The following is a 110,173-nucleotide window of genomic DNA, read 5'->3' as shown; positions in this document are numbered from 1 at the left end:
AGATCGAACAACCCGGATACGGCGACGCCGTCCGCCACTCCGGTCCGCCGTTTATCAAGGGCGAGTCGCCGTACTACTGGACCCTGAGCTACGGGAAGAAGAGCCTCGAACTCGACCTGAAGAACGACGACGCCAAGGAGGCCCTGTACGAGCTCGTCGAAGAGGCGGACATCTTCATCCAGAACTTCCGACCGGGCACCGCCGAGCGGCTCGACGTCGACTACGACACCCTGACCGAGCACAACGAGGACCTGATCTACCTCGCGATCTCCGCGTTCGGCCAGACCGGCCCGTGGCGCGAGCGCTCCGGGTACGACCTCCTCATTCAGGGGATGAGCGGGATCATGAGCGTCACCGGCGAAGCCGATCGCCAACCCGTCAAAGTCGGCCTGCCGATAACGGACCTGATCACGGCGATGTGGGCCGCCTTCGGCGCGACGACCGCCCTCTACCGCAGAGAGCAAACGGGCGATGGCGAGTATATCGACCTCGGGATGCTCGAAGCCACCCTGCCGTGGCTCACCAAGCAGGCCGGGATGGTGTTCGCGGGCGAGGAGACGAAGCGCATGGGGACGAAGGACCCGGTTCTCGCCCCGTACCAGACGTTCGAGACGAAAGACGGGTTCATCAACATCTGTATCCTCAACGAGAAGCTCTGGGGCGAGCTCTGCGAGGCGCTCGACCGGCCCGACCTCCCCGAGGACGACCGCTTCGAGATGAACGCGGACCGCGTGGAGCACCTCGACGAACTGGAGGCCGAAATCGAGGCCACTCTCGCCGACAAGACGACCGACGAGTGGATCGAGGTCATCGCCGAGGACGCCGGCGTCCCCGCCGGTCCGGTGTACAGCGTCGAGGAGGCGCTCGACAGCCCGCAGATCGAGGCCCGCGGGACCGTCACCGAGATCGAGCATCCCGAACTCGGCGAGGTACCCGTCATCGAACACCCGCTCAAGTTCCGCAACGCGGAGAGCGGCTTCGAGCTTCCGCCGCCGCTCTTAGGCGAACACAACCGCGAGGTGTTCCGGGAACACGGCTACTCCGAGGCCGAGATCGACCGCCTCGCGGAACTGGGCGTGTTCGGCGACGACGCGGACGCCGACGACGCGGATGCTGACGACGCGGACGCTGACGACGCAGACGTCGACGACGGGGACACCGACGACTGATGGGGTCGAACGCGACGGACTCCACCGGCGTCCGCGTCGCGGGCGTCGGCATGACTCCGTTCGAGAGCGATTCGGGGCGCTCCCTCAGCGATCTGGCCGCCGCGGCCGCCGAGCGCGCCCTAGACGACGCCGCGGTCGACCCCGCGGCCGTCGACGCGCTCCACGTCGGCAACGCCCTCGCCGAAGCGCTCGACGAGAGTGCGGGCCTCGCGAACGCGCTCGCGGCCGCGCTCGGTCTCGACGGCGCGTCCGCCGACCGGATCGAGAACACGAGCGCGACCGGCGCCAGCGCCTTTCACCGCGGCGTCGAGACCCTTCGCAGCGGCGTCGAGAGCAGCGAAGCCGACACCGTTCTCGTCGTCGGCGCCGAGAAGATGTCCGCGGGCGACACGCGGGACGTCACCGAGGCGATCAGCCGCCTCGTCCACCGTCGCGAGTACGCGCAGGGGATCACGCTCCCTTCGTTCGGCGGCCTCGCCGCGGGCGCCTACCTCGACCGCTACGACGCTCCCCGGGAGGCGCTCGCCGCGGTCGCGGCGAAGAACCACGGCAACGCGGTCGACAACCCCGTCGCGCAGTTCCGGAAGCCGATCGACGTCGAGGACGCGCTCGACTCTCCGGTCGTCGCCGCACCGCTCCGGCTGTACGACTGCTGTCCGATGTCCGACGGCGCCGCCGCGGTCGTCCTGACCCGCGCCGGTCGCGACGACTCCGAGGACCGGACCGGCCCGCGCGTCGCGGGTATCGCGAGCGCGACGGGCACCCACGCCGTCGCCGAGCGTCCCGACCCGCTCTCGATCGACTCGGTCCGGACCGCGGGCGAGCGCGTCTTCGACCGCGCCGGAGTCCGCCCGGACGACGTCGACGTCGCCTGTATCCACGACGCGTTCACCGTCCTCGAACTGATCGAACTCGAAGAGCTCGGGTTCTACGAGACCGGCACCGCGTGGGAGGCGACGCTCGACGGCGACACCGCGCTCGACGGCGAACTCCCGGTCAACCCCGGCGGCGGGCTCAAGGCCCGCGGGCATCCCCTCGGCGCGACCGGCCTCTCGCAGATCGTCGAACTCGTGTGGCAGCTCCGGGGGGACCTCCCCGAAAACCGCCGCGTCGACGGCGCGGAGACGGCCTTCGCGATCAACGTCGCCGGGTTCGGGAACAACAGCGTCTGTACGGTGTTGCGCGCATGACGGGTTCCGACCGCGCCCACTCCGACCGCTCCCTTGAGGAGACGATTGCCGAGGGCTCCGGCGCTCCGGGTTTCGACCGCGACATCCCCGCGGACCGCGCGTTCGCCTGTGACGACTGCGGCCGACGCTGGTACTACGACCGGCGCCGGTGCCCGGACTGCGGCCGCTCGTCGGCGGACGCATCGACGGTTCCACTCGAAACGGGGGAGGTCGTCGCGACGACCACCGTCGAGACTACGCCGCCGGACGTCCGCGCACCGAATCACCTCGCGCTGGCCCGGTTCGACGAGGTCCAGCTGATCGCGCAGGCCGCCGCCGGCGACCTCTCGCCCGGCGACGCCGTGCGGTTCGAGGGCTCTCACCGACTTCGAGAGAGCCGCGACCGGACCGATCCACGGCTCGTCGCGGTCGACGACGCCTGATCGCGGACCTCGGCCTCACCGGACTTCGTCCTCGACGAAAAGAACAAACAGCGGGGCCGGTGCCGGCCTCGACGGGAAACGGTGACCTCGACGGGAAACGCGCCGCCGACTACTCCGTCCGTTCGAGCGACTCCAGGATGAACTCGTCTATCGCCTTCCGCGCCTCCTCGGGCGCGTCCTCGTGACCGAGCGAGATGCGGCGCCCGCGCGCGGCGTGGATCACGTCGGTCACCAGCTGCCCCATCCGCTCGGCGTCGACGTCGCGGAAGACGCCCTGCTCTATCCCCTCCTCGACGACCTCGACGATGCTGCCGCGGATGCGCTCGTAATGCTCGTTGAACACCTCGCGGTGGTCGCCGTCGTTTTGCGCCTGCGTGTACAGCTCGTGGTACACCTTCATCCGGTCCCAGTGGCTGAACTCCTCGAACTCGGGGCCGAACAGACACTGGTCGACCCGAGCGCGGAGTTCGGTCCGCGGGTCGTCGTCGCCGTCGACGACCACGCTGCCCTCGTACTGGTCGATGATGTGTTCGAGGAACGAGGACATGAGGTCGTACTTCCCGTCGAAGTGGTAGTGGATGACCTGCCGGGTGAGGTCCATCTCCTCGCCGATGTCGCGCATCCGGAGGTCCTTGTACCCGTGTTTGCTCAGCGCGCGGAAGGTGGCCTCCATGATCACCTCCTTCGTGTCCTTCGAGGAGACCGTCTCGCCGCCGTCGGCGTCGTCGGTCGGCGACTCGACCGATTCGCTCGCCGATCCGTCTTGTGATTCGCTCATACCCACACTCTACGTGTGAGGTACATAATACGATTGCTCCGCCAACGCCGCTCCCAAGTTTACTGCCCGGTAAATTTTTAACCTCTTGGTCAAACCCTATTATCGAACATGACACAGACGATCGTGCGAAACGGAACCGTGGTCTCGCTCGACCCGGACGTCGGGGAGTTCGACGAGGCCGACGTCCTGATCGAGGACGGGGAAATCGTCGAGGTCGGAACCGGACTGTCGGCGTCGAACGCGGAGGAGATCGACGCCTCCGGGAAGATCGTCGTCCCCGGCTTCGTCGACTCGCACATCCACCTCGCGCAGACGCAGGTACGCGGCATCGCCGGCGACTGGTCGCTGATGAACGAGTACTTCGACCACATGCTCGGCAACATCACCGGGCTCTACCGGCCGGAGGACATGTATCTCGGCGGTCTCTTCGGCGCCTTCGAGAAGCTCCACACCGGCACGACCACCGCCCTCGACTGGTCGTACCCGAACACGCTCGAACACGGCGAACGCGCCGTCGACGCCCTCAAGGACGCCGGAATCCGTGCCGTGTACACCTACGGTCCGCCGGGCGACGACTCGGCGAAGTGGTGGTACGAGAGCGACGTCGGCCTCCCCGAGGAGAACATCCGCGAGCTCCGCGAGGAGAAGCTCCGCGACGACGACCGGCTCAGCCTCGCGCTCGGGCTCCGCGGTCCCGACTTCTGTACCGAGGAGACCGCCCGCGCCGACCTCGAACTCGCCCGCGATCTGGGCGTCCTCTCGACGATCCACATGGGCGCCGCGCTGTGGCCCTCGTCCGAGTACGGCGGCGACTACCAGGGATTCGGCTGCCTCGAAGACGAGCTCGGCCCCGACGTCAACGTCGCTCACGGGAACCACTTCTCGCAGGAGGACATCGACCACGCCGTCGAGCAGGGGGTCTCCTTCTCGTCGACGCCCGAAGTCGAGATGCAGATGGGCCACGGCATCCCCGTCACCGGGAAGGTGCTCGAAGCCGGCGGGCGCCCGACGTGGGGCGTCGACGTCTGCTCGAACGTCAGCGGCGACATGGGGAGTCAGATGCGGATCGGGATGCAGCTCCAGCGCATGTTCGACAACCAGAAGATCCTCGAAGGCGACGAGGAGGTCACCGAAGTCAGTATCTCGGCGCGCGACACCCTCGAAATGGCCACGGTCGAGGGCGCGAAGGCGCTCGGACTCGACGACGAGATCGGCACCATCACGCCCGGCAAGCGCGCCGACCTCGTGCTGTTCGACGCGACCGACTTCATGACCGCGCCCTCGCACTCGCCGATCCAGACCGTCGTGTTCCAGGCCGACCCCTCGCACATCGACACCGTCCTCGTCGACGGCGAGGTCGTCAAGCGCGACGGCGAACTGACGAACCCGAAGGTCGACGAGGAGTTCGACCGGTTCGTCGCCTCCGGCGAGCGCCTCCTCGACGAGGCCGGGATCGACCTGTAACGCCCGCCGCGCAGTTTCTCTAACCGAACTCACCCCTTAACGTACTCCACTCAGTTCACATGCGAATCGGACAATACCGAACGACGGACGCACAGACACCGTGGGCCGGCGTCGCGACCGACGCCGGCGTCGTCGACCTCGCCGAGGCCGGCGCCGCCGCCGGGGTCCACGTCCCCGAACGAACGAGCGACCTCCTCGCCGACTGGGAGTGGCGCCGGAAGGTCGACCTCGCGGTCGAGTACGCCGAATCGACCGGCGTCGGCGTCCGCGACCCAGCCGACCTCGACCGCGCCGCCCCCGTCGACGACCCGCAGAAGGTCGTCTGCGTCGGGCTGAACTACCGCGACCACGCCGAGGAGGGCGACAACGAGATCCCGGACGAGCCGGTCCTCTTCTCGAAGTTCCCGACCTCGGTCGTCGGCCCGGACGACCCGGTCCGCTGGGACCCCGAGTACACCGAGAAGGTCGACTACGAGGCCGAGCTCGTCGCCGTGATCGGCGAGGAGGCTCGCCGCGTCGACCCCGACGAGGCCATGGACCACGTCGCCGGCTTCACCGTCGGCAACGACGTCTCCGCGCGCGACCTCCAGCACGGCGACGGCCAGTGGGTCCGCGGGAAGAGCCTCGACACCTTCGCCCCCACCGGCCCCGACCTCGTCACGACCGACGAGGTGGGCGACCCGCACGATCTGGACATCTTCGCCGAGATCAACGGCGAGCGCCTTCAAGAGTCGTCGACCGAGAACCTGATCTTCGGCATCGACGAGCTGATCTCGTTCTGTAGTCGGGCGTTCACCCTGAAGCCGGGGGATCTGGTGTTCACCGGCACGCCGCCCGGCGTCGGCGTCTACCGCGAGCCCCCGGTCCTGCTCGGCGACGGCGATTCGGTTACTATCGGCGTCGAGGGCGTCGGCGAGATGACGAACGAGTTCGTTACTGAGTAATCGGATCGCTGTCCGGTACTTCCGTGTGGTCTCTCGGGAACCGGACCGAGACGAACACTTCCGAAGCCCCAGTCGCGAGGACGCCGTACGCTCGCTGCGCTCCTCGCTCAGTCGCTACCGCTCCTTCGCTGTGGTGCTTGCGTCGCCTACGGCGTCCTCGCGACTGCCCCTTCGAGTCCCACCCCGTACCGCACAGTAACCGCACCTCACGCCTCCCCAGCCTCGTCGGTCGCCTCCGCTTCGCTCCGGCGACCGACTCCCTCGCGCGGTGCTGTTCGCGGTCGCCGATGGCGACCGCTCACAGGCACGCGCCACCGCACCGCAAACTCATTTAAATAGGCTATTCGGCCAGCCCGAACACGTCCCGCGGGTTCTCGTAGACGACGGTCCGGATGTCGTCGACGTCGATCCCGTAGCGGTACAGCTCGAAGATCGCCCGTTTCACCGCGTACGGGTCGGTCCGGAGCACGTTCGCGCAGTCCGTGTCGATCATGATCCGGTCGGCGCCGTACTCGTCGATAGCGTTCGCCACGTCGGCGGCGTCGACGCCCACGAGCCACGAGTGGCCGATGGTGTAGCTTAGGTAGCAGTCCGTTTCCGTCATGAGGTACTCGGTGTTGTTCGCGTCCGCGTGCGACGCGACGACCCGTTCCTCGTCGAGGCCGGCGTCCGCGGCCGCCTCCACGTCGCGTTTCACCGCCTCCAGCGCGGGGTTGTCGCCGTCGAGGACCGGCTCCGTCCCGAGCCCCGCGTTCTTCTCGTAACCCGGCGTGACGCCGAGGTCGTCGCGGTACTCGCGCTTCGCGTCCGGCGTCGTGTTCGGCGTGTGGAGGAGGACCGGGAGGTCGTGGTCGTCGGCCAGCGCCATCTGCGCCTCGACGACCGCCTGCTGTTCGTCGACGTCCCAGCGCTCGACGTGCTGGCTCGGGACCACGCCGGTCTCGCCGACGGCGACCACCTCGTCGAGCGCGCAGTAGTCGTCCATCGCGGTCAGCAGCTCGTCGGGGTTCTCGATCCGGACCCCGGTGTGAACGCCGAGCCCCAGCTTCGCCTCGAAGAAGTGGTTGCGCTCGATCGCCCGCCGGCGGTTGATCGCGTCGTCCCACAAAAAGCGGATGTCGCTCGCCTCGACCGGCTTGTAGGGCGTCCAGTGGTACCCCGACGACACCATCATCATCGAGCGACAGCCGGAGAGCGCGTACCGCTCGCGGTCCTCCCACGAGAGGGTGTGGGCGTGGTTGTGGGGGTCGATCCACGGGAGGTTCAGCAGCTCGGTCGGGAGCTCGGGGTCCGACTCGTCGAGGTGCGCGGCGTCGGTCGGGCGGACGGTGGCGTTCGGCGCTGTCATGCCACCACGGTTCGGCCCCCGGCCACTTAGCGTTTTACAGGTTGGTAAAACTTTATTACGCGCCCCGCTCACTCACGGATATGACACTGTTGATCGGGACAGACTCCGGGCTGTACCGAGCCGACGACGTCCCCTTCGAGCGCGGCGACCTCGACCACGTCCTCGACTGCGGGGTCGTCACCGCCGTGAAGTCGTGGGACCACACCGAAGGCGTCTTCGTCGCCTCTTCCGAGGGCGCGTACCGCTCCGTCGACGGTGGCGAGACGTGGACCGACCTCGAAGTCCCGCTCGGCGACCGATTCTGGCACGCCGGGCAGAGCGAGGTGTGGTCGATCCTCGCGACCGCGGACGGCGCGCTGTACGCCGGCACCAACGACCCCTACATCTTCCGCTCGGTCGACGGGGGCGAGACGTGGACCGAGCAGAAGGGGTTCCGCGAGCTCCCCTCCCGGGGTCACTGGGAGTCGCCGATCGACCCGCACTACGCACGCCTCCGCGCGCTGGAAACGGTCCCCGGACGCCCCGAGACCCTGATCGCGGGCGTCGAGGCCGGCGGCATCCACGTCAGCCGCGACGGTGGCCGCACGTGGTCCGACCACCGCGACGCCATCGTCGACGACGTCCATCAGATCCTGCCGATCTCGGAGGACGTCTGGCTGGCGGCGACCGGCTACCTCGACCACGACCTGGAGAACCTCGGGCTCGGCCACGCGGTCGGCGAGGGCGGCCTGTGGCGGACCACCGACGCCGGCGAGTCGTTCGAGCGGCTCGACGTCGGCAGCGACTTCTCGTACGTCCGGCGGGTGTTCGTCCACGACGGGCGGGTGTTCTACTGCGGCGGCGAGGAGGCGCCGCCCGCGTGGGTGAACGACGACCACGGGGTCGCCTTATTCGAGTCGACCAACTTTGGCCGCGACTTCGAGCGCGTCGCCTTCCCCGGCGAACCCCACGAGGTCATCGAGACGTGGGACGTGCTCGACGGCGACGTGATCTGCGGCTCCGGCCTCTTCGACGTGCCGGACCAGCGCGACGACGTGGAGGGACGGATCATGCGGCGGCTCGACGGGAGCGACGGCGATGGAACGGGCGACGGCCCGACCTACGAGACGGTCGGTCGCGTCGACGCGAACGTCAGCCGGATCGAGGTGGTCTGAATGGCGGACGAATCCGACTCCCCGTCCGAGCCGGCGTCCGCGTCCGACGACGGCGGCCGTAACGCCCCCTCGCTGCTCGGCCGATCGCTGTACGGCGGCGTCCTCGCGTACATGGCCCTCGACGGGTTCAAGAACAACGACAAGCGCGTCGCCGTCGCCGAGGAGAAGGGCGTCCCGATGCCGGACGTCCTCGTCCCGTTCGTCACGGGGATGCTGTTCGTCGCCAACCTCGGGATCGTCCTCTGGCGGCTCCCGCGGGCGGCCGCGGGCGCGCTCGTCGTCTTCTTCCTCGGGACGACGCCCGCCATCCACGACTTCTGGACGATGGAGGGGAAAGAGCGCCACGGCAACAAGATCAACTTCCTGAAGAACCTCGCACTGCTCGGCGGCGCGCTCGTCTTCCTCGACGCCGCCAACGAGAGCGACGGCGAACGCGGGCCCGACGAGGAGTAGCTCGGTTCCGCACCCGCTCTCGCCTCGACGCTTCCGGTTCCGCACCCGCTCTCGCCTCGACGCTTCCGGTTCCGCACCCGCTCTCGCCTCGGCGCGTTCGGTGCCGCATCCGACCTCGCCGCAGCGCTCTCGATCCGAATTTCGCGGTCGTCCGGCGCCGACGCTCCGGATCGGCGATGTCTGACGCAGTTCTTAAGTGAGAGCGGTGAGGATCGTACCGTAATCCCCCGAACAGGCGTCGAGCGCGCGGATCGAACGGCGGCGCGGAACGACCGCGGTGTTCGGGTCAACCACACACGGACTGGAGGTCAGGATGGGACTGCTCACGAATCTCAGAGACAGCATATCGCGGGTCACAGACGGCCTGTTCGCGGACGACGAGCCCAAACGAATTGGGATCTACGGACCGCCGAACGCCGGTAAAACGACCCTCGCAAACCGGATCGCACGCGACTGGACGGGTGACGCCGTCGGGCCCGAGAGCCACATCCCCCACGAGACTCGCCGGGCCCGCCGGAAAGAGAACGTGGAGATCGAGCGCAACGGGCGCAAGGTCACTATCGACATCGTCGACACCCCCGGGGTGACGACGAAGGTCGACTACAAGGAGTTCTTGGACCACGACATGGAGAAGGACGACGCAGTCCGCCGATCGCGCGAGGCGACCGAGGGCGTCGCGGAGGCGATGCACTGGCTCCGCGAGGACGTCGACGGCGTCATCTACGTGCTCGACTCCACCACGGACCCGTTCACGCAGGTGAACACGATGCTGATCGGGATCATCGAGTCGCAGGACCTCCCCGCGCTCATCCTCGCGAACAAGACGGACCTTGAGGGGTCGGACGTCCAGCAGATCGCGAACGCCTTCCCGCAACACGAGACGATTCCGCTGTCCGCGCTGGAGGGCGACAACATGGACGAAGTGTACACCAAAATCGCGGAGTACTTCGGCTAATGCCCGGCCCGGAAGCCAACGTCGACGCCGCGGACGACCCCGACGACTCCGGCGACGGCGTTCGGATCGACATGATAAGCGGCGCGCGGATGGAGGGGCTCACGAGCATGGAGAAGATCCGGCTCATCCTCGACGGGGTCCGCGAGGGAAACATCGTCATCCTCGAAGAGGGGCTCTCCCCCGACGAGGAGTCGAAGCTCATCGAGGTGACGATGACCGAGATCAGTCCCGACGACTTCACCGGCATCGAGATCGAGACGTACCCGAAGGCCGAGGCGGGCAATCAGAGCTTCCTCGACAAGCTGATGGGCCGGGAGTCGACCCAGAAGCTCACGGTGATCGGCCCGGCGAACCGCATCGAGACCCTCCACAAGGACGAGAACCTCATCAGCACGCTCGTCTCCCGCAAGTAGATGCCCCACCAGTGTACCTCCTGCGGGCGGACGTTCCCCGACGGCTCCAAGGAGATGCTGTCGGGCTGTCCCGACTGCGGCGGCAACAAGTTCCAGTTCAAGCCCGCCGGCGCGACCGATGACGTCCCCGCCGACGACGCCGGTCGAGCGTCCGGATCGTCCCCCGCGGACGACGCGACCGATCGTCGTCCGAGCGCTCCCGCGGACGCGACGCCGAGCGATCAGGCCGAGTCGACACCGAACGATCAGGCCGAGCCGACGCCGAGCGAGCAAGTCGGGTCGACGCCGAGCGACGCCGACGCCCCGACCGAATCCGACGGCACGGAGCAGATCGCGGACCGGAGCGACGAGGACACCGCGCAGGCGAGCGCGCGCTCCGAGGTGGTGTCGCCCGACGAGCTCGACCGTGCGAGCCGAGAGGTCGACGCCGCCGAGCCCTCGCAGCTGGCCGACGAGGAGACCCAACCCGGAATCGACGCGCTCCGCGACGAGCTCAACGACCAGTTCGAGAGCATCCGCATCGTCAGTCCCGGGCAGTACGAGCTCAACCTGATGGAGCTGTACGACAGACAGGAGTACATCATCTCCCTCCAGGAGGACGGCCGGTACGTCATCGAGATGCCCGACGCGTGGGGCATTCAAGACGAGTAGCGGCCGTCCACCTGATCCGCCTTCCTCCGTGACGCCGCGCGCGCAGCCGCTCTCTTCTGTCGCACCCGCAGCCGCTTTCTTCCATCGCACCCCCGCCGTTTTCTTCCACCCCCCGACCGCCGACTTCGGTGATCGTCCGTTCCGTTCCTTCCGCCGCGGAGTCGCCGATTCGTACGGTTCTCCGATTCGCGCGACCCTTGTCGAAGAAGATACTGTTATCCGGCTTCCTGCGCTACGGAGTCGCATGTTTACCGATCGCTTCCGCCGCCCGGGCCGGGATTCCGGCGCCGGTTCGTCACCCGCCGTCCCGCTCGCTCGACGCCGACCGTCAGCCCGAGACCGATCGTCTCGGTCGCGAAACGGGGTAGCCGCATGCGCGTAGTCGCCAAGTTCGGGGGCACGAGCCTCGGCAGCGGCGACCGGATCGAGCGCGCGGCCGACTCGGTGGCGAGCGCGGTCGCGGCCGGCCACGAGATCGCGGTCGTCGCGAGCGCGATGGGGTCGACCACGGACGACCTCCTCGACGACATCACCTTCGAGACGGACGACGCCGACCGCGCGGAGATCGTCTCGATGGGCGAGCGAACCAGCGTCCGAATGTTGAAGGCCGCGCTGTCGGTCCGCGACGTCGACGCCGTCTTCCTCGAACCCGGGCACCCGGACTGGCCCGTCATCACGGACGAGCGCGGCGAGGTCGACGTCGCGGAGACGAAGAAGCGCGCGAGAGAGATCGCCGCCGACATGGACGGCGTCGTCCCGATCATCACCGGCTTCCTCGCCGAGGACCACGACGGGAACGTCACCACGCTCGGTCGCGGCGGCTCGGACACGACCGCGGTGATGCTCGGCAACTACATGGACGCCGACGAGGTCGTCATCGTCACCGACGTGGAAGGCGTGATGACCGGCGACCCGCGGGTGGTCGAGGGCGCGCGCAACGTCGGCCAGATCACCGTCGACGAGCTGCGGAACCTCTCCTTCCGCGGCGCCGAGGTGGTCGCCCCGTCCGCGCTCTCGTACAAGGACGAGGACCTCGCGGTTCGGGTCGTCCACTACCAGCACGGCGACCTGCTCCGCGGGGGGACCCGGATCGAGGGAGAGTTCGAGAGCCTGATCGACATGCGCGAGGAGCCGCTGGCGTGTCTCACCATCGCGGGCCGCGCGATCCGCAACCGCCCCGGGATCCTCTCCGAGCTGGCGAACGCGCTCCGCGCCGAGGAGATCAACATCGACGCGGTCGCCTCCGGGATGGACTCGGTCACCTTCTACGTCGACGTCGACGTCGCCGAGACCGCGGAGGCGCTGCTCCACGAGGCGGTCGTCGCCGACGATGCGCTCTCATCCGTCACCGTCGCCGACCCCATCGCCGCGATCCGCGTCACGGGCGGCGAGCTCCCCAACCAGTCGGGCGTCATTCAGGACATCATCGCCCCCATCGCGGACGCCGGCATCAACATCATCGACCTGATCACGAGCGCCACCTCGGTCGCGGTGTTCGTCGACTGGGACGACCGCGAGGAGGCGCTCGAGATCGTTCAGGACCGCTTCGACTGAGCGGCGACGGACTTTCTTCTCAACCGCTTTCTTCCGGGTCGAACCGGTACCGCGTCGTCGGCGCGCCGTCGATCCGCGGCCCCGAGCCGACGGCCTCGAATCCGACCGACTCGGCCGCGTCGCCCGCGGTCCCGTCGGCCGGGAGGACGGCCTCGACCGACATCGCCTCCCGGGTCGCGAACCCCACCGGCTCCTCGAACAGCCGCCACATCGCGTCGACGTCGCCCTCGACGTTCGTCACGTGGACGACGCCGTCGCGCGCGTCGAACGCGACGAACCCCGCGACCGCGTCGGCCGGGGTGTCCGAGCCGTCGTCCGCCTCGCCGGTCGCCGCGGCGTCGTCCGCCACCGCGACGCGCACCGACCGGTCGTGGATCATGTCGCGGACGACACCTCGGGGGCGGCCCGTCATCGATCCCAAGGCCGCGGCGTCGGCCTCGACCGCGTCGCGAACTCGCATACCTCCGCACTCTCGCCCGAGGGGATAAAATCGCCGCCGGTCGGACGATCCACCTCTCGCCGCCGACCGGATGATTTTAACGACCGGCGGACGCAGGATCGCGTATGAACAAACCAACCAAGATCGTTGCCGGGACTGTCGGCGTCTCGGCCGTCCTCTCGGTGCTCATCATCCTCTCGTACGTCCTCGGCTGATGTTCTCGTCCCGGGTGCTCGACGACGATCTCGCGGCGGTCCGCGACCGGCACGCCCCGGGGTCGCCCGTCCTCGACGTCGGCTCCGACTTCGAGACGCTCCCGCCGGCCGCCGCGGAGGATCTCGGCCTCTTCGTCGACGCGCTCGACCCCGCGTCGTACCCGGCCGAGTGGCTCCCGGAGGCGGTCCCGGATCTGCTCCGCAAGCACGCGGGACCGGCGTTCACCGTCGGACTGCCGGGCGACGGGACGGTCGTTCGCACCACGCAGACCGACCCGCCGGCGGTCCTCGTCAAGCGACGCGCGGAGGGGACGCCGGACGACTTCCTCGCGTTCCTCGTCGCCGAGCGGCTCGTTCAGATCGGCTGCGAGCCCGCGCCGGACGCCGTCGGCGGCGCCGACACCGCCGCGAACGACGGCGACGCCGACACCGCCGCGAACGACGGCGACGCGCCCGGCCTCCCCGAGTCGTTCCTCCCCTTCTTCGGCGCGCGCTACCGCGACCTCGACGCGGCGATCCGACGCCCGGGCCCGGAGACGGGGGAGTCGACGACCGGGTTCGGTCCGACGGACGTCTTCCAGGTCGCGAACGCGCTGTTCGACGCGTGGGTCGGCCTCCACACTCGCGACGCGTTCGCCTCGTGGGACGGCGAGCACCCTCGGCTGTTCGACGCGTGGGTCGATGCGGGCGATCGGCTCTCCGGTCGGCTCGGGGGGCTCTCCGCCGAGGTCGCGCGCGGCGACACCGACTTCCCGAGCGCGACGGAGTACGCGTGCTCGGCGGTCAAACACGACCTCGACCTCCCGGCGCCGTACGGCGCGCTCGACACGGCCGCGTATCGGGACCGCGGCGCGGCCTACGCGGTCGCGTGGGCGGAGAAGACGTTCGCGGCGCTCGTCGACGACGAGGCGTAGCGGCGCCGTCGCGGTCGGACCCGCTCTTTCAGACGTCGACGGTGACGTTGCCCTCGCCGTCGAGGTCGATGATGCCGTCGAACAGCTCGCGGAACCGGTCGAGCGTCGCGACCTCGTGGACCTCTTCGGAGAGGTGGAAGATGCCGACCGCGTCGTGCTCGTCGAGGAGGTCGAGGATCTCGGCGGCCGCCTCGTACACCGCGTCGTCGTCGGCGTAGTAGGCCATCTCGGTGAGCGAGTCGACCGAGACGCGGCGCTTCCCCTCGTTCTCGGTGAGGAACCGCTCGACGCGGTCGACGACGCCGTCGAGGTCGTCCGGCGCGGAGACGTAGTAGACGTCGTCGGACGTGCGGCGCGAGTAGCCGCGCTCGACGGAGAGCGTGTCGAGGATCGTCGCCTTCGTCTCGTCGACGTCGTAGTACTCCAGCTTCTGTTCGACCTCTCGGGCGGTCGTCCGAGTCGAGACGACGAGGAACGCGTCGGTGTCGGTCTTCAAGAAGTCGGTGTCGATCCGGTCCGTCTCGCCGATGCTCGGGTGGACGAGCAAGAGCCCGGTCCCGCCCGGTATCGTTTCCGGCCCGTTCTCGACGGCGAGGGTGTAGTCCATGGGATCGGCAATCACCGGACCGACTTAACGGTGCGGTCGACGGCCGAATAATTAAGTCAGATCGAGTACAGGTATGGTTGAGCGAATGAGCGACACGTCTCACGGCACATACGACGCCGTCGTCGTCGGTGGGGGGCCCGCGGGCGCGACCGCCGCACACGCGCTCGGGTCGCGCGGACACGACGTACTGATACTCGATAAATCATCATTTCCACGAAAGAAGCTCTGCGGGGGACTCGTGACGTGGAAAACGACGCAGCTGCTCGAACGCGAGTTCGGATGGAACCACGAATCGCTCGGCCCCGAAGACGGATTCGAGTACTCCACCCCCGAGTACGAGGTCCACTTCGACGGTAGCACCGTTAAAAACGGTCGAAGCGAACGACCGTACTATTTCGCGGATCGCCGTGGGTACGACGCGAAGTTGTTCGAAGCGGCCGTCAGCCACGAGACGGTCGATGCCTTGGAAGGTGCCGCTGTAACCGACGTCGACGCGTCGACCGGCGTCGTTTCGCTCGCGGACAGTTCGGTTGTCGAAGGCCGGTACGTCGTCGGCGCCGACGGAGCCCACAGCGTCGTTCGAAACTCGTTGCCCGGATTCGACCGAGAGGCGTGGGGTGACAACCTCGCTATCGCGACCGAGACGTTCGTTCCGCGCGAGGCCGTCGACATCGATCCCGACTCTCTCCTCGTCCACCTCGGTTTCGTCAACTGGGGATACGGATGGGTGTTTCCGAACCGGGACCGCCTCGTCGTCGGAGTCGGGGGACTCAACCGCAAAAACACCGACTCGTTCCGGACGCTTTTGGATCGATACTTCGACAGACTGGGTATCGACGCGGACGCATCGTCAGCCGAGAGTCGACCGATCCCCTTCGGGAACTATCTGACCGAGCCGACGGCGGATCGGGCGATGCTGGTCGGCGACGCGGCAGGTTTCGTCGACGCGATGTCGGGCGAGGGCATCTTTTACGCCCAACGGAGCGGAGAGCTCTGTGCCCACGCGATCGACCGCGCACTCGGGACCGGGAAGTCTGCTCCCCGCCTCTACACTTCGTATCTCGACGAATCCGTGATCCCGGAACTCCGGCTCTCGAAGCTCCTCCGACCACTTCTCTGGGGCGGTCCCTCGGCACTTAGGCGTCCGATCATTCACACTTGGGGGGCGGCGCTCCACCGACAGTGGGAGGAACTCGTCCACGGCACCCGACTGTATCGGTTTCTGCGAAAACGGGGCGACCCTTACCACACCACCTTGCCATGACGGAGCTCCACTCGCAACACTGGGTGACCTCTCGCATCGTTACCGACGCCGACGGTTTCTGGGGACACCCTCTCGTCCGGAGCATTCTGGTGTACGGCACCCCGGCGAACCTGTTCCTCGCGACCGTCGTCCTCCTTCGGGGGGCCGTCATCTCAACGAATTTCCTCGCCGCGATCGCGAGCGGGATCATTTGGCTCAACGCCAGCGGATACCTCATCTGGTACTACGACGAACGGGTGTTGCCTCGGTTCTTTTCGCAGGCGACGTCGCTGTTCACCGACACCGACCGAGTGAAACAGCTCCAAGCGAAGTACGACGCGTTCTTCTCGGAGTATCACCTCATCCCGGTCGTCGTCTGGATCGCGCTGCTCGTGGCCCTGTTCTTCGGTAGCGAACCGTACCTCGTCTCCAACGGCCTGTTCGAAGCGGGGTCGCCGCTCCGGTACCTGTACCTCGGCTCTGTATTTTATCTCGGATACATGTCGGGCGTCGGATTCTCCGGAGTCGTGACGACGATACTCGCCGTCCGCGAACTCCAGGACATCGACCTCAAGGTCGACCCGCTCGATCCGGACGGGCTGGGGGGGCTCAGCACCATCGGGTACTTTTCGATCCGCACCACGCTAACGTTCTCGACCGGATCCCTCCTTCTCCCCCTCGCGTTCATCTTCGTCCGGGGTAACGCACCGCCTTGGCTGGTCTTCGTGATCGTCGCCGGATTCACCGGAACCATTCTCGTCTCGTTCCTGTACCCGACCCGACTGATCAACAAAAAAGCGCAACAACACCGCGACTCCAGATTGGAGGAGCTCCGGAAGGAGTACCGAGAAGCAAAGGCTGATGCGCTGAACTACTCCGAAATACGGTCTGCGGACGAAAACACTGAACTGATAAAACGGATGGAACTGGACAGGGTACGGCAGGAGTACCAAGACTACCAGAATCTACGGCTCTACCCGTTTCAAATAAACATCCTGCTAAAACTGGTTTCTTCGCTCATCCTTCCGATCTTCTTCCTCGTGATCGACTCGTACGTCCTCTGAGTCCACGCCCCCCCTCGTTTCATCTGGAGACGGGCGCCCGCGCCGACCTGCTGTGGTCTTTTTTCAGGCCGGTGCTCAGACCGTCGGTCGGTTTTTTTGCCCCGCCCGTCGTCGGTCCGTTCGATGCCCGGCCACGACTCCGCGCGCGAGGTCTACCGGCAGGCGCTCCCGGTGATCGCGGTGAGTCTGCTCGCCGGGCTGTTCGCGGGGACGATACTCGCCTCCGAGACGATGCGCGCGAACATCGCGGAGGTCCCCGGCCTCCTGCTGTTGCTGCCGGCGTTCCTCGCCACCCGCGGCGGGGTGTACGGCTCGCTCGGCGCCCGCCTCTCGACGGGGCTCCACCAGGGGGTGATCGAGCCCCGGTTCCGGCTGGACCGCCGGCTCACGAACGCCGTCGTCGCCTCCTTCCTCAACGGGATGGCCGTCTCCGTGTTCATCGCGGTCGTCACCTACCTCGCCTTGGTCCTGTTCGGGGACGGCGGGAGCCTCTTCCAGCTGGTCGGCGTGATGGTCGTCGCGGGCTTCCTCTCCGCGGTGCTGATGATCACCGTGCTGATCGCGGTCATCTTCGTCGGCTACCGGCGCGGCCTCGACCCGGACAACGTGATCGGCCCGGTGGTCACGACGCTCGGGGACGTGTTCGGCGTGTTCTTCCTCCTCGTCGGGGTGGCCGCGGTGGGGGCCGTCTCGTGACCGACCCCGAGCCGACCGTGACCGACGAGTGGGCGGTCCGCCGCATCGTCCGGACGATGATCCCGCTTCTGGCCGCGCTGTCGGTGCTTCAGCTCGTCTCCGGGTCGGTGTTACAGACCTACGAGGCGGTCCTCCTCCGGTACCCCGCTCTGCTCGTTCTCGTCCCCGTCCAGATCGGGACGGCCGGCAACCTCGCGTCGATCACCTGCTCGCGGCTCACGACCCAGCTGTACCTCGGGACCTACGAGCTCAGCCCGACCAACCCCGCCCTCCGGGCGAACGCGGGCGCCGTCTTCGCGCTCGCGGCGACCGTCTTCGGTGCGGTCGGGGTCGCCGCGTGGGCCATCGGGCTCGCGCTCGGCGGGTCGCTCGCGCTCGGTCGGGTGCTGCTGATCTCGCTGGTCTCCGGGATGGCGCTCGCCGCGCTCGTCGTCGTCGCCAGCGTCGCCGCCGTCGAAGTCTCCTACCGCGCCGGCCTCAACCCCGACGACACGACGATCCCCGTGGTGACGAACCTCTGTGACATCGCCGGCGTGTTGATCCTCTTCGCGGTCGTCTCGGTCGTGTTGTGAGAGCGTTCGCGGGCCGCGGCGGCGCGACCCCGGCCGCCTCCGCCCGGATCAGAACACGCTGTCGGCGGTCGCCGCGCCGACGACGCTGAAGATCGCTCCGACCGAGACGGCCTTCGCGGTCGTCGCGGCCACCGCGCCGTCCCCGATACCGCCCTCGACGAGGAAGGTGTGCGGCGCGTCGAAGATAAGCGCGAGCAGGAGGACGGAGCCGAACGCCACCGTCATCAGCGAGACGAACCGGGTCGGGATCCCGACGACGTCCGGCTCCTCGTCGGCGTCGCGGCCGGTGTCGGCGCGGTACAGCGCGGCGTACCCGATCAGCCCGACGAGCACGGCCGTCACGGAGGCTTGGATCCAGTGCATCCCCGCGGCGAGCACCCACACCTCCTCGGTGACGACGAACGGCCCCGCGAGCAGGAAGCCGCCGACCGACTGCTGGGCGATGTCGGCCACCCGGAAGCGCGGTCGGCGGAGCGCCCGCGGTCGCTTCATACCCACGCACGGGCGGGGAGCCGGTAAAACACCGCCGCTTTTCACCGCTCTCCTCGTTCGGCCGGTATGAGCGTTCGCGAGGAGTTCGACGAGTGGGCGGCTTCGGGGAAGGACCGCGGCATGGAAGACAGACACTGGCACACTGCGAAACACGTCTTGGCGCGCATGCCGGTCGAAGACGGGGACGCGGTGCTGGATCTGGGCACCGGCTCCGGCTACGCGCTCCGCGCGCTCCGCGAGCGGGGGATCGGGCGCGGCTACGGCCTCGACGGCGCCCCGGAAATGGCGCGCAACGCCCGCGAGTACACCGACGACGACGCGATCGGGTTCCTCGTCGGCGACTTCGACGAACTCCCGTTCGCCGACGACTCGCTCGACGGCGTCTTCTCGATGGAGGCGTTCTACTACGCGAGCGACCCGGTCCACACCCTCGAAGAGGTCCGGCGAGTGCTGAAGCCCGGCGGGACGTTCTACTGCGCCGTCAACTACTTCGAAGAGAGCGAGACGACCCACGCGTGGCAGGAGAACATCTCGGTTGAGATGACGCTGTGGTCTCGTGAGGAGTACCGCGAGGCGTTCCGCGAGGCCGGGCTGTACGTCGCCGAACAGGACGCGATCCCGGACCGAGAGGTGGAGATCCCGGACGCCGACGAGTTCCCGACCGACGGCTACGAGACGCGCGAGGCGATGGTGGATCGGTACCGCACGTGGGGAACGCTGTTGACGGTCGGCGTCGCGCCCTGATTCGGACCGCTACGCCGTTTGAATCCTCGACGGGGGACGAGCCCCGATCCGGTTGCTGTCGGTGGAGCGACCGCGATCTCGGGCTACTGATTCCGTCCCCGGGACCTTCTTCGTGTTGTGGTTCCGGCGACGAACGCGGGTGTGCCGAGGACGACGGCACCGAGGGACCCGCCCGTCAGTGCGAGAGCGACCAGTTCGAGTATGCCCATCGGTTGTCCGATCATTCCGATGCCACCGTAGTTCAGCATGGCACCGAGAATCCCCGCGAGCGCCAGTGCCCAACTGAGGAGCAACCCGCCGTTCGCATAGGCCTGGATAGTGATGAGTACACCGAGGAGGAGGGCATATCCTTCCCACCAGAGGAACAGATGGAACGGCCATTCGAAGCCAGTCAACCCCTTCAATGCGGCAAAGTATCCGAACGAGAGTACGGCCACCGCCACCGCAGCGGCAGCCCACCGTTTGGACGCCGCCGAATCTTTTCCGAGCAGGAGGGCACGGATCCGCGCGGACAACATATCCGCTCCGTGTCCGGCGCACCACAAATAACCCTGCCCGGAAACGAAGCGTTCGCGACTCCTACCGCCCGGTCGTTTCGCACTTCTGTGTCTGAAACCGCCGTTTCGACGGACTCGATAGACGGACACGACCGCCGAAGCCCCAGTCGCTCGTTACGACGCAGATACCGCTGCGGACACGACCGCCGAAGCCCCAGTCGCGAGGGCGGCAGACGCTCGCTGTGCGCCTCGGTCGCTCGTTCCACTCGCTCCCTGCGGTGCTTGCGTCGCCTCTGCCGCCCTCGCGACAGCGAGAATCGAAGATTCTCTGGCAGCCGGCGCTACGCGCCGGCGACTGCCCCTTCGAGTCCCGCCCCGCACCGCACAGCCTCGCGCCTCCCCAGCCTCGTCGGTCGCCGTCGCTTCGCTCCGGCGACCGACTCCCTCGCGCGACGCTCCTCGGCCGCGGTGCGGCCTCGGAGGCGCGCGCCGACTGCGGATATCTGGGTGATGTAGCCCGTTTAAAAACGCCGATCGACGCCTTCCGACGGTTTAAATCGCGTCGGGGACCAGACTCCGGTAATGGAACCGAGTTCGCTCTCCGGGCTCCCCGCGGGCGTCGGCGAGGCGCTCGAAGCGGAGGGCGTCGCGGAGCTGTACCCGCCGCAGGAGGCGGCGGTCGACGCGGGCGTCGCCGACGGCGAGAGCCTCGTCGCGGCCGTCCCGACCGCGTCCGGCAAGACGCTGATCGCGGAGCTGGCGATGCTCTCCTCGATCGAGCGCGGCGGGAAGGCCCTGTACATCGTCCCGCTGCGCGCGCTCGCCAGCGAGAAGAAGGCCGAGTTCGAGCGCTGGGAGGAGTTCGACGTGACGGTCGGCGTCTCGACGGGCAACTACGACTCCGACGGCGAGTGGCTCGCGAGCCGCGACATCATCGTCGCCACCTCGGAGAAGGTCGACTCGCTGATCCGCAACGGCGCCCCGTGGATCGACGACCTGACCTGCGTCGTGAGCGACGAGGTCCACCTCGTCGACGACTCGCACCGCGGCCCCACCCTCGAAGTCACCCTCGCGAAGCTCCGCAAGGTGAACCCCGGCCTCCAGACCGTCGCGCTCTCCGCGACCGTCGGCAACGCCGACGTCATCGCCGACTGGCTCGACGCCGAGCTGGTCGAGTCCGACTGGCGCCCCATCGAACTCCGGACGGGCGTCCACTTCGGCAACGCGATCAACTTCGACGACGGGAGCCAGCGCGAGGTGTCCGTCGAGCGCGGCGAGGACCAGACCGCGCGGCTCGTCGCCGACGCGTTAGACACCGAGGAGGACGGACAGGGCGGCTCCTCGCTCGTCTTCGTCAACTCCCGGCGCAACGCGGAGTCGTCCGCGCGCAAGCTCGGCGAGGTGACGAGTTCCCGGCTCACCGGCGACGAACGCGACCGCCTCCGCGAGCTGGCCGAGGAGATCCGCGGCGTCTCTGACACCGACACCTCCGCGGACCTCGCCGACGCGGTCGAGCGGGGGTCGGCGTTCCACCACGCCGGGCTCGCGAGCGAGCACCGGAGCCTGATCGAGGACGCGTTCCGCGACCGCCTGATCAAGTGCGTCTCCGCGACGCCGACGCTCGCGGCCGGCGTCAACACCCCCGCCCGCCGGGTGATCGTCCGCGACTGGCGCCGCTACGACGGCGAGTTCGGCGGGATGAAACCCCTCGACGTCCTCGAAGTCCACCAGATGTGCGGCCGCGCGGGCCGCCCCGGACTCGACCCCTACGGCGAGGCGGTGCTGCTGGCCAACGACGCCGACACGCAGGAGGAACTGTTCGAGCGGTACGTCTGGGCCGACGCCGAGCCGGTCCGCTCGAAGCTCGCGGCCGAGCCCGCGCTCCGCACCCACGTCCTCGCCACGGTCGCGTCCGGCTTCGCGGCCACCCGCGACGGGCTCCTGTCGTTCCTCGATAACACCCTCTACGCGACCCAGACGAACGACGAGGGGCGCCTCACCGCGGTCACCGACACCGTCCTCAACTACCTCGAAGTCAACGGCTTCGTCGACCGCGACCGCGACGGCGGGACGGAGAGCCTCTCCGCGACCGGGATCGGCCACACCGTCTCCCGGCTCTACCTCGACCCGATGAGTGCGGCCGAGATCCTCGACGGGCTTCGCACGGTCGCCGGCGGCGGGGCGGACGCCGCCGGCTCCGCCGACGCGGCCGGCGAGTTCGTCCCGGCCGACGGCGCCGCTCCGGACCCCGACGCCGACGCGGACGACACCGGGTTCACGACGTACACCCGGGCGGACGACGGGGGAGACGAAACGGAGCCCGAGGCGGCCGAGTCGGACGACGACGCCCCCGAAGTCACCCCGCTCGGCCTCTATCACCTCGTCAGCCGGACGCCGGACACCTACGAGCTGTACCTCAAGTCCGGCGACCGCGAGGCGTACACCGAGGTCTGCTACGAGCGCGAGGGAGAGTTCCTCGGCGACGTCCCCTCCGAGTACGAGGACGTGCGCTTCGAGGACTGGCTCGCCGCGCTGAAGACGGCCCGCCTGCTGGAGGACTGGGCGAACGAGGTGGACGAGGACCGGATCGCGGAGCGGTACGGCGTCGGCCCCGGCGACATCCGCGGGAAGGTCGACACCGCCGAGTGGCTCCTCCGGGCGGCCGAGACGCTCGCGCGCGACGTGGAGGGGATCGACGGCGACGCCGTCGTGCAGGTGCGCGAGGCTCGCAAGCGGCTGGAGTACGGCGTCCGCGAGGAACTGCTCGACCTCGCGGGCGTCCGCAACGTCGGTCGCAAGCGCGCCCGCCGGCTGTACGAGGCGGGCATCGAGAGCCGGGCCGACCTCCGCGAGGCGGACAAGGCGGTCGTGCTCGGCGCGCTCCGCGGCCGCGAGCGCACCGCCGAGCGCATCATGGAGAACGCGGGGCGTGAGGACCCCTCGCTCGACGGCGTCGACCCCGACCGCTCGGCCTCGGCGGCGGCGACCGCGGGCGCGGACGCCGACGGGGACGGCGACGGGCAGGCCAGTCTGGGTGATTTCGGATGACCGGAGCGTCGCCCGGTCCGGGCCGACCGCGGTCGTCGATCGCCGCGGACGAGGCGCCGGCGCCGGTCCCGTCGGTTCGCCTCGTCGCCGGGACGTTCGCGATCGACGACCTCGACGCGTTCCTCGCCGACCTCGACGACGTCGCCGCGGCGACCGGCGCGGTGGTTCAGGCGTTCGACGCCGACCTCGTCGTCTCCGCGACCCAGCTCCGGGAAGCGGTGCGTCTCGCGGCGCGGTCCGTCGCACGCGGCGAGGCGGTCGCGCGCGACCCCGGCGTCGAGATCCTGCTGTACGCGGCCGGCCGCCGACAGATCGACCGCGCGCTCGAACTCGGCGTCTCGGAGGGGGACGGCGCCGCGGTCGTCCTCGTCGCGGAGTTCGGCGACGTGCCCGGTGCGGATCGCCCGTCGGCCGACCTCGACGCGGCCGTCGAGTCGGTTCGGACGCTCGCCGCCGATCCCGGCGACGAACCGGACGGCGACGCGCTCCCGACCGCGTTCGATCCCGACCGCGTCCGCGAGTTCTACGGCGTCACCGACCGCGAACTCGCCGCGACGACCGGGAGCCTCGCCGACGTCGTCCGCGAGCGCGCCGCGCTGCTGGACGTCGAGAAGTGATCGGACGGTCGCACACCGCCGATCGCCACCCCTTCGTTTCGACTGGAAACCGCATGACGTGGGCGCCACTCGGGTCCAGTCGAAGCGAGACGCGAGAGAAGTAGTCCATCCTGGATTCGAACCAGGGTCGTTGCCCCCAGAAGGCAACAGGATTGGCCACTCCCCCAATGGACTGCGCACTCATCGATAACCCGTACGTGTTTGTAAGCGTTGCGCGTTGCGCCCGCCGTGCGATCAGTTGACGATGTCGCCTCGCGCCGGCGAACCGTACCTGCCGGATCGCGTTCGTGTGTATATCGACGCGTTTTAATCGAGAGAATCCGCACGAAGATGTATGTACGTCGGACGATTCGTCGTCGTTGCGCCCGGGATCGGCGGATACCGCGTCTCCTCGCGCTCGTTCCCGAACCGCCGGGTCCGCGACCGCGGGGGGACGCTCACCGTCGGTCCGACCGCGGACGCGCCCGAGACCGACAATCCGTACGTCTCGTACAACTGTACCCGAGCGGTCGAGACGCCGACCGGCGAGCCGCTGGCGGTCCTCGGAAACGGCTCGCACGTCGACCCGATCGCGGAGAAGCTCGAACTGGGATACCCCGCTCGCGACGCGCTCGCGTCGGCGCTGCTCGCGCTCGACTACGAGAAGGACGACTACGACACGCCCCGCGTCGCCGGCGTGGTCGGCGCCGACGCGGCGACGATGGGCACCGTCCGCCGCGACGCGCTGCTTGTCGAGGCCGTCGACGAGCCGACCGTCGTCGCGACCTACGAGACGGACTCGCCCGAGCCCTACGACCTGACCGCGACCGACGCCTCGGGAGTCGCGACCGAGCTGCTCGGCGCCGACCTCGAACACCCGGTCTGCGCCGCCGGCGCGACCGTCGACCCCGACGGCGTCGCGCTCGCGTTCGACAACGGCGGCGACTGAGTCGACCCGACGCCTTTCCGGCTCCCGACGCCTTTTGCCTCCCCCGACCGACTGACGCGCATGGAGCCGATCACCGCGGCCGACTACCACGACATCGCCGTGCCGTCCGACCCCCGGATCTCGCCGGACGGCGACCGCGTCGCCTTCGTGCGCCGACAGCCGACCGACGACGAGGAGTACGAGACGACGGTGTACGTCGTCGACGCCGACGGCGACGACGATCCGCGCCGGCTCACCCTCTCCGAGGGGTCCGACGCGGAGCCGCGCTGGAGCCCCTCCGGCGACCGAATCGCCTTCACCTCCACCCGCGGCGCGGCCGACGACCGCCAGCAGCTGTGGGTCCTCCCGCTCGACGGCGGCGAGGCCCGCCGCGTCACCGACGTCGTCGGCGGCGTCTCGCAGATCGCGTGGTCGCCGGACGGCGAGCGGATCGCGTTCGTCCAGTCGGTGACGGCGGACGACCGCGAGGCCGACCGCGACCTCGCGGTGCCGGACGAGTACGAGCCTGACGAGCACCCGGACCCGCGCGTCATCGACCGGACCGTCTACCGGGCCGCCGAGCGGTACTTCGACGGCCGGCGCCCCGGCGTCTACGTCGTCGACGCGGACGCGACGGTCGGGGGCGTCACCGATCCCGACCCGGCCGAGTCCGGGGCGATCACCCGCGTCACCGACCGTGACGCCGACTTCGCCGCCCCGTCGTGGGGCGACGGCGACACGCTGTACTACACCGAGGCGGTCGGCGACGACCCGGACGACTCCGTCGAGATCGCGATCCGCGCACACGACCTCGCGACCGGCGAGGCGGAGCGCGTCCACACCACGACCGGGTGGGGGGCCGACCTCGCCGCGACCGCGGACGGCCGCGTCGCGTTCACCCACGCGGAGCCGGACCAGGTGTCGATGCAGCCGACCGACCTCCGCGTCCTCGACGTCGAGTCGGGAACCGTCACCGATCTCACCGGCGACATCGACCGAGGACTCGGCCGGGAGACCTCTCCCCAGTGGGGCCCGGACGAGGAGACGATCTACTTCGCGACCCCCGACGAGGGGAAGACGGCGCTGTGGCACGTCCCCGCCGACGGGAGCGCCGAGCCCGAGCGCCTGCTCCGACCCGGCACCGTCTCGGGCGCGACCGTCGGCGGCGAGAGCGACGCGGGCCCGGGGTCCGTCACCGTCGCGTTCGCCGCCAGCGAGTGGGACCACCCGGGCGACGCGTTCGCGTACGACGCGGCGGCCGACGAGACGACCCGCCTGACCGAGCTGAACGCAGAGTTCCTCGCCGAGCGCGCGGTGGGCGAGCCCGAAGAGCTCCGCTTCGAGTCCGACGGCGTCGAGATTCAGGGGTGGCTGCTGACGCCGCCGGCCGGAGTCGACGCCGCTGGGCAGGGCGGCGATGCGACCGTGGGGGACGCCGACGAGTCGTACCCGCTCGCCGTCGAGATCCACGGCGGCCCCCACGCGATGTGGTCGACGTCGGGGACGATGTGGCACGAGTTCCAGACGCTCGCGGCTCGCGGCTACGCCGTCTTCTGGTCCAACCCGCGCGGCTCGACCGGTTACGGCGAGGCGTTCTCCCAGGCGATCGAGCGCGACTGGGGTGCGGTCACCCTCTCGGACGTGATGGCGGGCGTCGAGACGGTCGCCGACCGCCCGGAGATCGACGCGTCGAACGCCTTCGTCACCGGCGGCTCCTTCGGCGGGTTCATGACCTCGTGGGCGGTCGGCCAGACCGACTACTTCCGCGCGGCCGTCGCCCAGCGCGGCGTCTACGACCTCACCGGCTTCTACGGCTCGACCGACGCCGCCTACAAGCTCGTCGAGGGCGACTTCGACACGGTGCCCTCCGAGGAGCCCGAGTGGCTCTGGGAGCAGTCGCCGACCGGTCACGCCGACGCGGTCGACACGCCCACCCTCCTGATCCACTCCGAGGACGACACGCGGACCCCGATCTGTACGGCGGAGCTGTACCACCGGCTCCTGCGCAAGAACGGCGTCGACACGCGGTTCGTCAGGTACCCCCGCGAGGGTCACGAGCTCTCCCGGTCCGGCGAGCCCGCGCACGTCGTCGACCGCATCGAGCGCATCGCCCGCTGGTTCGACGGCTACTCCGAGTACCACGACGCCGAGCGCGCGCTCGACCGCCCGGAGGACGACGGGCTGACCGCGGGCGAGGCGTCCGAGGAATCGGCCGATTAGGGGTCTTCGTCCCGGCTCAGCGCGCGTCGGGATCGAATCCGTCGATGGCGTCGTGGACGTCTGCGACCCACTCGTCGAGCGCGTCGTGGAGGCGGCGCTTGGCCTCCGGCACCGGGATCGCGGTGTACTGATAGACGTAGCCGCCGGAGTCGAGCAGTCGCCGCCGTCGCTCGACGAGCCCCTTCTCGCGGAGCGTCGACAGCGACCGGTTCACGTTCGATCGGTCCCGGTCGAGGGCGTCGGCGAGCTCCGAGACGGTGCTGCCCGGGTATTCGAGCAGTTCGAGGTACGCGCGGCTCTCGTGGTCGCGGACGCCGAAGACACAGGAGAGGACGTGTTCGAAGGAAGGAGAGGTATCACCGACGAGGTCCTCGATTTCGGGATCGCTCATGCGGGCCGATTCGCGCGCGGCGAGGTTAAATGTCGGTTTCTGTGGCCCGATCGGCGCCGACCGTCATTCCTCGGCGGCGTATCCCATCTGGTCGATACAGCCGCGCATCCCCGACTCGTCCGCGTGCCGGTGGAGGTTCGTCGGCGTGTCGCAGTGGTACGTCTCTCCGTCGTAGCGGAGGGCGACCTCGTGGCTGGCGCCGGCGACCTCGACGTCGACGAGGATCCGCTGGCCGTCGTTGAGCGCGTCGATGAGTTCGTCGACGGGCAGCTCGCCCGCCTCCACTCGGAGTACCTCGCTCATGGGCGCGATTCGTCGGTCAGCGAGTTAAAGCCGACCGATGTGTCTCGACGCGCGGCACGCGCCGCCGCCTCGGCTTCGATCACGTCGTCGTCGAGTCCGGGCCGCCCTCCTCGGCGGGCGGCTCGACGCCCTCGGCGGCCGCGACGTCTTCGGTCCGCTTCTCGGCCTCGACGTGCCAGCGGTCGATCTCCGACTCGTACTCGCCGAGGATCGCCGACACCTCGCCTTTCAGCCCGTCGTCGTTGACGTTCACCTCGAAGACGAACGTCTCGCCGTCCTCTGCGCGGGCGACCTCCTGAATGTTTGCGCTGACAAGCTCGTTGTCGAAGTAGTACGGCGCCATCTGGGTCATCACGTTCCGGTAGACGGCGTCTTCCACCTTCCGGAGCGCCTTCCGGCTCGCCGAGTCGGCCGCGCGGGCGACGTGTTCGATCGACTCGCCCCAGCGCTCGCGGGCGCTCTCGGTGTCGTTCTCCTCCACCTTCTCGTAGGACTCGGTGAGCTTCTCTCCGGCCGTCTGGAGGTCGTCGCCCGGCGACTTCCCCGCGCGCTCGCCCTCCCCCTCGTCGACGGACGCCTGCGCCGCGGTCTTCTCCGAGACGTCCTCGTCGATGCGCTCGTGGGACTTGGGTCGCCACTCGTCGAACTCGTAGTAGGCGTCGCCGTCGACGCCGACCTCCCGGAGCGCTAAGGCGATCCGCTCGCCGTGCTCGACGACGTCGCCCCAGTCGCCGCGCACTTTGAACCCGGAGATGCTCTCTTCCATCGGTTGTCCCCGATACGGCGCGAACGCGTATAAGTCTCTCCGAACTGACGTGAGTCGGTGCGCCGACAACCGACGTGAGCCGGTGCGCCGACCTTACTTCCCGTACGCGATCCGCCGGCCGAGCTCGTTTATCCGCTCTTTGAGGTCGCCGAGGAACCCGGCGGGCGAGACCCGCCGGAGCGACGACTCGTCCACCTCGATCCGCTCGCCGGCGAACGGGTCGCGCTCGGCGCGCTCCTCGGGCGACTTGTCGTCGGTCACGGCCCCGACGACGGTCGACATCGAACACCGACCGCACGCCTCCGCCGTGATCTCCGGGTCGACCGCCGCCTCGTGATCGGTGTCGTCTGTCATACACCCTCACACACGGCGTTCTCGCACTTAAAACCGCGCCTCAGGGCCGCTGGTCGAGCTCTCGTCGGGTCCGACGCTCCCGACGCCCTTTTCACTCCCTCCGTGGAATGCGTTCACATGGGATATCGCGTCGTCGACGTCGACTCGGTCGACCCCGAACCGGACCGCCCCTGCGAGTGCCGAAAGCTGTCCGACCCAGGCGGTCTCGACGCCGCGGCGATCAACCGCTTCAGGGCAGATCCCGGCGAGCAGCTCCCGCTGGCGTATCACCACCACGAGACGCAACAGGAGGCGTTCTACGTCCTCGACGGGACGCTCGCCGTCGAGACGCCCGAGCGCACCTACGAGGTCCCGGCCGACGACCTGTTCGTCGTGGACCCCGAGAGCCCGCAGCGCGCGTACAACCCGGCCGACGCCGAGGGGCCGGTGACCGTGCTCGCGATCGGCGCTCCCCCGGCCGACGGGGACGCGGTCGCGTACGATCCCGGCGATGAGTGAGGGCGCCGACCCGGCCGGGGACGGCGACGCGACCCTCGGCGAGGGGGAGCGCCGCGACCCCGAGGAGCTGCCGGCGGAGATCCGCGAGGCGGTCCCCGACTACGACGACGAGTACCTCGACCGGGTCTCCGACCGGCTGATGTACAGCTACGACCTCGCCCGCGACGCCGCCGTCGGCGGCGAGCGGTTCGAGATGACCGCCGAGATGCGGGTGCGCAACCAGAAGCAGTTCCTCCACCCGGCGATGAGCTACGCGGACCACGACATGCGCGAGTTCGTCTTCGTCCGCCGCGTGACGACCCCCGGCGTCGGGGAGATCGAGCGCCTGGTCGAGTTCGCCCACGACGTCGCCGACGAGCGCATCGACGCCCACGAAGAGCACTACGGGACCGACGTCACCGTCGTGCTCGTCGCCGACCGGATCCCCGACGACGTCGCCGACTTCGTCGCGGGGTTCCGCGACCGCACCCTGCTGAAGTTCGGCTACTACGGCCACTACGAGGTGAACCTCGTTGTCGTCGCGCCGGAGCGAGAGGCGCTCGTCGCCAGCGAGAGCGCCGACACCGCCGCCGCGTTCCGGCTGTGGGAACGCGTCGACCCCCCGGACGAGGGGTTCTTCTCGCGGTTCGCCAAGCGCTTCTGGCGCTGACCGCCGCTCGGCGGTCCCGTTCGCGTTCAAAAATGAAACCGCGGTCGTCGGTCCCGCGACCGCCGATCAGTCGTCGCTCGGTTCGGCCGCGGGGTCGCTCCCGCCCCGGACGCTCGTGATGTTGCCGTAGCCGATGCGCACGAGCGACAGCGCGAGGTAGATGAGCACGAACGCCAGGCCCATCTGTACCACCGCGGATATCTGTCCGGCCAGCGCGGTGACGTTCCCGAGGATGAGTTTCTGGTACAGGTTGTCCCACAGCGCGACCCACGAGAGCCCGAGCACGGTGATCGTCACCATGATCGCCATCGGGACGCCGGTCGAGACGAGCTGTTTGGACTTGTCCCAGTTCGCGAGCCAGACCGTCGCGGTCAGGAGCGCGAGCGCCGCGAGCAGCTGGTTCGCACCGCCGAACAGCGCCCACAGGGTGACCCACTCGCCGGAGACGACCAGCGCGTAGGCGACCAGCGACACGACGATGGGGTTCGTGTAGCGACCTTTCGCGAAGCTACCGAGGTCGGACGAGAAGCCCGTGGTCGTGCCGCTCCCGGTCGTCCCGACGATCTCTTCCATCATGTACCGGCCGAGCCGCGCCGCGGTGTCGGTCGAGGTGAGCAGGAAGCTCACCAGGACGAGCGCCATGAACGGCGCGCCGAAGGCCTGCGGAATCCCGAGGCTGGTGAGGATGATCCCCCCGCCGGTCGCGAAGTTCGGCAGCGCGCCGCCGATGCCGCCGCCGGCGGCCGCCGTGGTCGCGCCGGCCACCGCGAGCGTCGAGATGGCGACGGACGCGAGTAACCCCTCACCGAGCATCCCGCCGTAGCCGATGAGGCGGGCGTCGCTCTCCTTGTTCAGCTGCTTCGCCGTGGTGCCCGACGACACCAGCGAGTGGAACCCGCTGATCGTCCCGCAGGCGATCGTCACGAACAACAGCGGGAACAGCGGCGTTATCCCTCCGGTTTCGCGGGCGAGCTCGCTCCCGAAGAAGCCCATGTACGCCCCGATCGAGGGGTCGATCGTCAGCGGCTGCGCGGAGGTGCCGAGCAGCGTCCCGACGATGATCGCCAGGAGCGCCCCGCCGACGCCGGAGTACAGCAGGAACGACGACAGGTAGTCGCGCGGCTGGAGCAGCACCCACACCGGGAGCGCGCTTGCGACCGTCGCGTAGACGAGGATGACCGGCACCCACGCGGCGACGTTCGGCTGGAGGATGGCGTCGGCGCTCATCACGGCGCCGGGGAGCCAGGCGCCGTTCCCGAGGAAGTCCAGCAGCACGATGGTTCCCGCGGGGTAGGCGCCGCTCTCGACCGCCGGGAACAGCGCGACCGGGTACTGGATGCCCAGCCAGACGCCCGCGAACACGCCGGCGACGAACACCACCGTCCCCGGCAGGAACGGCCCGTCGAGCTGGTAGAGGTAGACGCCGAACGCGAGCGCGAGCGCGATGTAGACGAGGCTCGCGGTCGCGGCGGACGGGAACGCGTTCAACACGATGCCGACGACCAGGGCGAACACCGCCACCACGAGGATGATGGTGAGGAACGCGAACCACAGCAGCATGTTCTTGCCCCGCTCGCCGACGTACTCGCCGATGATGTAGCCGATCGACTTCCCCTCGTGGCGCATCGAGCCCGAGAGCGAGATGAAGTCGTGGACGGCCCCCATCAGCGGGTTCCCGATGGCGACCCACAAAAGCGCCGGGACCCATCCCCAGATGGCCCCGGCGGTGATCGGGCCGATGATCGGCGCGCCGCCCGCGATACTCGAGAAGTGATGCCCCAGTAGCACCGGCTTCTTGGCCGGTACGTACTCCTGTCCGTCCTCGTACTTGTGCGCTGGCGTCTCCCGGTCGTCGTCGAGGTCGACGAACCGAGAGAGGTACCGCGAGTACCCCATGTATCCCACGGTGAACGTACTGAGCACGGCGACGACGATCCAAATTACACTTGTCATAGGTTCCCTGCCTCGTGGTATCGGTTCACTATGTTCAACTTAAACGTTACTTTCGTTCATGACGTTTCCCGGGACGACGCGGCGTTTCGGCCGATCTCACCGCGGGAGCCCGGTTTTTTCCCTCTACTGTCCGGTAAAATTCGCGTCGATCGGCCGCCGATGCCCCTCGCGCGCGCCTCCCGTCGGTCGCGCGCGGTCCGACGGGGAATTCGCATCGCCGCCGAACCGCGCGCTGCGGGGCCGTGTTCCTCGCGTCTCCCGCGGCGATCCCTCACGTCTCCACGTCCAGCGACGCGGCGACGTCGGCCAGCACGTCGCCGCGGACCTCCGTCGTTCGCGACTCGATCTCGGCGACGAGCGGCGGGTCGAACCCCTCCCTGACCTGCGCCAGCCGGTCGCGCTCGGTCTCGACCTTCTCGCGGAGGTAGCGCGCGCCCCTCCCCGTCTCGTCGTCGTCCGGCGACGGCGTGAGCTTGTTCGCGACGAGCCCCCGGACGCGCAGGTCGCGGTCGGTGAACCCCTCGATAGCGCGGGCCGTCTCGTTGACGGAGAGCTGGTCGGGGTTGAACACGAGGAAGAAGGCGGCGTCGGAGCGCATCGTCTCGCCGGCGTACTCGAAGAACTCCTTGCGCTTCTGGAGCCGCTCGATCACCGGGTCGCCCTCCAGCAGGCGCCGCGGCTCCATGTCGCCGACGGCGGCCTTCTCGAACAGGTCGATCGACTGCTTGCGCTTGTACAACAGCCGGTCTATCCAGTCGCCGAGGAACTCCGGCAGCCCGAGCAGCCGCAGCGTCGATCCGGTGGGTGCGGTGTCGAAGACGACGCGGTCGTACGGATCGCTCTCCGTGCGCATCACGTCGACGAACGCGTCGAACAGCGCCGACTCGTACGCGCCGGGCGTCCCGTGGGACATCTCCAGCTGACGGTTGATCTCCGAGACCATCGCCGCCGACACCTGCTCGGAGAGCGCCTCGCGGATCTCGTCTAAGTGCCGTTGCATCTCGTCTTCGGGGTCTATTTCCATCGCGTCGAGCCCGTCGACGCCGTCGACCGACTCGGGCTCGTCGCCGAACCCCTGGTCGAACACGTCCGACACCGAGTGCGCCGGGTCCGTCGAGACGACGAGCGTCCGGACCCCGTCGCGCGCGCAGCGGTGGGCGTACGCGCAGGAGACGGTGGTCTTTCCGACCCCGCCCTTGCCGCCGAAGAAGACGAACTGCTCCATCAGTCGCGGAGTGAGCGTCGGTCCGTCATCAGAAGTGGTACTGCTGCCCCTTCCGCTCTATCAGCGTCTCGCGGTCCCACAGCCGCCGCTCCCACGCCTCGAACTCGTCTTCGAGGTACGGGAGCAGCTCGGCGGTGTAGTACGACACCGGCGACGGAATCCCGAACGCGTCCGGGAAACACGCCAGCATGAACTCGTCTTCGGTGTCCTCGGCCTCCTTCTCGATCTTCTCGTAGGCCGGGTGCGTGATCATCCCGTGATACAGGCCCCGAGCCCACTCTTCGAGGAGCGCCCGGAACCGCTCGATCCGCTCTGCTACTGTCATCATTTCTCATGACTCCCGTCCCGTGTTAAAACCTGTCGCGGTCGAGGCGGGAAAACGCGGATTCGGGGCGGGGGTTGCCCCCCGTCGCGTCGAGCGTCAGGCGGCGTTGCCGTCCGGGAGTTCGCTCGCCGATTCGTCGGACTCGCCGTCCTCGGCGTCGTCCAGTTCCGGTCGGTCGTCGTCGCCGGGGCTCGGACTGTGGATGTCGCTGTTGAGCGCTCCCCAGACGAGATACAGCATCGCGGCGACCATCAGCACCGTCATCGTGATGCTGACCAGCGAGACGGTAGCGGCGGACAGAACCATGTCCCGAGTTCGACGACCACAGCCTATCAACGTATCGGCTCGGACCGGCCTCGACTCGCTTTCGACCCCCCTTCGCGGACGCCGCCGGGAGCTTGAAGAGCGTCGTGGCCGATCGGCCCGTATGGACGACCGCATCCCGGTGACCGTGCTCTCCGGGAGCCTCGGAGCCGGCAAGACGACGCTTCTGAACCACCTGCTCGCGAACGCGGGCGACCGCGACGTCGCGGTCCTCGTCAACGACATGGGCGACGTCAACGTCGACGCGGACCTGATCGCCGAGGGGTCCGAGGTCGACGTCGAGGGCGTCACGGAGCTGTCGAACGGCTGTATCTGCTGTGAGCTTCAGGACGACTTGGAGTCGGCGGTGGTGCGGCTCGCGAACGAGCGCTCGTTCGACAACCTCGTCGTCGAGTCCTCGGGGATCTCCGAGCCCGCCCCCGTCGCCCGCCTGTTCACGACCGAGTCGCGCGCGGCGGCCCGCTACCGCGTCGACGCGCTGGTGACCGTGATCGACACGCGGCAGTTCCTCGACGCCTTCGCGGGCGACGAGACGCCGGAGCGCCGCGTCGATCCGGACGCGGGCGCCGAGAGCGCCGGTTCCGAGAGCGACGGCGACGCCGACCGCCCGCTCTCGGACCTCCTCGTCGAGCAGGTCGAGGTGTCGAACCTCGTGGTGTGTAACAAGGCGGACCTCTGTACCGACGCGGAGACCGACGAGGCGGTCGAGCTCGTAGGGGCGCTCCAGCCCGACGCGGAGACGGTCGTCGCGGAGTTCTCCGCGGTCGACCCGGACCGGATCCTCGACGTCGGGACGTTCGACGAGCGGGAACTGGGCGACCTCCCCGGCTGGAAGCGGGCGCTCGCAGACGACCAACACGGGGAAACAGAGGGCGCCCACCGCCACCCCGACGAGGTGTACGGCGTCACCTCGTTCACCTACCGCCGCCGGCGACCGTTCCACCCGGACCGGATCGCCGCGCTCCTCCGGGATCTCCCGGCCGACGTGGTCCGCTCGAAGGGGACGCTGTGGGTGGCCGGGACCGACCAGCGCCAGCAGGTCGGACAGGCGGCGCGGTCGGTCCGCGTCACCGCGCTCGGACCGTGGATCGCGAGCCTCCCGCCGGTCGAGCGCGACATGCTCCGCTCGAACCGCCCCGACCTCGACTGGGACGACGAGCGCGGCGACCGCCTGACCGAGTACGTCGTCATCGGGACCGGCGTCGACGAGGACGCGCTCGTCTCGCGGCTCGACGACGCGCTCCTCACCGACGACGAGCTCGCCGCGCTCGGGAGTCCGGGCGTCGGTGACGACCCGGCCGACGCGGACCCCGACCCGTTCCCCACCGAACAGGGCGACGAGGTCGCGCTCCGCGAGCCCTGAGCCTCTCCGGCGGCTCTCGCGCTCAGCAGGCGCAGCCGCTCCCGGTCGCGCGTTCGAACCGCATCGGATCCCCGCAGTCCGGACATTTCGGGACGCCCTCGCCGTCGCGGTCGAGCCCCTCGGCGTCCACGTCGACGTCGCGGACGCGGACCCCGCAGTCGTCACACCAGTAGGCTCCCTCGGAGCCGTCGTCGCCCGCGGTCCCGGGGGCACTCTGCGTCGACCCCGTCAGCGCGTCGGTCACCGTGTCGATGATTCCCATACCAATGGTGTCGCCGCCGATCGTGTTAGTCTCCCGGTGTCGTGCGACTAATTCGCACGGCCGCGGCGGTCGCGCCCCACGGACAAGAGCTAAGTGGCGGACTCCCGCGCGTGGAGGTATGAGCGAGGACGAGGGCGTCGGCGACGGAACCGGGGAAGTCGGCGACGGAACGGAAGGCGTCGGCGACGGGATCGAGGGATCGTCCGGCGACCCGCGGGTGCTGCTCGCGATGAACGCGGTCCTCTCGGCGCTCCTCGCCTCGACCGTCGTCTGGGGACTCGACCTCCTCGGCGCGGCCGCGTACACGCTGCGCAACGTCGTGACGCTGACGCTGATCGTCTTCGCGGTGACGTACGCCGTTGTCCTCCGGTAGCGTTCGCGTCGGGCCCGGGTCGCCTTCTCCTCCGCCTTCGAGCGCCGGGCCGTGACCGGCCGATCCGCCACGTTTTAAGGCCGTTCCGAGCGGAATTTCGGCCAATGACGATCGAAGACCGGGACGACGCGTACCTCATCACCCACGCGCTGGCGACGGACACCCTCTCGCGGCTGCGCGACGTCGAGACGGAGCAGGTCGCGTTCCGGAAGGGGCTGGTGAAGCTCGGCCGCATCTGCGGCTACGAGATCATCGACGGCGCGATGGACACCGAGTACGTCCCCGTCGAGACCCCTCTCGCGGAGACCACCGGCGAGCGCGTGAAGGGCCTCGACGACGTCGTGATAATCAACGTCCTCCGCGCCGCCACCCCGTTCGTCGAGGGACTCCTCAAAGCCTTCCCCCGCGCGAAGCAGGGCGTCATCTCCGCCGGCCGCGACGAGGCGGCCGGAATGACCGCGGACGGCGAGTTCCCGATCACCATCGACTACGTGAAGCTGCCCGAAATCCGCCCCGACGACACCGTCATCGTCGCGGACCCGATGCTCGCGACGGGCTCGACGATGGTCGCCGTCCTCGACCACGTCCTCGACGAGGCCGACGATTTCGAGGACCTGTTCGTCCTCTCTGCGGTCTCCGCGCCCGCCGGTCTCGTCCGCGTGAGCGAGGCGGTCCCGGAGGCGGACCTGCTGACGGTCGCCATCGACGACCGCCTCGACGACGACGGGTTCATCGTCCCCGGCCTCGGCGACGCCGGCGACCGCGCGTTCCGCACGGTCTGAACCGCCTCGGCGTCCGGCGTCGAACTGCCCCCGGCGTCCGGCGCGGAATCACCCCCGGCGTCCGGCAGAGAATCGCCCGCAGCCCCCGACGTACTTTTAAGAACCGTCGCCGCGACCGGTACGACATGAGCGACGCGCCGACGACCGAGCCCTGCGACGTCTGCGGCGACCCCACGACGGACGCGCTCGCGCGCACCGTCCGGCTGAGCGTCGATCGGGCGAACATCGACACCCAGCGGCTCTGTCCCGACTGCTTCGCCGACTGGATCCAGCGCTACCAGGACCGCCTCGGCTCCGGCGGGGACGAGGGCGACGACACCTCCGAGATCATCGTCGACTGAGGCCGAACGGGTTCGGTTCGGCCGGCAACGTCCGTTCCGACCGGCCGTCTTAAGCCCCGCCGGCACCGACGCCGACGTAATGGATCTCGCCATCGACGCCCCGGCCCCGACGGCGCCCGACTGCGCCGCCGACGGGACGTGGCTCGCGTGTATCGCGTGCGACGAGACGTTCGCCCCCTTCGAGGACGTCCGGTACACCTGCGACGAGTGCGACGGCCTGCTCGAAGTCCGGTACGCCGACCCGCCGACGTTCGACGAGTTCGGCGCGGGCGCGCCCTCCGACGGGCCCGAGCGCGGCGTCTGGCGCTACCGCGAGGCGCTCCCGTTCGACCTCGGCGTGACGCTCCCCGAGGGCGACACCCCGCTCCACCGCGTCCCGCGCATCGAGGAGTCGGTCGGCGTCGACGCGCTCCGGATCAAACACGAGGGGATGAACCCCACCGGCTCGTTCAAGGACCGCGGGATGACCGTCGGCGTGCGCGTCGCGAAGGAGCTGGGCGTCGACGCGCTCGCGTGCGCCTCGACGGGCAACACCTCGGCCGCGCTCGCCGCGTACGGCGGCCGCGGCGACATGCAGACGCTCGTCCTCCTTCCGGCCGGGAAGGTCGCCGCCGGGAAGGTCGCGCAGGCGAGCCTCCACGGCGCCCGCATCCTCGAAGTCGACGGCAACTTCGACGCCTGTCTCGACATCGTTCAGGAGCTGGCCGCCCGCGGCGAGGCGTACCTGCTCAACTCGCTGAACCCGTTCCGTCTGGAGGGACAGAAGACGATCGGCTTCGAGATCCTAGAGGAGTTCCACGCCGACTACGGCGCCTTCCCCGACCGGATCGTCCTCCCCGTCGGCAACGCGGGCAACACCTCGGCGCTGTACAAGGGGTTCCGCGAGCTCGTCCAGTCGGGCGCGCTCGACGTCGACGAGGTGCCCAAGCTCACCGGCGTTCAGGCCGAGGGCGCCGCCCCGATGGTCGAGGCGATCGAGGAGGGGAACGACGAGGTCCGGCGCTGGGAGGAGGTCGAGACGCGCGCGACCGCGATCCGCATCGGCAACCCCGTCAACGCGCCGAAGGCGATCCCCGGCATTCGGAACACCGACGGCACCGCGGTCGCCGTGAGCGACTCGGAGATCACCGCCGCGCAGCGCCACCTCGCCGCCGAGGGGGTCGGCGTCGAGCCCGCCTCCGCCGCGAGCCTCGCGGGCCTGAAGAAGCTCCGGCGCTCGGGTGTCGTCGACGACGACGAGCGGGTCGTCTGCCTGACCACCGGACACCTGTTAAAAGACCCCGACGCCGCCTACGAGGCGGGCGGCGACCCCGAGCCGGTCCCGAACGACGTTGACGCCGTGGTCGAGCATCTGCGGGACTGATCGCCCGTCGCGGCACGCGTTCCTCCGCTCGCGCTTCCCTTCGTCCGCTCGTCGCCGTCACGTTTTATATACACAAACACATACACAAACACGAGATGCCCACCAAGACGATCGGCGTCCGCGAGGAGGTGTACGAGCGGCTCCGCGCTCGGAAGCGCGACGACGAGAGCTTCACCGACCTCATCGACCGGCTGATCGACGAGAGCGAGGGCGACTGGCGCGACGGCTTCGGGTCGCTGTCGAGCGAGGCGGCCGAGTCGCTCCGCGAGGCCGCGGCCGCGTCGCGAGGGGGGTTCGACGAGTCCGCGCGCGACCGACAGGCCGCGGCGATCGACCGGCTGGCGGGCGCCTCCGGCGACGAGGAGCGGCCAGATGACGGCTCTGACGCCGCCGACGCCGATGATGCGAGCGACGACGCCGGAGGGTCGGCGTGACTCGGTATCTGCTCGACACCACGTTTCTGATCGATTACTTGGGCGGCACCGACGACGTTCGACGGTTCCTCGAAGGCCACGAGGAAGCCGAGTTCGCGACGACGGCGATGAACTACAAGGAGGTCGCGGTCGGCCGACGGCTCGACGACTCGTTCGATCCGGAGCGGCTCGCGGCGGCGTTCGCGTGGCTCGACGTGGTCCCGATCGGGCGGGAACACGCGCTCGCGGCGAGCGCGTTCGAGGCGGAGCTGTACCGCTCCGACGACCACACGAGGCGAGCCGTCGACGCCGCCGCCGCGGACCTGCTCATCGCCGGCGTCGCCGACGCCGAAGGGATGACCGTCGTCACCCGCAACGTCGACGACTTCGAGCCGTTCGTCCCGGTCGCGAGCTACTGACGCCGCTGGGGGGGAAACGACCCCGCTACTCCCAGTTGTACAGCGCGTCTTGGAACACCTCCTCGACGTCCTCCTTCCTCACGGGCCGCGGGTTACACCGGAGGAGTCGCTGCTGGCTCTCGACGGTGCTCTCGGCGAGCGCGCCGGTGTCGTCGACGCCGATCCCGGCCAGTTCGTTGAGTCCGCTCGGGAGCACGTTGAGGTCGCGCTGGAGCCGCACGAACTCCTCGCGGGCCTCGTCGGCGGCCTCCCGCGTACTCATTCCCGAGGTGTCGGCGCCGAGCATCTCCGCCACCTTCGCGAACCGCGGCGGGTCGCTGGCGACGTTGTAGCCGAGGGTGCTCGCGGGCGTGAGCGCGGCGATCGTCTCCCCGTGATACGTGTGATAGTTGTTGCCGACGGGGTACGCCATCGCGTGCGCGAGGCTCGCGCCGGCAGTGAGCCCGGCGATTGCGCCGAACAGCGCCCCCTTCAGCATCGCGCCGCGCGCCTCGATGTCGTCGCCGTTGTTGACGACGCGGCGCACGTTCGAGGAGAGCAGGTCGATCGCCTTCTCGCTGAACATCTCCGTGAAGCCGGTGCGGCCGGCGTACACGGGGCGGTCAGCGGGGTCCTCGGGGCGGAGCAGGTCGTCGTAGCGGTGGGTGGTGTACCCCTCGATGGCGTGGCCGAGCGCGTCCATCGCGGTCTTCGCCGTGAGGTCCGGCGGCAGCGTCGTGGTGAGCGTCGGGTCGAGCACCGCGGCGTCGGCGCGGACGTGCGGGCTGGAGATCCCCTCCTTGATGTTCTTCTCCGGCACCGAGAGGATCGCCACCGGCGAGATCTCCGACCCCGTGCCCGCGGTCGTCGGGAGCAGGATCAGCGGCGCGCCGGATTCGGTGAGATCCTCGCCCGCGCCCGTCGGCGCGGCCACGTAATCGAGCACGTCGCCGCCGTTCGCGATGACGGCCCGGGTCGCCTTCGCGGTGTCCATGCAGCTGCCGCCGCCCAGTCCCAGGTAGAAGTCGTACCCGTCGTCGCCCATCTCCTCGCGGACGAACGCGATGCACTCGCCGACGGCCTCGACGCTCGGCTCGCGCTCGACGCCGTCGTACACGTCGACGTCGAGGCCGTCCGCCGCCAGTTCGTCCGCGACGCGGTCGACGTGGCCGAGCGAGACGAGGTCCGAATCGGTGACGATCAGCCCGCGCTCGTCGCCGGAGAGCCCGAGCTGACCGAGCTGGTAGCCGAGTTCGTCCGCGGCGCCCGCGCCGACGCGGACCGCCGGCATCCGGACCTCCCAGACGGTCTCGGGTGAGAGCTCGTGCGGCTCGGCGGAGACGGAGCGCTCGTAGCTCACACTCCCCACCCCGGCTGGATCGCCTCGAACTGGTCGGGGTCGTGGCCGAACACGACCTCGGCGTCGTGGCGGCGCTCCAGCTCGCGGATCCGGTTCACGCTCTCGGCCCACTCCGTCTTCCCCCACACGAGGGGCCCGCCGAGCGGCGTCCCCGCCTCGTAGTTCTCGTCCATGTACACCTGATCGCCGGTGAACACGACCGTGCCCTCGGAGTCGAGGTGGATCACGCTCCCAGTGAGCCCGGGGGTGTGCCCGGGGAACTGGACGAACTCCAGATCGGTGAAGTGCTCCTCGCGGTCGCGGTGGAGGACCTCCCAGTTCAGGTCGTGGTCGAAGTCGTCGAGGACGTACGCGGCGCTCCCCTCGTCGGTCTTCGCGCTGTAGTAGGCGAACTTCAGCTCCTCCTCGTGGACGTAGACGGGGGTGTCGGTGCCCGCGAAGAACTCTAAGCCGCCGGCGTGGTCGAGGTGGAGGTGGCTCTGGAACACCGCGTCGATGTCGTCGAGCGAGTAGCCCGCGGCCGCGAGATCGTCGTCGAGTCGGTGTTCGCTCGCGTCGTGGGGGTAAAAGGCCTGAACGAGCCCCTCCGGCCAGTGGCCGTCGGCGGCGTCGTGGTGCGATCCGGTGTCCCAGAGGATCGTCGCCTCCGGGTGGTCGATGACGAGGTTCCACACCGGGATCTCTCCGTATTCGGTGTCGGGGTTGGGATCGTCGTGGCTCCCGATGGTGTTCGCCTCCATCATGTAGTTCATGTCGCAGTACAGCCCGCCGCGGTCGATGACGTGGACCTCAGCTTCCACCATAGCGTCCGATATTTATCATAATAGTTCATAAACATATCTCCGGAACGGACGCATGTCTCCCCGGAACGTGGACGGAGGCCTCGCTCACGGCGTTGGCTGGGGGCACCACGCCCGCGACGCGAGAGAAAGAGGGGGGACCGCGGCTACTCGTCGCCGCGCTCGGCGGCGCCGTCCAGCGTGATCTCGGTGATCTCGACGATCCGGTCGTCCGCGAGCAGCTCCTCGATCGCGGCGTCGGGGACGGCCGAGTCGAGGTTGTAGACGGTGAGCGCCTCGCCCCCCTGTGTCTCGCGGCCGTTGAACATCCCGGCGATGTTGACGTCGTGGTCGCCGAGGACGGTCCCGATGAGCCCGATGACGCCCGGCTCGTCGGTGTTGCGCGCGACGAGCATGTGACCGTACGGGACGGCGTCGACGCGGAACCCGTCGATCCGGACGATGCGGGCGTCCTCGCCCGCGAACAGCGTCCCCTCGACCGCGATCTCGTCGTCGCCGTTGCGGACGGTGACGCGGACGAGGCTCTGGAAGTCGTCGGTCTGGCGGGTCTTCGACTCGGTCACTTCGATGCCGCGCTCCTCGGCGAGCCGCGGCGCGTTCACCGCGTTCACCTGCCACTCCAGCGGCTCGAAGACGCCCTTCAGCGCCGACGCCGTGACGAGGTCGACGTCCTCGGCGGCGATGTCGCCCTCGTAGGTCGCCTCGACCTCCGTGATCCGGCCGTCGAGCAGCTGGGCCGCGACCTTCCCGGCGGTCTCGGCCACGTCGATGTACGGCTCGATCCGCGGGAACGCGCTCTCGTCGACGGAGGGCGCGTTGAGCGCGGTCAGGACGGGCTCGTCGTCGAACGCCGCGAGCACCGCCTCCGCGGTGTCGACCGCGACGTTCTCCTGGGCCGCCTCCGTCGAGGCGCCGAGGTGTGGGGTCAAGACGATCTCCTCGACGTCGAGCAGCGGCGAGTCGTCCGGAAGCGGCTCCTCGGCGAAGGAGTCGAGCGCGGCGCCCGCGAGGACGCCGTCGTCGACCGCCTCGGCGAGCGCGTCCTCGTCGACGATGCCGCCGCGGGCGCAGTTGATCAGGTAGCCGCCCTCCAGCTGGGCCAGCTCGTCTTCCCCGATCATCCCCTCGGTCTCGGGGAGCAGCGGCGTGTGGATCGTCGCGAAGTCGCCGACCGCGAGCGCGTCGTGGAGGTCCTCGACGAGTTCGGCGCCCATCCGGTCGGCGCGCTCCTCGGAGATGTACGGGTCGTAGACGACCAGATCCATGCCGAGCGAGTCGAGGCGCTTGGCGACCTCTTGGCCGACGCGGCCGAGGCCGACGATGGTGAGCGTCTTGTTGTTCACCTCGGTGCCGAGGAACTCGCCTTTCGCCCACTCCCCGTCGACGAGGCGCCCGTGCGCCTGCGGGATCGAGCGCGCGACCGCGAACGTCATCGCGACCGTGTGTTCGGCGGCGGCGCGGACGTTGCCCTCGGGCGCGTTCGCGACGACGACGCCGTGGTCGGTGGCGGCCTCGATGTCGATGTTGTCGACGCCGATGCCGGCGCGGCCGACGATGACGAGGTCGCTCGCGGCCTCGAAGACGGCCTCGTTCACGTCGGTCCCGGACCGCACGATCAGCGCGTTGGCGTCGCCGACCGCGTCGAGCAGCGCCTCCCCCTCGCTCTCGTAGTCGGTGACGACCTCGTGGCCGGCGTCTCGGAGTCGGTCCAACCCCGCGTCCGCGATGGGGTCGGTGACGAGTACCTTCATGCCGGAACGGACCCACGGCGGGAGGTTAACGCTTTCCGAATCGCGCCGTTTTGCCGCCCGCACAGATCCGTTCTCGTGGATATCGACCCCTCTGTTTCCAGTGGAACATCCGTGTTCGTGGATACCGTCGTCGTCGGTACTCCCTTTTATACCCGGCCGCAAATGGCGGTATGGACTTCACGATCGCGTTCGTCGGCGTCGGCGCAATCCTCGCGCTGACCGCGGTGAGCGCCTTCTTCTCCAGTTCGGAGCTCGCGGTGTTCTCCGTCCCCGCCCATCGGATCGACTCGCTCGTCGCGACCGACGTCTCGGGAGCGCGGGCGCTGTCGGCGCTGCGCGACGACTCGCACCGCTTCCTCGTCACGGCGCTGGTGAGCAACAACGTCGCCAACATCGCCGCCGCGTCGGTCGCGACCGCGGTGTTCGTCCGGTTCGGGTTCTCCGGCGGCGAGGCGGCCACGGGGTCGACGCTCGTCACCTCGGTGTTCGTTATCGTCTTCGGCGAGATCGCGCCGAAGTCGTACGCGGTCGCGAACGCGGAGCGGCACGCCCTCCGCGTCTCCCGGATCGTCGTCGCGATCCAGCGGGTGCTCCGCCCCGTCCTGTACGTGTTCGAGGCGCTCTCGGGGCTCGTCAACCGCGTGACCGGCGGCGAGTCGGCCATCGAGTCGTACCTCACCCGCGAGGAGATCGCGACCCTCGTGCGGTCGGGCGAGGCGGCGGGCGCGCTCGACCCCGACGAGGGCGCGATGATCCGCGGCGTCCTCGACTTAGAGACCATGACCGTCGCCGCGGTGCTGGTCCCTCGGACCGACGTGGTCGCGCTCCCCGCGACGGCGACCCCGGCGGACGCCCTCTCGCGGGCCGCGAGCGAGGGCGTCACCCGGATGCCCGTCTACGGCGAGAACCGCGACGACGTGGTCGGGATCGTCGACGTGCGCGACGCGATCCGCGCCGACGAGACCGGCGCGGCCCTCGAGAGCGCGCTCAGCGAGCCGACGTTCGTCCCCGAGACGAAGCCGCTCGACGAGCTGTTCGCGGAGATGCGCGCGAGCGAGACCCGGATGGTCGTCGTCGTCGACGAACACGGCGCGGTCGTCGGGGTCGCGACGCTGGAGGACCTCTTCGAGGAGGTGGTCGGCGAGCTTGTCGGTCGGTGGGAGACGGACGCGGTCGACGTCGTCGCCCCCGACGCCGCGGTCGTCCGCGGCTGGACGACCGTCTCGCACCTCAACGAGACGCTCGGGCTCTCGCTGCCCGCGGACGCGGGCGCCGAGACCGTCGCGGGGCTCGTCACCCGACAGCTCGGCAGACTACCGCAGGAAGGTGACCGGGTCGCGCTCGGTGACGTCGCGCTCGCCGTCACCGGGGCGACCGCGACGCGCGTCACCCGAGTCCGCGTGGAACACGCAGACGAGAACGGGTTCGCGCCCGGACCGAACGACCCCGGGACGGTCGATACGACGTGACCGTCACCGACGCGGGGGGCGCAACTGGCGACCCCACACACGTAACACAACATACATCTGCCCCCGACGGCTCTCGGGAGGTACGTTCTCGATCATGGTGAGCCGCTGGGCGTGTGGCCGGTGCGGGTTCGTCGCGTGGACGCGGGACCGGACGGAGATGGCCGAGGTGACGGGACCGCACCTGCTCGCGCATCACTCGGACGCGCTCTCGAAGTCCGACTTCCGCGTGACCTGGGACTGTCCGTACTGCGCCACTGCCAAGACCGCCTACGACACGGACGGGGCCGTCGCCGAGTTCAAGTCGCACCTCCACGACCACGTGACCGACCGCGTGACCGACGGGGTCCACGTGGCGGACCAGGTGGGCTGGGACGGGGTCGTTCGGATCGACGCGGCGGCGGCCGACGACGAGGCCGACGCGCTCCGGGCGCACTTCCACGACGCCGCCGGCCTCGCGGTGGCCGTGACGCCCACGCCGGAGCGGCTGGTCCGCGCGCTCGACGCGCGGCTCGACGCGTGGCCCCGGCGAACGGTGATCGTCTCGACCGGCGAGTACGACTTCGAGGCCACGCCCGACGTCGACTTCGAGGAGATCGACGTCGAGATCGTCGAACTCGACCCGCGTCTCTCTCCGGACGAGGTCGGCGAGACCGTCTCGCGCATCCTCGACGCCAACCACGAGCCCGGCGAGCGGGTGTCGCTGGAGGTGAGCGTTTTCCATCAGATCGTCGCCGCCTTCGACGTCGAGCGCGCGGTCGAGTTCGTCCGGATGCTCGCCGCGCGTCTCGCGGACGCCGGCGGGGTGTTACAGCTGTACGTCGACGCCGACGCCGACCGCAACGTCGCCACGGTCCTGAACTTCCTCGACGAGACGATCGACCTGACCGTCGCGGTCGACGACGGTCGCTTCGTCCGCCGTCCGTAACCGCCGTCCGTAACCGCTGTCGACGACCGTTACCGAGCCTCTCCGTCCGTCGCGTCCCTTCGTCTGTCGCGACCCTCTGTCCGCCGCGCCTCTCTGTCCGCCTCCCTATTCCTCGTAGCTCTCGGTGTAGTCCGCGGGCCAGCGGACGTACACGTACTCGACGTGGCGGTCGGCGGCCGCCTCGACGACCGTTCGCTTGAACCGACGCAGCACGGCGCGGGCGCGTTCGCGGACCGCCTCGGAGGCGCTTCCGTCGCTCGCGAGCGCCCGCAGCTCACGCTCCACGTCGACCCCGAGCGGGGAACCGGTCGGTCCGTCCGGGCGGTCGGCGTCGACCGCGGTCTCCGTGGCGATCCGCGGCAGGTACGCGGCCGCGAGGTCCGCCACCAGCCGGTCGCGGTGGTCGAGCGCGTCGATCAGCCACTCGACCGCGGCCGACCGGTCGGTCGCGGTCGGGTCCGCGGCTTCGAGGAGTTCGCAGTACAGCCACGCGGCGTACCGGCGCGCGTCGGCCCCGACGCGGTCCGCCGATTCGCGGTCCGCCCGTCCGCTCCCTCCCGAGCGGTCGGCCGCGGTCCGCTCCGCGGCGACCGCTCGGAACGTCGCGAGCAGGCCGTCGGCTTCGAAGGGCCGTTCGGTCAGGAGCCGATCGCGAACGTCGCCCGCGGGAACCGCGCCGGCCGCGGCGATCACCTCGGCGATCGACGCCGCGGCCGTCCGGCACACCCGCTCCGAGGGGTCTCGGAGCGACCCGAGCAGCACGCCGGCGGCGTCCCGTCGGTCGAGGCTCCCCAGCTTGTCGACGACGGTGACCCGGAGCCGCTCGTTACCGTGGCGCGCGGCGCGCGCCAGCAGCTCGACCGCGTCGTCGGTGTCGATCGCGACGAGGGCGTTGACCGCGGCGCCGCGCACGAGCCCGTTCGGTGCGGTCACGAGCGGGCGAACCGGCTCGACCGCCTCGCCGCCGACCCGGGCGTACCCCCTGACGGCCCGGGCGCGGACCCGCGAGTCGTCGTCGTCGAACGCCTCGCGGAGCCGGCTCGCGGCGTCCTCGCCCCCCGCGGCGGCCAGTCCGGTCGCGCCGACCATCCGGTAGGCGGCCCGGTCGCGCGTCAGCCATCGGGAGAAGGTGCCGACCGCGTCGGCCCTCGTTCCGCGTCCCTCGCCGCCCGGGTCGCCCCCGGCCCGGCGCTCCGCGATCCGCCTCGCCAGCCGGTCGACGTGACCGTCGCCGTGGAAGTACAGCGACTCGATCGCGGCCGCGCGGACCGCGTCGTCGGGGTCGTCGAGGGCGGTCGCGAACAGCGCCTCGACGATCCGGGCCTTCTCCGCGCTCATCGAGGCGGAGGGGTTGCCGAGCGCCTCGGCGGCCTCGCGACGCGTCGAGGCGTCGAACCGTCGGTCGAGCCGCGTCAGCGCCGGCGGATCGCCGTCGGAGGACCGCCCGCCCCGTCCGGCGTCGCCGCTCTCCGCCGACCCGGCAGACCGCTCCGTTCGCGGCGCGTCGTCCATCTATGAACCCCTCGCCGATCCGGTAGGTTAAACGTACGCCCGCGGCTATCACCGGTGAGAATCCGACGCGGGCGACGCCGGCCGGCCCCCCTCACCCGAGTTCGAACGCCCGGACGACGTCGTACTCCGGCCCGGACGGAGTGAGCGTCGACTCGACGAGCTGGATCTCGTCGACCGAGAACGCTCCGATCTCGGGGGTATCGGCGTCGAGCGCGTCGCGGACCGCGTCGGCGCCGGTCGCGTTCTCCACCCGGGCCAGCGTGACGTGCGGCGTGAACTCGTGGTCGGCCGGGTCGACGCCGAGCGCGGTCGCCTCCGCTTCGAGGGCCTCGTGGAGCGCCGCGAGGTCGTCGCCGCCGCGCTCGACCCCGGCCCAGACGACCGAGACGTACTCGCGGTTCGGGAAGACGCCGAGGCCCGCGACGGAGCAGGTAAATGGGGCGACCCCGGCGCGGTCGACCGCGCGCTCGCCGGCCGCGATCACGTCGTCGACTGTGGGGCCGTTTGGGGTGTCGTCCTCGCTTTCCTCGGCGACATCGCCGAGAAATTTCATCGTCACGTGCGCCTGCTCGGGGTCGACGGGGTTGACGCCGGAGGCGTCCGCGAACGGGGCCTGTGCGTCCGTGACGGCCGGCGCGAGACGGTCGGGGAGGTCGACGGCGAAGAACGCGCGCATTACGAACTGGGAGTTGTGAGAGATGCCTAATAAATCAGTGACCGGGCGGAGAACGCCGCCGAAGCCTCGGCTGCTCGGCCCTGCGATGATGTCTCCATTCATACCTCGCAGATCGACACGGTCACCACCGAAGCCCCAGCCGGGAGGCGGGCAGACGCTAGCTGCGCTCCTCACTCGTTCGCTCCGCTCACTCGTTGCGGTGCTTACATCGCCTCTGCCCGCCTCCCGGCTGCCCCTTCGAGTCCAGCCCCGCACAGCAACCGCACCTCGCGCCTCCCCAGCCTCGTCGCTGGCGGTCTTCGCTTCGCTCCGACCGCCAGCGACTCCCTCGCGCGGCGCTCCTCGGCCGCGGCGCGGCCTCGGAGGCGCGCGCCACCGCGGATGGATTTATAACCGCTCCCGGAGCGTGTCGGCGGTCGCGTCGCCGACGCCGTCGACGTCGGTGAGGTCCTCGCGGGACGCGTCGCGAACGTTCTCGACCGAGCCGAACCGACGCAGGAGGCGACGGCGCGTCTGCGGACCGACGCCGGGCACGTCGTCGAGGACGGTCGCCACCTCGTCGCGGACGGTCTGGTGGTAGGAGACGGCGAAGCGGTGCGCCTCGTCGCGCACGCGCTGGAGGAGGTGGAGCTCGGGGGCGTCGTCGTCCCAGCGCCGGGTTCCGGTCGGCGTGACGACCAGCTCCTCCGCCTTCGCGAGCGCGACGACGGGCACGTCCCAGCCCGTCTCCGCGAGCGCGTCGCGCGCGGCGCCCAGCTGCCCCTCGCCGCCGTCGATCAGGAGGAGGTCGGGGTCGGGGCGGTCGTCCGAGCCGTCGAGCGCACGCTCGGCGCGCCACCGGACCAGCTCGCGGGTGTTGGCGTAGTCGTCGTTGCGGTCGGTGAGCTTCTTCCGCCGGTAGTCGGCCGTCTCCGCGCTCCCGTCGACGAAACACACGTCGGAGCCGACGACGGCGGTCCCCTGCGCGTGGCTCACGTCGAACCCCTCGATCCGGGCCGGGCGGGAGAGCCCGAGCCGGTCGCCGAGCGCGCCCACGGGGTCGTCGCGCCCGCCGCGCCTCCGGGCGTTCTTCAGCGCGAGCTCGACGAGCTTCCCCTCGCGGCCGGCGCCCGGAACCCGGACCGCGACGCCTTCCCCTTCCAGCCAGTCGACCACGTCCGGGTCGGACGGGCGCTCCGCTAAGAGGACCGCGTCCGGGAACTCCCGCTCGGCGTAGTACTGCGCGAGGAACGCCGCGAGGACGGCCGCGGGAGTGTTGGCGTCCGTCGTGTCGGCCGCCGACTCCGTCTCCCCGCCGCCGGGCGCCTCCTCGACCTCCGCCGCGTCGAGCCGGTGCCGGCTCCGATCGACCAGCTGGCCGCGCTCGCTGTGGAGCCGCGCCACGCGGGCCGTGTCGCCCTCGACCGCGGCCGCCAGCACGTCGACGGTGCGGTCGTCGCTCCGGTCGCTGACGGCCTCGCCGCCCTCGCCGTGGAACGCCTCGACCGCTTCGAGGCGGTCGCGGAGGTTCGCGGCGCGCTCGAACTCGTTCGCCTCGGCCGCGGCCGCCATCCGCCGTCGGAGGGGGTCGGCGAGCGCGCCCGTCTCGCCCTCGAAGAAGCGCCGCGCGGCGGCCACGTCCTCGGCGTACCCCTCGGCGCCGATCTCCCCGGTACACGGCGCCGAGCAGATCCCCATCTCGTAGTCGAGGCAGGGCCGGTCTCGGCCCTCGTACTTGTGGTCCGAGCAGCCGCGCAGCCGGTACTCGTCGCGGACCGCCTTCACCACGGTCTCGACGCGGCCGACGTCGGTGAAGGGCCCGTACGCGACCGCGCCCGCCTCGGGGTCGCGGGTCACCTCGATCCGCGGGATATCGTGGTCAGAGAACGCGACGAGCGGGTACGACTTGTCGTCTTTCAGTCGGACGTTGTACCGCGGCCGGAGCCGCTTGATGAGGTTCGCCTCCAAGAGGAGCGCCTGCGTCTCGGTGTCGGTGACCGCGAACTCGATCCGGTCGGCGCGCTCGACCATCCCGCGTATCCGGCCCGAGCGCGGGTCCGCGTACGACCGCACCCGGTCGCGGAGGTCGAGCGCCTTCCCCACGTACAGCGTCGTCTCGCCCTCGTAGAACTGGTAGACGCCCGGCTCCGTCGGGAGGTCGGCCGCACGCTCGCGCACCGCGTCGGCATCCATCGGTCTCGGATCGCCGTAGCCGCCGAACGCGTTTGAACGCTGCGGGCCGGGCGCTCTCGGCCCGCCGTCGTCCACCGTCGCCCCGCGCCGCCTCCTCGCGCCATCGTCGCCCACCCGCGCCCCACGCCGCCTCCTCGCCGTCGTCTCCCACCGGCGCCGTCCGCCGGCGTCACACACCGTCGCGTCCGCAAATTATCAAACTCGAACATCGGGACGTACGGTTTATAATGCCGGTTGGGAGACGGTGACGTAGACATGACGGGACTTCGCGAGCGTCTGCGGCAGATATTCGGGCGGGGGAGCGATTCCCGGTCAGTCCCCGACGGGGGCGTCGTCGTCGAGGACGGCCCCGACTCCGACGGATCGATCGACGGGACGCCGACCGACACAGCCGACGAGACCGACGGTGGCCACACGTTCACCGACGTCGACGGCGTGAACCGCGCGGCGACGCTCGCGGGCGCCGGCTTCCAGCAGGTGTTCAACGCCACCAGCGTCCCGACGTTCATCCTCGACTGCGAGGGGAACGTCGCGGAGTGGAACGAGGCGATCGCGTCGCTCACCGGCGTCGAGCGCGAGGAGGCGGTCGGCCACGACCACGTCTCGGAGCTGTTCTACCCCGACGGCCGTCGGGCCGACACGCTCGCCGACAAGGTGCTCGACGTGCCGGACACCGCCGACGAGGTCCACGGCGTCGAGCGGCCCGACCCCGGCCGCAACCGCTACCGCGACTCCAGTACGATGGTCGACCGCCACGGCCAAGAGCGCCACATCGAGTTCACGGCGACCACGCTGTACGACGAAGAGACCGGGGAGCTCGTCGGCGTGACCGAGGTCGTCGTCGACCGGACGGAGACGGTGAACGAGCGCGACGCGACCAGCGAGCTTGTCGCCGAGGTCCGCGAGACCGCGGAGGCGATCGGCGGGGGCGACCTCGACGCGCGCGCCACCCGCCGCGACTCGTTCGCCCACCTCGACAGCGATCTGGTCCGCGTCGTCGACGTCGTCAACGAGATGGCCGAGAACCTCGACCAGCTCTCCTCGGGCGTCCACGAGAAGGCGCGCGACCTCGACGAGACGGTCGAGGAGGCGAGCGCCGCGGCCGCCGACATCGCCGAGAACGTCGACGAGCAGAACGAGCTCCTCGAAGAGAGCGTCTCCGAGATGCAGTCCTTCTCCGCCGGGATGGAGGAGGTCGCCGCGACCGCCGACGAGGTCGACTCCGCCGCGGTCGCCGCCGCCGACGCCGCCGACGAGGGGCTCGACGCCAGCGAGGACGCCCGCGAGGCGACCGAGGACGTCGTCGAGATCGGTGACGAGCTCGTCGAGAGCGTCGGCGCGCTCTCCGAGCGCATGGACGACATCGAAGAAGTGATCGAGGTCATCTCCGACGTGGCCGAGCAGACGAACCTGCTCGCGCTGAACGCCAACATCGAGGCCGCCCGCGCCGGCGAGGGCGGCGACGGCTTCGCGGTCGTCGCCGAGGAGGTGAAGAAGCTCGCCGACGAGACCCGCGGCTACACCGAGGAGATCACGGAGAGCCTCGACAAGCTTCAGGCGCAGTCCGCGGAGACGACGACCGCCGTCGAGCGCTCCCACGAGCGCATCGAGGACGCGGGCACCGAGATCGAGACGGTCCTCGATTCGTTAGAGGAGATCGCCGACGCCGTCGACGAGGCGGCCGCGGGCGTCGCGGAGGTCGCGCGCACCACGGACGACCAGGCCGCGACCGTCGAGGAGCTCACCTCGTCGCTGGAGGCGGTCCGCGAGCGCTCCGACCGCACAGAGGAGGCGACCGAGCGCATCGTCGACGCCACCGACGACCAGGAGGCGGCCGTCGACGAGCTGATCGCCCGCGTCGAGCGGCTGGACGCGCGGTAGCGTCTCCCCGACACCGAGTCCCGTCGAAGTTCGCTCGTGCCGTTTTTCGCTGTCTTCGGCCCGTACCTTTTCGCGTGTCTTCGGCTCGTGCCTTTTCCCGTGTTTTCGGCTCGCTCTTCTCGCTCCGCCGAACGTTTAACCCCGCTCAGCCCCCAGAAATCGTATGTCCGCTACGCCGCCCGGACCGATGGGTGACCCCCTGTTCGGGAACGGTCGCCAGTTCGCCGACGACCCCTTCGGCTTCCTGCGCGCCTGCGCCGACAGCTACGGCGACGTGGTGCGGCTCGACCTCGGTCCGCGGGAGACGTACATGCTCACGAACCCCGCCGACGTCGAGCGCGTGCTCGTCGCCGACGCGGCGCGCTACCGCAAGCCGCAGTTCGACGACGCGATGGACGCGCTGCTCGGCGACGGCCTCCTGATGAGCGAGGGCGAGACGTGGCAGCGCCAACGGAAGCTGGCGAACCCCGCGTTCCACAACCGGCGGATCGGCGCGCTCGCGGGCGTGATGGCCGACCACACCGCGTCGCACGTCGCCGACTGGGAGGCCGGCGACGTCGTCGACCTCCAGCTGGAGCTGGCGCGGCTCACGGTGAAGATCATCGTCACGGCGATGTTCGGCGCCGACATCGGCGACGAGGAGGTGAAGACGGTTCAGGAGAACCTCGAACCGCTCGGCGCCCGGTTCGAGCCCGACCCGCGCCGCTACCTGATCCCGGACTGGATGCCCACCCGTGAGAACCGCGAGTTCGACGCCGCCATCGACACGCTGGAGTCGGTGATCGACGACATCGTCGCCCGCCGCCGCGGCACGGAGCGCGACCCGAGCGCCGACCCCGCCGGTCCGGACGGCACCGGGGTCCGCGGGCCGCCCGGCGACCCCGACGCCGACCTCCCGATGGACCTCCTCTCCGTCCTGCTCCGCGCCCGCGACCGCGGCGAGCAGACCGACGAGAACCTCCGCGACGAGCTGGTGACGATGCTGCTCGCCGGGCACGACACGACCGCGCTCGCGCTCACCTACGCCTTCTACCTCCTCTCGAACCACCCGCGGGCCCGCGACCGCGTGGCGGCCGAGGCCGCGGAGGCGACGAGCGACGGCACACCCACGGCGGACGACGTCCGCGAGATGGAGTACACGGAGCGCGTCCTCAACGAATCGATGCGGCTCTACCCGCCGGTCTACACGCTGTTCCGCGAGCCGAAGCTCGACGTGAAACTGGGGGGGTACCGGATTCCGGAGGGCTCCGCGCTGATGGTATCGCAGTGGGCGATCCACCGGTCCGAGCGCTGGTACGACGACCCCGAGGCGTTCGATCCGGACCGCTGGACCCCCGAGCGCCGGAGCGAGCGCCCGCGGTTCGCCTTCTTCCCGTTCGGCGGCGGGCCGCGCCACTGTATCGGGAAGGCGTTCTCGCTCATGGAGGCGAAGATCATCCTCGCGACCGTCTGCTCTCGGTTCGACCTCGACTACGAGGGTCCGGACCTCTCCCTGCGCGGATCGCTGACGATGCACCCGGACCATCCGGTGCCGGTGCGGATCCGCGAGCGCTGAGCGATGGCGGACGCCGGCGGGGAGGGCGTCGACGGAGTTAGCGTCGACGGGGAGCGCGTCGACGGGACGAACGTCGCCGACGCGAGCGACGACGACGCCCCGGACGCGTACTGCGCCCGCTGCGGCGAGCCGCTCTCTCGGGGTCTCGTCGCGAGCCGGCAGCGCGCCTGCTGTCTCAACGCGACCCCCATCGCCGGCGTCTGCCCGACGCACGGGCCGGTCGGGCCGCACCACGCGGTCGACGGGTCGAGCGAGAGCGACGACGCGTGACCGGGATCGCTCGGGGGTTGGCGCTGTTCGCCGCCCGCGTCACCTCTCGTCGGCCGCGTTCTGCGCCTCCCGCAGCGTGAACTCGCCCTCGTACAGCGCGGTGCCGACGACGACCGCGGCCGCGCCGGCCGCCTTCAGCGCGACCACGTCGTCGACGCTCGCGACGCCGCCGGACGCGATCACGGGGACGTCCACGGCCTCGACCACGCTCGCGACCGCCTCGCGGTCGATCCCCTCCAGCTGCCCCTCGACGTCGACGTTCGTGAAGAGGATCGCGCCCACCCCCAGCTCCTCGTAGCGCGCCGCGGCCGCCGCCGGGTCGAGTCCGGTCCCCTCGGTCCAGCCCGAGACGACGACCTCGCCGTCCTTCGCGTCGAGGCTGACGACGACGCTCCCCGGATGCGTCTCGTCGATCTCGGCGACGATCTCCGGCGACTCGACCGCCGCGGTCCCGAGGATGACGCGGTCGAGGCCCATGTCGAGGAGCTCGCGCGCCCCTTCGGCGGTGCGGATGCCGCCGCCCAGCTGGAGGCCGGTGTCGTCGGGGACGCTCTCGACGACCGACTCGATCGCGTCCGCGTTGACGCGCTTGCCCTCGAACGCGCCGTCGAGGTCGACGAGGTGGAGCGTGCGCGCGCCCGCCTCGATCCACCGCTCGGCCGCGGCGACCGGGTCGCCGTAGCGTTTGCCCGTCCCGCGCTCGCCGCCGACCAGCTGGACGACCTCGCCGTCCTGAACGTCGACGGCGGGGATCACCTCGAACTCGGGGAAGTCGCTCATACGAGACGGGAGCCGGCGACGGCGATTAAACCGGTCGGTTCGGGCGGCGAGACGGGTACCAACGACCGGCGTTCAACGGAGCGGGAGCCCCGAGGGCCGTCGCCCGCTCACTCGACCGAGATGAGCAGCTGCGAGACGTCCACGTCGAAGTCGGCGGGGTCGGTCGCGAGCGCCGCGGCGGCGTCCTCGCCGGCGACCCGCGTCACGGCGCGCTCGGCGTCGACCCCGTCGGGAAGCGACCGGTCGAGGCGGGCGAGGACCGGCTCGGCCGGATACGCGCCGCCGGCGACGAGCACGTCGGTCCCGTCGTGCCAGACGCCGAGGCGGGCTCCGACGTCGAGGAGCCCGTCCACGTCGGCCGTCGAACCGCTCGGGAGCGGGAGGTCGCCGTCGAGCGCGAACTCGCCGGTCAGCCGCCACACGGTCGCGGTGTGGCCGGAGGTGACGGTGGAGATCCCCTCGTCGGCGACCGCGACGCCCGCGATCCCGGCGTCGCGGAGCTGCGCGCGGAACACCTCGGTCGCGGCCGCCGCCACCTCGCTCACGATTCGGTCTCGACCGACCTCGCCCGGGAGCCGATCGACCGCCGGCCGGAGGTCGAGCCGCGTCGCGACGAAGCGCAGGGGCGAGCCGGAGGGGTCGACCGTCTCGGCGAGCGCGTCCGCGACGGGGGCGTACTCGTAGGTTCGCGTGTGTTCGAGCGCCCGGACGGTGGTGACGCCGTACGACCGCTCGAAGACCACGCCCTCGGCGGAATCGGTTGCCCGCCAGTCCGCGATCCGATCGCTCGTCACCTCCGGCGCCGGTACCGGCCCGTCGCGCCCCCCGAGGCAGCCGGCGAGGGCGGTGACTCCGGCCGCCGCGGCCGCGCCCCCGGCGAGCAGCCGCCGCCGGGTGGTCGCCTCGGACCGGTCCGAAACCTCCGCGGAGCCGTTCGTCGGTCCCGCTTCCATACAAATTCGAGGGTCGCGACGGGGAAATCGGTGTCGCCGCCGACACGGATCGCTTATGTAACCACCGAGTACAACAACCGGGTGATGACCACCGACGACAGCGAGACGCGGCGGCGACCCGCCCGGTCACACACCCGACGACGCTTCTTGACCGCGACCGGCGCGGCGGGAGCCGTCGCGCTCGCCGGCTGTAGCGCCGAGCGCGTCGACGACGGGGGCGGCGACGGGACCGACGGCGGAAACGAGACGGACGGCGGGGACACCAACGGGGGAGACGGCGACGGGGGCGACGGCGGCGACGACGAGACGCCGACGCTGACGGTCGCCACGTACACGAACTTCATCGACGCGCCGTCCGTCAGCCCCGGCGAGTGGCTCAAAGAGGAGTTCGAGAGCCGGTACGACGCCACGCTGGAGTGGGCGACGCCGGACAACGAGGTGAACTACTACATCGAGCGCGCCGCTTCGGGGGCCGGGATCGACGCCGACCTCTACGTCGGTCTCACCACCGAGGACCTCGTGCGCGTCGACGACGAGTTGGACGGCGACCTCTTCGCCGAGGCGGGCGAGTTCGAGGGCCGCGACCGGGTCCGGTCCGGCCTCCGGTTCGACCCGTTCGAGCGCGCGGTCCCCTACGACACCGGCTACGTCAGCCTCGTGTACGACGGCACCGCGACCGAGGCGCCCGAGACGTTCGAGGGGCTGCTCGACGACGAGCACGCGGGCGCGCTCATCGCGCAGAACCCCGGCGGCTCCTCGACCGGTCGCGCGTTCCTCCTCCACACGATCGACCGGTTCGGCGACGGGGGCGTCGCGAGCGACGGCGACGGGGAAGCGGTCGAGGGCGCGGACGGCGACCCGGACTACGACTACCTCGACTACTGGGCCGACCTCCAGGCCAACGACGTGCGCGTGCTGGGGACGTGGGACGACGCCTACACCGCCTGGAGCAACGGCGAGGCGCCGATCGTGGTCTCCTACTCCACGGACCAGGTGTTCGCCGACATGGAGGGCGCGGACCTCGAAGAACACCAGATCCGCTTCCTGAACGATCAGGCGTACGCGAACCCCGAGGGGATGGCGGTGTTCGCCGACGCCGACGAGCCGGAGCTCGCCCGGGAGTTCATGTCGTTCATGTTGGAGCCCGAGGTTCAAGGCGAGATCGCCCAGCGCAACGTCGCGTTCCCGGCGACCGACGACGCCGAACTGCCGAGCGACTACGCCGAGCTGGCACAGGCGCCGGCCGACCCCGTGACGTTCTCGTACGACCAGCTCCGGGGGAACGTCGACGCGTGGGTCGAGGCCTGGGAGCGGCAGTTCGCCGGGAACTAAGCGCGTGGTCGACGAGAGGGCGAGCGCGTGACGGGAGCCGAAGACGACCGCGTGACGGGAGCCGAAGACGACCGGACGAGGGGGCGCCGCGGTCGCGCGGGGCGGCTGTCTCGCCTCCGGGAGGGCTGGCTGGCCCGCCTCCGGGAGAGAGTCGAGTCGCGCGCGCTGACCGCGCTCGCGGTCCTCACCAGCGTCGCGCTCGTCGCCGCCTTCTACTACCCGACCGCGACGGTCCTGATCGAGGCGGTCGTCGTCGACGGGGCGGTCACCCTCGGCGTCTTCGCCGACGTGCTGACCGACCCGTTCTACTTCGGCGAGCTGGCCCGGCTGCTGTCCGGCGAGTCGCCGGTCGCGGTCACGCGGTCGCTCGCCTCGCCCGACCGCCGGCTCGGGATCGTCGGCTTCACCGCGTATCAGGCGGCCCTCTCGACGGTCGCGAGCGTCGCCTTAGGCCTCCCGGCGGCCTACCTGCTCGCGCGCTTCGAGTTCCCCGGCCGGCGGACGCTGCGCTCGCTCACCATCGTTCCGTTCGTCCTCCCGTCGATCATGGTCGCCGTCGGATTCGTCGCCACGTTCGGCGAGAACGGAACGCTGAACGCCGCGCTGGCGGCGGTCGGGCTCCCCCCGGTCGATCTCATGTTCACCCTCGAAGCGGTGGTGATCGCCCACGCGTTCTACAACGCGCCGCTCGTCGCGCGCGTGACGACCGCGGCGTGGGAGTCGGTCGACGCGAGCGCGGTCGAGACCGCCCGGAGCCTCGGCGCCGGCCCGGTTCGCGCGTTCGTCGACGTGGTCGCGCCCCAGGTGTACCCCGCCGTGCTGACGGGGGCCGCGCTGACGTTCGTGTTCACCTTCGGCACCTTTCCGATCGTGTTGGCGCTCGGGGGGTTCGAGCTCGCGACCGTCGAGGTGTTCGTCTACCGGCTGGTGCGCGATCTGAGCTACGCCGAGGCGGCGGCGCTGGCGATCGTCGAGCTCGCGGTCTCGCTCGGCGTCCTGCTGGCGTACCTCCGGTACGAGGCCCGCAGCTCGACCAGCACGCGGGGGGCGCGCCCGCTCCCGCGGCGCCCGCTGGTGCCGCCGACGCCCTCGCTCCGAGAGCTCCTCCCGCGGGCCGGGCTGGCCGCCTACGCGGTCGTCGCCGGCGTCGTCTTCCTCGCGCCGATCGCGTCGATGATCCTCGCGAGCGTTACGGGCGGCGACGGCGCGCTCACGCTGGACCACTACCGGTTCCTCGTCGAGCGTCAGCAGACGGGGGCGGCGTTTCAGGTGCGGCCGTGGCCCGCGATCCGGAACTCGCTCCTCTTCGCGGCGGCCGCGACCCTGCTCGCGCTCCCGATGGGGGTCGTCGTCGCGGTGTTGACGACGCGGCGGTACCGCGGGCGGACGCTGGTCGACGCCGCCGCGATGGCGCCGCTGGCGGTGTCCGGGATAATCGTCGGCCTCGGGCTGCTCCGCGGGCTCGTGTTCGGGGTCGAGATCGCGGGGTGGCGGATCGCCGCGAGCGGCGCGGTCGCGATCGTCGTCGCGCACGCGGTCGCGGGCTACCCGTTCGTCGTGCGCACCGTCTCGCCCGGGCTCTCGGGGTTGGACCGGTCGCTCGTCGAGTCGGCGCGGGCGCTCGGCGCGTCGCGCGCGCGGGTGATCCGGGACGTGGAGCTCCCCCTCGTCTGGCCCGCGGTCGTCGCGGGCGCGGCGTTCGCGTTCGCGATCTCGATCGGCGAGTTCACCTCGACCGTGGTGCTCGCGACCGGCGCCGACGCGTACACGATGCCCGTCGCGATCGAACGGTTCATCGGGCGGCGGCTCGGACCGGCGACCGCCATGGGCGTCGTCCTCCTCGTCGTCACCGGGCTCAGCTTCGTCGTCATCGAGCGCCTCGGGGGTGAACACCGTGGGATCTGAGCGCGGGGACGCCGGGACGGATGCGGAGGACGACCCCGACGCCCCGGTCGCCGTCGAACTCGACGGCGTGACGAAGCGCTACGGCGACACGGCCGCCGTCGACGACGTGAGCATCCGGGTCCGCGAAGGAGAGTTCTTCACGCTCGTCGGCCCCTCGGGCTGCGGGAAGACGACCACGCTCCGCCTGATCGCGGGGTTCGAGGAGCCGACCGAGGGGACGGTCAGATTCGGCGGCGAGTCGGTCGCGGGCGTTCCCCCCGAGGACCGCGACGTCGGCGTCGTGTTCCAGAGCTACGCGCTGTTCCCGCACATGACCGTCGGCGAGAACGTCGCGTACGGCCTCAACTTCGCCGAGCCGCCGGAGGGCGTCACGCGCGACGAGCGCGTGGCGGAACTCCTCGAACTCGTCGACCTGCCCGACGCCGCCGACCGCGACCCCGAGAGCCTCTCTGGCGGGCAACAGCAGCGGATCGCGATGGCGCGGGCGCTCGCGCCCGGCCCCGACGTGCTCCTCCTCGACGAGCCGATGAGCGCGCTCGACGCGCGGCTCCGCGAGCGGCTCCGCGCCCAGGTCAAGCGCATCCAGTCCGAACTCGGCATCACCACGATATACGTCACCCACGACCAGGAGGAGGCGCTGGCGATCTCGGACCGCGTCGCGGTGATGAACGACGGCGCCCCCGAGCAGGTGGCTCCCCCGCGGACCGTCTACCGCGAGCCCGCGAGTCAGTTCGTCGCGGCGTTCGTCGGCGACAACAACGTGTTCGCGGGGCGCGTGGCCGACGCGACCGCCGAGGGCGAACTCGCGGTCGACGTCGACGGCGGCGACGAGACGCTCCGGGTGCGGACCGACCGCGGGGGCGACGCCGCCGCGCCGTCGGTCGGCGACCGCGTGACGTTCTGCGTCCGACCGGAACACCTCCGGGTCGCGGACGGAACGGCGGCCGTGACCGGGAACGCGCTGCGCGCGACGGTCGCCAGCGCAGAGTTCCTCGGCGAGACGACGCGCGTCACGCTCGACTGGGGCGACCGCGACCTCGTGGTTCGTGTTACCGACCCGATCGACGGCGCGGTCGCGGTCGGGTTCGACCCGAGCGACGCGCACGTGATCGACGTCGAAACGCGGTGAGCGACGGAGTCTGTTTATAGATGAAGTGCGGTGGCGCGTGCCTGCGAGCGGCCGGTAGGCCGCGAGGCAGCACGCGCGAGGGAGTCGGGCGCGGCAAGGGCGACCGAAGGGAGCCCGCAGAACGCGCCCGACGAGGCTGGGGAGGCGTGAGGCTGCGGTGCTGTGCGGGGCGGGACTCGAAGGGGCAGTCGTGAGGCGGGCGTAGACGACGCAAGAACCACAGCGAGGGAGTGAGACGACCGAGCGAGGACCGCAGCGAGTGTACGCCCGCCTCACGACTGGGGCTTCGGGCGTGGTCATGTCGATCGGCTATCTATAACTAGCGACAGCACCGTCACGGCAGCCGACACCCCTTACCCCGGCGAGACCCAACAGCACGTATGGCCTCCGAGTCGTGCGACGTCTGCGAGCGGTCCGTGCGGATCGCCGGCGGGATCGGCGACCTGTGGAACTTCGCGTTCGAGTCCACGCAGGGGCTGACGCTCGAACTCACCGACGGCTCGGAGTTCTTCCTCTGTTTCGACTGTATGGAGCGGCTGCCCGACGATCACGAACCGACCGCCGAGGACGTCGCCGACCTCCGCGAGCGGACCGACCCGGTCGAGGAGGACGGCAACCACTTCTGGCACTGGCGCTGACCCGGTCCCTCGCGAGCGTTCCCGACCGATCGAAAACCGAATCTCGCGGCGTCAGTCCGCCTTCGACTCCTCGTTCGCGCTCTCGCCGGCGTCCGATTCTCCGTCGATCTCGGGCGTCGAGGGTTCCGGTTCGACGCCGGTGTCCGCGGGGGTCTCCGCCGCGTCGGTGACCTCGTTCTCTCTCGCGCCGCCGCCGAACAGGCGACCGAAGAAGCCGCGGTCGCTGCGCTTCTCGGCGAGCAGGACGGAACACTCCACCTCGTTGAGCACGTCCAACACGAGCGAGCCGCTGACCAGCCGCGAGAGCAGGCCCTTCTCGGTCGCGCCGACGATGAGCATCGTTGCGTCGCGAGCGGTGCGCTCGATGCTGTCCTCCACGTCGCCGGTCTCGATCCGCAGCGTCGCGCCCGAGAGGTCGTGGGCGTCGGCCCACTCGGAGAGGAACGCGCGCCCCTCCGCCTCCTCGCCCGGCTCGGCGACGTGAAGCAGCGTGACCTCGCCGTCGAACTCCGTCTGGAGCATCTTCGCGACCGCGCCGGAGAGGTCCGAGGCCGGACCGCCGGCGGTCGGCACGAGGATGCGCGAGGGGTCGAACCCGCGGTCGCGGAACACGAGGAAGTCCGAGGGGAGCGAGTACCCCAGCTCGTCGATCGCGGACTCGGCGCGTCCGGGGGCGCCGTGGGAGTCCTCGCCCCAGCCCATCACGGTCATGTCGGCGCCGTAGGTGCGCGCGGCGTCGAACACCTCCTCGAACACGCGGTGCGAGAGCACGACGTGCGTCTCCACGTCGACGCCGAACGTCTCGGCGTCTTCGCGGGCCTGATCCAGCAGCCCGTGCGCCGCCTCGTGGGCGCCGCGGTCGCGGGCCGCCTCCAGCGAGGTCTGGTCGGGGACGTTCGCGATGTTGACCGCGACGACCGTCCCGTTCCGCTGCTTGGCGATGGCGGAGGCGAGCGTGATCAGGTGTTCCTCGGTCTTGGGGTTCGCGAGCGGCACCATCACCCGGTAGTCGTCACCGCTCGGCTGGACGGCGGTCGCCGCCGAGACGGCCTGCTCGGGAAGGTCCTCGGAGCGGTCCAGAATCCACGTCCCGAGGACGCCGCGCGACTCCACCTTCCCGCGGGCGTACAGCAGGTACCAGAGGACCGCGAAGGCGACGAGGCCCGCGGACAACAGGATGATCCGCGGCTCGATGTAGATTATCAGCGCGAACGACGACACCGCTCCGATGATCGGGACGACCGGGTAGAAGGGGACCTCGAAGTCCGGGTCGTACCCCTCGACCCCCGACTCGCGCATCACGATGAGCGCGAGGTTCAGCAGGCCGTACACGACGAGATGGAGCACCGACCCCATCGTCGACAGCGACTCGACGCTCCCGGCGACGAGGAAGAGGAGGATGAGCGCGCCGGTGAGCGCGATCGATTTATACGGCGTGCCGAACCGGTCGTGGATCTCGTTGAGCGACGGCGTGACGATCTTCTCGCGCCCCATCGCGAAGTTGATCCGCGACGACGAGAGGATCGACGCGTTCGCCGACGAGGCGGTCGCGAGCAGTCCCCCGATCAGGAGCATGCCGGCGCCGACGGCGCCCAGCGAGAAGCCGAACACCTCGTACTGACCGAACAGGAGCCGCGCGGCGTCGACGACCGCGGTCTCGTTGTTCGCGACGAGCTCGTTCGGCACCGCCGCGAGCAGCACGAGGAGGAACAGCGCGTAGACGACCGTGACGATCACGACCGACCCGAGCACCGCGAGCGGGAGGTTGCGCCCGGGGTCTTTGATCTCCTCGGCGACCGAGGTGATCTGGACGAAGCCGAGGTACGAGACGAAGATGATCCCCGTCACCGGCAGCACCTGACTGGTCGTGCCCGGCGGGGCGAGCGGCCGCAGCGACTCCATGTCGGCGTTGAGCAGGCCGACGACGGTGAAGACGGCGAGGATGCCCAGAAGCGACATCACGATGACGATCTGGAGCCCGCCCGTCTCCTTCGCGCCGAAGTAGTTGACCGCGATGAAAAGCAGCGCGCCGGCCAGGCCGATCACCTGCGCCGCCTCCAGCGTCACGAACCCGAGTCCGACCGGGTCGAGCCCGACGAGCGCGTTGACGTACTCGCCGAAGCCGTACATGTAGAACGCGGAGGCGAACGCGAGCCCGAGCCAGTTCGCCCACCCCGCGACGGAGCCGAACAGCGGCCCGAGCGCGCGGTTGACGTAGAAGTACGCCCCGCCGGACTTCGGCATCGCCGTCCCCAGTTCGGAGGCCGACAGTGCGGTGAACAAGGCGATCACGCCGCCGAGGACGAAGGTGAACGCCGCGAGCGGCCCGGCGCGCGCGACCGCGGTGCCGGGGAGGACGAAGATTCCGGCGCCGATCATCGTCCCGATCCCGATGGTGAGCGCCGCGAGCGGGCCGAGGTCCTTCGCGAGCTCCTCGTCGCCGCTCACGGCGGCCCACCTCGGGCGGTTGTGACTCTTCGGGCGTGTATCATACATCCTTTCGCGCCTCTGTTCGTATAAACCCGGCTGATCCGGCCGAGGGCGCCGTCTCCGGAAGTGAGCGCTGGGTTCGATGGTCGGAGAGCGCCCCCGTATCCGCTCCGCACCGCGCCTTTTGAACGTATCACAAGGTCCATACCCTCACGCGTCCCGGTACGATCCAACAGGTGGATTCCGTGACGAAGAAACGCGAATACCGCGACGACTACGACGAGAAGACGCTGTACATCCCCGGGCCGACCGAGGTCCGCGAGGACGTGATCGAGGCGATGGCCGAGCCGATGTTCGGCCACCGGATGGACCGGATGACGGACCTGTACACCACCATCGTCGAGGACACGAAGGAGTTCCTCGGCACCGACAACGAGGTCGTCATCCTCACCGGCTCCGGCACCGAGTTCTGGGAGGCGACGACGCTCAACCTCGTCGACGAGCGCGTCCTCGTCCCGACCTGCGGCGCCTTCAGCGAGCGCTACGCCAACGTCGCCGAGCGCCTCGGGAAAGACGTCGACCGGCTGGAGTACGAGTGGGGCGAGGCGGTCAAGCCCGAGGATGTCCGCGACGCCGTCGAGTCCGCCGACGGGAAGTACGACATGGTCGCCGGCGTGATGAACGAGTCCTCCACGGGCGTCCGGAACCCGATCGAGGAGATCGGCGACGTCCTCAAGGCGTACCCGGACACCTACTTCGCCGTCGACGCCGTCTCCTCGCTCGGCGGCGACTACGTCGACATCGACGAGCACGGGATCGACGTTATCTTCGCGTCGACCCAGAAGGCGTTCGCGATGCCCCCCGGGCTCGCGGTCTGCGTCGTGAGCGACGACGCCTACGACCGCGAGGTCGAGAAGGGCGACTCCTCGTGGTACGGCGGCTTCCGCCGAACCATCGACTACTACGACCGCAAGGGCCAGACCCACTCGACGCCCGCGATTCCGATCATGTTAGCGTATCGCAAGCAGATGAAGCGCATGCTGGCGGAGGGGCACCGCGCCCGCGACGAGCGTCACCGCGACATGATGGAGTACGTCCACGACTGGGCCGGCGAACACTTCGCGATGTTCCCCGAGGAGGGGTACGAGTCCCAGACGGTCGCCTGCATCGAGAACACGCAGGGGATCGACGTGGCCGGGACCATCGAGGAAGTGAGCGAGGAGTACGACATGGCCTTCTCGAACGGCTACGGCGACCTCGGCGAGGAGACGTTCCGGATCGGCCACATGGGCGAGCACACCGTCGAGAGCGTGAAAGAACTCACCGACGCCATCGAGGACGTCGCCGGCCTCTGATCGGGCGTCCGGTCGTCCCGGTGTCAGCCCTCGTCGCGGTCGGCGACGAGTTCGATACGGTAGATCTGCCCTCCCGCCGCCGTCCGATCGTTCCCCACGACGACGAACGCGTGGTCGCCGACGTCGACGATGTCGCCCGCGTCGAGCGGTTCGGTCGGGTCGTCGCCGTCGCTTCCCTCCTCCCCGGCGGCCGCGTCGACGGCGTCCGCGCCGACGCCGAGCGCGGCCTCTCCCCGGTCGATCGCGCGACGCCAGAAGGCGTCCGACGGCGCTCGCGGCCCCACCCGCGACGCCAGTTCGCTCCGCGTGAGTCGTCTCATCGGATTCGACTCATCGCGCGCGCCCTTAGCCGGTTCGGATCGCGCTCGGACGCCCGGCCGCGGGCGGCGAGTTAACGAGGGCCGCTACAGCCAGAGCAGCTGCGCGTGTCGCGTCTCCTCGAACTCCAAGACGGTCTCCTCGTCGACGAGGCCGGCCTCGACGGCGACGCCGACCGACTCGGTGCCGACGATGTTCGCGACCTGCGCGCGCTGAAGCCCCGCGACGACCTCCTCGGCGGTCGCCTCGACGGCGTCCTCGCCGCCGTAGAACTCCTCGTTCACGGTGAGCGTCACCGGTCCGTCCTCGTACGTCTCGCCGAGGCAGTCCGGGTCGCAGACGGAGACGAGCCGCCCCTCTGCGGTCTCGCGCTCGCGGAGGAGCATTTAAAAGCCCTCGGGCCCCTCGCCTTGGAGCTCCCGCTCCGGGCCCTCGGGTCCGCCGCCCTGCCCGCCCCGGCCGTCCCCCTGAGCGCCGCGGCCGCCGGCGCCGGGCTGCCCGCCGCGGCCGCCCTGCCGACCCTGTCCGCCGCGGCCGCCCTGCCGACCCTGCCCGCCCGGTCCGGGCGCCTGCCCGGTCTGCTCTTCGATCAACTGCTCTTCCGTCTCGCGGCGGAGCTCCTCGGCGCGGTCGGCCACCTCCTCGGCCTGCTCGTGGTCGCCTGCCTCTTCGAGGGCCCGCGCCTTTTCTTCGAGGACGCCCGCGTCGCGATAGCCGAGGCGGATCGCGTTGTCGAAGCATTTGACGGCGTCCTCGGCGAGCCCGCGCTCGACCAGCAGGAACCCGCGGTTGTACCACGCCTCGGCGAAGCGCGGGTCGGTCTCGACGGCGCGCTCCGCGTGTTCGAGCGCCTGTTCGCCCCGCCCCGACTCCCAGAGCGCGTACGCGAGGTTCGTCTCCGCGGTCGCCGCGTGTTCGGACTCCTCGTCGATGCGCAGCGCCTCCTGATACGCGCCGATCGCCTGGTCGAACTCCTCTAACTGCGCGTGGGCGGCCCCCTTGTTCACCCACGCCTCCTGGGCTTCGAGCGAGTCCTCCTCGGCGAAGTTGGCGGCGCGCTCGAACGTCTCCGTCGCCTCCTCGAAGCGGTTGATACCCATATACGAGAGGCCGACGTCGATCAGCTGCTCGACGTCGACGTCCTCGCTGCCGATGTTCCGGCGGTCCAGCTCCTCCGTCAGCACCCGCGAGTCGACGGGATCGACGCGGCTCGGGTCCTCGCCCAGCTCGGGCGGGTCCAGCGTGAACGCGTCGTAGTCGGCGTCGACGCCCTGCCCCGAGGAGAACTCGTGGCCGTCGTCGTCGCGCTCGTCTGTCATACGCCGTGATTGGCGGTCACGACGCGTAAGGGTTGCGTCGCACCGGGTCCCGCGGGTGAGCTTCTCACGGGAGGCCACTTTTACCACGACGGGACGCGTCTCGCCGCGCATGCCCTCCGAATCCCGACCTTCCACCCCCCGGCTCTCCACGCGGCTCCGGTTCGGCGTCGCGGCGCTCCTCGTCGCCGTCGGCGCCGCCGCCAGCCTCGCGGTCGCGCCGGAGCTCCCCGAGCGAATGGTGACGCGGTGGAACGGCCCCGGCGAGCCGACGGGAACGCTCCCGCGAACGCTCGGGCTGTGGCTCGTTCCTGGGCTCGCGGCCGGACTGGTCGGCCTGTTCGCCCTGTTGCCGCGGATCGACCCCCTCGGGGAGAACATCGCGGCGTTCCGGGTCCACTACGACCGGTTCGTGGTCGTGTTCACCGCGTTCCTCGTCGGACTCCACCTCGCCGTACTCGCCGTCAACCTCGGCTACGCGGTCGACGTGACGACGATCGCAGTGGCGGGCGGCGCCGCGCTGTTCTACTACCTCGGAGCGCTGTTGCCCCACGTCGAGCCAAACTGGTTCGTCGGAATCCGCACGCCGTGGACGCTCAGCGACGACGCCGTCTGGGAGCGGACCCACGCGCTCGGCGCCCGGCTGTTCAAGCTCTCGGCCGTGATCGCCGCGATCGGCCTCCTCTTCGGCGAGTACGCGGTGTACTTCCTCGTCGGCCCGGCCCTCGCGACCGCCGCGGTCACCGTCGCGTACTCGTACGTGGTGTACCGGCGGACGACGACCGCGGAAGGCGGCGGGGACGGCAGCGAGGGAACCGACGGCGACGCGGCGATCCGGGCCGAGAGGTAGGAGCGCTTCGACGGCCGGTCCGGACCGTCCGGCGTTCCGGCGAGTTCCGCCCCGGTGCCCGGCGTTTATATCCGCGGCCCCGAAGGGTGTGGTATGACCGAGGACTCACGCGCTGACCGGCGGTCCCCCGTCGGCGAGCCGGTGGTCCGGTCCGACCCGGCGGTGACAGGCGATCGGGCCGCGGACGCGGTGGGGTTCGACCCGAACGACCCCGACAGCGTCGCCGAGGCCGCGGAGACGGTGGGCCGCTTCGCGGCCGGCGACGTCGGCGACGGCGACAACGTGCTCATGCTGCGCGGCGCCGCCGCCTGCGCGGCGCTCGTCCGCGGCGTCGGGTCGTACAAGGAGGCGGCAGAACGGGCGGGAGAGGGCGTCTCAGTCGCGTTTATCCGCAAGTGGGCGCGGGTACACGACCTCCCGCAGGCGATCCGGCGGCAGGTCGCTAACGGGCGGATCGCGCCGAGCGCCGCGAAACACGTCGCGCGCCTCGGCGGACGAGACCGGTACCTGCTCGCGTGGGCGGCGATAGACGGCGACCTCACGGTGCGGGAGGTGCGCGCGATCGCGTCCGCGGTCAACGACGGCGCCGAGATCGAGGCCGCCGTCCGGGAGGCGGGCGTCGAACTCGGCCGACTTCAGGTCCAACTCCCGGCCGAGACGTACGTCGAACTGCGCCGCCGCGCCTCGATGGAGAACGTCGAGCCGAGTGCCATCGTCGCCGACGCGGTCGACGAACACCTCGACGACGATCGGTAGACAGCAGGGCCGAGGGGTCCGCGCTCCGCCGGCTACGCGGTGTAGTCGTTCGCGAAGCGCTCGGCGGCGGCGGCCACGGCGTCCCGTGCCGCGACGACCTCCGCCCACGCGATCGTCTCGTCCGGGTAGTGCGCCTCGTCGATGGTGCCGGGGCCGAACAACACCGCCGGGACCCCGGCCGCGACGAGGTGTCGCGAGTCCGCGCCGTACGTCGCGCCCCGCGCCTCGACGTCCGGGAGGCCGGTGGCGGCGAGGCCGGCGCGGACCGCCTCGACGACCGGCTCGTCGACGGCGATCTCGGCCGGCTCGAACTGGACGGAGAACCGCTCGAACCGGGGCGGGTGGTCGCGCAGCCAGGGGTCCGCTGCCGCGACCCGCTCCAGCCGCTCGCGGAACGCCGCCTCCACCTCGGTGACGGTCTCGCCGGGCGCGACGCCGATCCGGAACTCCGCTTCCAGCGTCGCCGGCACCGTCGAGGCCCACGAGCCGGCCTCGACGCGGCCGCAGACGACCGGCCACGGCACCGGGAAGCCCTCGTACAGCGGGTGCGAGACCGACTCGCCGCGCTCCGCCTCCAGCTCCGCGAACGCCTCCCGCACGGCCTCGAACCGAGGCAGGACGTCCTCGCCGCGCCAGCGGGTGGCCGCGTGCGCGCTCCGCCCGTCGATCTCCAGCCGCGCCATGAGCGACCCCTCGCAGGCGACGACGGGGCGCAGCTCGGTCGGCTCCGCGACGATCGCCGCGTCGCGCTCGAAGGGGTACGGACTCGCGAGCGCGGCGGTCGCCGCGCCGTAACCGCCGTCCTCCTCGCCGGCGACGGCCTCGACGACGAGCCTGAGGCCGGCGGGCGGGAGCGTGATCGACCCGTTCGCGACCCCCTCGCGGACGTCGACGGCGGCGCCGACGCAGGCCGCGAGCCCGGACTTCATGTCCGCCGCGCCGCGGGCGGTGAGGGTCTCTCCGACCCCGTCCCCGCCGGCGTCCGCGTCGGCGCTCCGGTCCGGGTCGTCGCGCCAGACCGGCTCGAAGGGGTCGCTCGACCACTCCGCGGGCTCCGCGGGCACGACGTCGAGGTGACCGTTCAACGCGAGCGTGGGGACCGGGTCGCCGTCGCTTTCGCCCTCGGCCGCGCTGTCGCCGTCGCCCGCACCGCCGAGTTCGAGGACGCCCGCGACGCTGCGCCGTCCCTCGACGGCCGCCGCGTCGAGGTCGTCAGGGAAGGAGGGGTGGGCGGCGAGGGCGGCGGCGTCGGCGTCCCAGGCGTACGTCTCGAAGCCGAGGTCGGCGAGTCGCTCCGCGACGAACGCGGCCGCGGTCGCCTCCTCGCCGGCGATCGAGCGGTGCCGGCAGAGGTCGGCGGCGAACGCGCGCATGTCGAACTCCATGCTCGCGCCGACGGCGGGGGCCGGGAAACCGTTTCGGGTGACTGCGGCGACGGCTACCGCGCTTCTAAACGTTTATCCGTCGCCTAATCCTACGACTGTTCGTCTGGGCCGGTAGCTCAGTTAGGGAGAGCGTCCGGCTTTTAACCGGACGGTCGGGGGTTCGAATCCCTCCCGGCCCGCTGTCACCGCCGCGAGCAAGTCGCGAGCGGCGGTGCCGTGCTGAGGGAGGGTTCGAACTAGGGAGCACGCAGCGCCGAGCGAAGCGAGGCGACCGTGCGAGTGGGGTTCGAATCCCTCCCGGCCCGTACACCGAACCGCCGAGCGACAGCGAGGCGGCGAGGGAACCGGCAGGAGGAGTTCGACCCTCACTCCGCCTCGCTGACCCACTCCAGCGCCGCTCGCCGCCGGTCGAGGAGCGTGCCGAGGTGGTCGGTCTCGGCGGTCTCGACCGTCCCGTCGAGTTCCCGGACGAGCGACCGCGCGGGCGACACCGGGGTGTTCTCGTCGCTCGTCCCGTGCCACGCGCGGACGGGGACTCCCGACGGCTTCGGGTCGAACGACGCGCTCGCGAACGCCCGGTTCTCGCGTTCGACCGCCCTCGCGCCCCGAGCGAGCGCCTCGTGGAAGTCGGCCGCCACCGCCTCGGCGACCGCGTCGGAGACGGACCGGTCGGTGTACTGCGAGACGACTGCGCCCGGTCCGGAGAGCGACGCGAACGCCTTCGAGAACCGGAACAGGGCACGCAGCGCGAACGGGACCGACGCGAGCGTCGCGAGGGGGTTCTCGGCCGGCGGGACGACGGTGCTCACCAGTCCGACCCGAGCGACTCGGTCGTCGCCGGCGGCCGCGAGCGCGAACGGGCCGCCCCCGGAGAAGCCGAGCGCCCCGGCCCGGTCGACCGACTCCGCGTCGAGGAGACCGCCGACGTCGTCCGGCCAGTCGCGCCACGACCAGTCGTCCGGGGGCGACGACGAGCGGCCGTATCCCGGGCGGTCGGGAACGAGGAGCCGAACGCCGACATCGGCTGCCGGCTCCGAGAGCAGCGCCCCGAACAGCCGCGAGCCGGGCGTTCCGTGGTGAACGACGGCCGCGAAGCCGTCCGGGTCGCCGCCGGTCGCGTACGACAGGGTGCGGCCGTCGGGGAGGGTACACGCGTCCGTCGAGAGCTCCGCTGGGTCGGGCGTCATGGTGGGACCTACGCGGCGGTTCTCGGAGGAGCGGAAAACGGATTTCGGTGTCGGGCGCTCAGCAGCGGAGACGCGGCGCTCGCGGTCGTCGAAACCGGGGGAAGAGAGGGGAACGGAAGCGTGAGGCGGCCCGCTCAGTAGCCGAGCTGCTCGCGCACGAGGACGAGCGTCGTCCGGCCCTCCTCGGTCTCGCGGCGGTAGACGAGCTGCTTCGCGATGGCGGACTCGACGCCGTACGCCTCCTGTGCGCGCTCGTTCTCCAGCGGGTACGCGACCGACTCCAGCCGGTCGAAGGCGTCCGAGAGCGACGGGACGATCTTGTTGATCCCGGAGACGATGACGACGTTGCCCGCGGCGAACGGGTACGCCCCGATCCGGCTGCCGGAGAGGTCGGCGGCGACGAGCTCGCCCGTCTGTGCGACCGCGTTGATGCCGCCGAGGAAGTAGTCCGCCGTCTGCGACTCGCGGCGCGCGGTCTGTCGCTCGGCGTCGTCGTCGATGCCCCAGATCTGGTCCGGCAGGCTCTCCCACTCGTGGTCGCCCTCGCTCAGGAACTCGTCGAACCCGATCTCTTCGAGCGTCGTCGAGTGCCCGTTCATCACCGAGACGCCCGCGGGGATCTGGGCGGTCACCGTCTCCAGCGCCTCGTCGGCGTCGTCGACGACGATCACGTCGAACCCGCGCTCTTCGAGGTTCGCGACCGTCTCCTCGACGGTCTCGTTGTCGGGAAGCGCGTCCAGTTCCTCGTCGATCTCCGTCTCGTCGGCGTAATCGGCTTTCTGCTGTGGCATGGTGAACGTGAGAACCTCGTCGGTAGATCGGAGGGTCGGGAGTCACTTAACCGCTCGCGGACGCCGCCGTCCGGTGGTTACGCGGGTGTTACCCTCGTGTTCTGCGAGCCGAATATGCGGGACGGTAGCGCGCGGCGCGGTCGAGGTGACCGCGGATGCGGTCGAACGGCGAGCGGGACGCTACGCGGATCGCGTCGTCGATAAAAATCGCAGATCGTCGAGGCCCGGTGGGGCGCGCGACGGTCAGTCGGAAGGCGGTTCGGTCGAACGGCTGCGGTCGGCGTGGTGAAGTCGTTACCCGAACTTCACACCTCGCGGGTCGCGTGCGCTCACGGGGCGACGCGCCCCGTTCGCTTCGAGGTCTTCCTGCGGTCGACCTCGCTCGCTCCCCGCTCGGTATCGAGGTTCTTTCAGAACCTCGCTTACATCGCGCCGCCCATGCCGCCCATGCCGCCCATGCCGCCCATGCCGCCGGGCGCGCCGCCGGGGCCGCCGTCGTCGCCGCCGTCGTCGGTGCCGCCGCCCTTGAGGTCACCGGCCGCGATGACGTCGTCGATGCGGAGGATCATGACGGCCGCCTCGGTGGCGGACTCGATGGCTTGGGTCTTGACGCGGAGCGGCTCCACGACGCCCTCGGCCTCCATGTCGATCACGTCGCCCGTGTAGGCGTCGAGACCGGCGCCGAACTCGCCGCCGTCGTGGCGGGCGCGGAGGTCGACGAGCGAATCGATGGGGTCGAGACCCGCGTTCTCGGCGAGGGTGCGCGGGACGACTTCCAGCGCGTCGGCGAACGCCTCGACGGCGAGCTGCTCGCGGCCGCCGACGGAGTCGGCGAAGTCGCGGAGCTGCAGCGCCAGCTCGGCCTCGGGCGCGCCGCCGCCGGGCAGGACCTTGCCGTCGAGCAGCGTCGTGCGGACGACGCCGAGCGAGTCGTCGATGGCGCGCTCGACCTCGTCGACGACGTGCTCGGTGCCGCCGCGGAGGATGAGCGTGACGGACTTCGCCTCCTCGACGTCCTCGACGAAGATGCGCTCGTCGCCGCCGATGTCCTTCTGGGCGACGGAGCCGGCGAAGCCGAGGTCGTCGGACTCGATGTCGTCGAGGTTGGAGACGACGCGGCCGCCGGTCGCGCGGGCGAGGCGCTTGAGGTCGTCGGACTTCGCGCGGCGGACGGCGAGGATGCCCTCCTGCGCGAGGTAGTGCTGCGCCATGTCGTCGATGCCGTCACCGACGAAGACGACGTCGGCGCCGACGTCGACGAGGTGGTCGACCATCTCGCGGAGCTGCGCTTCCTCCTGGTCGAGGAACTGCTGGAGCTGGTCGGGGTCCGTGACGTTGACCTCGGCGTCGATCTCCGTCTCCTTCACCTCGATGGCGCCGTCGAACAGCGCGACGTTGGCGTCCTCGACGGCGAAGGGCATGTTCTCGTCGACGCGCTCCTTGTCGACGATGACGCCCTCGACGAGCTCGGACTCGTCGATCGAGCTGCCGACGACCTTCTCGACGGAGACGTTCTCCGTGTCGATGCCGTCGTCGTCCTGAACCGCGAGGACGGCGTCGACGACGAGCTCGGCGAGGAGGTCCTTGGAGTTCTCCGCGCCCTTGCCCGTCATCGCCGTCTCGGCGATCTCGACGAGCGTGTCGCGGTCGTCCGCGGAGACCTCGATGGCCTCCTCGTCGAGGATCTCCTTGGCCTTCTCGGCGGCCTGACGGTACCCCTGCGCGAGGGTCGTCGCGTGGATGTCCTGGTCGAGGAGCTCCTCGGCCTGGTCGAGGAGCTCACCGGCGACCACGACCGCGGAGGTGGTGCCGTCGCCGACCTCCTCCTCCTGCGTCTCGCTTACCTCGACGATCATGTTGGCCGCCGGGTGATCGATGTCCATCTCTTTCAGGATGGTGACGCCGTCGTTCGTGACGACGACGGACCCGCCGGAGTCGACGAGCATCTTGTCCATCCCTTTCGGGCCGAGCGTGGTGCGGACGGACTCCGCGACCGCCTTGCCGGCCGTGATGTTCATGTTCTGGGCGTCCTTTCCGGAGGTTCGCTGCGACTCCTCGGAAAGTACGATCATCGGCTGGTTACCCATCCGCTGGCGCTGTGACATTACAGCCATTGATTGATTGTGATTCTATATAAACTCTTCGCTCACTTCGTGCGAAACCGCAACACGGGGGGCGGTAACAGAAGGTCATGTGGCTCGTTATCACGGGTGTTTATATAGAACGACAGCTCGGGCAGTCGGCGGTGGCTGTATATAAACAGACCGCGGTGCGGGGCGCGTGCCTGCGAGCGGCCGGCCGACCGGAAGGAGCCCGAAGCGACCGATGAGGCTGGGGTGTGGGGTGCTGTGTAGGGGCGGTCGAGTGGGGACTCGACTGGGGCTTCGAGGGCGGTCGCTGCGCACCGACTGCCAGCAGGTGGTTGTAAACAGAATCCGACGGCGCCGACCGCGATACCCGGATCGAGCGCCGGTTACTGCGGAGCGTTGAAGCTCACGTCGTCGTCGAGCTCGTTCGACATGCGCTCTAAGTAGGAGTACACCGCGCCGTGTGGCGCGCCGTCGAGCAGCATCCCGACCGCCCGGCGAACGACTTCCAGCTCCTCGGGCTGGCCCACCGCGCCCACGGTCGACCCGTAGACGACGACGTTCGCGCCCGACAGCTCCTCGATCAGTTCGCGCGTGCGACCGTTCTCACCGATGATCCGACCCTTCTTGCGCTGGAGGTCGTTGTCGTTGCGAGTGTGCTCCGAGAGGTCGATCAGGTCGAGCGTCCGGAGGTCGTGGTCGAGGATCGACAGCGCCGTCTCCGGCTTGAAGCCGCGGCCGATCGCCTTGATCACGTCCGGAGCCACCATGGCCGCCACGGGGTCGTCGCGCTCCTCGATGGCGACGCTCCCCGACTCCGAGTCGATGTCGAGCCGCACGTTCGCCTGCTCTTCGATCTCCCGCATCGTCTCGCCGCCGGCGCCGATGACGACGCCGATCCGGTCCTGCGGAACCGTCACGTGTTGCATACGACGAGATACCCGGCGAAGCCTTTTAAGAGTGTTCCGCCGCGGGCGGTGTGTGGCCGCATGACGGTGGTCTCCGGCCGCTTCCGGTCGAGGCGCCCCCGATCTACTCCTCGGACGCCCCGTCCGACTCTCGCTCCGAATCGTCCGACCCCCGCTCCGAGTCGCTCGACTCCCGCTCCGGATCGTCCGACCCCCGCTCCGAGTCGTTCGGTCCCTCGTCCGGCTCTCCAGTCGGGTCCGGCTCCGGCTCCGTCACGTACGCGCGGAGGTCGTCGGGGTCGACGTCGATCCCCTGTCGCGTGAAGAAGGCCGCCACGTTCTCGCAGTCGCGCGCTAAGAACTCCCCGGCGTTAGGGTGGTGAACGGTCACGGCCTGCCCCAGATCGATGATCACCAGCTCCCCCTCGTGGATGATCATGTTGTACTCCGAGAGGTCGCCGTGGATCAGGCCGGCGCGGTAGAGCCGGCGCATGTACTCGCGGACGACCTCGTAGGCGGTCTCGGGGTTCTCCACGTCGACCTCGCTCAGTCGCCGGGCGCGGTCTTCGGCGTGCCCCACGAGCTCCATCACGAGGACGTTCCGCTGGACCGCGAGCGGCTCGGGCACCCGGACGCCGGCCTTCCGCGCGCGTTCGAGGTTGGCGAACTCCTTGCGCGTCCACGCCAGCACGACCGCCTTCTTGTCGTTCGCGATCCCCTCGAAGCGCGGGTCGCCCTCCAGGTAGTCGCGCATCTGCCGGAAGTTCGAGGAGTTGATCCGGTACACCTTCACCGCGACCTCGCGCTCCGGCGTGACGCCCTCGGGGCCGCCGCCCGCCGCCTCGGAGCCCGGCTCCGGCCGCTCGCCCGCCCGCCCGCCGAGCGCCTCGAAGACGCTCGCCTCCTTCCCGGTCGACACCGGCCCGCCGAAGGCGTCGACGTAGCCGTCCTGGACCAGCTTGTACACCGCCGCGAGCGTGGCGTCGTCGAACACCGACTCCTGGAGCTTGAACTGCTCGGTGTCTTTGATCCGCTTGCGGAACTCGTCGAACTCGCGGTCCTGCCGGCGGGCGATCCGGTCGGCCTCGGTGTCGGAGACGTCGAGCTGCTCCCACTCGTCGCCGGGCTGGTCCGCCGGTTCGAGCAGGCCGAAGTCCTCGCTCATTCGTGGCAGGGTTCGGCGCCGCGAGGGATAAGCGAGGGGGTCGGCGACGCCGAGCCGGTCGCGCGACCGAAACGGGAACGATGCCCCGTCGGCTACAGCACGTCGAGCGCGTCCTCGACCGGCATGTGGCCGTCGCGGACGGCCTCTAGGATCGTCCGGCGCTCCTCCGTCTCCGGGTCGACCGCGTCGCCGTCGGCGTCGCGGCCGTCCGCGCTCACCTCCGCGAGCGTCACCTTCTCTGTCTCGCCGACGAACTCGGGGAAGTCGGTGCCGTCCGCGAGCGCTTTCTCCTTTTTCACCCGATAGGAGCCGGCGTCGGTGGTGTACAGGTCGCCCGGGTGGAAGAAGAACCAGTCCTCGCGGTCGAACCGCACCGCGATGCGCGCCTTCGCGCCGAAGTTGCGCGCGAAGAACAAAAGCGCCTCCACCTCCTCGCCGGTGAGGTAGATCGGGTCGCCCGCGCTCGACTTCGCCTCGATGGCGTAGAACGTCTCGCCGTCGCCCGCGAGCACGTCGGGGAGCTCCCGCTCGGTCGCGGAGCCGCTGGCCGGCGCGCGCATCACGGCGAACCCGGCCTCGTCGAGGGCGTTCACCAGCTCCCGCTCGCGGCGGTCCCCCTTCCGGTTAGCGGACACGGTCGTCGTCACCCGGTTCGGTCATACGCGTCGTAGCGGGGAGCCGGCCAAAAGCCCAGCGGGTCGGCGGCCTCGCCTCGGCGAACCCGTTCCGTCGCCCGTCACCCGCGGAGCCGCCACCACAGCGACCGGACCCTGTAACCGAGCGAGTTCCGCTCGTATCCGTTCCAGCCGCTCATTCCGCCGGCGAGCGTCGACGCCTCGTAGCCCGCCTCGTCGAGCACCCGCGTCGCGCGCTTGGCGACGATCCCCAGCTTACAGACGGTGACGACCTCCCGGTCGTCCGGGACCTCGTCGAGCCGACGGCGGAGCGCGTCGTCGTCGCCGCTCCGGAGGTCGTCGTACACCGGCAGGTTCCGGCTCGCGCCGATCGCGTCGCGCTCGTAGTCCGACTCGGGGCGGATGTCCAGCAGGAACGGCTCGTCGTCGGTGCCGAGGCGCTCGTCCAGTTCGTCCGGGCGGATGCGGCTCATTGGCTGGAGGTCGATCCCGCGGCGGAAATCCCTGCCGACCGCCTCGCGTCGAGGTCGCTCGTTACGCGTCGCTGACCGGGCGTTACCGCATTCGCTCGGCGTGTTCGAGGACGACCCAGCCGAGTCGCTCCGTGCGCCGCCGGATGTCGTCGTCGGTGATCCGCGGTCGGCCGTCGGTCTCGCCGGCGCCCCGGGCGGCCGCGCCGGTCTCGACCTTCGAGGAGGCGCCCTGAATCCCGACCTCGTGGGGGACCGTCCACGCGTGGACGTTCCGGAACGTCGACCGGAGGTGTTCGAGCGTGCCGCCGTAGGACCCCCCGCCCGCTGTCGCGAGCAGCCCGACGGCGGTGTTCGCGTACTCGTCGGAGCCGCAGAAGTCGTGGAAGTTCTTGAACGTCGACGAGTAGGAGCCCCGGTAGACGGGCGTGCCCGCGATGACGCCGTCGGCCTCGCGGACGCGGCGCTTCAGTGCTTCGCTGTCCCCCTGTGTGCCCTCGTCCGGGTGGTACAGCGGGAGGTCGACGGCGGCCAGATCGATCAGGTCGGTCTCCGCGCCGGCGTCGGCCGCGGCACCGAGCGCGACGCGGAGCGCGGCGCGCGTGGTGCTGTCCGCGCTCCGGCTGCCGGAGAGGGCGACGATTCGGGTCATAACCCGGGTTCGGGACGGGGCGACAAAAGCGCGGCCGATCGAGTTCGTCCGGAGCGACCGCTCACGGGAACGCGCCGCCGCGATTAGTTATAAACAACCGTCCGCGATCCGACCGCGCAAGGCTCGCGACCGACACCGGGCATTATTGTCCCGGCCGCCGACGTGGCCGATATGGACCAGATTGCCTTCGGCACGGACGGGTGGCGCGCGACGCTCGACGTCTTCACCGACGAGCGCGTGCGGATCGTCGGGCAGGCGGTGGCCGACCACCTCGACGCGGCCGGTCACGACGAACCGGTCGCGGTGGGATACGACGCCCGCGAGACCTCGGAGGGCTTCGCCGAGAGCCTCGCCGAAGTCCTCGCGGGCAACGGCTTCGACGTGATACTCCCCGAGCGCGACGCCCCGACGCCGGTGATCGCCCACGCCATCGTCTCTCGCGGGCTGGCGGGGGCGTGTATGGTCACCGCCTCGCACAACCCGCCCGAGTACAACGGCGTGAAGTTCATCCCGCACGACGGCGCCCCCGCGCTCCCGGACGTGACCGAGGACGTCGTCGACCGCCTCGCGGAGCCGGACCTCCTACCCGAGGCCGAGCGGGGCGAAATCGAGCGCGTCGACCTCGTGAGCGACCACGCCGACAAGGCCCGCGAGATAGTCGGGCGCGTCGGCGGCGGCGCGGGGGACGACGGAGAGAGCGACGCGGTCGACCTCTCCGGACTGACGGTCGCGTACGACGCGATGCACGGGAGCGGCCGCGGCGTCACCGACGCGCTCCTCGAATCCGCCGGCGCGGAGGTCGTCCGCCTGCGCTGCGAGCGCGACGTGACCTTCGGCGGCGACTCCCCCGAGCCGTCGGCCGAGCACCTCGAAGCGCTCGCCGAGCGCGTCACCGACCCCGACAGCGACGTCGACCTCGGGGTCGCCAACGACGGCGACGCCGACCGGATCGCGGTCGTCACGCCCGAGCGCGGCGTGCTCGACGCCAACCTCTTCTACGCCGCCTGCTACGACCGCCTCCTCGAAGCCGACTCGGGGCCGGCGGTGCGCACCGTCTCGACGACGTTCCTCGTCGACCGCATCGCGGAGGCGCACGGCGAGGAGGTGTACGAGACGCCGGTCGGCTTCAAGTGGGTCGCCGAGGCGATGGGCGAGCACGACGCGCTGTTCGGCGGCGAGGAGTCGGGCGGCTTCACCCTCCGCGGACACGTCCGCGAGAAGGACGGCGTCCTGATGGCGCTGCTCGCGGCCGCGACCCACGCCGCCGAGCCGTTCGACGAGCGCGTCGACCGCCTGCTCGACGAACACGGACAGATCGCGGCCGGCAAGGTGTCGCTCGACTGCCCCGACGACCGGAAGGAAGGCGTCCTCGACGAACTGGAGGACCACATCCCGGAGTCCGTCTGCGGCTCGCCCGTCGCGAAGGTCGTCACCCTCGACGGGTTCAAACTCCTCTTGGAGAGCGGGTCGTGGCTGCTCGTCCGCCCCTCCGGCACCGAGCCGAAGCTCCGGGTGTACGCCGAGGCCGACTCCGAGGACGCGGTCGACGACTTACTCGCCGAGGGCCGCGACCTCGTCGAACCGCTGGTCTGAGGTCGGAACGTCGGCGGCCGAGCGGGGTCTGCGGCGCCGCACTCGCCGTCGGCGTCGGCCGCCTCATCCGCTCGGTTTGAGCGTTTCCGTGCCGGTCCGATCGGGTGCCTTTTTAGGTGATACCGCCCTAGCCGAACGTATATGTTCAAGGCCATCGTGGGCGCGTCGACGTTTCAGGACGCGCTCGATTCGGTGAGCGTGTTGGTCGACGAGTGTAAGATCCGCCTGAACGAGGAGGAGCTCTCCATCCGCGCCGTCGACCCCGCCAACGTCGGCATGGTCGACCTCACGCTGGAGGCCGCCGCGTTCGAGTCCTACGAGGCCGACGGCGGCGTCATCGGCGTCAACCTCGCCCGCCTCGAAGACATCGCCGGGATGGCCAACTCCGGCGACCTGATCCACCTCGAACTCGACGAGGAGACCCGCAAGCTCCACATCGAGATCGACGGCCTGAGCTACACCCTCGCGCTCATCGACCCCGACTCGATCCGCCAGGAGCCCGACATCCCGGACCTCGATCTCGCCTCCGAGATCGTCGTCGAGGGCGCCCAGCTCGACCGCGGTATCAAGGCCGCCGACATGGTCTCCGACCACATCCGCCTCCGCGTCGACGAGGCCGACGAGGCGTTCTTCATCGAGGCCGAGGGCGACACCGACGACGTGGACCTCGAACTCACCCGCGAGGACCTCATCGCGCTCACCGCTGGCCCCGCCGACTCGCTGTTCAGCCTCGACTACCTGAAGGACATGAACAAGGCGATCCCCTCCGACGCCGAGGTCACCGTCGAACTCGGCGAGGAGTTCCCCGTCAAGCTTCACTACGGCTTCGCCGAGGGGCTTGGGAACGCAACGTATATGCTAGCCCCCCGTATTCAGAGCGAGTAAATTGCCTAGAGAAACGTGCCCAGGATGCGGAAAATCGTTCAAGCGGGTCGGTAGTCACTGGGCACGCGGAAGCTGTTACTATCCCGAAATACCCACGTACCTTCGCGAAATCCTCATCGGCTGTCTCATGGGTGACGGATCCGTCCCGAAGACGAACGACGGATCCCACGGCCTGTTCCGGCTTCCGATGGTTAACAAGCAATTCTTGGAGTGGTTCGACCACGAGATGGGGATACTGAGTACTGGTGTCACTCTAAAAAAGACGGCAGCGGAACTGGCCCGTAACAACCGTGAATCGGGGTTCAGTCCGAACGCGAGGGCTGAGAATTACCACGATATGTACACCGTCATATCGCGATCCCACCCGTTCATGCGGTCGCTTCGTCGATGGTACCGATCTGGCGAAAAACGGTTCCCAGAGACTCTCTCGCTGACACCCCGGATCGCGAAGATGTGGTACGTCTGTGACGGATTTCTCGATGTTCAAGAATACGGCGAGCCCAGGGCATCGATACGGATACGAAACCGAGACGATCGTCAGGATTTCCTTTTAAACCTATTTGAGGAGGTTGGCCTCTCTCCGTCGTACGGCCGCGAAACGATCCGTTTCGGGGTCGAAGAGACCCGGTCGTTCCTCGACTGGATGGGTAGCCCACCGCCCGGCTTCGAGTACAAGTGGGTACTCGATTCGCGAGAGCGCTACGATCGCCTGAAGGCACAGGCGTACGGCGAAGCGCGCGCCTTATAAATCGTCCACGACCGGGATCGACACCGTCACCCGCGTCCCCCGCGGCTCGCGGTCCCCGTAGGCCACGTCCGCGCCGACCGCGGCGGCGCCCCACGCGACGACCCACAGCCCCAGCCCCGAGCCGTGTTCGAGGGCGGTCTCCCGGCCCGACTCGACCGCGTCGACCTCGTGGTCCGGGATGCCGGGGCCGTCGTCCTCGACGGTGAGAACGTATCGGGCGTCGGCGTCGTCGCCCGTCTCGCTGTCCGCGCCGCGCCCCTCGTCTGCCCCCTCCTCCCGGCGGAGCGACGCCTGAATCCACGTCCCGCCGTCCTCGCGCTTGACCCCCTCGCCGTCGTGGTGGTCGACGGCGTTCTCGACGGTGTTCTCGACGACCGCGCGGAGCGCGTCCGACCTGACGAGCGTGGTCCAGTCGGCGCCCGCCCCCTCGACGGCGGTTTCGACGACAGCGTCCGGGTCGCGCTCGCGGGCGTCGGCGACGACCGCGTTCAGAAGCTCCCGAATGTCCGTCGGCGCGGGGTCGCTCGCTTCGAGGAGCCGCTCGACCGTGCCCGCCTTCTCGCCGAGCGCGGCCAGCGCGCCCGCTCGGCGTTCGATGGCGTCCGCCATCCGGACCTGCTCGGGGTCGTCCAGCTGCTCGGCGAGGAGCTCCCCGTACCCGTGGACGACGCCGGCGTCGTTGCGGAGGTTGTGGCGGAGGATGCGGTTGAGCACCTCCAGCTGCTGGCGCCGGCGCTCGCGCTCGGTCACGTCCGAGAGGACGACGGTGTACCCGACGTGGGTGCCGTTCGGGTCGGTCAACCGAGAGATCGACACCGCGTACGTGCGGCGACCGGCGCCAGCGGCCGCGTCGATCTCGACCGTCTCGCGGGAGCCGTCGGGGCCGATCCCGTCGGGCTCGGTTCCGTCCGGCTCGGGCTCGTCCGGCTCAATTCCCTCGGTTCGGTCGGATTCGCCGCCGTCCGGTTCCTCTTCGGGCTCGTCGCCGACCCGGACCGGGAGGTCCAGGAACTCGGCGAGCGGGCGGTCGCGGGCGGTCTCGGCGTCGACGCCGAGGATCGTCTCGGCCGCGGGGTTGAGCCTGACGACGCGGCGGTCGAGCGCGAGCGCGACGATCGGGTCCCGGAGGTCGTCGATCGCCGTGCGCTCGGCGGCGCGGCTGGTCGTCGGGTTGCGGTCGAACATCTCCGCGCGGTCGAACGCGTACGCGTCGAGCAGGACGTGCGGAACGAACATGATCGGCGCGAGCTGGAGCTGCGGGACCGGGCCGATCTGGAGGGCCCACGCGACGAGGGCGAACCCCGGCGGCAGCGAGCTGAGCGCGACCGCGGCGCTCTCGCGGCGGTAGAGGGGGCCGTAGCTGAGCAGGGTGTCGACGAGCAGGAAGACGGCGCTGGCGACGAGGACGGTCTCGGCGGCGACGGTCAGGTACGCCCAGGGTCCGAACGCGTACGAGACGGTCTCGACGCCGAAGACGGGGTCGCGGACGAGGTCGGTCCAGAACGCGCCGTGGAGGGGGTTCGTGGCGACGAGCGCCGACGAGAGCAGCCCGAACGCGACGATCGTCCCGAACAGGCGGCTCCGGACGACGTCGCTCCGGCCGGTGTACTCCAGGGCGAAGCCGAGGAAGGCGATCCCCGTCCAGATCACGCCGAGCCACGCCGTCGCCTCCAGCGCGGCGCGGACGGCCGGGTCCGAGACGAGCAGCCCGGTCCCGTAGGAGAGGCACCACGTCGCCTGCGCGGCGAACACCCCGAGGAACCAGTCGACGCCGGGGCGACCGCGGTGTTCGCGGATCGCCCACGCGAGCGCGAGCGCCCCCGCCCCGCCGGCGAGCGAACCGACGGCGGGCCACGCCGGGACGGGGTCGAGGGCCATGCGTGGGGTACGACGGCGACTGGCGGCGTAAAACTGTCGTGCGGCGGCGGATCGCCTTCGGCGCCCGATCTCGGACTCCCTTACGGGGCTCGGCCCCTCTCACCGGGCTCGGCGACCGAACGCGACCGCCACGGGCGCGAGCAGCAGCGCGCCCGCGAGGAACGGCGACGCGACCGCGACGGTGTACAGCACCGCCATCAGCGGCGGGCCGACGGTCCGCCCGAGGCTCGACGCCCCCTGCGTCACGCCGAAGGCGGCCCCCTGCGCCGCGTCGTCCGCCGAGGCGGAGACGAGCGTCGCCAGCGAGACGTTGACGAGGGCGTTGCCGAGCGACAGCGCCGCGAGCGCGGCGAGCAGCGCGACCAGCGGGAGCGTGAGCCACTCCGGTCCCCCGAGGGCGACGTCGCCGACCCTCCGGTCGACCACCCCGGTGGCGGGGAGCGCGACGAGGGCGGCCGCGAGGACGACCGATCCGGCGGCGACGAGCGTCCGCGAGGGGACGAGCCGGGAGAGCCGCCCGACCACGACGCCTTGGTTCACCGCGCCGAGGACCCCGACGTAGGTGAGAAGCAGCGCCGCGGCGGTCGCGTCGTAGCCGAACGCGTCCGCCACGTACGGGATGAACATCACCTGAACGCCCGCGAACGCGACCGCCACGACGAAGTACGCGACCGTGAGGGGCCGGAGCGTCGCGGAGGCGAGCGCGTCGCGGAACTGGCCGACGAGGGTCGTCCGTCGGGGCGGACCCCCCTCGGTCTCCGCCGCCGGTCGCGTCCGGTTCGGCTCCTCCAAGAGGAGGAAGCCGACGGCGACGGCGAGGAAGCTCATCCCCGCGGCCGCGAAGCTCGGCAGCGAGTACGCCGTCGCCGGGACGAACGACGGGAGGAGCGCGTCGGCGCGGGCGACCACGGGATCGGCGGCGAGGAGCCCGCCGATCGCCGGTCCGAAGACGAACCCGAGCGCGAACGACGCGCCGACGAGTCCGAGCGCCCCCGCGCGCCGGTCCCGGGGCGTGATGTCGGCGACGTACGCCTGCGCGGCGGCGATGTTCCCGCCCATGGCTCCCGCGAGCGCCCGGGACGCGAACAGCACGACGAGCGCGGCGACGGGACCGAACCGCGCCCCCGCCGTCCCGGCGTAGCCGAAGGTCACCCACGCGATGCCGGCGGCCGCGAGGGACGCGAGCAGGACGGGACGGCGCCCGATCCGGTCGGAGAGCCGGCCGAGGGTCGGGGCGGCGAGGAACTGCGCGAGCGAGTACGACGCCGCGAGCAGCCCGATGAAGGCGTCGCTGACGCCGAACGAGCGCACGTAGAAGGGGAGTATCGGGATCACGATCCCGAAGCCGACGAGGTCGATGAACACGACGCCGATCACGACCGCGAGCGCGCGCCGGGGGTTCGCGACGGCCGGAGGGCGGTCGGAGCCGTTTTCGTCGTCGACAGCGTCTGGATCGGCGGCATCGGCGACGTCGTCGAGGTCGCCCCCGCTCGGCGCCGCGCCGGCTTCCGGGTGTGTCACGGTGGCGAGAGGTCGCGCGGGGACTTAAGCGAGCGGCGTCGTCGCGAGTCGAGCGGGCGACCGTGAGGCGGGCTCAGATGTGCCGTTCGATGACGCGTTTCGCGGCCTGCCCCTTCTCCTTCCAGCCGTACCCCTCGTCGTACACGTGGCGCTTGGCGTCGACGAGCTCCTCGGGCGTCGACTCCTCGAAGCCGCCGCGGTCCCACGCGCCCGAGTTCCGGAGCCACTCGGCGACGTTCTCGCGGGTCTCGGGCCACGAGAGCCCGACCATCTCGTACCACGCCACCATCGCGAAGACGGCGTTGTCGTGGCAGCCGGGGACCGAGCCGTGCTCGTAGACGGTGCGCATCGGCTCGCGGGTGGGCTCGGAGACGCGCTCTTTGAACTCCGCGGCGGTGAGCAGGCGGAGGCGGTCGCCGTCCTCGACGACGCGCTGGTCGCGGCGGAGCGCGCCGAGCGCGGCCTTGTGGAGCCCGCCCCAGTCGGCGGGGACCGCGTCCCGCAGCGCCGCCTCCGAGAGGCCGTCGGGCTCCGCGGACAGCACCGCGAGGAGGTCCGTGTACGCCTTCTCGACGGTCGGCCAGCTCACGCCCTCGAACTCGCAGTCGGCGTCGTGAAGGCTGTTCGTCGTCCGACAGCCGGGACACGGGTAGCGGAACGTCGGCACGAGACGTCGGTTCGACGCCGCGGGAGTTAGGGGTTTCGCGACGGCGCTCGCGGGCGTTGGGGGGTTCCGAAACGTTTACTCGCCGTCCGGTCGCGGATCAAGACGGTATGACAAAGGTCAGCGTTATCGGTGCGGCGGGGACCGTCGGAGCCGCGGCCGGCTACAACCTCGCGCTGCGCGACGTGGTCGACGAGCTCGTCTTCGTCGACATCCCGGACCAGCGCGAGACGACGATCGGGCAGGCGGCCGACGCGAACCACGGCGTCGCCTACGACTCGAACACGACCGTCCGGCAGGGCGAGTACGAGGACACCGCCGGCTCGGACGTCGTCGTCATCACGGCCGGCATCCCGCGCAAGGAGGGGCAGACCCGGATCGATCTGGCCGGCGACAACGCGCCGATCATGGAGGACATCGGCGCCTCCATCGCCGAGCACAACGACGACTTCGTCACCGTCACCACCTCGAACCCGGTCGACCTGCTCAACCGCCACCTCTACGAGGCGGGCGACCGCGACCGCCACAAGGTGGTCGGCTTCGGCGGGCGGCTCGACTCCGCGCGCTTCCGCTACGTCCTCTCCGAGCGCTTCGACGCGCCCGTCAAGAACGTCGAGGCGACGATCCTCGGCGAGCACGGCGACGCGCAGGCGCCCGTCTTCTCGAAGGTGCGCGTCGACGGCCGCGACCCGTCGTTCGACGCCGACGAGAAGGAGGAGATCCTCGCGGACCTCCAGGAGTCCGCGATGGACGTCATCAGCCGGAAGGGCGCCACGCAGTGGGGCCCGGCGACGGGCGTCGCCCACACCGTCGAGGCCATCCTCAACGACACCGGCGAGGTGCTCCCCTGCTCGGTCGTGCTCGACGGCGAGTACGGCTACGACGACACCGCGCTCGGCGTGCCCGCGAAGCTGGGTTCGAACGGCGTCGAGGAGGTCGTCGAGTGGGACCTCGACGAGTACGAGTCGGAACTGCTCGACGAGGCCGCGGAGAAGCTCTCCGAGCAGTACGAGAAGATCGCGTAACGGACGCGTTTGCGGCCGGTCGGCCGAAGCCGGTCGAGGGGCCGGCGCCGACCCCTCGGCTCCGCCCGTCACCATCGTCTTTTTACCGCTGCCGCCCGCCCGTTGGGGCATGAACCGCGCCGAGATCGACACCGACGACCTCCTGAAGCTCGTGTTACTGCTCGTCATCGCGTGGCTTCTGCTGGAGATCGTCGGGACCGTCCTCGACATCGCCTTCTGGCTCCTCGACGCGCTCCCGACGCTGATCGGGATCGCGCTCGTCGTCGTCATCGCCTTACACCTCGCCGATCGGATCTGAGCCGGCCGTCGTCGTGTTCAGCCTCAACGCGCCGCTCCCGCCCGCAGTCGGTCGGCTCGCGACCGATCTCCACCCGAAACTGGCGGGGTTCGACACGGTTCGCGAGCGCCACACCCTCGTCTGTAAGCGGTTCGGCGTCGCGGACGTGCGGGACGGCGAGCGCGGGAGGACCGAGACCGAGGGAGGCGATCGGGACGTTCCGCCCCGACAGGCGGCGCTCGACCGCCTGCGCGAGCGCCTCCGCCGACCCCTCGCCGGAACCGACCCCTTCGAGGTCGCGGTGACCGGAGTCGACGTCTTCGACGCGCCGCGGTCGGGGTCGCGGCCGGTCGTGTATCTCGCAGTCGAGAGCGACGGACTCGTTCGCCTCCACCGGCGGCTCTGCGCGGCGTTCGGCGCGATCGAGGGGATCGAGGGCGAGGAGTACGTCCCGCACGTGACGCTGGCGCGGGGCGGGAACCCCGAACCGGGCGGGGTCGCCGACCTCGTCGACGCCGAGCTCGACCCGGTCCGGTGGCGCGTCCACGCGCTCGACGTGTGGGACCCGGAGTACCGGGAGGTCGCCGCGAGCGTCGATTTATAAATAGCTACCCCCGGAGCGTTCGAGACGCCCGACCGCGGAGCGGTCGAGATCGTCTCCACACCCGCAACCGACTTACGAATCCCCCGCGACGGGCCGGTATGAGCGAGCACGAACGGACTGCGGCCGTCACCCGCGAGACGAGCGAGACGACGATCGAACTCACCCTCGCGGTCGACGGCGACGGCGACAGCGAGGTCGACACGGGGGTCGGCTTCTACGACCACATGCTGGCGTCGTTCGCCAAACACGGGCTCTTCGACCTCACGGTCCGCTGTGACGGCGACCTCGACATCGACGACCACCACACCGTCGAGGACGTGGCGATCTGTCTCGGCGAGGCGTTCGACGAGGCGCTCGGCGACAAGCGCGGCATCCGGCGGTACGCCGACCGCCGCGTCCCCCTCGACGAGGCGGTCGCGAGCGTCGTCGTCGACGTGGCCGGCCGCCCCTACTACGAGTTCTCCGGCGAGTTCTCGCAGGAGTCGGTCGGCGAGTTCACGAGCGTCATGGCCGACCACTTCGCATTGTCGTTAGCCCACAACGCCGGCTTGACGCTCCACGCAGCGGTCGAGACCGGCGACAACGCCCACCACGAGGTGGAGGCGCTGTTCAAGGCGCTGGCGCGCGCGCTCGACGGCGCCACCCGCCTCGATGAGCGGCGGAGCGACACGCCGAGCACGAAGGGCGAGCTCTGAGACGGGGGCGACGGCCCGCCCTCCGTCGAACTCCACTCACGCCGATCGCTTATCACCGAGCGAACCGTTAGCACGGGCGTATGGAGCTCGACTGCGAGGGCTGTGCCGGCTGCTGCGTCGACTGGCGGCCGCTCGACCCGGACGCCGCCGGCTCCGACCGGACCGGCTCCCGCCCGCCGCTCGACGATGTCTACGCTCTCGCGCCGCTCACCCGCGACGAGGTCGCCCGGTTCGTCGACGACGGTCTCGGCGACGCCCTGGTCCCCCGGCTGTTCGAGCCGGCGGAGCGCGACGACAGCGTCCGGATCGACGGCGTCGACCTCGCCGCGGTCGACGACCGGCCCGTCTTCGTCGTCGGCCTCCGGAAGCCCCCCAAGCCCGTCGCACCGATCGGCACCGACGAGCCGCGCTGGCTCGGCGCGTGCGCGTTCCTCGACCCGACGACGCTCCAGTGCCGGATTCACGACACCGACCGCTACCCGCGCACCTGCGCGACGTACCCCGGCCACAACCTCGAACTCGGCGCCGAGACGGAGTGCGAGCGCGTCGCGGCGGCCGGCGGCGGCGAGCGCCTCCTCGACGACGCGCCCCCGGCGGACCTCCCGGCGCCCGCGTTCGGTCCGCAGGCGCTCGGCGCGACCGTCTTCGCCTACCCCGACCCCGACGAGCTCGACGGGGTCGTCGCCCGACTCCGCGACGGCGAGGAGACTCCGGACGACCGCGCGCGCTTCGCCGGCGCCGCCGTCGGTTCCCGGCCCGGGTCGCTGTCGGTCGCTCGCGACCGCATGGCCGACGCGAGGGCGGCCGCCCGCGACGCCGACTCGTGGGTCGGGACCGCGGTCCGCGAGTGGACGGACCGTGCGGGCGACGACGGTGACTTCGTCGGCCTCGACGCCGACGCGCGCGACCGACTCGTCCGCGACGTGGAGGACGACGCCGGCGCGCCGGGCACGCCCGGTTGGGGAGACTGAGGGCCTCGCTCCCCTCAGTCGCCGCTCGGCCGTCGGCCGCCCGGCCGCCACACCGCCTGCCGCCGGTCCAGCCACGCGACGACGGCGACGTGCGGCAGGGTCATGGCGGCGATGGCGACCAGCGACACGGCCAGCACATCGCCGGGCGCGGCGACGCCCGCGGGCACGGCCACGCCCACCGCGCCCACGACGAGGAACCCGCCGAGCGTGAGCGGCGCGGCGTCGCGGGCGAACCGCGCCAGCGCCCCGACCGCGTCGCCGGCGGACGCCGCGCTCGCGGCCGCGGGGTCGACGAGGACGAGCCGCCCGACGTGCCGGAGCGCGTGCCACAGCGCGAAGTACACCCCGATCGCGAACACGGGCGCCGCGAGCAGGAACCACGCCCACAGCACCGCCAGCTCACCGACGTCGCGGCGCCACCCTCCCGCGTCGCGCCCGCTGCGAGCGCCGCCGCGGACTCGCCGATAGCCAAGCCCCACCGACGCCAACGTCGCGGCCGCCATCCCGACGCCGACGCCGAGTCGGACCCCCGGCGTGAACAGGGGGTCGACCGCCGTCGCGGCCGCTCCCGGATCGACGAGGAACAGCCCGACGATCCACTCCGCGACGAGGCGGTACTCCTCCGGATGCGCGAGGAGCGGGACGCCCATCGGAAGGCCCCCGCGGACGACGAGCGCCAGCCAGCGCTCCGCCGACGTGGGCAAGTGGTCGACGCCGGCGATCGCGAGCGTCGCCACGTCGCCCTGCCCCCAGTGGAGCCACGTGAGCGCGATGAACCCGACGAACGCGGCGACGGGCGCGAGGAAGAACGCGGCGACGACCGCGGCGCCGAGGATCGCGTAGGCGACCGAGACGACCGCGATCGACCGCCGGAGCGACACGCCCGGCGCGGCTCGAAGGGGGACGAGGTGGTCGACCGCGCCGTGCGCCATCCCGACGACGAGCGTGCCGAGCGCGAACGTCGCGACGCCGAGTTCGACCGGAAACAGGGGGGTCACGGCGCCGACCGGGAGCAGGGCCGCGAGCGCCAGCGCCGGGCGCCGCGCGAACCAGCGGTCGACTCGCTCGGCGGCGGCGTCCGCGTCTCCGCCGGTATCTCCCGATCCTTCACCGGCGTCGCGCTCGTGCGCCCCCGTGAGACGGGGAGCGGCCGACGCCCCCGTCGGCGACGCCTCAGTCATCGACCACGTCGGGGTCCGGGTCGGTCGGCGGCTCCGGTCCGGGCACGTCGGGGTCCGACGCCTCCGACCCGCCACCGGCGACCGGCTCCGCGACCGCCCGGCGGCGGTCGTTCCAGTCGAGCACCCACTCGAACAGCACGAGCCCGTTCACCGTCATCACCCCGGCCGAGGCGAAGAACAGCATCTCCTCGACCGGGAGCCCGAGGACCGCGATCCCGGTCGTCAGCTCGGGGGAGAGATACCAGGTGCCCATCCCGATCGCGATCCGGTCCGCGACCCAGAAGTACGCGGCCGGGAGGAACGTCGCCGCGAGCCACGTCCGCGGCGTCCGGACGAGGTATCCGCCGCCCACCCCCCACTGGAGTGCGAGGACGGGGCCGACCCACGCGATCAGCCCGCCGAGATAGAGGTACGACGGGTCGAGCGACGCGAGCCCCAATCCGATCGGCACCATCGCGAGGCCGACGACGACCCCCGCGGCCCGCGGCGCGCGGTCGAAGTCCCCCTCGCGGAACGTCGGGTCGAACCCGATCAGGTGGAGCGCGAACGCGGTGACGACGGTCTGAACGGTGAAGAAGAGGTACTCGCCGAGGGGGATCGACAGCGCCCGGACGAGCACCGCGCCGTCGGCGTACCCCCACGCCCCCCGGCGGATCATGTAGCTGATCCACGGCGTCGTGTAGAGGTACGCGATCGCGACGAGGATCGCGATGCCGGCGGTCGCCCGCCGCCGGCGCGTCGGCTCGTATCGGGGGGCGAGGTACCACAGAAGCGCCACGATGGGGAGGCTGAAGACGAGGTGAAACTGGAGATACGTCAGCGTCGGCAGCATCGGACCACCCCAGCGAAGACGCTCATACGACGGCGTTCGGTTCGTCGCTGATTAACGTTTGAGCCAAACATGGTCAGGTATCGGGAACCGTCGCGAGCGCGTCGCGCCTCCCCGCGGCTGCCCCGTCCCGCGCTCACTCGCCGTCCGCGAGCACGCCGTGCGCCTCCAGCACCTTTCCGAGCCGGTACATGGAGGCGACGACGGCGTCGCAGACCGGCCGCACCGCGGACTTGGGGACGAAACCGACCGCGAGCCCGGCGACCTCCAGCATCGGCAGGTCGTTTGCGCCGTCGCCGACCGCCACCGTCTCCGCCATCGGCACGTCGACCTCGGCCGCGAGGTCGGCGAGCGCGTCGTCCTTCGTCCCCTCGATCAGCGGTCCCTCGGCCTCGCCGGTGAGCGCCCCGTCCGGTCCGGTCGGCAGCCGGTTGGCGACGATCGTGTCGACCGAGACCCCCTCCCGGGCGAGCGCCGCCTCGACCCCGCGCTCGAACCCGCCCGTGAGCACGGCGACGTGGTGGCCCTCGTCGCGCAAGCGCTCGATGAGGCGCGCGGCGCCGGGGCGGATCCGGACCGCGTCGAACGCGTCCTCGACGTCCGCCGCGGAGAGGCCTTCCAGCAGCTCCGCGCGCTGATAGAGGCTCTCGGCGTAGCCGATCTCGTCGTTCATCGCTCGCTCGGTGATCTCGGCGACCTCGTCGGTGACGCCCGCCCGCTCCGCGAGCAGGACCGTCATCTCGGAGTCGGAGAGCGTCCCGTCGAAGTCGAACGCGATGAGGCTCATGGCGTTCGTTCGTCGCGGCGGGGCCTTGAAGCGCGCGGTCGGAGGCGAGCGCTACCGCCGAGCGGACCGCCCGTTCACAGCCGCTCGCCGCGGTACTCGAAGTAGGTGACCTCCTCGGCGCACCAGGAACAGCCGCACTCGCTGTAGTAGCCGCTCCGCCCGGTGAGCCGGTCGGGGTGGGTGATCTCGATGCCGCGCTGGAACCGCTCCGCCAGCTCGTGGTAGCGGTCACACTCCACCCAGAACGCCGCCGCAGCGACCATCGCCGGTAGCTACGCGGGACCGGTATTTCAACGTTACTCCGATATCGGGTGGTTCGGTGCCGCTGTCTCCCCTCTCCCGTCCCGGTCACTCGCCGTCCGCGTCGGCGAGGAACTCCACGTCGCCGGCGATGACCGCGCTCGCGATGACGCCGACGCCCACGAGCGTCGCGACCCCGAGGGTGGTCAGCGTCACGGAGAGCGCGGACCCGCCGACTGCGACGCCGACGAACGCCCCGACGGAGCCCCCGACGCCGCCGGCGATCACCGCTAGCGCCTGTGCCTCCCGCATAGGTGTCGGTTCAGTAACACGGGTTATAAGCGTTCCCGCCGGGTTCTCTCGGGTGATAACGCCGACTGCGTCCGCGACCGACGGCGGTCCGAACTCGGTCCGCTCGCGCCCTCAGCGCGGGTACTGCCGTCCGAGGTCGACGCCGCCGTCCGATGACTCACCGTTCGACGACTCGCCGTCCTCGGACGCCCTGTCCGCGTCGCTCGGGCCGCCGCCGTCCGCGGTCTCCCCCTCGCCGCCCGGACTCACGCTCCCGGTCCGGTACCCGGCCATGTCGAGGGTGACGTACTCGAAGCCGAGGTCGGTGAGGTGTTCGTGGACGGCGTCGGCGAAGGCCGGATCGAGCGCGCGCTCCAGCTCGTCGGGGGCGATCTCGACCCGCGCGAGGCCGTCGTGGTCGCGCACGCGGAACCCCTCGAACCCCCACTCGCGGAGCACCCGCTCCGCCTTCTCGACGCGGGTCAGTCGCTCCTCGGTCACTTCCAGCCCGGTCGGGATCCGGGAGGAGAGACACGCCATCGAGGGTTTGTCGGCCACGGAGAGGTCGTAGGCGTCGGCGATCGCTCGGACCTCTTCCTTCGCGATCCCCGCATCGAGCAGCGGCGAGAACACGTCGAGCTCCTCGACCGCGCGGAGCCCCGGGCGGTGTCCCTCGCCCGGGTCGTCGGCGTTCGTCCCGTCGCAGACGGTGTCGATCCCCAGCTCCCTCGCCGTCTCGTACATCCTCCCGAGCCGCATCGTGCGGCAGTGGTAACACCGGTCGCCGTCGTTGGCGACGAAGTTCGGGTCGTCGAGTTCGGAGAAGGTCACGGTCTCGTGGCGGACCCCGATCTCGTCGGCCACCCGTTCCGCGTCGTCGAGCTCCGCCGCCGGGAGCGTCTCGCTGCGGGCGGTACACGCCACGGCGTCGTCGCCGAGCGCGTCCCGCGCCAGCGCCGCGACGACCGCGGAGTCGACGCCGCCCGAGAACGCGACGAGGACGCCGTCGCGCTCGCCGAGCGCGTCGCGCGCCTTCGCCGCCTTCGCCGCCGTCTCGGGGGTGAGCGACCCGTCGCCGACGGTTCGCGCGTTCCGGCTCATGGCCGGCGTTAGCGGCGGGCGCGAAAAAGGGCGTCGCACGCGGAACCGATCGCGTCGGCCGTCGCTCGGCCCGCCGCCGCGCCGCGGGAGCGACCCGCACGCTTTAGACCGTTGCCGCGATACCGGCCGGTAGATGGAGCTGGAGGCGATCCCCGGCGTCGGCGCCAAGACGGCCGCGGCCCTGCGCGAGCTCGACGACCCGGCCGCGACCGTCGAGTCCGGCGACGTGGCCGCCATCGCCCGCGCACCGGGCGTGAACGAGGCCCGCGCGGCCCGCATCGCTCGCGGCGCGATCCGGCGCCGCCACGACGACGACGGGCGCGTGCTGGCCACCGACCGCGCCCGCGAACTGTACCGGGAGGCGATCGACCTGCTGCGCGAGCGCACCGTCACCGACTACGCGGCGAAGCGGCTGGAGACGTTCTACCCGAGCGCGTCCGCCTCGCGGATCGCGGAGGCGCAGGCGTTCGCCGCCGAGGCGACGGAGCGCGACCCCGACCCCGCCGTCCGCGAGGCGCTCGCCGACTGCGCGCCCCTGTCGGACCCGCCGACCGTCCGCGTCCGGGACCGGTGTCTGGCGACCGCCGACGCCGAGACGCTCGCGCGCGCCGAGGCCGAGGTGCCCGAACTCTCGGTCGAAACGGTCGAGGACGCCCGCGACGTCTCCGAGCTCGGCCGGTCGTACGCGTCGGTGATCGTCTTGGACGAGTCGTTCGCCGGCCTCGACGTGGAGGGCGACGTGAGCGTGCGGCCGGACGCCCTCGAAACGCCGGCCGAGACGGTGCCCGAGCGCCTGCTCGCCTTCTTCGCCGAGAACCGCGAGCGGCTGGAGGCGGCCGCGGCGGTCCACGAGGCGGCCGCGGCGGCCGGCGACCCCGTCTCCGGCGCCGACGGCGGCGCCGATCCCCCCGTCGAGATCGACCGCCTGCGCGACGCGCTCTCGCGGCTCGACGACGACGGGACCATCGCCGGCGACGCCGAGCTGGACCGGCTGACGGCCGCCGTCGACGACCTCGACGCCGCGGTGTCGACGGCGGCGTCGGTCGCCGACGACCGCCTGCGCGAGGCGATCCGCGAGCGCGACGTCACCATCGAGGGAACCGACTTCCTCTCCCTCGTCGAGCAGGGCGCCCGCGTCGACTCCCTCTTGGACCGCGAGCTCGCCGACGAGTACGACGCGGCGGTCGACGCCGCCCGCGAGCACCTTGCCGACGCGCTTCGCCTGAAACCCGAGGAGGCGGAGCTCGCCGAGCGCGTCTTCGGCGGCGACCCCTCGTTCCCCGTCGACCACGACGAGAGCGCCGTCTCGCGGCTCCGGACCGAGCTCTCGGCGGCCCGCGACCGGCGCGCCGCGAAGCTGAAGGCCGACCTCGCGAGCGACCTCGGCGACCTCCGCGAGCCGGTCGAGGCGCTGGTGCGCGACGCCTTAGAGCTCGACGTCGAGCTGGCGATCGCGCGGTTCGCCCGGGACTTCGACTGCGTCATGCCGGAGGTCGTCGACCCCGCCGCCGACACCGGCGACGGCGGCTCGCCCGGCTTCCGCATCGAGGGCGGCCGCTCCCCGCTGCTCGACGTCGACTTCGCCGACGCCGAGCCCGTCGACTACGCCGTCTCGGGCGCGACGCTGCTGTCCGGCGTCAACTCCGGCGGGAAGACCTCCACGCTCGATCTGGTCGCCCTCGTCGTCGTGCTCGCGCAGATGGGGATGCCCGCCCCCGCCGAGTCGGCCACGGTCGAGCGGTTCGAGGAGATCCACTACTACGCCAAGTCGCAGGGCACCCTCGACGCGGGCGCGTTCGAGGCGACGCTCCGCGACTTCGGCGACCTCGTCGACGGCGCGGACGGCCGGCTCGTCTTGGTCGACGAGCTGGAGTCGATCACCGAACCGGGCGCCTCCGCGAAGATCATCGCGGGCATCCTGGAGGCGCTCGACGACCAGGACGCCACCGCCGTCTTCGTCTCGCACCTCGCCCGCGAGATCCGCGACGCCGCCGACTTCGACGTCGCGGTCGACGGTATCGAGGCCGAGGGGCTCGTCGACGGCGAGCTCCGGGTGAACCGCTCGCCGAAGAAGGGCCACCTCGCGCGGTCGACGCCGGAGCTCATCGTCGAGAAGCTCGCCGACGACCGCGGCGGCGAGTTCTACGGCGACCTGCTGGAGAAGTTCTGAGCGCGGAACCGTTCTGCCTCAGTCGCCGTCGAGCTCCGCGGTGACCGTGATTTCCACGTCGAGCGGGGCGGGGAGCCGGGACACCTCGACGCAGGTCCGCGCCGGATACGGCTCCGAGAGAAACGACCGGTACGCCTCGTTCACCGCGTCGTAGTCGTCCATATCAGTGAGGTAGACGGTCGCCGACACGATCGCGTCCGGCGTCGTTCCGGCCGCCTCAAGGATCGCGGCGACGTTTTCGAGCGTCTGCGTCGTCTGTTCGGCGACCGACTCGGGGGCCTCGCCCGTGTCGGGGTCCACGCCCGTCTTCCCGGAGACGTGGACCGTGTCGCCGGAGACGATCCCCTGTGAGTACGGACCGAGGGCCTCCGGCACGTCGTCCGTCGTGATCTCTCGCATCGCTCGGAGCGACGACGCGCCGCGGTATCAAGCTGCGGGTCGCAGGGGTCGACCCGGCCGAATCTCCGCCGGCCGACGGGAGGCGGGCCGACTCGGAGCCGACCGCGCCGGTCCGCCTCGGCGGCCGCTTCGCTTCCGCCTCAGTCGTCGTCGGCGATCGCGGGCTTTCGGCGGTCGTCGCGGGGGCCGTCGAGGTCGACCTTCGGGAGCATGTCACGGAGGTAGCGCCCGGTGTGGGAGGCGTCCTCGCGGGCGATCTCCTCGGGGGTGCCGCTGGCGACCAACTCGCCGCCGCCGTCGCCGCCCTCGGGGCCGAGATCGATCACGTGATCCGCGTTCTTCACGAGGTCGAGCTCGTGTTCGATGACGACGACCGTGTTGCCGGCGTCGACGAGCCGGTGGAGCACGTCGATCAGCTTGCGCTCGTCGGCCTTGTGGAGCCCCGTCGTCGGCTCGTCGAGGAGGTACAGCGTGTCGCCGGTCGCGCGCTTGCCCAGTTCCTCGGCGAGCTTCACGCGCTGGGCCTCGCCGCCGGAGAGGGTGGTCGAGGGCTGGCCGAGCTCCATGTAGCCGAGGCCGACGTCTCGCAGCAGCTTGAGGCGGCGCTCCAGCCCGCGGTGGCTCTCGAAGAACTCGTGGGCCTCCTCCACGCTCATGTCGAGCACGTCGGCGATCGTCTTCCCCTTGTACTCCACGTCGAGCGTCTCGTCGTTGTAGCGGGCGCCGCCGCACTCCTCGCAGGGGACGTACACGTCGGAGAGGAAGTTCATCTCGATCTTCACGGTGCCCTGCCCGCCGCACTCCTCGCAGCGGCCGCCCTTCACGTTGAACGAGAAGCGCCCCTTCTCGTAGCCGCGGCGCTTCGAGAGCTTCGTCTCCGCGAACAGCTCGCGGACGTGGTCGAACACGTCGGTGTACGTGGCGGGGTTCGAGCGCGGCGTCCGCCCGATCGGCGACTGGTCGATGAGCCGGACCGTCTCGATCCCGTCGAGCCCCTCGATCGCGTCGTGTGCGCCGGGGTCGACCGAGGTGTTGTCGTTCATCTCGCGGGCGAGCCCCTTGTAGAGGATGTCGTTGACGAGCGTCGACTTCCCGGAGCCGGAGACCCCCGTCACCGTCGTCAGTGTGCCGAGCGGGATCGGCACGTCCAGGTCCTTCAGGTTGTGCTGGCGGGCGCCGCGCACGACGAGCTCGCCGTCGGCCTCGCGGCGCTCGTCGGGCACCGGAATCGACTTTCGGCCCGCGAGGTAGTCGGCCGTCACCGACTCGTCGGTCTCGACCACGTCGTCGAAGTCGCCCTGCGCGACGACCTCGCCGCCGCGCTTGCCGGGGCCGGGCCCCATGTCGATGATCTCGTCGGCGCGGCGCATCGTCTCCTCGTCGTGCTCGACGACGAGGAGGGTGTTGCCGAGGTCGCGGAGCCCCTCCAGCGTGTCGAGCAGGCGGTCGTTGTCGCGCTGGTGGAGCCCGATCGAGGGCTCGTCGAGTACGTACAGCACGCCCACCAGTCCCGATCCGACCTGCGTCGCGAGCCGGATGCGCTGGCTCTCGCCGCCCGACAGCGTCGAGGCCTCGCGGTCGAGCGTGAGGTACTCCAGGCCGACCTCCTCCATGAAGCCGAGCCGCGCCCGGATCTCCTTTAAGATCTCCTCGGCGATGGTCGTCTCGCGCTCGTTCAGCTCGTCTTCCATTCCCTCGAAGTGCGCGCGGGCCTCGGCGATGGACAGCTCGTTCACGTCCGTGATCGACGTGCCCGCGACGAGGACGTGCCGCGACTGCTCTTTCAGGCGGGTGCCCTCGCACTCGGGGCAGGTCGTCACGGCCATGTACTCCTCGATGTGGTCGCGGGCGCGCTCGGAGTCGGTCTCGACGTGGCGACGCTCTAGGTTCGGGATGACCCCCTCGAACCGCTCGGTCTTCTCGCGGGTGCCGTTCTTCGTCGTCCACTCGAAGTGGACCATCTCGTCGGTGCCGTAGAGGAACTGCCGGCGGATCTCCTCGTCGAGCTCCTCGAACGGCGCGTCGAGGTCGACGCCGAAGTGGTCTGCGACGTTGTCGAGCTGGCGCGAGTAGTAGGTGCGGTCGTAGCTCCACGGCTCGAACACGTGTTTCAGCGGCTTCGAGGGGTCCTCGACCACGAGCTCCTCGTCGACCTCCTTCGTCGAGCCGATCCCCTCGCACTCGGGACAGGCGCCGTAGGGGCTGTTGAAGGAGAACGAGCGCGTCTCGATCGCGGAGAACTGGACGGCGGAGTTGGGGTTGCCGAGCTCCTCGGAGAACTCGACGACGAGGCGGTCGTCGCCGTCGGCGTCGGCCGCGAGCGACCCCGTCGAGCGCGCGTTCGACGCGAACGGCACGTCCGCCGGCGGGTCGGGGACGATCAGCTTGAGGACGCCGCCGGCCTCCTCCAGCGCGGTCTCGACGGAGTCGGTGATCCGCGAGCGCGCGTCGGGCGAGACGGTGACGCGGTCGACGACCACGTCGATCGTGTGGTCGTAGTTCTCGTCGAGGTCCGGGTCGTCGAGGGTCAGATCGACCGGCTCGCCGTCGACCTCGACGCGGCTGTACCCGTCCGAGACCAGCTCCTCGAACAGCTCCTCGAAGGCGCCTTTCTGGTCGCGGACGACCGGGGCGGCGATCTTCGCGCGGGTGTCCTCCGGGAGGTCGAGGATCTGTTTCACCATGTCCTGTGCGGACTGCTCGCCGACCTCCTCGCCGGTGACCGGGTCGTACTGGGTGCCGATCCGGGCGTACAGCAGCCGGAGGTAGTCGTGGAGCTCCGTGACGGTCCCCACCGTCGATCGGGGGTTGTTCGCGGCGTTCTTCTGGTCGATGGAGATCGCCGGCGAGAGCCCCTCGACGGACTCCACCTGCGGTTTGTCCATCTGCCCGAGGAAGTTGCGGGCGTACGCCGACAGCGACTCGATGTAGCGGCGCTGCCCCTCGGCGTAGACGGTGTCGAACGCGAGCGACGACTTGCCCGAGCCGGAGAGCCCGGTGACGACGGTGAACTCCTCGCGCGGAATCCGGACGTCGAGGTCCTTGAGGTTGTGTTCCTCGGCGCCGCGGACCTCGATGTAGTCCTTGCTCATTTCTACTCCGCCATTGCGGGCGCGCGCGGGAATAGTCGTCGGTCGCGGGGGTGGGGGGCCGCGCGTCACCGAGACCGGCCGTGCGACGCCGGGCGGCTCAGCGCGTCACGAACTCCGCGGGCGGCGAGAGGTCTCGCCGGCCGCCGAGGGTGACGACGAAGAGGACGCCGATCCCGAGCCCGTACGCCAGCATCAGCGGGATCGTCGCGAGGAACATCGTGATCACGTCGGCGGGCGTGAACACGGCGGCGATCAGCATGATCCCGATCGTCACCTCGCGCCAGCGCTCGCGGAACACGCGGTAGGGGACGCCCGCGTTGTTCAACAGCACCATCGCGATCGGGATGTCGGCGAGGAAGCCGATCCCGATCGTCGTGTAGATGACGAGCCAGAGGAAGTCGCTCACCTGATACGTGATCACCATGTCGGCGAGGCGCGCGTCGGTGACGAGCCAGCCGATGATGCCGGGCGCGATGTAGGCGTAGCCGAGCGCGAAGCCGCCGATCATGCCGGCGCCGAGCGCGCCCGCCCACAGGTACACCTGATAGATCCGCCCGGCGACGAAGCCGCGCTCGCGGAGCGCGGGCCACGCGTAGTAGAGGACCACGGGGAGCGCGGCGAAGATCCCGAGCAGCACCGAGAACTTCACCATGAAGATCAGCGCCTCGACCGGGTGGAGCGTGATGATGTTGATCCCGCCCTCGATTTCCGCGGGCACGCGCCGTTCGAGGTCGCCGCGGACGGTGCCGAGGCCGCCGAGGTACAGCCACGTGAACGCGGCCGCCATCACGACGCCGAACACCGCGACGATCCGGAACGACCGCGTGCGCAGCGAGTCGAAGATGAACTTGAGGTCCTTGTAGTAGCCGCCGATGTCGTCCTCGGCGCCCTCCTCGTCGCCGTCGGTCAGTTCGGCGAGGAACGTCGAACTCGCCCGCGAGGTCCGGTTCTGGACGGAGCCGACGAGGCCGCCCTCGCCACCGCCGCCCCCGCCTCCGGAGCCGGCGCCGCCGCCGCTCGCGTCGGCGCCCTCGTCCGTCTCCTCGTCGCTCCCCTCGTTCGCCTCGTCGTAGCGGTCGAGGATCGCCTGCGCCTTCTCCGGGTCGTCGTCGTCCATCGCGGCCTGCGCGAGCGCGAGCGACTCCCCCTCCTCCATCTCGGCGAACGCGTCGTCGGGCGCCGCGCGCACGCCCGCGGCGTCGAGCTCGCTCACGTCGATGGCGGTCGGGTCGCCGTACTGGTAGCCCGCGCTCGCCGTGTCGAGGTCGGTGTACACCGCCCACAGCGTCGCGACGGCGGCGAACGCGAGCGCCCACCCGGCGGCGTACACCGCGAGCGCGGTCGCGGGGTCGACGCCGAGCCCGGCGCCGGGTTCGAGGAAGCGCCGAGTGCTCCCCGCGAGCCGGAGGAGGTCGTTGAGCGCAGTTCGGCCGCCGTACTCGTAGAAGCCGTACACGAGCGCGCCGCCGAGGACGGTCGCGCCGCCGACGACGTTCCAGTGGTTCCGCACCGCGCCGAGCACGTCGATGCGGTCGGAGCTCCGCTTGGCCGTGACGACGAGCTTCGCGAGGTAGAGGCTGAAGCCGTACAGCGCGACCAGCGGGAACGCCCACAGGAGCTGGGTGAACGGGTCCGGCGGGGAGAAGACGGCGCCGAAGACGAAGATGGCCACGACCGCGTAGCGCCACTTGTCCCGGAACGTCTCGTACGGGACGATCTCGGCGTACGAGAGCCCGGTGATCACCATCGGCATCTGCCCGGCGAGCCCGAAGGAGAGCGAGAGGAAGACGATGAACTCCGTCCACATCACGATCCCGTAGGTGGGCTGGATGTCGGCTTCGAGCCCGAACTCCGCGAGGAAGCCGAACATCAGCGGGAAGAAGGCCAACACGCCGTAGGCGACGCCGGCGGAGAAGAGGCCGGCGGCGAGCAGGCCGAGCAGCGCGAGTTTCCACCGGGCGATCGGCGACCGCGGCCACATGCCGCGGGCGCGGAGCTCGTCGCGGGTGACGTAGATCAGCGGTGGGATCGCGGTGATCGCGCCCACGATCAACCCGATCTTCGCCTGGAGGAGGATCACCTCGAACGGCGTCGTCGCGATGATGTCCGCCTCCTCGGCGACCGCGGCGCTCATGTTGGACTCGGTCACCGCTCGGAGCCGGTCCCAGATGTACACGCGGAGCGCCCAGAACGTCCCGAGGAACCCGATGAGGAAGACGACGAACACCTTCTGGAGGTCCTTCTGGATCGACCGAAGGAACGCCTTCGCCGCCTCCTGGCCCTCCGCGATCGACTGTTGGGTGTCCTCGTCGAGGGCGCTCGCCATACGGTGAGCGAGGGCCGTCGCCGTTATCAACCTTTTCGACCGCGGGCGCTCCGGTCGCCGAGTCCCGGGTCGTCGAGAGCAACCGAGTCGTCCGGATCTCCCCGACCGCCGCGCGCCTCGCCTCCGCCGTCGAGCGACGCGGCCATCCGAAAAGGTTGATAACCGCCCGGTCGCGTAGGGAAACTGAATGGACGACTCGGACCGGTCGCGCGACGACGACTCGGCCGCCGCTGACGGGTCGACCGACGAGGGTGAACCCGCGAGCGACGGCACTGTCGGCGAGGAGTCCGAGACCGACGAGGAGTCCGAGAGCGTCGAGTCCGAGGTGACTCCCGAGGTCGAATCCGAGGTCGAGCCCGCCGCGAGCGACGCCGACCCCTCCGACGACGAGAACTCCGCGGACGAGTCGTGGGACGCGCTCTCGGACCCGGACGAGGTCGTCGAGGCCGAGGACGCGAACCGATCTGACGCGCTTGCCGATTCCGAGTCCGACGAGGACGCTGGCGACGCCGAAGCCGCGGACGACGTTGCGGCCGCGGACCCCGACGAGACGGACGCCGACGAGGCGGCCGGCGACGGCGGTACCCCGGCGACGGCCGCGGACGCGTCGACCGCCGAGGCCCCGACGCCGGCCGACGGCGAGGCGACCGCAGTCGAGGACGACCCGTTCGCCGACGACGAGTCGTTCGAGGGGATCGAGGGGCCGGAGACGGACGAGGAGATGCCGCTGGCCGCGCACATCGAGGAGATGATGCGCCGGCTCGCGGTCGTCTTCCTCATCGGCGGGCTGGCGACGCTCGTCGTCGTCACCGAGTCGACGGAGCTGATCAACTACTTCTGGAGCTACCACATCCCGGCGCCGATGGAGAACCGGCCGCGGCTGTACGGCCCGCTCGAACTCCCGCTCACGCGGCTGAAGGTTGCGGGTCTCGCGGGCGTCGTGGTGGGGCTCCCCGCGTTCGTCTACGAGACGTACCGGTTCATGCGCCCGGGGCTCTACCAGACGGAGCGCCGCTACTACCTCGCGGCGGTGCCGACGAGCCTCATCCTCGGCGGGATCGGGATCGCGTTCGCCCACTTCCTCGTGTTGCCCGCGATCTTCTCGTACTTCACCACCTACACCGCCGACGCCGCGACGATCGCCTTCGGGCTCGCGGAGACGTTCAACCTGATCGTCATCATGCTCGCGTTCATGGCGATCGTGTTCCAGATCCCGCTTTTCATCATGCTCGCGATCATGATGAACCTCGTCACCCGGCAGTGGCTGGAGGCGAAGCGGCTGATCTTCTGGGGGTCGTTCCTCGGGATCGCCTTCCTCTTTAGCCCCGACCCGACCGGGATGGCGCCGATCATCGTGACGCTCACCATGATCGCCCTCTTCGAGGGGACGCTCGCGATACTGCGCTGGACCGGGAACTAGATCCGGTCGGCTCCGTTTATCGATCTGGGATCGACACAGGACCCCTCGCGACTGCCCCTTCGAGTCCCGCCCCGCACAGCACGCGACCGCACCTCACGCCTCCCCAGCCTCGTCGCTGGCGGTCTTCGCTTCGCTCGACCGCCAGCGACTCCCTCGCGCGGCGCTCCTCGGCCGCGGTGCGGCCTCGGAGGCGCGCGCCACGGCGTTCTATTTATAGGTGGTGTCCATCGGGACTGGGTCAGGCCTATCTGCGTTTAGTGCGTAGCCGCCCCCGACATGGTCCTCGGTCTCGTCGTTCCGGCCGCAATCTCGTTCGTGTTCGCCGCGGTCGCGGCGTACGTCGGCGCGCTCCGCGCGCTGGAGGTCTACTTCGACCCGAATCAGGACAGCGTCTTCCTCATGGACGACCGCGACCCGCCGGACCGCCGGTAGGTCGCGACGGTACTGAGTCGGCCCCCGTTTCGCCTCGACGGCCTCAGTCGTCGCCGAGCAGTTCGACGAGCAGCGCGTTCTGCGCGTGCATCCGGTTTTCCGCCTGATCCCAGACGAGGGCGCGGTCGGATTCGAGCACGTCGTCGGTGACCTCCTCGCCGCGGTGCGCGGGCAGGCAGTGCATCACCTTCGCGTCGGTGCCCGCGAGCAGGTCGGCGTTCACCTGGAACCCGTCGAAGGCGGCGAGCTTCTCGCCGCGCACGTCCTCCTGACCCATCGAGATCCAGACGTCGGTGTAGACGACGTCGGCGCCGTCGACCGCGGCCGCGGGGTCCGTCGTGGGCTCGACGTCCAGCCCGAACGCCGCGGCGCGGTCGAACACGTCGGGGTCCATCCCGTAGTCGGCGGGCGTGGCGACCTCCACGTCGAGGCCGGCCATCGCCGCGCCGACGACGAACGACTGCCCGACGTTGTTGCCGTCGCCGACCCACGCCACCGTCGCGTCCTCGCCGACCGTCTCCCGGATCGTGAGCAGGTCGGCGAGCGTCTGACAGGGGTGCGCCTCGTCGGTGAGCCCGTTTATCACGGGACAGTCGGCGTACTCGGCGAGCGTCTCGACGTCCTCGTGGTCGAACAGCCGCGCCATCACGCCGTCGACGTACCGGCCGAGGACGCGCGCGGTGTCGCGCAGCGGCTCGCCGTGGCCCAGCTGGATGTCGTCGGGACCGAGGAACATCGCGTGCCCGCCGAGCCGCGTCATCCCCGTCTCGAAGGAGACGCGCGTTCGCGTCGAGGGCTTCTCGAAGATCATCCCGAGCGTCGCGTCGCCCAGTCGGGGGTCGGTCTCGCCCGCCTTCATCGCGGCGGCGCGGTCGAGCAGGGCGTCCAGTTCGGCGGGCGTCACGTCGTCGATGTCGAGGAAGTCGTCGGTGGCGAGTGGCATCGTTGAGTTGGGAGTGATGTCGTGTCGTTCGAAGCGTCGGTGCGAGGAGTCGCGGCGAGCTACAGTCGCTCCCGACAGACCTCGGTCAGCACGGTCACCGCGCGGTCGAGGTCCGGCAGCGGGAGGCGCTCGTCGGGCGCGTGGTCCAAGTCGGAGTTCCCGGGGCCGTAGGTGACCATCGGGCAGTCCCACGCGGCCGCGAAGAGGTTCATGTCGCTCGTGCCGGTCTTCCGCAGCAGGCGCACGTCGCCGCCCGCGCCGCGGATCGCGACGCGGAACGCGCGAGCGAGGTCGGTCCGTGGGCTCTCCATCACGGGCGGCATCGGCTCGCCCCACTGGACCGACCCGGTCGACAGCTCCGCCTCCGCGAGCTCGTGGACCTCGTCGACCGGGCGCGAGGGCGGGACCCGGAGCTGGACCTCCATCGTCGCCTCCACGGCGAGGCCGTCGTCGCTCAGCCCGCCGTCGACCGAGATCGGCTTCGTCGTCACTTGGTCGAAGACGGCGGTCTCGGCGTCGTCCGGCGTGAACGCCTCCTCGACGCCGTGCCACCAGTCGATCGCGTGCTGGATCGCGTTCGGCTCCGGCCGCGAGGAGTGGCCCGACTCGCTCGTGTTCACGTAGGTCCCCTCCAGCAGGCCGCGGTAGCCGAGCGTGATCCCCTGCCAGCCCGACGGCTCGCCGTTGATCACGGCCTCGGGCGCGTCGCGGTCGTCGATGAGGGCGCGCGCGCCGCCGGAGTCGACCTCCTCGCGGACGACGCCTGCGAAGGAGACCCCGGTCTTCACCGCCGCGACCGCCATCGCGACCAGCGGCCCCGTCGCGTCGACCGCGCCGCGCCCCCACAGCACGGGCTCGCCCGGCTCGCCGACGCGGACGTCCGAGGGCTCCGGGAGCTCCCCCTCCGCCGGCGCCGGCCGTACCTCGACCGGGATGTCGCCGGGCACGGTGTCGATGTGCGAGGTGAGCAGCACGGCGTCGTTCCCCGGCGCGCGGACGTTGCCCGCGTCGTCGATCCACGCTTCCCGGCCGTTCGCCTCGAAGAAGTCGACGAGGCGCTCCGCCGCGCGCTCCTCCTCGCCCGACGGCGACGGGATCGACACCATGTCGTACAGCAGCTTCCGGGCGGGGGTGTCGCAGGGCGCGGGGTAGCCGCCGCCGGCGACGACGTCGGTGCCGCCGGCCGCCCCCCCGTCGGACGCCTCGTCTCCCTCGGCCTCCCGCTCCTTTCCGGCCGCCATCAGCCGATCACCTCTTCGATCGCGTCGACGACGGCGTCGGCGTGTTCGCGCTCGATCGTCAGCGGCGGGAGCAGCCGCAGCACGGTCCGGCCCGCCGGCAGCGCGAGGATCTGGTGTTCGATCGCGAGATCGCGGAGCAAGCGGTTCGAGCCGCGACGGACCTCGATTCCGACCATCAGCCCGTCGCCGCGCACGTCGCGGACGTCGTCGCCGAGGCGGTCGCGGAGCTCGCCGCGCAGGTATGCGCCCATCTCCTCGGCGTGCGCGGGGAGCTCCTCGCGCTCGATCACGTCGAGCGTGGCGCCCGCGGCCGCGGAGACGACCGGCCCGCCGGAGAACGTCGAGCCGTGGTCCCCGGCGTCCTCGGCGATCCAGTCGCGACACAGCGTCGCGCCGATCGGGAGTCCGCTCCCGAGCCCCTTCGCGGTCGTGAGGACGTCCGGGACCACGTCGTGGCGGTCGGCCGCCCACATCGAGCCGGTGCGGCCGAGTCCGGTCTGGATCTCGTCGAGGATCATCGCGGCGCCCGAGGTCGCCGTCGCGACGCGGACGGCTTGGAGGTACTCGGTCGAGACGGGGTTGATCCCGCCCTCGCCCTGGAGGGGCTCTAGGATGACCGCGGCGGTGTCCTCGTCGACGGCCTCGCGCATCGCGTCGGCGTCGCCGTACTCGACGAACTCCACGCCGCCCGCGAGCGGGCCGAACCCCTGCTTGTACTTCTCCTTCCACGTCGTCGCGAGCGCGCCCATCGTCCGGCCGTGGAACCCTTGCGTGGTCGCGACGATCTTCTCGCGTCCGGTCGCGTGCCGGGCGAACTTCAGCGCCGCCTCGTTCGCCTCGGTGCCGGAGTTACAGAGCCAGACGTTGTCGACGTCGACGGGCGCGACCTCGGCCAGCCGCTCGTACAGCGCCGTCCGCGCCGCGTGCGGGTACGACGCTTGGACGTACACCAGCTCCTCCAGCTGGCTCGTCGCGGCGTCGACGACCTCGGGGTGGCAGTGTCCGACCGGCGTACACGCGTAGCTGGCGCCGAAATCGAGGTACTCGGTGCCGTTCGCGTCGGTCACGTGGACCCCGTCGCCCGAGGCGATCTCGATCGGCTTCTCCGAGAAGACGAAGCCGCTCACGCGGTCTCACCTCCTTCGGTCTCGGCGTCGTCGCGGCCGGCGTCGCCTCCGTCCGCCGCGTCGCCGAGCGCCGACCGCGCCACCGTCGTCCCCTCGCCGTCAAGCGCGGCGACGACCGGGTCGCGGACGTTGGCGTCGGCGATCACGACGCGGCCGGCGCCGCCCGACAGCGCCTCTTTCGCGGCCATCACCTTCTTGCCCATGAACCCCTCGGCGGCGTCCTCGACCGCCGCCAGCTCGTCGGGCGTCGCGGCGGCGTCGATCCGCGTCTCGGGGTCGTCGGGGTCGGCGTACACGCCGGAGACGTCGGTCAGCAGGACGAGGTCGGCGCCGAGCGCGCCCGCGACCGCCGCGGCCGCGCGGTCCGCGTCCGCGTTGACGGCCGTCACGTCGCCGTCGCCCTCGTCGCCCGCCATCGGCGGCGAGACGACGGGGGTGTAGCCGTCTTCGAGGAGTCCGTCGAGCAGGTCGGCGTTCACCGACTCGATCGTCCCCGAGTGGTCGCCGCGGCGAATCTTCCGCTTCCCGTCCTCGACGACGCGGACCGCCGACTTGCGTGGCCCCGCGAGGAGCCCGCCGTCGACGCCCGAGAGGCCGACCGCGTCGACGCCGGCCGACCGGAACTGCGCCGTCAGTTCGGTGTTGAGCTTGCCCGCCATCGCCATCGAGAACGCCTCCATCGTCTCCGCGTCGGTGAACCGACCGGTGACGCCGGAGGCGGACTCGACGTACTCCGGCTCGATGCCGAGCCGTTCGAGCGTCTCGTCGACGACCGTCGAGCCGCCGTGGACGACGACGACCGAGCGCCCGTTGACCGCGAGGTGCGCGACGTCGCCGACCGCGCCGGCCGGGTCCACCGCCTTCGCGCCGCCGATCTTGACGACGACCGGCGGCGCGGTCGCCGCTTCCGAATCGGTCCCCGTCACGGCGCACCCACCGGGTGTAACCCGTCGAATTCGAGGCCCGCGGTCTCCGGCAGCCCGAGCGCGACGTTCGCCGCGTGGACCGCCTGCCCGGCGGAGCCCTTGGTCATGTTGTCGATGGCCGAGAAGACGACCACCCGACGGTTCCCGGGGTCGAGCTCGAAGCCGACCTCGCCGTGGTTCGTCCCAGCGACCGACTTCGGCTCGGGGTAGCGGTACACCCCGCCCCCGCCGGAGACGATCCGCATGAACGGCTCGTCGGCGTAGGCGTCGCGGTACGCGCCCCACAGGTCCCCCTTCGAGACCGGCTCGTCGGGGAAGACGTGGCAGGTCGCGCTCGCGCCGCGGACCATGTCGACCGCGTGGACGGTGAAGGAGACGGAGAGTCCGAGGTACGCCTCGATCTCCGCCTCGTGCCGGTGGCCCGTGGGCGCGTACGGGCGCACGACGCCCGAGCGCTCCGGGTGCGAGGAGGCCGCGCCGCCGCTGGCGCCGCCCTCCGAGGAGCCGACCTTCACGTCGACGACGACCTCGCCGGCGTCGGGACCGATCGCCCCGGCGTCGACGAGGGGTTTGAGCCCGAGGATCGTCGCGGTCGCGTTACAGCCGCCGCCGGCGATCAGGTCGGCGCCGGGGAGATTCTCGCGGTTCAGCTCCGGGAGCGCGTACTCGGCGCGTTCGAGGTACTCCGGCGACTCGTGGCCGTCGTACCACTCGTCGTAGGCGTCGGCCTCGGGGAGCCGGAAGTCGGCCGAGAGGTCGACGACCGTGTCGGCGGCGTCGAAGAACTCGTCGATCCGGCCCATCGAGACGCCGTGGGGCGTCGCCGCGAACAGCACGTCGACCGATTCGAGGTCGTCGGGGTCGGAGAAGCGCAGGTCGAGCCCGCGCAGGTTCGGGTGCGAGCGCCCGACGGTCATGTTGTCGGCCGACCGCGAGGTGGCCTGAACGACCTCGAAGCTCGGGTGCCCGGCGAGCAGCCGAAGCAGCTCGCCGCCGGTGAAGCCGGTGCCGCCGACGACGCTCGCGGTGTAGGTGTCGTCAGTCACGCGTTCACCTCCTCGGGCGCCTCGCCGTCGTCGGCCAGCGCCGCGGCCTTCGCCTCCAGCCAGTCGACGACCCGCGCCGGGACGTCGACGTCGGTGGCCGAATCGAGCGCCTTGAACTCGACGGTGTGGTTCACCTCGTGGACGGTGTAGTCGTCGGCCCCGCCGTCCGCGTCGACGCCAACCTCCATCAGGTCGACGCCGAGCATGCCGCCGCCGACCGCGTCGGACGCCGTCTCGACCAGTTCGGTCGCGCGGTCGTCGAGTTCGAACGAGTTCGTCTCGCCGCCCTTCGCGGCGTTCGTGAGCCAGTGGTCCGACGACCGCGTCATCGCCGCGACCGGCTCGCCGTCGACCGCCAGCACGCGGATGTCACGGCCGGGCTTGTCGACGAACTCCTGAACGTAGAACACCTTGTGTTCGTAGTGACCGAGCGTCTCCTTGTGTTCCAAGATCGCCTCGGCGGCGTTGCGCGAGTCGATCTTCGCCATCAGCCGCCCCCACGAGCCGGTGACCGGCTTGAGGACGCACGGGTAGCCGAACTCCTCGATCGCCTCTAGGGCGGCCTCCTTGGTGAACGCCACCTCCGTCGCCGGGGTCGGGACGTCCGCCTCGGCGAGCGCGAGCGAGTTCTTCGCCTTGTCGGCGCAGACGTCGCCCGTCTCGGGAGCGTTCACGACCGGGACGCCGTAGCTGTCGAGGAAGCGGGTCGCGTACAGCGACCGGCTCGTCGACAGGCAGCGGTCGACGGCGATATCGAGGTCGTCGACGGCCGCCGTCGTCGACTCCAGCCCGAACCGCTCCTTGCGCACGTCGATCTTCTCGACCTCGTGGCCCCGGTCGCGGAGCTCGTTGAGCAGGAGCTTCTCGTCTTTCCGGATCCGGGAGTAGAGGATCCCTACGCGCATGTCGACCACTCGGGTGTCGCGGCCGTGGCGGTCGTCGCCATTACTCGCCCCAGTCCTCCTCGAGCTCGGGCGCCTCCTCCAGGACGACCGGGTCGAGCGAGATGACCTCCAGCTCGGTCCCGGTGACCGGACTGTCGATGATCTCGCCGACCTCGACGTCGGCCGGAATCTCGATCTCCTCGCCCGTGATCGGGTCCTCCGCGGTCAGCGTGTCGGTGTCGCTCGTCATCGTGCCAGACACTGGGCCGTGAACGGGTATAAAGGCTTCGAACTTATCGGATAGTTTACATAAAACGGATCGGCCGCTAACGGGAGCAGTTCGACGAAATCGAGTCGTATCGAGATCGGATGTCAGATCTCGGTAGTAAGTGTGTCCCCCTACGGGGACGGTCGTCGGCGTCGATCGGGTTGGCACCGACCGAGCCGACGGCGGGTCGCCGAACGCCGACCGAGCCGACGACCGCCGCGCGGGCGCGGCTCAGACATAGCGATCGACCTCCGCGTCGAGCGCCTCGTTCGCGGCGTCGAGCGCGTCGCGCTCCACCGCCAGCGCGTCGCCGTCCGACTCGATCCCGGCCTCGGCCGCGGCGAGTTCGTCGGCGACCGCCTCGGGGGCCGGTCCCCCGGCGGAGTCGCGGCTCGCGACGCTTTCGGCCGGGTCGAGCGCCGACTCCACGTCCTCGCGACTCACGTACGCGGAGAGGGGCTCGCCCGTGACCTTTCGCGCGGCCTCGTCAACTTTTGCGGCTGCCGCGCCCGGCGAATCGCCGTCCTCGACGGTCTCCGCGGCTGTCGCGACGATCTCGTGGGCGGTCCGGAACGGCATCCCGCCGGTCGCGAGCAGGTCCGCGACCCCGGTGGCCGTCGAAAAGCCCTCGCCCGCGGCGGCCGCGAGCGCGGCCTCGTCCCACTCCGCGGTCGCGACCGCGCCCGCGGCGACCTCGGTCGCCTCCCGCACGTCGCCCGCGATCTCGAAGACGCTGGCGTGGGCACGCTGGAGGTCGCGGTTGTACGCCCGCGGGAGCCCCTTCAGCAGGCTCAGCGTTCCGGTCGCCTCGCCGATCGCGTCGCCCGCGACGCCCCGGGTCAGCTCCAGCGTGTCGGGGTTCTTCTTCTGGGGCATGATCGAGGAGGTGGAGGCGTACGCGTCCGCCAGTTCGACGACTCCCTTGTTCGAGAAGACGATCAGGTCCTCCGCGAGCCCCGACAGCGTCGTCGCGAGCGTCGCGAGCGCGCTCGCCGCCTCCGCGAGGAAGTCGCGCGACGAGACGGCGTCGGTCGAGTTCCGGACCGTCCCGTCGAAGCCGAGCAGCTCCGCGGTGCGGTCGCGGTCGACGTCGAACGGCGTCCCCGCGAACGCGGCGGCGCCGAGCGGCGACCGGTTCACCCGGCCGTACGCGTCGAGCAGGCGCTCGGTGTCGCGCGCGAGTCCGCCCTCGTAGGAGCACAGGTAGTGCGCGACCGTCGTCGGCTGCGCCGGCTGGAGGTGGGTGTACCCCGGCATCACGGTCTCGGCGTGCTCGCCCGCGACCTCGACGAGCGCCTCCCGGGCGGCGACGGTCGCCTCGGCGACGTCTAGCAGGTCCTCGCGGAGCCGATACCGAATGCAGGTCGCCACCTCGTCGTTGCGCGACCGCGCGGTGTGTATCCGACCGCCGTCCGGGCCGACCCGGTCGATGACGGCGGTCTCGATCGCCTCGTGGACGTCCTCGCCGTCCGGCAGTTCGGCGTGCCCGGCCGCCTCCACGTCGTCGAGCGCGGCGAGGATCTCGCCCGCGGCCGCGCTGTCGACGATCCCCTGCTCCGCGAGCATGACCACGTGCGCGCGGTCGACCGCGAGGTCCGCCTCGAAGATGGCCTCGTCGGCCGCGAGGCTCGACAGGAACTTGCGGGCGGGGCCGCCGCTGAAGCGGTCGCGGCGGACGGCGGTGCCGGGATCGTCGTCGCTCATCTATTCTCCGTCGGCGGTCTCGTCCGTTTCACCGGCGCCGTCCGTCGCGAGTTCGGGCTTCGAGACGCTCGCTTTCACGTCGTTTGCGAGGCGCTCCTGGAGTCCGTGGTACTTCGCGACGCCCGTCGCGTCCGACTGGGCGATGCCGGCGACGTCCTCGGTGTTGAACGAGGCCATCTCCTCGGAATAGACCGCGTACTCGGAGTCGCGCGCGACGACGCGGCAGTCCCCGCCAGACACCTTCACCGTCGCCGTGCCGGTCACCACGTCCTGCGTCTCGTCGACGAAGGCGTCGAGCGCGTCGACGACGGGCGCGAACACGAGCCCCTCGTAGGCCTTCTCGGACCACTCCTGTTCGATCCCCTTCTTGAACGAGCGCTCGTTCTTCGTCAAGACGAGGTCTTCGAGCGCCTGATGCGCGGTCAGCAGGACCGTCGCGGCCGGGTGCTCGTAGTTCTCGCGCACCTTCAGCCCGAGCATGCGGTCCTCCATCACGTCGGTGCGACCGACGCCGTAGCCGCCCGCGTACTCGTTGAGGTGCTGGATCAGCGGGACCGGGTCCATCGCCTCGCCGTCGACGGCGACCGGGACCCCCTCCTCGAAGGCGACCTCGATGGTGGTCTCGCCCTCGGGCTCGGC

General features: G+C 70.6%; 111 protein-coding genes and 1 tRNA gene (2 of these 112 running past the window's edge). 54 read left to right on the top strand and 58 right to left on the bottom strand.

Going from position 1 to position 110,173, the window contains the following annotated elements; translation table 11 throughout:
• The 3 genes in view from EXE46_RS01095 to EXE46_RS01085 are tightly spaced (each overlapping or abutting the next) and all read left to right on the top strand, a layout consistent with a single transcriptional unit that may run on beyond the window.
• Nucleotides 1-1,169, top strand: partial view of a CaiB/BaiF CoA-transferase family protein gene (locus EXE46_RS01095; RefSeq protein WP_137686657.1) — the 3' portion only. Its footprint begins 145 nt before the window's first position; the window shows 1,169 of its 1,314 coding nt (coding positions 146-1,314); its start codon lies off the left edge, out of view; its stop codon occupies nt 1,167-1,169.
• Nucleotides 1,169-2,359 (top strand): thiolase family protein, encoded by a 1,191-nt coding sequence (locus EXE46_RS01090; RefSeq protein ID WP_137686656.1) that lies wholly within the window; start codon nt 1,169-1,171, stop codon nt 2,357-2,359. Before EXE46_RS01095 ends, EXE46_RS01090 begins: the two co-directional genes overlap by 1 nt.
• Nucleotides 2,356-2,781 (top strand): hypothetical protein, encoded by a 426-nt coding sequence (locus EXE46_RS01085; RefSeq protein WP_241981479.1) that lies wholly within the window; start codon nt 2,356-2,358, stop codon nt 2,779-2,781. The genes EXE46_RS01090 and EXE46_RS01085 overlap by 4 nt, the downstream gene beginning before the upstream one ends.
• Before the next feature lie 109 nt (nt 2,782-2,890).
• Here EXE46_RS01085 and EXE46_RS01080 read toward each other — a convergent pair whose 3' ends face one another.
• Nucleotides 2,891-3,559, bottom strand: coding sequence for a TetR/AcrR family transcriptional regulator (locus tag EXE46_RS01080; protein ID WP_137686655.1), 669 nt, complete (start codon nt 3,557-3,559; stop codon nt 2,891-2,893).
• 108 nt (nt 3,560-3,667) lie between these two features.
• Here EXE46_RS01080 and EXE46_RS01075 point away from each other — a divergent pair, with 108 nt between their 5' ends.
• Both EXE46_RS01075 and EXE46_RS01070 read left to right on the top strand, forming a co-directional pair.
• Nucleotides 3,668-5,023 carry an amidohydrolase family protein gene (locus EXE46_RS01075; protein WP_137686654.1) on the top strand — a complete coding sequence of 452 codons (1,356 nt, stop codon included), beginning with the start codon at nt 3,668-3,670 and terminating at the stop codon, nt 5,021-5,023.
• A gap of 59 nt (nt 5,024-5,082) precedes the next feature.
• Entirely contained in the window at nt 5,083-5,967 is an 885-nt protein-coding gene (locus EXE46_RS01070; RefSeq protein WP_137686653.1) for a fumarylacetoacetate hydrolase family protein, read from the top strand.
• A gap of 340 nt (nt 5,968-6,307) precedes the next feature.
• Here EXE46_RS01070 and EXE46_RS01065 read toward each other — a convergent pair whose 3' ends face one another.
• On the bottom strand, nt 6,308-7,315 hold the full coding sequence (locus EXE46_RS01065) for a TatD family hydrolase (RefSeq protein ID WP_137686652.1): 1,008 nt from the start codon (nt 7,313-7,315) through the stop codon (nt 6,308-6,310).
• A gap of 80 nt (nt 7,316-7,395) precedes the next feature.
• Between EXE46_RS01065 and EXE46_RS01060 the strand changes: the two genes are divergently transcribed.
• The 5 genes from EXE46_RS01060 to EXE46_RS01040 all read left to right on the top strand — a co-directional run bounded on the left by EXE46_RS01060 (nt 7,396) and on the right by EXE46_RS01040 (nt 10,941).
• On the top strand, nt 7,396-8,469 hold the full coding sequence (locus EXE46_RS01060; protein ID WP_137686651.1) for a sialidase family protein: 1,074 nt from the start codon (nt 7,396-7,398) through the stop codon (nt 8,467-8,469).
• Nucleotides 8,470-8,922: a DoxX family protein gene (locus tag EXE46_RS01055; protein ID WP_137686650.1), complete on the top strand. Its 453-nt coding sequence runs from the start codon at nt 8,470-8,472 to the stop codon at nt 8,920-8,922.
• Between the two features lie 313 nt (nt 8,923-9,235).
• A complete protein-coding gene (locus tag EXE46_RS01050) occupies nt 9,236-9,877 on the top strand; it encodes an Era-like GTP-binding protein (protein WP_137686649.1) in 642 nt (213 codons plus the stop codon).
• Nucleotides 9,877-10,290: a DUF2073 domain-containing protein gene (locus tag EXE46_RS01045; RefSeq protein ID WP_137686648.1), complete on the top strand. Its 414-nt coding sequence runs from the start codon at nt 9,877-9,879 to the stop codon at nt 10,288-10,290. The genes EXE46_RS01050 and EXE46_RS01045 overlap by 1 nt, the downstream gene beginning before the upstream one ends.
• Nucleotides 10,291-10,941 (top strand): Zn-ribbon containing protein, encoded by a 651-nt coding sequence (locus tag EXE46_RS01040; protein WP_137686647.1) that lies wholly within the window; start codon nt 10,291-10,293, stop codon nt 10,939-10,941. It begins immediately after the preceding gene.
• A gap of 248 nt (nt 10,942-11,189) precedes the next feature.
• Here the strand turns inward: EXE46_RS01040 and EXE46_RS17565 are convergent, their stop codons facing one another.
• The gene (locus EXE46_RS17565) at nt 11,190-11,315 is read right to left on the bottom strand and encodes a hypothetical protein (RefSeq protein ID WP_255509405.1); all 126 of its coding nucleotides are present in this window, start codon (nt 11,313-11,315) and stop codon (nt 11,190-11,192) included.
• Here EXE46_RS17565 and EXE46_RS01035 point away from each other — a divergent pair.
• Nucleotides 11,314-12,495, top strand: coding sequence for an aspartate kinase (locus EXE46_RS01035; RefSeq protein WP_137686646.1), 1,182 nt, complete (start codon nt 11,314-11,316; stop codon nt 12,493-12,495). The genes EXE46_RS17565 and EXE46_RS01035 overlap by 2 nt on opposite strands.
• A 19-nt stretch (nt 12,496-12,514) precedes the next feature.
• Here the strand turns inward: EXE46_RS01035 and EXE46_RS01030 are convergent, their stop codons facing one another.
• Nucleotides 12,515-12,955 (bottom strand): hypothetical protein, encoded by a 441-nt coding sequence (locus EXE46_RS01030; RefSeq protein ID WP_137686645.1) that lies wholly within the window; start codon nt 12,953-12,955, stop codon nt 12,515-12,517.
• A gap of 193 nt (nt 12,956-13,148) precedes the next feature.
• On the opposite strand from EXE46_RS01030, the gene EXE46_RS01025 reads away from it, so the two are divergent.
• On the top strand, nt 13,149-14,063 hold the full coding sequence (locus tag EXE46_RS01025) for a hypothetical protein (RefSeq protein ID WP_137686644.1): 915 nt from the start codon (nt 13,149-13,151) through the stop codon (nt 14,061-14,063).
• Nucleotides 14,064-14,091: 28 nt separating this feature from the next.
• Here EXE46_RS01025 and EXE46_RS01020 read toward each other — a convergent pair whose 3' ends face one another.
• The gene (locus EXE46_RS01020; protein WP_137686643.1) at nt 14,092-14,670 is read right to left on the bottom strand and encodes a hypothetical protein; all 579 of its coding nucleotides are present in this window, start codon (nt 14,668-14,670) and stop codon (nt 14,092-14,094) included.
• An 85-nt stretch (nt 14,671-14,755) separates the two neighbouring features.
• Here EXE46_RS01020 and EXE46_RS01015 point away from each other — a divergent pair, with 85 nt between their 5' ends.
• The 4 genes from EXE46_RS01015 (at nt 14,756) to EXE46_RS01000 (ending at nt 18,245) form a co-directional block, all read left to right on the top strand.
• Nucleotides 14,756-15,934 carry an NAD(P)/FAD-dependent oxidoreductase gene (locus EXE46_RS01015; RefSeq protein WP_158413918.1) on the top strand — a complete coding sequence of 393 codons (1,179 nt, stop codon included), beginning with the start codon at nt 14,756-14,758 and terminating at the stop codon, nt 15,932-15,934.
• Nucleotides 15,935-16,023: 89 nt separating this feature from the next.
• On the top strand, nt 16,024-16,977 hold the full coding sequence (locus EXE46_RS01010; RefSeq protein ID WP_137686641.1) for a hypothetical protein: 954 nt from the start codon (nt 16,024-16,026) through the stop codon (nt 16,975-16,977).
• Nucleotides 16,978-17,100: 123 nt separating this feature from the next.
• A complete protein-coding gene (locus EXE46_RS01005) occupies nt 17,101-17,673 on the top strand; it encodes a magnesium transporter (protein ID WP_137686640.1) in 573 nt (190 codons plus the stop codon).
• A 56-nt stretch (nt 17,674-17,729) separates the two neighbouring features.
• Nucleotides 17,730-18,245: a magnesium transporter gene (locus EXE46_RS01000; protein WP_394348174.1), complete on the top strand. Its 516-nt coding sequence runs from the start codon at nt 17,730-17,732 to the stop codon at nt 18,243-18,245.
• Between the two features lie 48 nt (nt 18,246-18,293).
• Here the strand turns inward: EXE46_RS01000 and EXE46_RS00995 are convergent, their stop codons facing one another.
• Complete coding sequence (locus EXE46_RS00995; protein ID WP_137686638.1) at nt 18,294-18,737, bottom strand: DUF2391 family protein; 444 nt, start codon at nt 18,735-18,737, stop codon at nt 18,294-18,296.
• Nucleotides 18,738-18,803: 66 nt separating this feature from the next.
• Between EXE46_RS00995 and EXE46_RS00990 the strand changes: the two genes are divergently transcribed.
• The gene (locus EXE46_RS00990) at nt 18,804-19,481 is read left to right on the top strand and encodes a class I SAM-dependent methyltransferase (RefSeq protein WP_137686637.1); all 678 of its coding nucleotides are present in this window, start codon (nt 18,804-18,806) and stop codon (nt 19,479-19,481) included.
• 83 nt (nt 19,482-19,564) lie between these two features.
• Here EXE46_RS00990 and EXE46_RS00985 read toward each other — a convergent pair whose 3' ends face one another.
• Nucleotides 19,565-19,999, bottom strand: a complete 435-nt coding sequence (locus tag EXE46_RS00985; protein WP_137686636.1) for a hypothetical protein — start codon at nt 19,997-19,999, stop codon at nt 19,565-19,567.
• Nucleotides 20,000-20,560: 561 nt separating this feature from the next.
• On the opposite strand from EXE46_RS00985, the gene EXE46_RS00980 reads away from it, so the two are divergent.
• The 4 genes from EXE46_RS00980 (at nt 20,561) to EXE46_RS00960 (ending at nt 26,770) form a co-directional block, all read left to right on the top strand.
• Nucleotides 20,561-23,026 carry an ATP-dependent DNA helicase gene (locus tag EXE46_RS00980; protein ID WP_137686635.1) on the top strand — a complete coding sequence of 822 codons (2,466 nt, stop codon included), beginning with the start codon at nt 20,561-20,563 and terminating at the stop codon, nt 23,024-23,026.
• On the top strand, nt 23,023-23,643 hold the full coding sequence (gene cgi121 / locus EXE46_RS00975) for a KEOPS complex subunit Cgi121 (RefSeq protein WP_137686634.1): 621 nt from the start codon (nt 23,023-23,025) through the stop codon (nt 23,641-23,643). Before EXE46_RS00980 ends, cgi121 begins: the two co-directional genes overlap by 4 nt.
• 334 nt (nt 23,644-23,977) lie before the next feature.
• Nucleotides 23,978-24,571, top strand: coding sequence for an IMP cyclohydrolase (locus EXE46_RS00965; RefSeq protein ID WP_137686633.1), 594 nt, complete (start codon nt 23,978-23,980; stop codon nt 24,569-24,571).
• A gap of 60 nt (nt 24,572-24,631) precedes the next feature.
• Nucleotides 24,632-26,770, top strand: a complete 2,139-nt coding sequence (locus EXE46_RS00960) for a S9 family peptidase (protein WP_137686632.1) — start codon at nt 24,632-24,634, stop codon at nt 26,768-26,770.
• A gap of 16 nt (nt 26,771-26,786) precedes the next feature.
• On the opposite strand, the gene EXE46_RS00955 is transcribed toward EXE46_RS00960, so the two are convergent.
• The 4 genes from EXE46_RS00955 to EXE46_RS00940 all read right to left on the bottom strand — a co-directional run bounded on the left by EXE46_RS00955 (nt 26,787) and on the right by EXE46_RS00940 (nt 28,584).
• Nucleotides 26,787-27,161, bottom strand: coding sequence for a helix-turn-helix domain-containing protein (locus EXE46_RS00955; RefSeq protein WP_137686631.1), 375 nt, complete (start codon nt 27,159-27,161; stop codon nt 26,787-26,789).
• A gap of 63 nt (nt 27,162-27,224) precedes the next feature.
• A complete protein-coding gene (locus EXE46_RS00950) occupies nt 27,225-27,464 on the bottom strand; it encodes a hypothetical protein (RefSeq protein ID WP_137686630.1) in 240 nt (79 codons plus the stop codon).
• Between the two features lie 79 nt (nt 27,465-27,543).
• Nucleotides 27,544-28,230: a DUF5828 family protein gene (locus EXE46_RS00945; protein WP_137686629.1), complete on the bottom strand. Its 687-nt coding sequence runs from the start codon at nt 28,228-28,230 to the stop codon at nt 27,544-27,546.
• 93 nt (nt 28,231-28,323) lie between these two features.
• The gene (locus tag EXE46_RS00940; protein WP_137686628.1) at nt 28,324-28,584 is read right to left on the bottom strand and encodes a hypothetical protein; all 261 of its coding nucleotides are present in this window, start codon (nt 28,582-28,584) and stop codon (nt 28,324-28,326) included.
• A gap of 117 nt (nt 28,585-28,701) precedes the next feature.
• Between EXE46_RS00940 and EXE46_RS00935 the strand changes: the two genes are divergently transcribed.
• Nucleotides 28,702-29,082, top strand: coding sequence for a cupin domain-containing protein (locus tag EXE46_RS00935; protein ID WP_137686627.1), 381 nt, complete (start codon nt 28,702-28,704; stop codon nt 29,080-29,082).
• Nucleotides 29,075-29,731 (top strand): hypothetical protein, encoded by a 657-nt coding sequence (locus EXE46_RS00930; protein WP_137686626.1) that lies wholly within the window; start codon nt 29,075-29,077, stop codon nt 29,729-29,731. Before EXE46_RS00935 ends, EXE46_RS00930 begins: the two co-directional genes overlap by 8 nt.
• 66 nt (nt 29,732-29,797) lie before the next feature.
• Here the strand turns inward: EXE46_RS00930 and EXE46_RS00925 are convergent, their stop codons facing one another.
• The 4 genes from EXE46_RS00925 to EXE46_RS00910 all read right to left on the bottom strand — a co-directional run bounded on the left by EXE46_RS00925 (nt 29,798) and on the right by EXE46_RS00910 (nt 33,540).
• A complete protein-coding gene (locus tag EXE46_RS00925) occupies nt 29,798-31,684 on the bottom strand; it encodes a carbon starvation protein A (RefSeq protein WP_137686625.1) in 1,887 nt (628 codons plus the stop codon).
• 271 nt (nt 31,685-31,955) lie between these two features.
• Nucleotides 31,956-32,909: a TRC40/GET3/ArsA family transport-energizing ATPase gene (locus EXE46_RS00920; RefSeq protein ID WP_137686624.1), complete on the bottom strand. Its 954-nt coding sequence runs from the start codon at nt 32,907-32,909 to the stop codon at nt 31,956-31,958.
• Between the two features lie 28 nt (nt 32,910-32,937).
• Complete coding sequence (locus EXE46_RS00915; RefSeq protein ID WP_137686623.1) at nt 32,938-33,234, bottom strand: hypothetical protein; 297 nt, start codon at nt 33,232-33,234, stop codon at nt 32,938-32,940.
• 96 nt (nt 33,235-33,330) lie between these two features.
• The gene (locus tag EXE46_RS00910; protein ID WP_137686622.1) at nt 33,331-33,540 is read right to left on the bottom strand and encodes a hypothetical protein; all 210 of its coding nucleotides are present in this window, start codon (nt 33,538-33,540) and stop codon (nt 33,331-33,333) included.
• 121 nt (nt 33,541-33,661) lie between these two features.
• Here EXE46_RS00910 and EXE46_RS00905 point away from each other — a divergent pair, with 121 nt between their 5' ends.
• Nucleotides 33,662-34,921: a GTP-binding protein gene (locus EXE46_RS00905; RefSeq protein WP_137686621.1), complete on the top strand. Its 1,260-nt coding sequence runs from the start codon at nt 33,662-33,664 to the stop codon at nt 34,919-34,921.
• A gap of 22 nt (nt 34,922-34,943) precedes the next feature.
• Here EXE46_RS00905 and EXE46_RS00900 read toward each other — a convergent pair whose 3' ends face one another.
• Nucleotides 34,944-35,183, bottom strand: a complete 240-nt coding sequence (locus tag EXE46_RS00900) for a hypothetical protein (RefSeq protein WP_137686620.1) — start codon at nt 35,181-35,183, stop codon at nt 34,944-34,946.
• 118 nt (nt 35,184-35,301) lie between these two features.
• Between EXE46_RS00900 and EXE46_RS00895 the strand changes: the two genes are divergently transcribed.
• The 6 genes from EXE46_RS00895 to EXE46_RS00870 all read left to right on the top strand — a co-directional run bounded on the left by EXE46_RS00895 (nt 35,302) and on the right by EXE46_RS00870 (nt 38,874).
• Entirely contained in the window at nt 35,302-35,556 is a 255-nt protein-coding gene (locus tag EXE46_RS00895; protein ID WP_137686619.1) for a hypothetical protein, read from the top strand.
• Between the two features lie 104 nt (nt 35,557-35,660).
• On the top strand, nt 35,661-36,338 hold the full coding sequence (gene upp / locus EXE46_RS00890; RefSeq protein ID WP_137686618.1) for a uracil phosphoribosyltransferase: 678 nt from the start codon (nt 35,661-35,663) through the stop codon (nt 36,336-36,338).
• 125 nt (nt 36,339-36,463) lie between these two features.
• On the top strand, nt 36,464-36,679 hold the full coding sequence (locus EXE46_RS00885; RefSeq protein WP_137686617.1) for a hypothetical protein: 216 nt from the start codon (nt 36,464-36,466) through the stop codon (nt 36,677-36,679).
• Between the two features lie 79 nt (nt 36,680-36,758).
• The gene (gene thrC, locus EXE46_RS00880; RefSeq protein WP_137686616.1) at nt 36,759-38,042 is read left to right on the top strand and encodes a threonine synthase; all 1,284 of its coding nucleotides are present in this window, start codon (nt 36,759-36,761) and stop codon (nt 38,040-38,042) included.
• A gap of 95 nt (nt 38,043-38,137) precedes the next feature.
• Nucleotides 38,138-38,476, top strand: a complete 339-nt coding sequence (locus tag EXE46_RS00875) for an antitoxin VapB family protein (RefSeq protein WP_137686615.1) — start codon at nt 38,138-38,140, stop codon at nt 38,474-38,476.
• Nucleotides 38,473-38,874, top strand: coding sequence for a type II toxin-antitoxin system VapC family toxin (locus EXE46_RS00870; protein ID WP_137686614.1), 402 nt, complete (start codon nt 38,473-38,475; stop codon nt 38,872-38,874). Before EXE46_RS00875 ends, EXE46_RS00870 begins: the two co-directional genes overlap by 4 nt.
• Before the next feature lie 25 nt (nt 38,875-38,899).
• Here the strand turns inward: EXE46_RS00870 and EXE46_RS00865 are convergent, their stop codons facing one another.
• The 3 genes from EXE46_RS00865 to serA all read right to left on the bottom strand — a co-directional run bounded on the left by EXE46_RS00865 (nt 38,900) and on the right by serA (nt 42,764).
• Nucleotides 38,900-40,213: a hydroxyacid-oxoacid transhydrogenase gene (locus EXE46_RS00865; protein ID WP_137686613.1), complete on the bottom strand. Its 1,314-nt coding sequence runs from the start codon at nt 40,211-40,213 to the stop codon at nt 38,900-38,902.
• Nucleotides 40,210-41,016, bottom strand: coding sequence for an N-acyl homoserine lactonase family protein (locus tag EXE46_RS00860; RefSeq protein WP_137686612.1), 807 nt, complete (start codon nt 41,014-41,016; stop codon nt 40,210-40,212). Before EXE46_RS00860 ends, EXE46_RS00865 begins: the two co-directional genes overlap by 4 nt.
• 143 nt (nt 41,017-41,159) lie before the next feature.
• Entirely contained in the window at nt 41,160-42,764 is a 1,605-nt protein-coding gene (serA, locus tag EXE46_RS00855) for a phosphoglycerate dehydrogenase (RefSeq protein ID WP_137686611.1), read from the bottom strand.
• A 170-nt stretch (nt 42,765-42,934) separates the two neighbouring features.
• On the opposite strand from serA, the gene EXE46_RS00850 reads away from it, so the two are divergent.
• Nucleotides 42,935-44,233 (top strand): hemolysin family protein, encoded by a 1,299-nt coding sequence (locus EXE46_RS00850; RefSeq protein WP_137686610.1) that lies wholly within the window; start codon nt 42,935-42,937, stop codon nt 44,231-44,233.
• Between the two features lie 94 nt (nt 44,234-44,327).
• Complete coding sequence (locus EXE46_RS00845; RefSeq protein ID WP_137686609.1) at nt 44,328-45,158, top strand: hypothetical protein; 831 nt, start codon at nt 44,328-44,330, stop codon at nt 45,156-45,158.
• Nucleotides 45,159-45,263: 105 nt separating this feature from the next.
• Here the strand turns inward: EXE46_RS00845 and EXE46_RS00840 are convergent, their stop codons facing one another.
• From EXE46_RS00840 to EXE46_RS00830, 3 genes are all read right to left on the bottom strand, one after another.
• Nucleotides 45,264-46,670: a HEAT repeat domain-containing protein gene (locus EXE46_RS00840; protein ID WP_137686608.1), complete on the bottom strand. Its 1,407-nt coding sequence runs from the start codon at nt 46,668-46,670 to the stop codon at nt 45,264-45,266.
• Nucleotides 46,671-46,761: 91 nt separating this feature from the next.
• Nucleotides 46,762-47,346, bottom strand: a complete 585-nt coding sequence (thpR, locus tag EXE46_RS00835; RefSeq protein WP_137686607.1) for an RNA 2',3'-cyclic phosphodiesterase — start codon at nt 47,344-47,346, stop codon at nt 46,762-46,764.
• A 387-nt stretch (nt 47,347-47,733) separates the two neighbouring features.
• Nucleotides 47,734-49,518, bottom strand: coding sequence for an excinuclease ABC subunit C (locus EXE46_RS00830; protein ID WP_137686606.1), 1,785 nt, complete (start codon nt 49,516-49,518; stop codon nt 47,734-47,736).
• A 255-nt stretch (nt 49,519-49,773) separates the two neighbouring features.
• On the opposite strand from EXE46_RS00830, the gene EXE46_RS00825 reads away from it, so the two are divergent.
• From EXE46_RS00825 to EXE46_RS00815, 3 genes are all read left to right on the top strand, one after another.
• Nucleotides 49,774-51,399, top strand: coding sequence for a methyl-accepting chemotaxis protein (locus EXE46_RS00825; protein ID WP_137686605.1), 1,626 nt, complete (start codon nt 49,774-49,776; stop codon nt 51,397-51,399).
• A 163-nt stretch (nt 51,400-51,562) separates the two neighbouring features.
• Nucleotides 51,563-52,954, top strand: a complete 1,392-nt coding sequence (locus EXE46_RS00820; RefSeq protein ID WP_137686604.1) for a cytochrome P450 — start codon at nt 51,563-51,565, stop codon at nt 52,952-52,954.
• Between the two features lie 3 nt (nt 52,955-52,957).
• On the top strand, nt 52,958-53,224 hold the full coding sequence (locus EXE46_RS00815) for a hypothetical protein (protein WP_137686603.1): 267 nt from the start codon (nt 52,958-52,960) through the stop codon (nt 53,222-53,224).
• Between the two features lie 39 nt (nt 53,225-53,263).
• Here EXE46_RS00815 and hisA read toward each other — a convergent pair whose 3' ends face one another.
• Nucleotides 53,264-54,004, bottom strand: a complete 741-nt coding sequence (gene hisA / locus EXE46_RS00810) for a 1-(5-phosphoribosyl)-5-[(5-phosphoribosylamino)methylideneamino]imidazole-4-carboxamide isomerase (RefSeq protein ID WP_137686602.1) — start codon at nt 54,002-54,004, stop codon at nt 53,264-53,266.
• 107 nt (nt 54,005-54,111) lie between these two features.
• Complete coding sequence (locus EXE46_RS00805) at nt 54,112-54,957, bottom strand: hypothetical protein (protein ID WP_137686601.1); 846 nt, start codon at nt 54,955-54,957, stop codon at nt 54,112-54,114.
• An 84-nt stretch (nt 54,958-55,041) separates the two neighbouring features.
• Here EXE46_RS00805 and EXE46_RS00800 point away from each other — a divergent pair, with 84 nt between their 5' ends.
• The 4 genes from EXE46_RS00800 to EXE46_RS00785 all read left to right on the top strand — a co-directional run bounded on the left by EXE46_RS00800 (nt 55,042) and on the right by EXE46_RS00785 (nt 59,961).
• Nucleotides 55,042-56,289 (top strand): thiamine ABC transporter substrate binding subunit, encoded by a 1,248-nt coding sequence (locus tag EXE46_RS00800; protein WP_137686600.1) that lies wholly within the window; start codon nt 55,042-55,044, stop codon nt 56,287-56,289.
• A 105-nt stretch (nt 56,290-56,394) separates the two neighbouring features.
• The gene (locus tag EXE46_RS00795; protein ID WP_137686678.1) at nt 56,395-58,194 is read left to right on the top strand and encodes an iron ABC transporter permease; all 1,800 of its coding nucleotides are present in this window, start codon (nt 56,395-56,397) and stop codon (nt 58,192-58,194) included.
• On the top strand, nt 58,175-59,323 hold the full coding sequence (locus tag EXE46_RS00790; protein ID WP_394348173.1) for an ABC transporter ATP-binding protein: 1,149 nt from the start codon (nt 58,175-58,177) through the stop codon (nt 59,321-59,323). The genes EXE46_RS00795 and EXE46_RS00790 overlap by 20 nt, the downstream gene beginning before the upstream one ends.
• Before the next feature lie 380 nt (nt 59,324-59,703).
• On the top strand, nt 59,704-59,961 hold the full coding sequence (locus tag EXE46_RS00785; protein WP_137686598.1) for a hypothetical protein: 258 nt from the start codon (nt 59,704-59,706) through the stop codon (nt 59,959-59,961).
• A 51-nt stretch (nt 59,962-60,012) separates the two neighbouring features.
• Here the strand turns inward: EXE46_RS00785 and EXE46_RS00780 are convergent, their stop codons facing one another.
• Nucleotides 60,013-62,409, bottom strand: a complete 2,397-nt coding sequence (locus tag EXE46_RS00780) for an amino acid permease (RefSeq protein WP_137686597.1) — start codon at nt 62,407-62,409, stop codon at nt 60,013-60,015.
• Nucleotides 62,410-62,636: 227 nt separating this feature from the next.
• On the opposite strand from EXE46_RS00780, the gene EXE46_RS00775 reads away from it, so the two are divergent.
• Nucleotides 62,637-63,746: an alanine--glyoxylate aminotransferase family protein gene (locus EXE46_RS00775; protein WP_137686596.1), complete on the top strand. Its 1,110-nt coding sequence runs from the start codon at nt 62,637-62,639 to the stop codon at nt 63,744-63,746.
• A gap of 23 nt (nt 63,747-63,769) precedes the next feature.
• On the opposite strand, the gene EXE46_RS00770 is transcribed toward EXE46_RS00775, so the two are convergent.
• The 3 genes from EXE46_RS00770 to EXE46_RS00760 all read right to left on the bottom strand — a co-directional run bounded on the left by EXE46_RS00770 (nt 63,770) and on the right by EXE46_RS00760 (nt 65,383).
• Complete coding sequence (locus EXE46_RS00770; protein WP_137686595.1) at nt 63,770-64,066, bottom strand: hypothetical protein; 297 nt, start codon at nt 64,064-64,066, stop codon at nt 63,770-63,772.
• Nucleotides 64,067-64,150: 84 nt separating this feature from the next.
• Entirely contained in the window at nt 64,151-64,450 is a 300-nt protein-coding gene (locus EXE46_RS00765) for a DUF424 domain-containing protein (RefSeq protein ID WP_137686594.1), read from the bottom strand.
• Nucleotides 64,451-65,383 (bottom strand): tetratricopeptide repeat protein, encoded by a 933-nt coding sequence (locus EXE46_RS00760; RefSeq protein ID WP_137686593.1) that lies wholly within the window; start codon nt 65,381-65,383, stop codon nt 64,451-64,453.
• A gap of 109 nt (nt 65,384-65,492) precedes the next feature.
• Here EXE46_RS00760 and EXE46_RS00755 point away from each other — a divergent pair, with 109 nt between their 5' ends.
• Together EXE46_RS00755 and EXE46_RS00750 are read left to right on the top strand one after the other, a co-directional pair.
• The gene (locus EXE46_RS00755; protein ID WP_137686592.1) at nt 65,493-66,230 is read left to right on the top strand and encodes an SdpI family protein; all 738 of its coding nucleotides are present in this window, start codon (nt 65,493-65,495) and stop codon (nt 66,228-66,230) included.
• Between the two features lie 93 nt (nt 66,231-66,323).
• Complete coding sequence (locus EXE46_RS00750) at nt 66,324-66,986, top strand: hypothetical protein (protein ID WP_137686591.1); 663 nt, start codon at nt 66,324-66,326, stop codon at nt 66,984-66,986.
• 32 nt (nt 66,987-67,018) lie between these two features.
• On the opposite strand, the gene EXE46_RS00745 is transcribed toward EXE46_RS00750, so the two are convergent.
• Nucleotides 67,019-68,371: a M20/M25/M40 family metallo-hydrolase gene (locus EXE46_RS00745; protein ID WP_137686590.1), complete on the bottom strand. Its 1,353-nt coding sequence runs from the start codon at nt 68,369-68,371 to the stop codon at nt 67,019-67,021.
• Nucleotides 68,372-68,476: 105 nt separating this feature from the next.
• On the opposite strand from EXE46_RS00745, the gene EXE46_RS00740 reads away from it, so the two are divergent.
• Nucleotides 68,477-68,550 (top strand) — tRNA-Lys (locus EXE46_RS00740).
• Nucleotides 68,551-68,736: 186 nt separating this feature from the next.
• Here the strand turns inward: EXE46_RS00740 and EXE46_RS00735 are convergent.
• The 8 genes from EXE46_RS00735 to EXE46_RS00700 all read right to left on the bottom strand — a co-directional run bounded on the left by EXE46_RS00735 (nt 68,737) and on the right by EXE46_RS00700 (nt 76,266).
• A complete protein-coding gene (locus tag EXE46_RS00735) occupies nt 68,737-69,558 on the bottom strand; it encodes an alpha/beta fold hydrolase (RefSeq protein ID WP_137686589.1) in 822 nt (273 codons plus the stop codon).
• Nucleotides 69,559-69,692: 134 nt separating this feature from the next.
• The gene (locus EXE46_RS00730; RefSeq protein WP_137686588.1) at nt 69,693-70,349 is read right to left on the bottom strand and encodes a lactate utilization protein; all 657 of its coding nucleotides are present in this window, start codon (nt 70,347-70,349) and stop codon (nt 69,693-69,695) included.
• 422 nt (nt 70,350-70,771) lie between these two features.
• The gene (gene thsA, locus EXE46_RS00725) at nt 70,772-72,421 is read right to left on the bottom strand and encodes a thermosome subunit alpha (RefSeq protein WP_137686677.1); all 1,650 of its coding nucleotides are present in this window, start codon (nt 72,419-72,421) and stop codon (nt 70,772-70,774) included.
• A gap of 401 nt (nt 72,422-72,822) precedes the next feature.
• Nucleotides 72,823-73,365: a KH domain-containing protein gene (locus tag EXE46_RS00720; RefSeq protein ID WP_137686587.1), complete on the bottom strand. Its 543-nt coding sequence runs from the start codon at nt 73,363-73,365 to the stop codon at nt 72,823-72,825.
• 103 nt (nt 73,366-73,468) lie between these two features.
• Nucleotides 73,469-74,509 carry a serine/threonine-protein kinase Rio1 gene (rio1, locus tag EXE46_RS00715; RefSeq protein WP_241981478.1) on the bottom strand — a complete coding sequence of 347 codons (1,041 nt, stop codon included), beginning with the start codon at nt 74,507-74,509 and terminating at the stop codon, nt 73,469-73,471.
• A gap of 92 nt (nt 74,510-74,601) precedes the next feature.
• Nucleotides 74,602-75,156 carry a Holliday junction resolvase Hjc gene (gene hjc, locus EXE46_RS00710; protein ID WP_137686586.1) on the bottom strand — a complete coding sequence of 185 codons (555 nt, stop codon included), beginning with the start codon at nt 75,154-75,156 and terminating at the stop codon, nt 74,602-74,604.
• 89 nt (nt 75,157-75,245) lie between these two features.
• Nucleotides 75,246-75,617: a rhodanese-like domain-containing protein gene (locus EXE46_RS00705; protein ID WP_137686585.1), complete on the bottom strand. Its 372-nt coding sequence runs from the start codon at nt 75,615-75,617 to the stop codon at nt 75,246-75,248.
• 82 nt (nt 75,618-75,699) lie between these two features.
• Entirely contained in the window at nt 75,700-76,266 is a 567-nt protein-coding gene (locus EXE46_RS00700; RefSeq protein ID WP_137686584.1) for an NADPH-dependent FMN reductase, read from the bottom strand.
• 171 nt (nt 76,267-76,437) lie between these two features.
• Here EXE46_RS00700 and EXE46_RS00695 point away from each other — a divergent pair, with 171 nt between their 5' ends.
• From EXE46_RS00695 to EXE46_RS00685, 3 genes are all read left to right on the top strand, one after another.
• Complete coding sequence (locus EXE46_RS00695; RefSeq protein ID WP_137686583.1) at nt 76,438-77,859, top strand: phosphoglucomutase/phosphomannomutase family protein; 1,422 nt, start codon at nt 76,438-76,440, stop codon at nt 77,857-77,859.
• Between the two features lie 141 nt (nt 77,860-78,000).
• Nucleotides 78,001-78,744 (top strand): DNA polymerase sliding clamp, encoded by a 744-nt coding sequence (locus tag EXE46_RS00690; RefSeq protein ID WP_137686582.1) that lies wholly within the window; start codon nt 78,001-78,003, stop codon nt 78,742-78,744.
• 1 nt (nt 78,745) lies between these two features.
• The gene (locus EXE46_RS00685; protein ID WP_255509397.1) at nt 78,746-79,492 is read left to right on the top strand and encodes a hypothetical protein; all 747 of its coding nucleotides are present in this window, start codon (nt 78,746-78,748) and stop codon (nt 79,490-79,492) included.
• On the opposite strand, the gene EXE46_RS00680 is transcribed toward EXE46_RS00685, so the two are convergent.
• The 3 genes from EXE46_RS00680 to EXE46_RS00670 all read right to left on the bottom strand — a co-directional run bounded on the left by EXE46_RS00680 (nt 79,487) and on the right by EXE46_RS00670 (nt 83,558).
• Entirely contained in the window at nt 79,487-81,370 is a 1,884-nt protein-coding gene (locus tag EXE46_RS00680; RefSeq protein WP_137686580.1) for a histidine kinase N-terminal 7TM domain-containing protein, read from the bottom strand. The two genes, EXE46_RS00685 and EXE46_RS00680, sit on opposite strands and share 6 nt — an antisense overlap.
• Nucleotides 81,371-81,469: 99 nt before the next feature.
• Nucleotides 81,470-82,891: an MFS transporter gene (locus EXE46_RS00675; protein WP_137686579.1), complete on the bottom strand. Its 1,422-nt coding sequence runs from the start codon at nt 82,889-82,891 to the stop codon at nt 81,470-81,472.
• Nucleotides 82,892-82,964: 73 nt separating this feature from the next.
• Entirely contained in the window at nt 82,965-83,558 is a 594-nt protein-coding gene (locus EXE46_RS00670; protein ID WP_137686578.1) for a hypothetical protein, read from the bottom strand.
• A 107-nt stretch (nt 83,559-83,665) separates the two neighbouring features.
• Between EXE46_RS00670 and mdh the strand changes: the two genes are divergently transcribed.
• The 5 genes from mdh to EXE46_RS00645 all read left to right on the top strand — a co-directional run bounded on the left by mdh (nt 83,666) and on the right by EXE46_RS00645 (nt 87,127).
• Nucleotides 83,666-84,580 (top strand): malate dehydrogenase, encoded by a 915-nt coding sequence (gene mdh, locus EXE46_RS00665; protein ID WP_137686577.1) that lies wholly within the window; start codon nt 83,666-83,668, stop codon nt 84,578-84,580.
• Nucleotides 84,581-84,689: 109 nt separating this feature from the next.
• Entirely contained in the window at nt 84,690-84,878 is a 189-nt protein-coding gene (locus EXE46_RS00660; RefSeq protein WP_137686576.1) for a hypothetical protein, read from the top strand.
• A gap of 13 nt (nt 84,879-84,891) precedes the next feature.
• The gene (locus EXE46_RS00655; protein ID WP_137686575.1) at nt 84,892-85,461 is read left to right on the top strand and encodes a 2'-5' RNA ligase family protein; all 570 of its coding nucleotides are present in this window, start codon (nt 84,892-84,894) and stop codon (nt 85,459-85,461) included.
• Between the two features lie 98 nt (nt 85,462-85,559).
• Complete coding sequence (hisB, locus tag EXE46_RS00650; RefSeq protein WP_137686574.1) at nt 85,560-86,156, top strand: imidazoleglycerol-phosphate dehydratase HisB; 597 nt, start codon at nt 85,560-85,562, stop codon at nt 86,154-86,156.
• Nucleotides 86,157-86,236: 80 nt separating this feature from the next.
• Nucleotides 86,237-87,127, top strand: a complete 891-nt coding sequence (locus EXE46_RS00645) for a YkgJ family cysteine cluster protein (protein ID WP_137686573.1) — start codon at nt 86,237-86,239, stop codon at nt 87,125-87,127.
• Nucleotides 87,128-87,141: 14 nt separating this feature from the next.
• Here the strand turns inward: EXE46_RS00645 and EXE46_RS00640 are convergent, their stop codons facing one another.
• From EXE46_RS00640 to larE, 6 genes are all read right to left on the bottom strand, one after another.
• Nucleotides 87,142-88,308: a Brp/Blh family beta-carotene 15,15'-dioxygenase gene (locus tag EXE46_RS00640; RefSeq protein ID WP_137686572.1), complete on the bottom strand. Its 1,167-nt coding sequence runs from the start codon at nt 88,306-88,308 to the stop codon at nt 87,142-87,144.
• Nucleotides 88,301-89,140, bottom strand: a complete 840-nt coding sequence (locus EXE46_RS00635; protein ID WP_137686571.1) for a lycopene cyclase domain-containing protein — start codon at nt 89,138-89,140, stop codon at nt 88,301-88,303. The genes EXE46_RS00640 and EXE46_RS00635 overlap by 8 nt, the downstream gene beginning before the upstream one ends.
• 133 nt (nt 89,141-89,273) lie before the next feature.
• Nucleotides 89,274-89,924 carry a phosphoserine phosphatase SerB gene (gene serB, locus EXE46_RS00630; RefSeq protein WP_137686570.1) on the bottom strand — a complete coding sequence of 217 codons (651 nt, stop codon included), beginning with the start codon at nt 89,922-89,924 and terminating at the stop codon, nt 89,274-89,276.
• A 74-nt stretch (nt 89,925-89,998) separates the two neighbouring features.
• Nucleotides 89,999-90,187, bottom strand: a complete 189-nt coding sequence (locus tag EXE46_RS00625; RefSeq protein ID WP_137686569.1) for a hypothetical protein — start codon at nt 90,185-90,187, stop codon at nt 89,999-90,001.
• Nucleotides 90,188-90,272: 85 nt separating this feature from the next.
• Nucleotides 90,273-90,476: a hypothetical protein gene (locus EXE46_RS00620; RefSeq protein WP_137686568.1), complete on the bottom strand. Its 204-nt coding sequence runs from the start codon at nt 90,474-90,476 to the stop codon at nt 90,273-90,275.
• A gap of 111 nt (nt 90,477-90,587) precedes the next feature.
• Complete coding sequence (gene larE / locus EXE46_RS00615; protein ID WP_137686567.1) at nt 90,588-91,556, bottom strand: ATP-dependent sacrificial sulfur transferase LarE; 969 nt, start codon at nt 91,554-91,556, stop codon at nt 90,588-90,590.
• Nucleotides 91,557-91,689: 133 nt separating this feature from the next.
• On the opposite strand from larE, the gene EXE46_RS00610 reads away from it, so the two are divergent.
• Nucleotides 91,690-93,726, top strand: coding sequence for a helix-hairpin-helix domain-containing protein (locus EXE46_RS00610; protein WP_137686566.1), 2,037 nt, complete (start codon nt 91,690-91,692; stop codon nt 93,724-93,726).
• A gap of 18 nt (nt 93,727-93,744) precedes the next feature.
• On the opposite strand, the gene EXE46_RS00605 is transcribed toward EXE46_RS00610, so the two are convergent.
• From EXE46_RS00605 to EXE46_RS00595, 3 genes are all read right to left on the bottom strand, one after another.
• Nucleotides 93,745-94,125 carry a RidA family protein gene (locus EXE46_RS00605; RefSeq protein WP_121597134.1) on the bottom strand — a complete coding sequence of 127 codons (381 nt, stop codon included), beginning with the start codon at nt 94,123-94,125 and terminating at the stop codon, nt 93,745-93,747.
• A 140-nt stretch (nt 94,126-94,265) separates the two neighbouring features.
• Nucleotides 94,266-97,217 (bottom strand): excinuclease ABC subunit UvrA, encoded by a 2,952-nt coding sequence (gene uvrA / locus EXE46_RS00600; RefSeq protein ID WP_137686565.1) that lies wholly within the window; start codon nt 97,215-97,217, stop codon nt 94,266-94,268.
• Nucleotides 97,218-97,314: 97 nt separating this feature from the next.
• Nucleotides 97,315-99,543 carry a twin-arginine translocase subunit TatC gene (locus EXE46_RS00595; RefSeq protein WP_137686564.1) on the bottom strand — a complete coding sequence of 743 codons (2,229 nt, stop codon included), beginning with the start codon at nt 99,541-99,543 and terminating at the stop codon, nt 97,315-97,317.
• 187 nt (nt 99,544-99,730) lie between these two features.
• On the opposite strand from EXE46_RS00595, the gene EXE46_RS00590 reads away from it, so the two are divergent.
• Both EXE46_RS00590 and EXE46_RS16960 read left to right on the top strand, forming a co-directional pair.
• Nucleotides 99,731-100,963 carry a twin-arginine translocase subunit TatC gene (locus tag EXE46_RS00590; RefSeq protein ID WP_137686563.1) on the top strand — a complete coding sequence of 411 codons (1,233 nt, stop codon included), beginning with the start codon at nt 99,731-99,733 and terminating at the stop codon, nt 100,961-100,963.
• A 276-nt stretch (nt 100,964-101,239) separates the two neighbouring features.
• Complete coding sequence (locus tag EXE46_RS16960; RefSeq protein WP_199234083.1) at nt 101,240-101,395, top strand: hypothetical protein; 156 nt, start codon at nt 101,240-101,242, stop codon at nt 101,393-101,395.
• 43 nt (nt 101,396-101,438) lie between these two features.
• Here EXE46_RS16960 and argF read toward each other — a convergent pair whose 3' ends face one another.
• The 9 genes from argF to EXE46_RS00545 form a co-directional block, all read right to left on the bottom strand.
• Nucleotides 101,439-102,338 (bottom strand): ornithine carbamoyltransferase, encoded by a 900-nt coding sequence (argF, locus tag EXE46_RS00585; RefSeq protein ID WP_137686562.1) that lies wholly within the window; start codon nt 102,336-102,338, stop codon nt 101,439-101,441.
• 59 nt (nt 102,339-102,397) lie between these two features.
• The gene (locus tag EXE46_RS00580; RefSeq protein ID WP_137686561.1) at nt 102,398-103,579 is read right to left on the bottom strand and encodes a [LysW]-lysine hydrolase; all 1,182 of its coding nucleotides are present in this window, start codon (nt 103,577-103,579) and stop codon (nt 102,398-102,400) included.
• Nucleotides 103,579-104,706 (bottom strand): aspartate aminotransferase family protein, encoded by a 1,128-nt coding sequence (locus tag EXE46_RS00575; RefSeq protein ID WP_137686560.1) that lies wholly within the window; start codon nt 104,704-104,706, stop codon nt 103,579-103,581. Before EXE46_RS00575 ends, EXE46_RS00580 begins: the two co-directional genes overlap by 1 nt.
• Nucleotides 104,703-105,632 (bottom strand): acetylglutamate/acetylaminoadipate kinase, encoded by a 930-nt coding sequence (locus tag EXE46_RS00570; RefSeq protein WP_137686559.1) that lies wholly within the window; start codon nt 105,630-105,632, stop codon nt 104,703-104,705. Before EXE46_RS00570 ends, EXE46_RS00575 begins: the two co-directional genes overlap by 4 nt.
• Complete coding sequence (gene argC / locus EXE46_RS00565) at nt 105,629-106,678, bottom strand: N-acetyl-gamma-glutamyl-phosphate reductase (protein WP_137686558.1); 1,050 nt, start codon at nt 106,676-106,678, stop codon at nt 105,629-105,631. The genes EXE46_RS00570 and argC overlap by 4 nt, the downstream gene beginning before the upstream one ends.
• Nucleotides 106,675-107,583: a lysine biosynthesis protein LysX gene (lysX, locus tag EXE46_RS00560; RefSeq protein ID WP_137686557.1), complete on the bottom strand. Its 909-nt coding sequence runs from the start codon at nt 107,581-107,583 to the stop codon at nt 106,675-106,677. The genes argC and lysX overlap by 4 nt, the downstream gene beginning before the upstream one ends.
• 40 nt (nt 107,584-107,623) lie before the next feature.
• A complete protein-coding gene (gene lysW, locus EXE46_RS00555) occupies nt 107,624-107,812 on the bottom strand; it encodes a lysine biosynthesis protein LysW (protein ID WP_004599337.1) in 189 nt (62 codons plus the stop codon).
• Nucleotides 107,813-108,061: 249 nt separating this feature from the next.
• Complete coding sequence (argH, locus tag EXE46_RS00550) at nt 108,062-109,534, bottom strand: argininosuccinate lyase (RefSeq protein WP_137686556.1); 1,473 nt, start codon at nt 109,532-109,534, stop codon at nt 108,062-108,064.
• Nucleotides 109,535-110,173, bottom strand: the 3' portion of a protein-coding gene (locus EXE46_RS00545) for an argininosuccinate synthase (protein WP_137686555.1). It continues 600 nt past the right edge of the window; the window shows 639 of its 1,239 coding nt (coding positions 601-1,239); its start codon lies off the right edge, out of view; its stop codon occupies nt 109,535-109,537.

This window comes from Halorubrum sp. GN11_10-6_MGM (genome assembly GCF_005435165.1).
Classification (GTDB): domain Archaea; phylum Halobacteriota; class Halobacteria; order Halobacteriales; family Haloferacaceae; genus Halorubrum.
Note: the sequence above shows the minus strand (reverse complement) of the source record. Positions and strands in the feature narration are given on the sequence as shown.

What these genes read in the sequence shown, in the direction of transcription:
- EXE46_RS01090 (WP_137686656.1), top strand. Translation starts at nt 1,169, where the DNA reads ATGGGGTCGAACGCGACGGACTCCACCGGCGTCCGCGTCGCGGGCGTC.
- EXE46_RS01085 (WP_241981479.1), top strand. Translation starts at nt 2,356, where the DNA reads ATGACGGGTTCCGACCGCGCCCACTCCGACCGCTCCCTTGAGGAGACG.
- EXE46_RS01080 (WP_137686655.1), bottom strand. Translation starts at nt 3,559, where the DNA reads ATGAGCGAATCACAAGACGGATCGGCGAGCGAATCGGTCGAGTCGCCG.
- EXE46_RS01075 (WP_137686654.1), top strand. Translation starts at nt 3,668, where the DNA reads ATGACACAGACGATCGTGCGAAACGGAACCGTGGTCTCGCTCGACCCG.
- EXE46_RS01070 (WP_137686653.1), top strand. Translation starts at nt 5,083, where the DNA reads ATGCGAATCGGACAATACCGAACGACGGACGCACAGACACCGTGGGCC.
- EXE46_RS01065 (WP_137686652.1), bottom strand. Translation starts at nt 7,315, where the DNA reads ATGACAGCGCCGAACGCCACCGTCCGCCCGACCGACGCCGCGCACCTC.
- EXE46_RS01060 (WP_137686651.1), top strand. Translation starts at nt 7,396, where the DNA reads ATGACACTGTTGATCGGGACAGACTCCGGGCTGTACCGAGCCGACGAC.
- EXE46_RS01055 (WP_137686650.1), top strand. Translation starts at nt 8,470, where the DNA reads ATGGCGGACGAATCCGACTCCCCGTCCGAGCCGGCGTCCGCGTCCGAC.
- EXE46_RS01050 (WP_137686649.1), top strand. Translation starts at nt 9,236, where the DNA reads ATGGGACTGCTCACGAATCTCAGAGACAGCATATCGCGGGTCACAGAC.
- EXE46_RS01045 (WP_137686648.1), top strand. Translation starts at nt 9,877, where the DNA reads ATGCCCGGCCCGGAAGCCAACGTCGACGCCGCGGACGACCCCGACGAC.
- EXE46_RS01040 (WP_137686647.1), top strand. Translation starts at nt 10,291, where the DNA reads ATGCCCCACCAGTGTACCTCCTGCGGGCGGACGTTCCCCGACGGCTCC.
- EXE46_RS01035 (WP_137686646.1), top strand. Translation starts at nt 11,314, where the DNA reads ATGCGCGTAGTCGCCAAGTTCGGGGGCACGAGCCTCGGCAGCGGCGAC.
- EXE46_RS17565 (WP_255509405.1), bottom strand. Translation starts at nt 11,315, where the DNA reads ATGCGGCTACCCCGTTTCGCGACCGAGACGATCGGTCTCGGGCTGACG.
- EXE46_RS01030 (WP_137686645.1), bottom strand. Translation starts at nt 12,955, where the DNA reads ATGCGAGTTCGCGACGCGGTCGAGGCCGACGCCGCGGCCTTGGGATCG.
- EXE46_RS01025 (WP_137686644.1), top strand. Translation starts at nt 13,149, where the DNA reads ATGTTCTCGTCCCGGGTGCTCGACGACGATCTCGCGGCGGTCCGCGAC.
- EXE46_RS01020 (WP_137686643.1), bottom strand. Translation starts at nt 14,670, where the DNA reads ATGGACTACACCCTCGCCGTCGAGAACGGGCCGGAAACGATACCGGGC.
- EXE46_RS01015 (WP_158413918.1), top strand. Translation starts at nt 14,756, where the DNA reads ATGAGCGACACGTCTCACGGCACATACGACGCCGTCGTCGTCGGTGGG.
- EXE46_RS01005 (WP_137686640.1), top strand. Translation starts at nt 17,101, where the DNA reads ATGCCCGGCCACGACTCCGCGCGCGAGGTCTACCGGCAGGCGCTCCCG.
- EXE46_RS01000 (WP_394348174.1), top strand. Translation starts at nt 17,730, where the DNA reads ATGATCCCGCTTCTGGCCGCGCTGTCGGTGCTTCAGCTCGTCTCCGGG.
- EXE46_RS00995 (WP_137686638.1), bottom strand. Translation starts at nt 18,737, where the DNA reads ATGAAGCGACCGCGGGCGCTCCGCCGACCGCGCTTCCGGGTGGCCGAC.
- EXE46_RS00990 (WP_137686637.1), top strand. Translation starts at nt 18,804, where the DNA reads ATGAGCGTTCGCGAGGAGTTCGACGAGTGGGCGGCTTCGGGGAAGGAC.
- EXE46_RS00985 (WP_137686636.1), bottom strand. Translation starts at nt 19,999, where the DNA reads ATGTTGTCCGCGCGGATCCGTGCCCTCCTGCTCGGAAAAGATTCGGCG.
- EXE46_RS00980 (WP_137686635.1), top strand. Translation starts at nt 20,561, where the DNA reads ATGGAACCGAGTTCGCTCTCCGGGCTCCCCGCGGGCGTCGGCGAGGCG.
- cgi121 (WP_137686634.1), top strand. Translation starts at nt 23,023, where the DNA reads ATGACCGGAGCGTCGCCCGGTCCGGGCCGACCGCGGTCGTCGATCGCC.
- EXE46_RS00965 (WP_137686633.1), top strand. Translation starts at nt 23,978, where the DNA reads ATGTACGTCGGACGATTCGTCGTCGTTGCGCCCGGGATCGGCGGATAC.
- EXE46_RS00960 (WP_137686632.1), top strand. Translation starts at nt 24,632, where the DNA reads ATGGAGCCGATCACCGCGGCCGACTACCACGACATCGCCGTGCCGTCC.
- EXE46_RS00955 (WP_137686631.1), bottom strand. Translation starts at nt 27,161, where the DNA reads ATGAGCGATCCCGAAATCGAGGACCTCGTCGGTGATACCTCTCCTTCC.
- EXE46_RS00950 (WP_137686630.1), bottom strand. Translation starts at nt 27,464, where the DNA reads ATGAGCGAGGTACTCCGAGTGGAGGCGGGCGAGCTGCCCGTCGACGAA.
- EXE46_RS00945 (WP_137686629.1), bottom strand. Translation starts at nt 28,230, where the DNA reads ATGGAAGAGAGCATCTCCGGGTTCAAAGTGCGCGGCGACTGGGGCGAC.
- EXE46_RS00940 (WP_137686628.1), bottom strand. Translation starts at nt 28,584, where the DNA reads ATGACAGACGACACCGATCACGAGGCGGCGGTCGACCCGGAGATCACG.
- EXE46_RS00935 (WP_137686627.1), top strand. Translation starts at nt 28,702, where the DNA reads ATGGGATATCGCGTCGTCGACGTCGACTCGGTCGACCCCGAACCGGAC.
- EXE46_RS00930 (WP_137686626.1), top strand. Translation starts at nt 29,075, where the DNA reads ATGAGTGAGGGCGCCGACCCGGCCGGGGACGGCGACGCGACCCTCGGC.
- EXE46_RS00925 (WP_137686625.1), bottom strand. Translation starts at nt 31,684, where the DNA reads ATGACAAGTGTAATTTGGATCGTCGTCGCCGTGCTCAGTACGTTCACC.
- EXE46_RS00920 (WP_137686624.1), bottom strand. Translation starts at nt 32,909, where the DNA reads ATGGAGCAGTTCGTCTTCTTCGGCGGCAAGGGCGGGGTCGGAAAGACC.
- EXE46_RS00915 (WP_137686623.1), bottom strand. Translation starts at nt 33,234, where the DNA reads ATGACAGTAGCAGAGCGGATCGAGCGGTTCCGGGCGCTCCTCGAAGAG.
- EXE46_RS00910 (WP_137686622.1), bottom strand. Translation starts at nt 33,540, where the DNA reads ATGGTTCTGTCCGCCGCTACCGTCTCGCTGGTCAGCATCACGATGACG.
- EXE46_RS00905 (WP_137686621.1), top strand. Translation starts at nt 33,662, where the DNA reads ATGGACGACCGCATCCCGGTGACCGTGCTCTCCGGGAGCCTCGGAGCC.
- EXE46_RS00900 (WP_137686620.1), bottom strand. Translation starts at nt 35,183, where the DNA reads ATGGGAATCATCGACACGGTGACCGACGCGCTGACGGGGTCGACGCAG.
- EXE46_RS00895 (WP_137686619.1), top strand. Translation starts at nt 35,302, where the DNA reads ATGAGCGAGGACGAGGGCGTCGGCGACGGAACCGGGGAAGTCGGCGAC.
- upp (WP_137686618.1), top strand. Translation starts at nt 35,661, where the DNA reads ATGACGATCGAAGACCGGGACGACGCGTACCTCATCACCCACGCGCTG.
- EXE46_RS00885 (WP_137686617.1), top strand. Translation starts at nt 36,464, where the DNA reads ATGAGCGACGCGCCGACGACCGAGCCCTGCGACGTCTGCGGCGACCCC.
- thrC (WP_137686616.1), top strand. Translation starts at nt 36,759, where the DNA reads ATGGATCTCGCCATCGACGCCCCGGCCCCGACGGCGCCCGACTGCGCC.
- EXE46_RS00875 (WP_137686615.1), top strand. Translation starts at nt 38,138, where the DNA reads ATGCCCACCAAGACGATCGGCGTCCGCGAGGAGGTGTACGAGCGGCTC.
- EXE46_RS00860 (WP_137686612.1), bottom strand. Translation starts at nt 41,016, where the DNA reads ATGGTGGAAGCTGAGGTCCACGTCATCGACCGCGGCGGGCTGTACTGC.
- serA (WP_137686611.1), bottom strand. Translation starts at nt 42,764, where the DNA reads ATGAAGGTACTCGTCACCGACCCCATCGCGGACGCGGGGTTGGACCGA.
- EXE46_RS00850 (WP_137686610.1), top strand. Translation starts at nt 42,935, where the DNA reads ATGGACTTCACGATCGCGTTCGTCGGCGTCGGCGCAATCCTCGCGCTG.
- EXE46_RS00845 (WP_137686609.1), top strand. Translation starts at nt 44,328, where the DNA reads ATGGTGAGCCGCTGGGCGTGTGGCCGGTGCGGGTTCGTCGCGTGGACG.
- EXE46_RS00840 (WP_137686608.1), bottom strand. Translation starts at nt 46,670, where the DNA reads ATGGACGACGCGCCGCGAACGGAGCGGTCTGCCGGGTCGGCGGAGAGC.
- thpR (WP_137686607.1), bottom strand. Translation starts at nt 47,346, where the DNA reads ATGCGCGCGTTCTTCGCCGTCGACCTCCCCGACCGTCTCGCGCCGGCC.
- EXE46_RS00830 (WP_137686606.1), bottom strand. Translation starts at nt 49,518, where the DNA reads ATGGATGCCGACGCGGTGCGCGAGCGTGCGGCCGACCTCCCGACGGAG.
- EXE46_RS00825 (WP_137686605.1), top strand. Translation starts at nt 49,774, where the DNA reads ATGACGGGACTTCGCGAGCGTCTGCGGCAGATATTCGGGCGGGGGAGC.
- EXE46_RS00820 (WP_137686604.1), top strand. Translation starts at nt 51,563, where the DNA reads ATGTCCGCTACGCCGCCCGGACCGATGGGTGACCCCCTGTTCGGGAAC.
- EXE46_RS00815 (WP_137686603.1), top strand. Translation starts at nt 52,958, where the DNA reads ATGGCGGACGCCGGCGGGGAGGGCGTCGACGGAGTTAGCGTCGACGGG.
- hisA (WP_137686602.1), bottom strand. Translation starts at nt 54,004, where the DNA reads ATGAGCGACTTCCCCGAGTTCGAGGTGATCCCCGCCGTCGACGTTCAG.
- EXE46_RS00805 (WP_137686601.1), bottom strand. Translation starts at nt 54,957, where the DNA reads ATGGAAGCGGGACCGACGAACGGCTCCGCGGAGGTTTCGGACCGGTCC.
- EXE46_RS00800 (WP_137686600.1), top strand. Translation starts at nt 55,042, where the DNA reads ATGACCACCGACGACAGCGAGACGCGGCGGCGACCCGCCCGGTCACAC.
- EXE46_RS00785 (WP_137686598.1), top strand. Translation starts at nt 59,704, where the DNA reads ATGGCCTCCGAGTCGTGCGACGTCTGCGAGCGGTCCGTGCGGATCGCC.
- EXE46_RS00770 (WP_137686595.1), bottom strand. Translation starts at nt 64,066, where the DNA reads ATGAGACGACTCACGCGGAGCGAACTGGCGTCGCGGGTGGGGCCGCGA.
- EXE46_RS00765 (WP_137686594.1), bottom strand. Translation starts at nt 64,450, where the DNA reads ATGCTCCTCCGCGAGCGCGAGACCGCAGAGGGGCGGCTCGTCTCCGTC.
- EXE46_RS00760 (WP_137686593.1), bottom strand. Translation starts at nt 65,383, where the DNA reads ATGACAGACGAGCGCGACGACGACGGCCACGAGTTCTCCTCGGGGCAG.
- EXE46_RS00755 (WP_137686592.1), top strand. Translation starts at nt 65,493, where the DNA reads ATGCCCTCCGAATCCCGACCTTCCACCCCCCGGCTCTCCACGCGGCTC.
- EXE46_RS00750 (WP_137686591.1), top strand. Translation starts at nt 66,324, where the DNA reads ATGACCGAGGACTCACGCGCTGACCGGCGGTCCCCCGTCGGCGAGCCG.
- EXE46_RS00745 (WP_137686590.1), bottom strand. Translation starts at nt 68,371, where the DNA reads ATGGAGTTCGACATGCGCGCGTTCGCCGCCGACCTCTGCCGGCACCGC.
- EXE46_RS00735 (WP_137686589.1), bottom strand. Translation starts at nt 69,558, where the DNA reads ATGACGCCCGACCCAGCGGAGCTCTCGACGGACGCGTGTACCCTCCCC.
- EXE46_RS00730 (WP_137686588.1), bottom strand. Translation starts at nt 70,349, where the DNA reads ATGCCACAGCAGAAAGCCGATTACGCCGACGAGACGGAGATCGACGAG.
- thsA (WP_137686677.1), bottom strand. Translation starts at nt 72,421, where the DNA reads ATGATCGTACTTTCCGAGGAGTCGCAGCGAACCTCCGGAAAGGACGCC.
- EXE46_RS00720 (WP_137686587.1), bottom strand. Translation starts at nt 73,365, where the DNA reads ATGCAACACGTGACGGTTCCGCAGGACCGGATCGGCGTCGTCATCGGC.
- rio1 (WP_241981478.1), bottom strand. Translation starts at nt 74,509, where the DNA reads ATGAGCGAGGACTTCGGCCTGCTCGAACCGGCGGACCAGCCCGGCGAC.
- EXE46_RS00705 (WP_137686585.1), bottom strand. Translation starts at nt 75,617, where the DNA reads ATGAGCCGCATCCGCCCGGACGAACTGGACGAGCGCCTCGGCACCGAC.
- EXE46_RS00700 (WP_137686584.1), bottom strand. Translation starts at nt 76,266, where the DNA reads ATGACCCGAATCGTCGCCCTCTCCGGCAGCCGGAGCGCGGACAGCACC.
- EXE46_RS00695 (WP_137686583.1), top strand. Translation starts at nt 76,438, where the DNA reads ATGGACCAGATTGCCTTCGGCACGGACGGGTGGCGCGCGACGCTCGAC.
- EXE46_RS00690 (WP_137686582.1), top strand. Translation starts at nt 78,001, where the DNA reads ATGTTCAAGGCCATCGTGGGCGCGTCGACGTTTCAGGACGCGCTCGAT.
- EXE46_RS00680 (WP_137686580.1), bottom strand. Translation starts at nt 81,370, where the DNA reads ATGGCCCTCGACCCCGTCCCGGCGTGGCCCGCCGTCGGTTCGCTCGCC.
- mdh (WP_137686577.1), top strand. Translation starts at nt 83,666, where the DNA reads ATGACAAAGGTCAGCGTTATCGGTGCGGCGGGGACCGTCGGAGCCGCG.
- EXE46_RS00660 (WP_137686576.1), top strand. Translation starts at nt 84,690, where the DNA reads ATGAACCGCGCCGAGATCGACACCGACGACCTCCTGAAGCTCGTGTTA.
- hisB (WP_137686574.1), top strand. Translation starts at nt 85,560, where the DNA reads ATGAGCGAGCACGAACGGACTGCGGCCGTCACCCGCGAGACGAGCGAG.
- EXE46_RS00645 (WP_137686573.1), top strand. Translation starts at nt 86,237, where the DNA reads ATGGAGCTCGACTGCGAGGGCTGTGCCGGCTGCTGCGTCGACTGGCGG.
- EXE46_RS00640 (WP_137686572.1), bottom strand. Translation starts at nt 88,308, where the DNA reads ATGACTGAGGCGTCGCCGACGGGGGCGTCGGCCGCTCCCCGTCTCACG.
- EXE46_RS00635 (WP_137686571.1), bottom strand. Translation starts at nt 89,140, where the DNA reads ATGCTGCCGACGCTGACGTATCTCCAGTTTCACCTCGTCTTCAGCCTC.
- serB (WP_137686570.1), bottom strand. Translation starts at nt 89,924, where the DNA reads ATGAGCCTCATCGCGTTCGACTTCGACGGGACGCTCTCCGACTCCGAG.
- EXE46_RS00625 (WP_137686569.1), bottom strand. Translation starts at nt 90,187, where the DNA reads ATGGTCGCTGCGGCGGCGTTCTGGGTGGAGTGTGACCGCTACCACGAG.
- EXE46_RS00620 (WP_137686568.1), bottom strand. Translation starts at nt 90,476, where the DNA reads ATGCGGGAGGCACAGGCGCTAGCGGTGATCGCCGGCGGCGTCGGGGGC.
- larE (WP_137686567.1), bottom strand. Translation starts at nt 91,556, where the DNA reads ATGAGCCGGAACGCGCGAACCGTCGGCGACGGGTCGCTCACCCCCGAG.
- EXE46_RS00610 (WP_137686566.1), top strand. Translation starts at nt 91,690, where the DNA reads ATGGAGCTGGAGGCGATCCCCGGCGTCGGCGCCAAGACGGCCGCGGCC.
- EXE46_RS00605 (WP_121597134.1), bottom strand. Translation starts at nt 94,125, where the DNA reads ATGCGAGAGATCACGACGGACGACGTGCCGGAGGCCCTCGGTCCGTAC.
- uvrA (WP_137686565.1), bottom strand. Translation starts at nt 97,217, where the DNA reads ATGAGCAAGGACTACATCGAGGTCCGCGGCGCCGAGGAACACAACCTC.
- EXE46_RS00595 (WP_137686564.1), bottom strand. Translation starts at nt 99,543, where the DNA reads ATGGCGAGCGCCCTCGACGAGGACACCCAACAGTCGATCGCGGAGGGC.
- EXE46_RS00590 (WP_137686563.1), top strand. Translation starts at nt 99,731, where the DNA reads ATGGACGACTCGGACCGGTCGCGCGACGACGACTCGGCCGCCGCTGAC.
- EXE46_RS16960 (WP_199234083.1), top strand. Translation starts at nt 101,240, where the DNA reads ATGGTCCTCGGTCTCGTCGTTCCGGCCGCAATCTCGTTCGTGTTCGCC.
- argF (WP_137686562.1), bottom strand. Translation starts at nt 102,338, where the DNA reads ATGCCACTCGCCACCGACGACTTCCTCGACATCGACGACGTGACGCCC.
- EXE46_RS00580 (WP_137686561.1), bottom strand. Translation starts at nt 103,579, where the DNA reads ATGGCGGCCGGAAAGGAGCGGGAGGCCGAGGGAGACGAGGCGTCCGAC.
- lysX (WP_137686557.1), bottom strand. Translation starts at nt 107,583, where the DNA reads ATGCGCGTAGGGATCCTCTACTCCCGGATCCGGAAAGACGAGAAGCTC.
- lysW (WP_004599337.1), bottom strand. Translation starts at nt 107,812, where the DNA reads ATGACGAGCGACACCGACACGCTGACCGCGGAGGACCCGATCACGGGC.
- argH (WP_137686556.1), bottom strand. Translation starts at nt 109,534, where the DNA reads ATGAGCGACGACGATCCCGGCACCGCCGTCCGCCGCGACCGCTTCAGC.